The organism is Klebsiella sp. BIGb0132 (assembly GCF_024810075.1).
Lineage (GTDB): Bacteria > Pseudomonadota > Gammaproteobacteria > Enterobacterales > Enterobacteriaceae > Klebsiella > Klebsiella terrigena.
This window is the reverse complement of the sequence record NZ_JANUDW010000003.1, coordinates 113,958-228,933: the sequence shown is the minus strand read 5'-3', so window position 1 is coordinate 228,933 and position 114,976 is coordinate 113,958. Positions and strand designations below refer to the sequence as shown.

104 protein-coding genes, 1 riboswitch and 1 other annotated feature (2 of these 106 only partly in view) are annotated in these 114,976 nt (G+C 58.5%); of the genes, 43 read left to right on the top strand and 61 right to left on the bottom strand.

Going from position 1 to position 114,976, the window contains the following annotated elements; genetic code table 11:
* From murE to leuO, 9 genes are all read right to left on the bottom strand, one after another.
* A protein-coding gene (gene murE, locus M2416_RS12590; RefSeq protein WP_076946394.1) for a UDP-N-acetylmuramoyl-L-alanyl-D-glutamate--2,6-diaminopimelate ligase crosses the window boundary here: on the bottom strand, window positions 1-209 show its start. Its footprint begins 1,279 nt before the window's first position; 209 of the gene's 1,488 nt are visible here — the first part of the coding sequence; it begins with the start codon at window positions 207-209; the stop codon falls past the left edge of the window.
* Window positions 196-1,962: a peptidoglycan glycosyltransferase FtsI gene (locus M2416_RS12585; RefSeq protein ID WP_041144043.1), complete on the bottom strand. Its 1,767-nt coding sequence runs from the start codon at window positions 1,960-1,962 to the stop codon at window positions 196-198. The genes murE and M2416_RS12585 overlap by 14 nt, the downstream gene beginning before the upstream one ends.
* 15 nt (window positions 1,963-1,977) lie before the next feature.
* Window positions 1,978-2,343 (bottom strand): cell division protein FtsL, encoded by a 366-nt coding sequence (gene ftsL / locus M2416_RS12580; RefSeq protein ID WP_004857854.1) that lies wholly within the window; start codon window positions 2,341-2,343, stop codon window positions 1,978-1,980.
* Window positions 2,340-3,281, bottom strand: a complete 942-nt coding sequence (gene rsmH / locus M2416_RS12575; protein WP_041144042.1) for a 16S rRNA (cytosine(1402)-N(4))-methyltransferase RsmH — start codon at window positions 3,279-3,281, stop codon at window positions 2,340-2,342. The genes ftsL and rsmH overlap by 4 nt, the downstream gene beginning before the upstream one ends.
* A 1-nt stretch (window position 3,282) precedes the next feature.
* Window positions 3,283-3,741, bottom strand: a complete 459-nt coding sequence (mraZ, locus tag M2416_RS12570; protein ID WP_041144041.1) for a division/cell wall cluster transcriptional repressor MraZ — start codon at window positions 3,739-3,741, stop codon at window positions 3,283-3,285.
* Window positions 3,742-4,381: 640 nt separating this feature from the next.
* On the bottom strand, window positions 4,382-5,386 hold the full coding sequence (cra, locus tag M2416_RS12565; RefSeq protein WP_041144040.1) for a catabolite repressor/activator: 1,005 nt from the start codon (window positions 5,384-5,386) through the stop codon (window positions 4,382-4,384).
* 181 nt (window positions 5,387-5,567) lie between these two features.
* On the bottom strand, window positions 5,568-6,059 hold the full coding sequence (gene ilvN / locus M2416_RS12560; RefSeq protein ID WP_041144039.1) for an acetolactate synthase small subunit: 492 nt from the start codon (window positions 6,057-6,059) through the stop codon (window positions 5,568-5,570).
* Between the two features lie 2 nt (window positions 6,060-6,061).
* Complete coding sequence (ilvI, locus tag M2416_RS12555; protein WP_259224238.1) at window positions 6,062-7,786, bottom strand: acetolactate synthase 3 large subunit; 1,725 nt, start codon at window positions 7,784-7,786, stop codon at window positions 6,062-6,064.
* Window positions 7,787-8,256: 470 nt separating this feature from the next.
* The gene (gene leuO, locus M2416_RS12550; protein ID WP_123552790.1) at window positions 8,257-9,225 is read right to left on the bottom strand and encodes a transcriptional regulator LeuO; all 969 of its coding nucleotides are present in this window, start codon (window positions 9,223-9,225) and stop codon (window positions 8,257-8,259) included.
* A gap of 603 nt (window positions 9,226-9,828) precedes the next feature.
* Here leuO and leuL point away from each other — a divergent pair.
* The 6 genes from leuL to aroD all read left to right on the top strand — a co-directional run bounded on the left by leuL (window position 9,829) and on the right by aroD (window position 15,541).
* The gene (gene leuL / locus M2416_RS12545; protein WP_115193567.1) at window positions 9,829-9,915 is read left to right on the top strand and encodes a leu operon leader peptide; all 87 of its coding nucleotides are present in this window, start codon (window positions 9,829-9,831) and stop codon (window positions 9,913-9,915) included.
* A gap of 94 nt (window positions 9,916-10,009) precedes the next feature.
* Window positions 10,010-11,581, top strand: coding sequence for a 2-isopropylmalate synthase (leuA, locus tag M2416_RS12540; protein WP_076946397.1), 1,572 nt, complete (start codon window positions 10,010-10,012; stop codon window positions 11,579-11,581).
* Window positions 11,581-12,672 (top strand): 3-isopropylmalate dehydrogenase, encoded by a 1,092-nt coding sequence (gene leuB / locus M2416_RS12535; RefSeq protein ID WP_259224236.1) that lies wholly within the window; start codon window positions 11,581-11,583, stop codon window positions 12,670-12,672. Before leuA ends, leuB begins: the two co-directional genes overlap by 1 nt.
* A 2-nt stretch (window positions 12,673-12,674) precedes the next feature.
* Window positions 12,675-14,075, top strand: coding sequence for a 3-isopropylmalate dehydratase large subunit (gene leuC / locus M2416_RS12530; RefSeq protein WP_259224234.1), 1,401 nt, complete (start codon window positions 12,675-12,677; stop codon window positions 14,073-14,075).
* A gap of 10 nt (window positions 14,076-14,085) precedes the next feature.
* Window positions 14,086-14,691, top strand: coding sequence for a 3-isopropylmalate dehydratase small subunit (leuD, locus tag M2416_RS12525; protein WP_041144034.1), 606 nt, complete (start codon window positions 14,086-14,088; stop codon window positions 14,689-14,691).
* A gap of 94 nt (window positions 14,692-14,785) precedes the next feature.
* Entirely contained in the window at window positions 14,786-15,541 is a 756-nt protein-coding gene (gene aroD, locus M2416_RS12520; protein ID WP_259224232.1) for a type I 3-dehydroquinate dehydratase, read from the top strand.
* Window positions 15,542-15,579: 38 nt separating this feature from the next.
* Here the strand turns inward: aroD and M2416_RS12515 are convergent, their stop codons facing one another.
* Together M2416_RS12515 and sgrT are read right to left on the bottom strand one after the other, a co-directional pair.
* Complete coding sequence (locus M2416_RS12515; protein WP_259224231.1) at window positions 15,580-16,764, bottom strand: sugar efflux transporter; 1,185 nt, start codon at window positions 16,762-16,764, stop codon at window positions 15,580-15,582.
* A gap of 185 nt (window positions 16,765-16,949) precedes the next feature.
* Entirely contained in the window at window positions 16,950-17,102 is a 153-nt protein-coding gene (gene sgrT, locus M2416_RS12510; RefSeq protein WP_072051895.1) for a glucose uptake inhibitor SgrT, read from the bottom strand.
* 87 nt (window positions 17,103-17,189) lie between these two features.
* On the opposite strand from sgrT, the gene sgrR reads away from it, so the two are divergent.
* The 4 genes from sgrR (at window position 17,190) to thiQ (ending at window position 22,340) form a co-directional block, all read left to right on the top strand.
* The gene (sgrR, locus tag M2416_RS12505) at window positions 17,190-18,845 is read left to right on the top strand and encodes an HTH-type transcriptional regulator SgrR (protein ID WP_041144031.1); all 1,656 of its coding nucleotides are present in this window, start codon (window positions 17,190-17,192) and stop codon (window positions 18,843-18,845) included.
* A gap of 61 nt (window positions 18,846-18,906) precedes the next feature.
* Window positions 18,907-19,053, top strand: a riboswitch (TPP riboswitch).
* Window positions 19,054-19,085: 32 nt separating this feature from the next.
* Window positions 19,086-20,069 carry a thiamine ABC transporter substrate binding subunit gene (thiB, locus tag M2416_RS12500; protein ID WP_041144030.1) on the top strand — a complete coding sequence of 328 codons (984 nt, stop codon included), beginning with the start codon at window positions 19,086-19,088 and terminating at the stop codon, window positions 20,067-20,069.
* Window positions 20,045-21,655, top strand: a complete 1,611-nt coding sequence (thiP, locus tag M2416_RS12495) for a thiamine/thiamine pyrophosphate ABC transporter permease ThiP (RefSeq protein WP_259224226.1) — start codon at window positions 20,045-20,047, stop codon at window positions 21,653-21,655. Before thiB ends, thiP begins: the two co-directional genes overlap by 25 nt.
* Window positions 21,639-22,340 (top strand): thiamine ABC transporter ATP-binding protein ThiQ, encoded by a 702-nt coding sequence (gene thiQ, locus M2416_RS12490; RefSeq protein WP_259224224.1) that lies wholly within the window; start codon window positions 21,639-21,641, stop codon window positions 22,338-22,340. Before thiP ends, thiQ begins: the two co-directional genes overlap by 17 nt.
* On the opposite strand, the gene M2416_RS12485 is transcribed toward thiQ, so the two are convergent.
* Together M2416_RS12485 and araC are read right to left on the bottom strand one after the other, a co-directional pair.
* Window positions 22,327-23,091 (bottom strand): DedA family protein, encoded by a 765-nt coding sequence (locus M2416_RS12485; protein WP_133600670.1) that lies wholly within the window; start codon window positions 23,089-23,091, stop codon window positions 22,327-22,329. The genes thiQ and M2416_RS12485 overlap by 14 nt on opposite strands.
* Window positions 23,092-23,219: 128 nt before the next feature.
* Window positions 23,220-24,065: an arabinose operon transcriptional regulator AraC gene (gene araC, locus M2416_RS12480; protein ID WP_041144026.1), complete on the bottom strand. Its 846-nt coding sequence runs from the start codon at window positions 24,063-24,065 to the stop codon at window positions 23,220-23,222.
* Window positions 24,066-24,402: 337 nt separating this feature from the next.
* Here araC and araB point away from each other — a divergent pair, with 337 nt between their 5' ends.
* The 6 genes from araB (at window position 24,403) to rluA (ending at window position 34,557) form a co-directional block, all read left to right on the top strand.
* On the top strand, window positions 24,403-26,112 hold the full coding sequence (gene araB, locus M2416_RS12475) for a ribulokinase (protein ID WP_115193576.1): 1,710 nt from the start codon (window positions 24,403-24,405) through the stop codon (window positions 26,110-26,112).
* A gap of 10 nt (window positions 26,113-26,122) precedes the next feature.
* A complete protein-coding gene (gene araA / locus M2416_RS12470) occupies window positions 26,123-27,625 on the top strand; it encodes an L-arabinose isomerase (RefSeq protein WP_259224218.1) in 1,503 nt (500 codons plus the stop codon).
* 83 nt (window positions 27,626-27,708) lie between these two features.
* Window positions 27,709-28,404 (top strand): L-ribulose-5-phosphate 4-epimerase, encoded by a 696-nt coding sequence (gene araD, locus M2416_RS12465; RefSeq protein ID WP_259224216.1) that lies wholly within the window; start codon window positions 27,709-27,711, stop codon window positions 28,402-28,404.
* Between the two features lie 83 nt (window positions 28,405-28,487).
* The gene (gene polB, locus M2416_RS12460; RefSeq protein WP_259224214.1) at window positions 28,488-30,845 is read left to right on the top strand and encodes a DNA polymerase II; all 2,358 of its coding nucleotides are present in this window, start codon (window positions 28,488-28,490) and stop codon (window positions 30,843-30,845) included.
* A gap of 133 nt (window positions 30,846-30,978) precedes the next feature.
* A complete protein-coding gene (rapA, locus tag M2416_RS12455) occupies window positions 30,979-33,885 on the top strand; it encodes an RNA polymerase-associated protein RapA (protein WP_115193578.1) in 2,907 nt (968 codons plus the stop codon).
* A gap of 12 nt (window positions 33,886-33,897) precedes the next feature.
* Entirely contained in the window at window positions 33,898-34,557 is a 660-nt protein-coding gene (rluA, locus tag M2416_RS12450) for a bifunctional tRNA pseudouridine(32) synthase/23S rRNA pseudouridine(746) synthase RluA (RefSeq protein ID WP_241722290.1), read from the top strand.
* Between the two features lie 114 nt (window positions 34,558-34,671).
* Here rluA and citX read toward each other — a convergent pair whose 3' ends face one another.
* The gene (gene citX, locus M2416_RS12445) at window positions 34,672-35,160 is read right to left on the bottom strand and encodes a citrate lyase holo-[acyl-carrier protein] synthase (protein ID WP_259224211.1); all 489 of its coding nucleotides are present in this window, start codon (window positions 35,158-35,160) and stop codon (window positions 34,672-34,674) included.
* Window positions 35,161-35,328: 168 nt separating this feature from the next.
* A complete protein-coding gene (locus tag M2416_RS12440) occupies window positions 35,329-36,696 on the bottom strand; it encodes a 2-hydroxycarboxylate transporter family protein (RefSeq protein WP_259224210.1) in 1,368 nt (455 codons plus the stop codon).
* A gap of 286 nt (window positions 36,697-36,982) precedes the next feature.
* On the opposite strand from M2416_RS12440, the gene M2416_RS12435 reads away from it, so the two are divergent.
* Both M2416_RS12435 and M2416_RS12430 read left to right on the top strand, forming a co-directional pair.
* On the top strand, window positions 36,983-38,608 hold the full coding sequence (locus M2416_RS12435; RefSeq protein ID WP_123552716.1) for an ATP-binding protein: 1,626 nt from the start codon (window positions 36,983-36,985) through the stop codon (window positions 38,606-38,608).
* Window positions 38,598-39,296, top strand: coding sequence for a response regulator (locus M2416_RS12430; RefSeq protein ID WP_041144016.1), 699 nt, complete (start codon window positions 38,598-38,600; stop codon window positions 39,294-39,296). The genes M2416_RS12435 and M2416_RS12430 overlap by 11 nt, the downstream gene beginning before the upstream one ends.
* A gap of 30 nt (window positions 39,297-39,326) precedes the next feature.
* Here M2416_RS12430 and djlA read toward each other — a convergent pair whose 3' ends face one another.
* Window positions 39,327-40,154, bottom strand: coding sequence for a co-chaperone DjlA (gene djlA / locus M2416_RS12425; protein WP_041144015.1), 828 nt, complete (start codon window positions 40,152-40,154; stop codon window positions 39,327-39,329).
* Between the two features lie 244 nt (window positions 40,155-40,398).
* On the opposite strand from djlA, the gene lptD reads away from it, so the two are divergent.
* From lptD to apaH, 6 genes are all read left to right on the top strand, one after another.
* Window positions 40,399-42,744, top strand: coding sequence for an LPS assembly protein LptD (gene lptD / locus M2416_RS12420; RefSeq protein ID WP_076946412.1), 2,346 nt, complete (start codon window positions 40,399-40,401; stop codon window positions 42,742-42,744).
* Window positions 42,745-42,798: 54 nt separating this feature from the next.
* Window positions 42,799-44,085 carry a peptidylprolyl isomerase SurA gene (gene surA, locus M2416_RS12415; RefSeq protein WP_041144013.1) on the top strand — a complete coding sequence of 429 codons (1,287 nt, stop codon included), beginning with the start codon at window positions 42,799-42,801 and terminating at the stop codon, window positions 44,083-44,085.
* A 183-nt stretch (window positions 44,086-44,268) separates the two neighbouring features.
* Window positions 44,269-45,258: a 4-hydroxythreonine-4-phosphate dehydrogenase PdxA gene (gene pdxA / locus M2416_RS12410; protein ID WP_041144012.1), complete on the top strand. Its 990-nt coding sequence runs from the start codon at window positions 44,269-44,271 to the stop codon at window positions 45,256-45,258.
* Entirely contained in the window at window positions 45,255-46,076 is an 822-nt protein-coding gene (gene rsmA, locus M2416_RS12405; protein WP_041144011.1) for a 16S rRNA (adenine(1518)-N(6)/adenine(1519)-N(6))-dimethyltransferase RsmA, read from the top strand. The genes pdxA and rsmA overlap by 4 nt, the downstream gene beginning before the upstream one ends.
* A gap of 2 nt (window positions 46,077-46,078) precedes the next feature.
* Window positions 46,079-46,456: a Co2+/Mg2+ efflux protein ApaG gene (gene apaG, locus M2416_RS12400; RefSeq protein ID WP_041144010.1), complete on the top strand. Its 378-nt coding sequence runs from the start codon at window positions 46,079-46,081 to the stop codon at window positions 46,454-46,456.
* Between the two features lie 4 nt (window positions 46,457-46,460).
* The gene (gene apaH / locus M2416_RS12395; protein ID WP_076946413.1) at window positions 46,461-47,309 is read left to right on the top strand and encodes a bis(5'-nucleosyl)-tetraphosphatase (symmetrical) ApaH; all 849 of its coding nucleotides are present in this window, start codon (window positions 46,461-46,463) and stop codon (window positions 47,307-47,309) included.
* An 81-nt stretch (window positions 47,310-47,390) separates the two neighbouring features.
* On the opposite strand, the gene folA is transcribed toward apaH, so the two are convergent.
* The 6 genes from folA to M2416_RS12365 form a co-directional block, all read right to left on the bottom strand.
* The gene (gene folA, locus M2416_RS12390) at window positions 47,391-47,870 is read right to left on the bottom strand and encodes a type 3 dihydrofolate reductase (RefSeq protein ID WP_041144008.1); all 480 of its coding nucleotides are present in this window, start codon (window positions 47,868-47,870) and stop codon (window positions 47,391-47,393) included.
* A 155-nt stretch (window positions 47,871-48,025) separates the two neighbouring features.
* Window positions 48,026-49,891: a glutathione-regulated potassium-efflux system protein KefC gene (gene kefC / locus M2416_RS12385; protein WP_076946414.1), complete on the bottom strand. Its 1,866-nt coding sequence runs from the start codon at window positions 49,889-49,891 to the stop codon at window positions 48,026-48,028.
* The gene (gene kefF / locus M2416_RS12380) at window positions 49,884-50,414 is read right to left on the bottom strand and encodes a glutathione-regulated potassium-efflux system oxidoreductase KefF (protein WP_041144006.1); all 531 of its coding nucleotides are present in this window, start codon (window positions 50,412-50,414) and stop codon (window positions 49,884-49,886) included. The genes kefC and kefF overlap by 8 nt, the downstream gene beginning before the upstream one ends.
* 95 nt (window positions 50,415-50,509) lie before the next feature.
* Window positions 50,510-51,814: an MFS transporter gene (locus tag M2416_RS12375; protein WP_237375723.1), complete on the bottom strand. Its 1,305-nt coding sequence runs from the start codon at window positions 51,812-51,814 to the stop codon at window positions 50,510-50,512.
* A gap of 90 nt (window positions 51,815-51,904) precedes the next feature.
* Complete coding sequence (locus M2416_RS12370; protein ID WP_076946416.1) at window positions 51,905-52,855, bottom strand: 2-hydroxyacid dehydrogenase; 951 nt, start codon at window positions 52,853-52,855, stop codon at window positions 51,905-51,907.
* A 210-nt stretch (window positions 52,856-53,065) separates the two neighbouring features.
* On the bottom strand, window positions 53,066-54,058 hold the full coding sequence (locus tag M2416_RS12365; protein WP_045859976.1) for a LacI family DNA-binding transcriptional regulator: 993 nt from the start codon (window positions 54,056-54,058) through the stop codon (window positions 53,066-53,068).
* Window positions 54,059-54,346: 288 nt separating this feature from the next.
* Here M2416_RS12365 and idnO point away from each other — a divergent pair, with 288 nt between their 5' ends.
* From idnO to M2416_RS12350, 3 genes are read left to right on the top strand one after another with little or no spacing between them, the layout of a single operon-like run.
* Window positions 54,347-55,111, top strand: a complete 765-nt coding sequence (idnO, locus tag M2416_RS12360) for a gluconate 5-dehydrogenase (RefSeq protein WP_259224198.1) — start codon at window positions 54,347-54,349, stop codon at window positions 55,109-55,111.
* Between the two features lie 14 nt (window positions 55,112-55,125).
* Window positions 55,126-55,656: a gluconokinase gene (locus tag M2416_RS12355; protein ID WP_041144001.1), complete on the top strand. Its 531-nt coding sequence runs from the start codon at window positions 55,126-55,128 to the stop codon at window positions 55,654-55,656.
* Window positions 55,653-56,120: a NanQ anomerase/TabA/YiaL family protein gene (locus M2416_RS12350; protein WP_076946418.1), complete on the top strand. Its 468-nt coding sequence runs from the start codon at window positions 55,653-55,655 to the stop codon at window positions 56,118-56,120. Before M2416_RS12355 ends, M2416_RS12350 begins: the two co-directional genes overlap by 4 nt.
* Window positions 56,121-56,174: 54 nt before the next feature.
* On the opposite strand, the gene M2416_RS12345 is transcribed toward M2416_RS12350, so the two are convergent.
* From M2416_RS12345 to M2416_RS12325, 5 genes are all read right to left on the bottom strand, one after another.
* Window positions 56,175-56,408, bottom strand: a complete 234-nt coding sequence (locus tag M2416_RS12345) for a YgdI/YgdR family lipoprotein (RefSeq protein ID WP_041143999.1) — start codon at window positions 56,406-56,408, stop codon at window positions 56,175-56,177.
* Between the two features lie 169 nt (window positions 56,409-56,577).
* Window positions 56,578-59,802 (bottom strand): carbamoyl-phosphate synthase large subunit, encoded by a 3,225-nt coding sequence (gene carB / locus M2416_RS12340; RefSeq protein WP_041143998.1) that lies wholly within the window; start codon window positions 59,800-59,802, stop codon window positions 56,578-56,580.
* A gap of 16 nt (window positions 59,803-59,818) precedes the next feature.
* On the bottom strand, window positions 59,819-60,967 hold the full coding sequence (carA, locus tag M2416_RS12335) for a glutamine-hydrolyzing carbamoyl-phosphate synthase small subunit (protein WP_041143997.1): 1,149 nt from the start codon (window positions 60,965-60,967) through the stop codon (window positions 59,819-59,821).
* Window positions 60,968-61,425: 458 nt separating this feature from the next.
* Window positions 61,426-62,247 carry a 4-hydroxy-tetrahydrodipicolinate reductase gene (gene dapB / locus M2416_RS12330; protein WP_115193586.1) on the bottom strand — a complete coding sequence of 274 codons (822 nt, stop codon included), beginning with the start codon at window positions 62,245-62,247 and terminating at the stop codon, window positions 61,426-61,428.
* A gap of 207 nt (window positions 62,248-62,454) precedes the next feature.
* Complete coding sequence (locus M2416_RS12325; protein WP_041143995.1) at window positions 62,455-63,489, bottom strand: LacI family DNA-binding transcriptional regulator; 1,035 nt, start codon at window positions 63,487-63,489, stop codon at window positions 62,455-62,457.
* Window positions 63,490-63,678: 189 nt separating this feature from the next.
* Between M2416_RS12325 and M2416_RS12320 the strand changes: the two genes are divergently transcribed.
* Genes M2416_RS12320 through M2416_RS12300 form a run of 5 tightly spaced genes read left to right on the top strand, consistent with a single transcriptional unit; the run spans window position 63,679 to window position 67,989 of the window.
* Window positions 63,679-65,424 carry a class I mannose-6-phosphate isomerase gene (locus tag M2416_RS12320; RefSeq protein ID WP_259224192.1) on the top strand — a complete coding sequence of 582 codons (1,746 nt, stop codon included), beginning with the start codon at window positions 63,679-63,681 and terminating at the stop codon, window positions 65,422-65,424.
* Between the two features lie 3 nt (window positions 65,425-65,427).
* The gene (locus tag M2416_RS12315) at window positions 65,428-65,856 is read left to right on the top strand and encodes a PTS sugar transporter subunit IIA (RefSeq protein WP_148250853.1); all 429 of its coding nucleotides are present in this window, start codon (window positions 65,428-65,430) and stop codon (window positions 65,854-65,856) included.
* A 12-nt stretch (window positions 65,857-65,868) separates the two neighbouring features.
* Entirely contained in the window at window positions 65,869-66,363 is a 495-nt protein-coding gene (locus tag M2416_RS12310) for a PTS sugar transporter subunit IIB (protein WP_041143992.1), read from the top strand.
* A 10-nt stretch (window positions 66,364-66,373) separates the two neighbouring features.
* Window positions 66,374-67,171, top strand: coding sequence for a PTS mannose/fructose/sorbose/N-acetylgalactosamine transporter subunit IIC (locus tag M2416_RS12305; RefSeq protein ID WP_115193589.1), 798 nt, complete (start codon window positions 66,374-66,376; stop codon window positions 67,169-67,171).
* Window positions 67,171-67,989 (top strand): PTS system mannose/fructose/sorbose family transporter subunit IID, encoded by an 819-nt coding sequence (locus tag M2416_RS12300; RefSeq protein WP_259224191.1) that lies wholly within the window; start codon window positions 67,171-67,173, stop codon window positions 67,987-67,989. Before M2416_RS12305 ends, M2416_RS12300 begins: the two co-directional genes overlap by 1 nt.
* A gap of 81 nt (window positions 67,990-68,070) precedes the next feature.
* Here the strand turns inward: M2416_RS12300 and M2416_RS12295 are convergent, their stop codons facing one another.
* The 3 genes from M2416_RS12295 to M2416_RS12285 form a co-directional block, all read right to left on the bottom strand.
* Entirely contained in the window at window positions 68,071-68,853 is a 783-nt protein-coding gene (locus M2416_RS12295) for a glucose-6-phosphate isomerase family protein (RefSeq protein ID WP_076946424.1), read from the bottom strand.
* The gene (locus M2416_RS12290; protein WP_259224190.1) at window positions 68,846-69,409 is read right to left on the bottom strand and encodes a glucose-6-phosphate isomerase family protein; all 564 of its coding nucleotides are present in this window, start codon (window positions 69,407-69,409) and stop codon (window positions 68,846-68,848) included. The genes M2416_RS12295 and M2416_RS12290 overlap by 8 nt, the downstream gene beginning before the upstream one ends.
* Before the next feature lie 115 nt (window positions 69,410-69,524).
* Window positions 69,525-70,154 carry an alanyl-tRNA editing protein gene (locus M2416_RS12285; RefSeq protein ID WP_259224189.1) on the bottom strand — a complete coding sequence of 210 codons (630 nt, stop codon included), beginning with the start codon at window positions 70,152-70,154 and terminating at the stop codon, window positions 69,525-69,527.
* Between the two features lie 92 nt (window positions 70,155-70,246).
* Here M2416_RS12285 and M2416_RS12280 point away from each other — a divergent pair, with 92 nt between their 5' ends.
* Window positions 70,247-71,149, top strand: coding sequence for a LysR family transcriptional regulator (locus M2416_RS12280; RefSeq protein ID WP_134525231.1), 903 nt, complete (start codon window positions 70,247-70,249; stop codon window positions 71,147-71,149).
* Window positions 71,150-71,154: 5 nt separating this feature from the next.
* Here M2416_RS12280 and rihC read toward each other — a convergent pair whose 3' ends face one another.
* From rihC to ribF, 6 genes are all read right to left on the bottom strand, one after another.
* Window positions 71,155-72,069, bottom strand: a complete 915-nt coding sequence (gene rihC / locus M2416_RS12275; RefSeq protein WP_259224188.1) for a ribonucleoside hydrolase RihC — start codon at window positions 72,067-72,069, stop codon at window positions 71,155-71,157.
* A gap of 65 nt (window positions 72,070-72,134) precedes the next feature.
* Window positions 72,135-73,085: a 4-hydroxy-3-methylbut-2-enyl diphosphate reductase gene (ispH, locus tag M2416_RS12270; protein ID WP_041143984.1), complete on the bottom strand. Its 951-nt coding sequence runs from the start codon at window positions 73,083-73,085 to the stop codon at window positions 72,135-72,137.
* A 1-nt stretch (window position 73,086) separates the two neighbouring features.
* The gene (gene fkpB / locus M2416_RS12265) at window positions 73,087-73,536 is read right to left on the bottom strand and encodes an FKBP-type peptidyl-prolyl cis-trans isomerase (RefSeq protein WP_041143983.1); all 450 of its coding nucleotides are present in this window, start codon (window positions 73,534-73,536) and stop codon (window positions 73,087-73,089) included.
* 109 nt (window positions 73,537-73,645) lie between these two features.
* Window positions 73,646-74,143 (bottom strand): signal peptidase II, encoded by a 498-nt coding sequence (gene lspA / locus M2416_RS12260; protein ID WP_041143982.1) that lies wholly within the window; start codon window positions 74,141-74,143, stop codon window positions 73,646-73,648.
* Window positions 74,143-76,959, bottom strand: a complete 2,817-nt coding sequence (gene ileS / locus M2416_RS12255; protein WP_259224185.1) for an isoleucine--tRNA ligase — start codon at window positions 76,957-76,959, stop codon at window positions 74,143-74,145. Before ileS ends, lspA begins: the two co-directional genes overlap by 1 nt.
* Before the next feature lie 44 nt (window positions 76,960-77,003).
* Window positions 77,004-77,942: a bifunctional riboflavin kinase/FAD synthetase gene (ribF, locus tag M2416_RS12250; protein WP_041143981.1), complete on the bottom strand. Its 939-nt coding sequence runs from the start codon at window positions 77,940-77,942 to the stop codon at window positions 77,004-77,006.
* 330 nt (window positions 77,943-78,272) lie between these two features.
* Between ribF and rpsT the strand changes: the two genes are divergently transcribed.
* A complete protein-coding gene (gene rpsT / locus M2416_RS12245; protein ID WP_003018940.1) occupies window positions 78,273-78,536 on the top strand; it encodes a 30S ribosomal protein S20 in 264 nt (87 codons plus the stop codon).
* A gap of 72 nt (window positions 78,537-78,608) precedes the next feature.
* On the opposite strand, the gene nhaR is transcribed toward rpsT, so the two are convergent.
* From nhaR to dnaK, 4 genes are all read right to left on the bottom strand, one after another.
* Window positions 78,609-79,508, bottom strand: a complete 900-nt coding sequence (gene nhaR, locus M2416_RS12240) for a transcriptional activator NhaR (RefSeq protein WP_041143980.1) — start codon at window positions 79,506-79,508, stop codon at window positions 78,609-78,611.
* A gap of 52 nt (window positions 79,509-79,560) precedes the next feature.
* A complete protein-coding gene (gene nhaA / locus M2416_RS12235; protein WP_076946430.1) occupies window positions 79,561-80,736 on the bottom strand; it encodes a Na+/H+ antiporter NhaA in 1,176 nt (391 codons plus the stop codon).
* A 224-nt stretch (window positions 80,737-80,960) separates the two neighbouring features.
* Complete coding sequence (gene dnaJ, locus M2416_RS12230) at window positions 80,961-82,097, bottom strand: molecular chaperone DnaJ (RefSeq protein WP_076946431.1); 1,137 nt, start codon at window positions 82,095-82,097, stop codon at window positions 80,961-80,963.
* A gap of 87 nt (window positions 82,098-82,184) precedes the next feature.
* A complete protein-coding gene (gene dnaK, locus M2416_RS12225) occupies window positions 82,185-84,101 on the bottom strand; it encodes a molecular chaperone DnaK (RefSeq protein ID WP_041143977.1) in 1,917 nt (638 codons plus the stop codon).
* A gap of 523 nt (window positions 84,102-84,624) precedes the next feature.
* On the opposite strand from dnaK, the gene satP reads away from it, so the two are divergent.
* Window positions 84,625-85,191 carry an acetate uptake transporter gene (gene satP / locus M2416_RS12220; protein WP_041143976.1) on the top strand — a complete coding sequence of 189 codons (567 nt, stop codon included), beginning with the start codon at window positions 84,625-84,627 and terminating at the stop codon, window positions 85,189-85,191.
* A gap of 44 nt (window positions 85,192-85,235) precedes the next feature.
* On the opposite strand, the gene M2416_RS12215 is transcribed toward satP, so the two are convergent.
* The 3 genes from M2416_RS12215 to tal all read right to left on the bottom strand — a co-directional run bounded on the left by M2416_RS12215 (window position 85,236) and on the right by tal (window position 88,319).
* Complete coding sequence (locus M2416_RS12215; RefSeq protein WP_041143975.1) at window positions 85,236-86,546, bottom strand: MFS transporter; 1,311 nt, start codon at window positions 86,544-86,546, stop codon at window positions 85,236-85,238.
* 122 nt (window positions 86,547-86,668) lie between these two features.
* Complete coding sequence (gene mog / locus M2416_RS12210; RefSeq protein ID WP_076946432.1) at window positions 86,669-87,256, bottom strand: molybdopterin adenylyltransferase; 588 nt, start codon at window positions 87,254-87,256, stop codon at window positions 86,669-86,671.
* A 109-nt stretch (window positions 87,257-87,365) separates the two neighbouring features.
* Window positions 87,366-88,319 carry a transaldolase gene (tal, locus tag M2416_RS12205; protein WP_045860032.1) on the bottom strand — a complete coding sequence of 318 codons (954 nt, stop codon included), beginning with the start codon at window positions 88,317-88,319 and terminating at the stop codon, window positions 87,366-87,368.
* Between the two features lie 202 nt (window positions 88,320-88,521).
* Here tal and M2416_RS12200 point away from each other — a divergent pair, with 202 nt between their 5' ends.
* Both M2416_RS12200 and yaaA read left to right on the top strand, forming a co-directional pair.
* Complete coding sequence (locus M2416_RS12200; RefSeq protein ID WP_259224179.1) at window positions 88,522-89,955, top strand: alanine/glycine:cation symporter family protein; 1,434 nt, start codon at window positions 88,522-88,524, stop codon at window positions 89,953-89,955.
* 77 nt (window positions 89,956-90,032) lie between these two features.
* Window positions 90,033-90,806, top strand: a complete 774-nt coding sequence (gene yaaA / locus M2416_RS12195; protein WP_123710165.1) for a peroxide stress protein YaaA — start codon at window positions 90,033-90,035, stop codon at window positions 90,804-90,806.
* A 40-nt stretch (window positions 90,807-90,846) separates the two neighbouring features.
* On the opposite strand, the gene M2416_RS12190 is transcribed toward yaaA, so the two are convergent.
* The 7 genes from M2416_RS12190 to yjjY form a co-directional block, all read right to left on the bottom strand.
* Entirely contained in the window at window positions 90,847-91,140 is a 294-nt protein-coding gene (locus M2416_RS12190) for a DUF2502 domain-containing protein (RefSeq protein ID WP_259224175.1), read from the bottom strand.
* A gap of 202 nt (window positions 91,141-91,342) precedes the next feature.
* Window positions 91,343-92,629, bottom strand: a complete 1,287-nt coding sequence (gene thrC / locus M2416_RS12185; RefSeq protein WP_259224173.1) for a threonine synthase — start codon at window positions 92,627-92,629, stop codon at window positions 91,343-91,345.
* 3 nt (window positions 92,630-92,632) lie between these two features.
* A complete protein-coding gene (gene thrB, locus M2416_RS12180) occupies window positions 92,633-93,562 on the bottom strand; it encodes a homoserine kinase (RefSeq protein ID WP_041143968.1) in 930 nt (309 codons plus the stop codon).
* A gap of 1 nt (window position 93,563) precedes the next feature.
* Window positions 93,564-96,026 carry a bifunctional aspartate kinase/homoserine dehydrogenase I gene (gene thrA / locus M2416_RS12175; protein ID WP_259224170.1) on the bottom strand — a complete coding sequence of 821 codons (2,463 nt, stop codon included), beginning with the start codon at window positions 96,024-96,026 and terminating at the stop codon, window positions 93,564-93,566.
* Window positions 96,027-96,051: 25 nt separating this feature from the next.
* Window positions 96,052-96,169, bottom strand: a sequence feature (Thr leader region).
* Complete coding sequence (gene thrL / locus M2416_RS12170; protein ID WP_071845000.1) at window positions 96,108-96,176, bottom strand: thr operon leader peptide; 69 nt, start codon at window positions 96,174-96,176, stop codon at window positions 96,108-96,110. (Overlaps the previous feature by 62 nt.)
* A 212-nt stretch (window positions 96,177-96,388) precedes the next feature.
* Entirely contained in the window at window positions 96,389-97,075 is a 687-nt protein-coding gene (locus M2416_RS12165) for a tRNA/rRNA methyltransferase (protein ID WP_076946437.1), read from the bottom strand.
* 397 nt (window positions 97,076-97,472) lie between these two features.
* On the bottom strand, window positions 97,473-97,613 hold the full coding sequence (yjjY, locus tag M2416_RS12160; protein ID WP_049268126.1) for a YjjY family protein: 141 nt from the start codon (window positions 97,611-97,613) through the stop codon (window positions 97,473-97,475).
* 95 nt (window positions 97,614-97,708) lie between these two features.
* On the opposite strand from yjjY, the gene arcA reads away from it, so the two are divergent.
* Window positions 97,709-98,425, top strand: a complete 717-nt coding sequence (arcA, locus tag M2416_RS12155; protein ID WP_002887843.1) for a two-component system response regulator ArcA — start codon at window positions 97,709-97,711, stop codon at window positions 98,423-98,425.
* Window positions 98,426-98,518: 93 nt separating this feature from the next.
* Here the strand turns inward: arcA and creD are convergent, their stop codons facing one another.
* From creD to creA, 4 genes are read right to left on the bottom strand one after another with little or no spacing between them, the layout of a single operon-like run.
* Complete coding sequence (gene creD / locus M2416_RS12150) at window positions 98,519-99,835, bottom strand: cell envelope integrity protein CreD (protein WP_259224166.1); 1,317 nt, start codon at window positions 99,833-99,835, stop codon at window positions 98,519-98,521.
* 57 nt (window positions 99,836-99,892) lie between these two features.
* A complete protein-coding gene (gene creC / locus M2416_RS12145) occupies window positions 99,893-101,317 on the bottom strand; it encodes a two-component system sensor histidine kinase CreC (RefSeq protein WP_259224164.1) in 1,425 nt (474 codons plus the stop codon).
* On the bottom strand, window positions 101,317-102,006 hold the full coding sequence (gene creB / locus M2416_RS12140) for a two-component system response regulator CreB (protein ID WP_076946440.1): 690 nt from the start codon (window positions 102,004-102,006) through the stop codon (window positions 101,317-101,319). The genes creC and creB overlap by 1 nt, the downstream gene beginning before the upstream one ends.
* A gap of 12 nt (window positions 102,007-102,018) precedes the next feature.
* Entirely contained in the window at window positions 102,019-102,492 is a 474-nt protein-coding gene (gene creA / locus M2416_RS12135) for a protein CreA (RefSeq protein ID WP_041143962.1), read from the bottom strand.
* A gap of 208 nt (window positions 102,493-102,700) precedes the next feature.
* Between creA and robA the strand changes: the two genes are divergently transcribed.
* Window positions 102,701-103,570 (top strand): MDR efflux pump AcrAB transcriptional activator RobA, encoded by an 870-nt coding sequence (gene robA, locus M2416_RS12130; RefSeq protein WP_128879109.1) that lies wholly within the window; start codon window positions 102,701-102,703, stop codon window positions 103,568-103,570.
* Here the strand turns inward: robA and gpmB are convergent.
* Complete coding sequence (gene gpmB / locus M2416_RS12125) at window positions 103,567-104,214, bottom strand: 2,3-diphosphoglycerate-dependent phosphoglycerate mutase GpmB (protein ID WP_128879110.1); 648 nt, start codon at window positions 104,212-104,214, stop codon at window positions 103,567-103,569. The genes robA and gpmB overlap by 4 nt on opposite strands.
* A 113-nt stretch (window positions 104,215-104,327) precedes the next feature.
* Here gpmB and yjjX point away from each other — a divergent pair, with 113 nt between their 5' ends.
* Complete coding sequence (yjjX, locus tag M2416_RS12120; RefSeq protein WP_076946441.1) at window positions 104,328-104,843, top strand: inosine/xanthosine triphosphatase; 516 nt, start codon at window positions 104,328-104,330, stop codon at window positions 104,841-104,843.
* Here the strand turns inward: yjjX and trpR are convergent.
* Complete coding sequence (trpR, locus tag M2416_RS12115) at window positions 104,830-105,162, bottom strand: trp operon repressor (RefSeq protein WP_041143958.1); 333 nt, start codon at window positions 105,160-105,162, stop codon at window positions 104,830-104,832. The two genes, yjjX and trpR, sit on opposite strands and share 14 nt — an antisense overlap.
* A gap of 145 nt (window positions 105,163-105,307) precedes the next feature.
* Window positions 105,308-107,245 carry a murein transglycosylase gene (gene sltY, locus M2416_RS12110; RefSeq protein ID WP_259224161.1) on the bottom strand — a complete coding sequence of 646 codons (1,938 nt, stop codon included), beginning with the start codon at window positions 107,243-107,245 and terminating at the stop codon, window positions 105,308-105,310.
* A gap of 269 nt (window positions 107,246-107,514) precedes the next feature.
* Between sltY and ettA the strand changes: the two genes are divergently transcribed.
* Complete coding sequence (gene ettA, locus M2416_RS12105) at window positions 107,515-109,182, top strand: energy-dependent translational throttle protein EttA (RefSeq protein ID WP_041143956.1); 1,668 nt, start codon at window positions 107,515-107,517, stop codon at window positions 109,180-109,182.
* Between the two features lie 83 nt (window positions 109,183-109,265).
* Here ettA and nadR read toward each other — a convergent pair whose 3' ends face one another.
* From nadR to serB, 3 genes are all read right to left on the bottom strand, one after another.
* Window positions 109,266-110,498, bottom strand: a complete 1,233-nt coding sequence (gene nadR, locus M2416_RS12100; protein ID WP_076946443.1) for a multifunctional transcriptional regulator/nicotinamide-nucleotide adenylyltransferase/ribosylnicotinamide kinase NadR — start codon at window positions 110,496-110,498, stop codon at window positions 109,266-109,268.
* Window positions 110,499-110,647: 149 nt separating this feature from the next.
* Window positions 110,648-112,030 (bottom strand): DNA repair protein RadA, encoded by a 1,383-nt coding sequence (gene radA, locus M2416_RS12095; protein WP_041143954.1) that lies wholly within the window; start codon window positions 112,028-112,030, stop codon window positions 110,648-110,650.
* A 9-nt stretch (window positions 112,031-112,039) separates the two neighbouring features.
* Window positions 112,040-113,011 carry a phosphoserine phosphatase gene (gene serB, locus M2416_RS12090; RefSeq protein ID WP_045860068.1) on the bottom strand — a complete coding sequence of 324 codons (972 nt, stop codon included), beginning with the start codon at window positions 113,009-113,011 and terminating at the stop codon, window positions 112,040-112,042.
* Between the two features lie 103 nt (window positions 113,012-113,114).
* Between serB and M2416_RS12085 the strand changes: the two genes are divergently transcribed.
* Window positions 113,115-113,762, top strand: a complete 648-nt coding sequence (locus M2416_RS12085) for a YtjB family periplasmic protein (protein ID WP_041143952.1) — start codon at window positions 113,115-113,117, stop codon at window positions 113,760-113,762.
* A complete protein-coding gene (gene lplA / locus M2416_RS12080) occupies window positions 113,759-114,775 on the top strand; it encodes a lipoate--protein ligase LplA (protein ID WP_259224550.1) in 1,017 nt (338 codons plus the stop codon). Before M2416_RS12085 ends, lplA begins: the two co-directional genes overlap by 4 nt.
* An 85-nt stretch (window positions 114,776-114,860) precedes the next feature.
* On the opposite strand, the gene deoD is transcribed toward lplA, so the two are convergent.
* Window positions 114,861-114,976 carry the 3' portion of a purine-nucleoside phosphorylase gene (deoD, locus tag M2416_RS12075; protein WP_004857662.1) on the bottom strand. Its footprint extends 604 nt past the window's final position, so only the last 116 of its 720 coding nucleotides appear in the window; its start codon lies beyond the right edge, outside the window; it ends in the stop codon at window positions 114,861-114,863.

The following is a 114,976-nucleotide window of genomic DNA, read 5'->3' as shown; positions in this document are numbered from 1 at the left end:
TCATCTTTGGCCTCAGCTATAATGGCAGCAACACCTTGCGCTATCGCCTGCGGGATATAACGACGCCCGTCCGCCTGATGACCTAATACCGCGATAAAGAGATCCCCGGAAGCAGCCACCCGGCTGTCCAGCGTCATCTCTCGCAGAATTCGCTCCGGCGCATTTGGCACCCACGGAGCGAGAAGGTCGCGCAAATTACGATCTGCCACCTGTTCCCTCGCCTTGATTAATCACAAATTCACTTTTTTCGCCCGTTGCCAGCGCATCCGGTTCGATGTTCATGGTGCGCAGAACGCCGCCCATGATGGCACCGAAGACCGGCGCGGAAACGGCGCCGCCGTAGTATTTACCCGCCTGCGGGTCGTTGATCACCACCACCAGCGCGAAACGCGGGTGGCTGGCGGGCGCAACGCCTGCGGTGTAAGCAATATATTTGTTGATGTAGCGGCCGTCTGGCCCCACTTTTTTCGCCGTACCGGTTTTGATCGCGATGCGATAGCCCTTAATCGCCGCCTTCACGCCGCCGCCGCCAGGCAGCGCCACGCTTTCCATCATGTGCACAACGGTACGAACGAGAGGTTCCGGGAAGACTCGCTCGCCCGGAACCGGTGGATCAACTTTGGTAATCGACAGCGGGCGATACACGCCGTAGCTGCCGATCGTTGCGTAGACTCGCGCTAACTGTAACGGGGTTACCATTAGCCCATAGCCGAAAGAAAAGGTGGCCCTCTCTATGTCAGACCACCGTTGTTTTTGAGGGTATAAGCCACTGCGTTCTCCGACCAACCCCAAATTGGTCGCTTTTCCGAGCCCAAAACGTGAGTAAGTATCTACTAACGCTGAGGACGGCATCGCTAACGCCAGCTTGGAAACACCGACGTTACTCGACTTCTGTAGTACCCCGGTCAGGGTCAATTCGCTATAGCGCGCCACGTCTTTGATTTCGTGGCCGTTAATACGGTAAGGAATGGTATTCAGCACGGTATTTTCGTTGACGATCCCGCGCTGGAGCGCCGTCATCACCACCATCGGCTTCACCGTGGAACCCGGCTCGAAGACGTCGGTGATGGCGCGGTTACGCATGATATCTTTTGCCGTGCCGGAGAAATTATTCGGGTTGTAGGACGGGCTGTTGGCCATCGCCAGCACTTCGCCGGTGCTGACATCAACCAGCACCGCGCTTCCCGACTCCGCCTTGTTAAACGCCACCGCGTTGTTCAGTTCGCGATAAACCAGCGCCTGCAGGCGCTCGTCGATGCTCAGCGCGAGGTTATGCGCGGCCTGGCTGTCGGTCGAAGAGATATCTTCGATGACGCGGCCATAGCGGTCTTTACGCACGATACGCTCGCCCGGCTGGCCGGTAAGCCATTTGTCAAAGCTCTTCTCAACGCCCTCAATGCCCTGGCTATCGACGTTGGTAAAGCCGATAAGGTGAGAGGTGACTTCGCCTGACGGGTAGTAACGGCGCGACTCTTCGCGCAGGTGGATCCCCGGCAGCTTGAGCTTTCTGATGTAGTCGGCCATATCAGGATTGACCTGACGAGCCAGATAGATAAAGCGCATTCTCGGGTTGGTATTGATGCGCGACGCCAGCTGATCCAGCGGCATATTCAGCGCATCCGCCAGCGCTTTCCAGCGGTTGTCGAGGGTGACGCCGCCGGCATCGTGCAGCTCTTTCGGATCGGCCCAGATCGCCTTCACCGGCACGCTCACCGCCAGCGGACGACCCGAACGGTCGGTAATCATCCCGCGCGCGGTCGACACTTCCTGTACGCGCAGGGAGCGCATATCGCCCTGACGCACCAGCATGTCCGGGCTGATAACCTGCAGCCACGCCACGCGGCCCAGCAGGAAAGTCAGAGCCAGCAGAATACAGCCGCACAGCAACGCAAAACGCCAACTGATAAAGTTGGCCTGTTCTTCCTGACGTTTTGGTCTTGGCGTTTTCGGCGCTGCTTTCATGCGTCGCAATAATCCTTATTTTTGTACAACGATATTTTCTTGTGATGGATCGACGTGTTGCATCTGCAACTTCTCGGTCGCGATCCGCTCAACCCGACTGTGATCGCCCAAGGCGTTCTCTTCGAGGATCAGGTTGCGCCATTCAATATCCAGCGCGTCACGTTCCAGAACTAACTGCTCGCGCTGGGCGGTTAACAAACGGGTATGGTGCGCCGTCGTAACCACCGTAATCGCCGTAATGATGATGCAAATGAACAGACAGAGTGGCAGCTTCCCAAACCGCAGAAGATCGTCCCCGATCACGCCAGGCAAGGCATGGCGCTCGTTGCTTCCTAACGATCCTTTAACCTTGCTTAAGGCTTCTGTCACTCTGCCGATCATGCGTTCGTCCTCTCTGCAATGCGCAGAACTGAACTACGGGCGCGTGGATTCTCTGCCACCTCTTCTTCGCCCGGCATCAACTTGCCTAATGCTCGCAGCTCACGGCCACCCAGTTTACTGAGCTGCTCTTCGGTCATCGGTAGCCCTGCAGGAACCTGCGGACCGCGGCTTTGCTCGCGCATAAAGCGCTTCACAATACGGTCTTCCAGCGAGTGGAAACTGATGATCGAAAGCCGCCCGCCCGGGGCCAGCACGCTGAGCGAGCTTTTTAGCGCCTGCTCTATCTCCTCCAGTTCACTGTTCACCCAAATGCGCACCGCCTGGAAGGTACGGGTCGCGGGATGTTTGAACTTATCCTTCACCGGTGTTGCCGCCGTGACCACTTCCGCCAGCTCTTTGGTGCGGGTCATCGGCTCAATGCGGTTACGCTCGACGATGGCGCGCGCGATGCGCTTACCGAAGCGCTCTTCGCCAAAGGTCTTAATCACCCAGGCGATATCGGCCTCTTCGGCCGTCTGCAGCCATTCGGCGGCCGACTGGCCGCGCGTCGGATCCATGCGCATATCCAGCGGACCGTCACGCATAAACGAGAAGCCGCGCTCCGCGTCATCCAGCTGCGGCGACGAAACGCCAAGATCGAGAAGAATCCCGTCGATCTTGCCCGTCAGTTCGCGCTCACTAACATAATCTGCAAGCGCAGAAAAAGGTCCGTGTACGATGGAAAAACGGGGGTCATCAATGGTCTTCGCCACGGCGATTGCCTGCGGATCGCGATCGATTGCCAACAGACGACCTTCCGCTCCCAGCTGGGAGAGGATCAGACGCGAGTGGCCACCGCGACCAAAAGTGCCATCAATGTAGATACCATCCGGGCGAATATTCAGGCCGTTAACGGCTTCATCCAGAAGTACCGAAGTATGTTTAAAATTTTCCATCATTTTATAAAGACAAATCCTGCAGTCGCTCCGGCAGTTCCCCGGTTGCGGACTGCTCAGCGTCGATATCTTCCTTGACCCGTTGATACCAGGTCGTTTCATCCCACAGCTCAAACTTATTGAACTGCCCGACCAGCATCACTTCTTTTGTCAGCCCGGCATGCTGCCGTAACACCGGAGCGATCAAGAGCCGCCCGGCATTATCCATCTGACATTCGCTGGCATGTCCCAGAAGCAGACGCTGTACGCGCCGCTCAGCGGGGTTCATGCTCGACAAACGCGACAATTTTTGCTCGATGATTTCCCATTCAGGCAAGGGGTAAAGCAGCAGGCACGGGTGATGAATGTCAATGGTGCAAACCAATTGACCGGAAGCGCTCTCAATCAGCCCGTCGCGGTAACGCGTCGGTACGGCCAGACGGCCTTTGCTGTCGAGATTGACTAACGTTGCCCCACGGAACATGCCAGCCTCACCCCTTTTCGCCACTTTAACCCACAAATTCCCACCAGAAGGAGTTTACGGAGCGGAGGAAAAGCTTGTCAAGCCAGCACGAATACCAACGAAGCTTAAAAACCCATTATTTGCCGCCGATATTAGGCCTGATGATAAAATCATCAACAAACGAGGCAAATTAACGTTATGAATACGTGTAAGAAAACAACCAACAAATTCGTAACAGTTAAAAGCAACAAAATATCTTCGGCGGGAAAATATAAAGTGTCAGTTTGCGACGCGAGCGGCATTTTAGGCGATTCTGATGCCCGTTAACAGTGCCTGATGTCTGCGGAGAGGCTCTCTTGTCGCGGGGTGGCGAAGATTGGGGGTATTGTCTGCGATAAAATGAGTGTTAATTCAGCGATTAACTCAGTGAATGTAACAAAATAATACAAATATCGACCGGGAGATCTTTTCTTATACCCATCAGGTGCAAGAAAGCCCCTACTCCAGAATAAAACAAAATAATGCGTAAAGAAGTTTAGGGATTTGTCTGAAAGATATTCAGTTTTGCATTTTTAAGCCAATTTGTATGGATTATCGCCAGACGTGCATCCGTCTGGCGAGCGGCGGCAGAATTATCCCGGCAGCCTGCTGCCGGAAATATTCAACGACGGTTCAGGCTCCCGCGGCGATACAAATTCCGACGAATCCGGCTTAGGCCAGGCTTTGGCTTGCGCGGTTCGTCGAGGCTGGCGAGGACGATCTCCAGCACGCGCTCGGCAACGTCGCGGTGGCGCTGAGCCACTGCCAGCACCGGACACTGGAGGAAATCCAGCAGTTCGTTATCGCCGAAGGTCGCAATCGCCAGCTCGGAGGGCAGCTTGCCTTCCCGACGCAGCGTCACGTCCATCACGCCCTGCAGCAGCGGGAACGAGGTGGTAAATAGCGCCTGCGGCATCGGATGGGTTTCCAGCCACTTTTCGAACAGCTGACCCGCCGCTTCGCGCTCGTAGCTGTTAGCGTAGAGATACTGCACCTCACGCGGATCGTCCTGCCATGCGGTCCGGAAGCCCTGCTCGCGCAGGAAGCTCACCGACAGCTCCGGCAAAGCGCCAAGATACAGCACGCTGTCGCCGGGGAATTTACGCAGCTCGGCGCCGAGCATTTCCGCATCGTCGCGATCGGCGCCGACAACGCTGGTGAAGTGTTCGCGATCGAGCGCGCGATCGAGCGCAACTATCGGGAACGGATCGTTGGCCCAGCGCTGATAGAACGGATGCTCGGGCGGTAATGAGGTCGACACGATAATCGCATCGACCTGGCGCTGCAGCAGGTGCTCAATGCAGCGCATCTCGTTATCGGGCTGATCTTCCGAACAGGCGATCAGCAGCTGATAGCCACGCTGGCGCGCCTGCCGCTCGAGGTAGTTAGCAATGCGGGTATAGCTGGTGTTTTCCAGATCCGGAATAACCAGACCAATAGAACGCGTGCGTCCTGCACGCAGGCCGGCAGCGACCGCATTCGGGTGATAGTTGTGTTCACGAACCACAGCCATCACCTTTTCGACCGTTTTATCGCTCACGCGGTACTGCTTCGCTTTACCGTTAATCACATAGCTAGCGGTGGTTCGCGAAACACCGGCCAGCCGGGCGATTTCATCCAGTTTCACAATTGCCCCTTGGGTAATTTAGTACAGAACATAACCTTTCTTCAGGTATGGATTCATTTTCATAACATCTAAACGCAGAACAGTTAGCACAGCAACCGGTTTTGTCTCCAGTTCCTACCGATTTCGCAAAAAAATAGCCCGACAGTTTGTGCCGGGCTATTTTTAGCTCATTTTCAGCGACTCAGCGCATTATTTTGTCGCCGCGCGACAGGCCAACGACGCCCGAGCGAGCAACTTCAACGATTCTCGCAACGTCACGCAGCGAGGCGATGAATGCATCCAGCTTATCGCTGGTGCCAACCAGCTGAACGGTGTAGATAGACGGGGTGACGTCAATAATCTGCCCGCGGAAGATCTCGGTGTTGCGCTTGACCTCCTCGCGGCCAAAACCGCTTGCCTGCACCTTCACCAGCATAATCTCGCGCTCAACGTGCGAGTTTTGTCCGAGCTCGCTGACGCGCAGCACGTCCACCAGCTTATGCAGCTGCTTTTCGATCTGCTCAATCGCTTTCTCATCGCCCACGGTCTGAATCGTCATTCGCGAGAGCGTCGGGTCATCGGTGGGCGCCACCGTCAGGCTTTCAATGTTATACCCACGCTGCGCAAAGAGACCAATAACGCGCGATAAGGCGCCCGATTCGTTTTCCAGTAATACCGATAATATCCGGCGCATAATCAGGTTCTCTCCGTTTTGCTCAACCACATCTCGTCCATCCCGCCGCCGCGGATATGCATCGGATACACGTGCTCGCTGCCGTCAACCGTTACGTCGACGAAGACCAGACGATTATTACGCACCTGCTCCAGCGCTTCGGTCAGCTTCGACTCCAGCTCCTGCGGCTCGTTAATGCGAATACCTACGTGACCATACGCTTCTGCAAGGCGGACAAAGTCCGGGAGCGACTCCATATACGACTGCGAGTGGCGGCCGGAATAGATCATGTCCTGCCACTGTTTTACCATCCCGAGATAGCGGTTATTCAGGTTCAGCACCAGAACCGGCAGTTCGTACTGCAGCGCGGTGGAAAGCTCCTGGATATTCATCTGAATACTGCCGTCGCCGGTGACGCAAATAACGGTCTCATCCGGCAGCGCCATCTTCACGCCGAGCGCCGCGGGCAGACCGAAGCCCATCGTGCCCAGGCCGCCGGAGTTGATCCAGCGTCTCGGCTTATCGAAGGGATAATAGAGCGCGGCAAACATCTGATGCTGGCCGACGTCCGAGGTGACGTAGGCATCCCCGTTGGTCAGACGCCAGATAGTCTCGATCACCGCCTGCGGTTTGATCTTGCCGCTTTGCGTATCGTATTGCAGGCAGTGACGAGCGCGCCACTGTTCGATCTGCTGCCACCAGTCGCGAAGCTCATCCAGCGGCTGCAGCGCCTCTTCCTGCTCCAGCAGCTCCAGCATCTGCTCCAGCACCTGACGGGCATCGCCAACGATCGGCACGTCGGCCGGCACCGTTTTCGAAATTGACGTCGGATCGATGTCGATATGCAGCACCGTGGCATTCGGGCAGTATTTTGCCAGATTGTTGGTCGTGCGATCGTCAAAGCGCACGCCAACGGCGAAAATCACGTCGGAGTGATGCATCGTCATATTGGCTTCATAGGTGCCGTGCATGCCCAGCATGCCCAGCGCCTGCTGGTGCGAGGCCGGGAAAGCGCCCAGCCCCATCAGCGACGACGCGACCGGCAGATTCAGTTTTTCCACCAGGCTGTACAGCTGCGCTTCGCATTGGGCGTTAATCGCCCCGCCGCCAACGTATACCACCGGATGTTTGGCCGCGATCAGCGTTTGCAGAGCGCGTTTAATTTGTCCTTTATGCCCGCTGGTTGTCGGGTTATAGGAGCGCATGCTGACCGCATCCGGCCAGACGTACGGCAGTTTGTTCGCCGGGTTAAGGATATCTTTCGGCAGATCGACCACAACCGGGCCGGGACGGCCGCTGGCTGCCAGCCAGAAAGCTTTCTTCAGGACGCCGGGGATATCTTCAGTTTGCTTAACCAGGAAGCTGTGCTTCACCACCGGTCGGGAAATACCGACCATGTCGCACTCCTGGAAAGCATCGTAACCAATCAGGGAAGTCGCCACCTGTCCGGAGAGGATTACCAGGGGGATAGAGTCCATGTAAGCCGTCGCAATGCCGGTAATGGCGTTCGTGGCCCCGGGCCCGGAGGTCACCAGCACGACCCCGACTTCGCCCGTTGCGCGGGCGAGACCGTCCGCCATATGCACCGCGGCCTGCTCGTGGCGGACCAAAATATGATCGATACCGCCGAGGGTATGTAGCGCATCATAGATATCGAGGACCGCCCCCCCGGGATAACCGAATACTTGCTTGACGCCCTGATCGACAAGCGACTGGACGACCATCTCGGCTCCTGACAACATCTCCATGGTTTGCCTCCCGGCTTATTGTTTTTAACGACAGCGGAACTCAATTTCCGCGCGTTCGCACAATGCGCAGAGTTTCGTCTTCGCATTGAGGTGAATGGACTGCGTGCCTTTACCATAACTGGTCGCTAACGGGCAGGCAATTCACTACCGCGGGGACATGAGAGGTATTAAAAGAATAAAAAAGAGGATTTAATAAAAAATCAGGTGGAAAACTTCACCGACAGGAATTGACGCAAATCATTACTCGGACAAATTGCCGTGCCGCAGGAAATCATCCATTTTTCATCTGAATCTGCCGCTAGCCGCCGCCGCTAAACAGAACAAAATTCTGACTTATTGCTTTATAATAGATAAAACCATCCGAAAATCGCCGCGGCGTTAGCCCCGGTCAGCGACAGGCCCAAATATCCCCTGCTGCCCGCTCACAAAGCAGGAGCCGCGGCTCCCGTTTGTGGTGATGTACGCACAGATTAGCGCCGGCAGATACTGACCAGCAGTTCTTCCATCCACTGGTGGCCTTTATCGCGACCCGCGGCTTCGTGCCATGAGAGATAGCAGGTCCGGCTATTAACCTGCAGCGGCAGCGTGACCAGCTGCAGGTTAAGCTTATCCGCGAATTCAGCCGCCAGCCAACGCGGCGCAATAGCCACCATTTGCGTTTGCGAAACCACGTTTAATACGCTGACCATCGCATTGCCCTGATAGGCAATTCGCGCCTGTTTATCGAGAGTGTCATACCAGGGCTGGCTGAATGAAGCATAGCGATCGAGGGCCACAACCGCGTGCTCTTCCCGATAAATGTCCTCTTCCGCCAGCAATCCGCTAATACGCGGATGCTGACGACTGGCGACTAATACCATCTCATCGTTAAACAGCGGCACGCAGGCAAATTCAGGGCGGCGAAACTCTTCATAGCCCACCACGAATTCAATTTCCTGATAACGTAATTGATGGTCGGTATTTTGATTCAGCGCCGATTTAAAAATCAAATGAATATTTGGCGCGGCTTCGCTAACTTTATTGAGGATTGTGGCGGTCAAATAGTTATCCAGCGGGCTGCACACGCATAAATTAAACACCCGCTCGCTGCTTATTGGCTCAAAGCCGGAGCCCGGCAGCTCGTTCTGCACCAGCTGCAGAGCCTGGCGCACCGAGCCAAACAGCTGGAACGCACGCGCCGTTGGCTGAATCCCGCGGCCGTAGCGCACGAACAGCTCGTCATTAAACATCACCTTCAGACGCGATACCGCGTTGCTGACCGCCGGCTGCGACATCCCCAGCGAATGCGCCGCGCGAGTGATATTCTGCTCCTGCATCACCGCATCAAAGACGGTGAGCAGATTGAGATCGACCATGCGTAGCTGAGGTTTCGTCACCTCCGCCGCAGGGGCTGCTTGATATTCAATACTTTCAATTATCATATCTAATTTCACCATCAGGCTAAATTCCCTTTGCACAAGTACAGTAATTAATGCTGAAAATATCATTTAGCACGCATATGAAATTTGCAAAAGGGTAAAAATGAATTTTAGGAATATATCAAAGTTATGATTTCGGCAAAAATAAGCAGAATGAGAAAATAGCCGATTCATTTTAACTATATCGATTACTTGATGGCGCTAAGTTTACTCATAACTTATAAGGATAAACAACGGCAGGAATAGTTAACTTAAATTGAAGCAGCATTAAAGTATCGAGTGAACACGCTATTAAAATTAACATGTCATTATCATAGATAATTAGCCTGAACTCATTTAAATACATTCACATGGTAAATATTCTCAGTCTTTTCATTAAGATGGCTGCCATCGCCGCCGCGACAGCGTGAGGCCTTGAATGAAAAGGAAATTGTGTGAATGTTTTAAATGGCCTCGCCCCTGCCGCAGCGCCAAAAACGATTGTCGGCAAAAAAGCGCGATCTTCAGCACAATTAGCTAATTCAGTGACAAGGTAAAAAGACGTTTTTCCCCCTCAGGGGTTGACATCAAAAGGCGTATCCAGTAACTCTAAAAGCATATCGATTTCATCTGGAGTATGACGCAATGATTCGCAGCACTCGTTTCACCAGCCTACTACTACTAAACGCATCCAATTTGCGCGGTAGGCTGCTGGGCGACGTTAAGCGTTAGTCATCTTCCAGTAAGACTATAAAACCCGCGCCATTGCGCGGGTTTTTTTATGCTCGTCAGCAAGGCGCCCAGGACACCGATTAAGGATTTAACCATGAGCCAGCAAGTCATTATTTTCGATACGACCTTACGTGACGGTGAACAAGCGTTACAGGCCAGCCTGAGCGTTAAAGAGAAGCTGCAGATTGCCCTGGCCCTTGAGCGTATGGGCGTAGACGTGATGGAAGTCGGCTTCCCTGTCTCATCTCCGGGCGACTTTGAATCCGTACAGACCATCGCGCGCACCATCAAAAACAGCCGCGTCTGCGCCCTGGCGCGCTGCGTAGAGAAAGATATCGATGTCGCGGCCGAATCCTTAAAAATCGCCGAAGCGTTCCGTATTCATACGTTTATCGCCACCTCGCCGATGCACATCGCCACCAAGCTGCGCAGCACCCTCGATGAGGTGATTGAGCGTTCGATCTATATGATTAAACGCGCCCGTAACTATACCGACGACGTTGAGTTCTCCTGCGAAGATGCCGGCCGTACGCCGATTGCTGACCTGGCGCGCGTCGTTGAAGCCGCCATCCGCGCCGGCGCTACCACCATTAACATCCCGGACACCGTCGGCTACACCATGCCGTTCGAATTCTCCAACATCATTACCGGCCTGTACGAGCACGTGCCGAACATCGACAAAGCGATCATTTCAGTTCACACCCATGACGATTTGGGCTTAGCCGTCGGCAACGCCATTGCCGCCGTCCACGCCGGCGCGCGCCAGGTCGAAGGCGCCATGAACGGCATCGGCGAACGCGCGGGCAACTGCTCGCTGGAAGAAGTGATCATGGCCATCAAGGTGCGTAAAGACATTATGGACGTGCGCACCCGCATCAATCACAACGAAATCTGGCGCACCAGCCAGACCGTCAGCCAGATTTGCAACATGCCGATCCCGGCGAACAAAGCCATCGTCGGCACCGGCGCTTTCGCCCACTCTTCCGGTATTCACCAGGACGGCGTGCTGAAGAACCGCGAAAACTACGAAATCATGACCCCGGAATCCATCGGCCTGAATCAGGTACAGCTGAACCTGACCTCCCGCTCCGGCCGCGCGGCGGTGAAACACCGCATGGAAGAGATGGGCTACAAGGAAAGCGACTACAACATGGACCACCTGTATGACGCCTTCCTGAAGCTGGCGGACAAAAAAGGTCAGGTCTTCGACTACGACCTGGAAGCGCTGGCCTTTATTAACAAGCAGCAGGAAGAGCCTGAGCATTTCCGCCTGGACTACTTCAGCGTGCAGTCCGGCTCCAACGCCATCGCCACCGCCTCCGTCAAGCTGGCCTGCGGCGATGAAGTGAAGTCCGAAGCGGCTAACGGCAACGGTCCGGTCGATGCCGTCTATCAGGCCATCAACCGCGTTACGGCGTATGACATCGAGCTGGTTAAGTATGGTTTAAGCGCCAAGGGCCACGGTAAAGATGCGCTGGGCCAGGTGGATATCGTCGTTAACTACAACGGTCGCCGCTTCCACGGCGTCGGGCTGGCCACGGACATCGTAGAGTCCTCGGCGAAGGCGATGGTTCACGTCCTGAACAACATCTGGCGCGCCGCTGAAGTCGAAAAAGAGTTGCAACGCAAAGCTCAGAATAACGAGAACAATAAGGAAACCGTGTAATGTCGAAGAATTATCATATTGCTGTTTTGCCAGGTGATGGCATTGGCCCGGAAGTCATGAACCAGGCGATGAAAGTACTGGAAGCCGTCCGTAACCGTTTCGATATGCGCATTACCACCAGCCAGTATGACGTTGGCGGCATCGCCATCGACCGCCAGGGCACTCCGCTGCCGCAGGCAACCGTAGACGGCTGCGAGCAGGCAGACGCCATTCTGTTCGGCTCGGTCGGTGGCCCAAAATGGGAACACCTGCCGCCGGCAGAGCAGCCGGAGCGCGGCGCGCTGCTGCCGCTGCGTAAACATTTCAAGCTGTTCAGCAACCTGCGTCCGGCGAAGCTGTACCAGGGGCTGGAAGAGTTTTGCCCGCTGCGCGCGGATATCGCCGCCAACGGCTTCGATATCCTGTGCGTCCGTGAACTGACCGGCGGCATCTACTTCGGCCAGCCGAAGGGTCGTGAAGGCAGCGGCCATCACGAGAAAGCGTTTGATACCGAGGTTTACCACCGCTTTGAGATCGAGCGCATTGCGCACATCGCGTTTGAATCGGCCCGCAAGCGCCGGAGCAAAGTGACCTCTATCGACAAAGCCAACGTGCTGCAGTCCTCCATTCTGTGGCGAGAAATCGTCGGCGAAATCGCCAAAGAGTACCCGGACGTTGAGCTGGCGCACATGTACATCGACAACGCCACCATGCAGCTGATTAAAGACCCGTCCCAGTTCGACGTGCTGCTGTGCTCCAACCTGTTCGGTGACATCCTGTCCGACGAATGCGCGATGATCACCGGCTCAATGGGCATGCTGCCCTCCGCCAGCCTCAATGAACAAGGCTTTGGCCTGTACGAGCCGGCAGGCGGCTCGGCGCCGGATATCGCCGGCAAGAACATCGCTAACCCGATCGCCCAAATCCTGTCGCTGGCGCTGCTGCTGCGCTACAGCCTCGATGCGGACGCGGCGGCAACGGCTATCGAAAGCGCGATCAACAGCGCATTAGAAGAAGGCATCCGTACCGGCGATTTAGCGCGCGGTGCGGCGGCGGTCAGTACCGATGAAATGGGCGACATCATTGCCCGCTATGTCGCTGAAGGGGTGTAATCATGGCGAAGACGTTGTATGAAAAATTGTTTGATGCTCACGTGGTTTATGAAGCGCAAAACGAAACCCCGCTGCTGTACATCGACCGTCATCTGGTACACGAAGTAACCTCCCCGCAGGCGTTTGACGGCCTGCGCGCGCACAACCGCCAGGTGCGCCAGCCGGGAAAAACCTTCGCCACCATGGATCATAACGTTTCGACTCAGACCAAAGACATCAACGCGTCCGGCGAAATGGCGCGTATCCAGATGCAGGAGCTGATTAAGAACTGTAACGAATTCGGCGTTGAGCTGTATGACCTGAACCACCCGTATCAGGGGATCGTTCACGTCATGGGCCCCGAGCAGGGCGTAACCCTGCCGGGGATGACCATCGTCTGCGGCGACTCCCATACCGCGACCCACGGCGCGTTCGGTGCGCTGGCTTTCGGCATCGGGACCTCCGAAGTCGAGCACGTGCTGGCCACCCAGACCCTGAAGCAGGGCCGCGCCAAAACGATGAAGATTGAAGTTCAGGGCCAGGCAGCACCCGGCATCACCGCGAAAGATATCGTGCTGGCGATCATCGGCAAAACCGGCAGCGCCGGCGGTACCGGCCACGTGGTCGAATTCTGCGGCGAAGCCATTCGCAACCTGAGCATGGAAAGTCGCATGACCCTGTGCAACATGGCCATCGAGATGGGCGCGAAAGCGGGCCTGGTGGCGCCGGACGCGACCACCTTTGATTACGTGAAGGGCCGTCTGCACGCGCCTAAAGGCGAGGACTTTAGCGATGCGGTCGCCTACTGGGAAACCCTGACCACCGACGCCGACGCCACCTTTGACAGCGTCGTCACCTTACAGGCCGCAGAGATTGCTCCGCAGGTCACCTGGGGAACCAACCCGGGCCAGGTTATCTCCGTCACCGACCTGATCCCTGACCCGGCCTCTTTCGCCGATCCGGTAGAGCGCGCAAGCGCGGAAAAAGCGCTGGCCTATATGGGCCTGAAGCCGGGCATCCCGCTGACCGACGTCGCGATTGATAAAGTCTTTATCGGCTCCTGTACCAACTCGCGCATTGAAGACTTACGCGCGGCGGCCGAAATTGCCAAAGGGCGTAAAGTCGCGCCGGGCGTGCAGGCGCTGGTTGTCCCAGGCTCCGGCCCGGTGAAGGCGCAGGCGGAAGCGGAAGGCCTGGATAAGATCTTTATCGAAGCTGGCTTTGAATGGCGTCTGCCGGGCTGCTCCATGTGCCTGGCGATGAACAACGACCGCCTGAACCCCGGCGAGCGCTGCGCATCCACCAGCAACCGTAACTTTGAAGGCCGTCAGGGCCGCGGCGGACGTACCCACTTAGTCAGCCCGGCCATGGCCGCAGCGGCGGCCGTCAGCGGCCATTTCGCCGACATTCGCGACATTAAATAAGGAGACCATCATGGCAGAGAAATTTACCCAACATACTGGCCTGGTGGTTCCGCTGGATGCCGCAAACGTCGATACCGATGCGATCATTCCCAAGCAGTTCCTGCAGAAAGTCACCCGCACCGGGTTTGGCGCGCATCTGTTCAACGACTGGCGCTTCCTCGATGACCAGGGGCAGCAGCCGAATCCGGAGTTCATTCTCAACTTCCCGGAGTACAAAGGCGCCTCGATTCTGCTGGCGCGGGAGAACTTTGGCTGCGGCTCATCGCGCGAACACGCGCCCTGGGCTTTGACCGACTACGGCTTTAAGGTGGTGATCGCACCAAGCTTCGCCGACATCTTCTACGGCAACAGCTTCAACAACCAGCTGCTGCCGGTGACCCTGAGCGACGAGCAGGTCGACGAGATGTTTAAGCTGGTGCAGGCCAACCCTGGCATTACGTTCGAGGTGGATCTGGAAGCCGAAGTGGTGAAAGCGGGCGACAAGTCGTACAGCTTTAAAATCGACGCCTTCCGCCGCCACTGCATGCTGAACGGCCTCGATAGCATCGGCCTGACGCTGCAGCACGAAGGGGCGATCTCCGCCTACGAGAACAAGCAGCCGGCCTTTATGAACTAAAGCCGTCAGCGGCTCCCCTGCCCGGTCCATGACCGGGCATTTTTTTATGCCTTCTGAGCTGAGAAGGCCTCAGGAAATTCGCACAGGCCTCGATATGACGACAACCGTAACGGTTAAGAACCTCACCTTCCAGCAAGGTACCACCCGAATCTGCGTCCCGCTGATGGGCCAAACCCTCGATGAGCTGAAGGCTCGCGCTCGGGCGCTGGTAGAAGTCGATGCCGATATTATCGAATGGCGCGCCGACGGCTTTGCCCAGGTCGGCAAGACCGAACAGGTACTGCTGGCGCTGGCTGAAGTTCGCCAGATCCTCGCCGATACGCCGCTGCTGTTCACCTTCCGCAGCCAAAAGGAGGGCGGCGAGGCGCAGCTCGACGAGGCGGACTATTTTGCGCTTAACCGTCAGGTCGCGCTCAGCGGGCTGGTCGAGGTGATTGATATCGAGCTCTTCAACGATGAGACGCGGATCCGCGCCCTGATCGATGATGCCCACGCCGCCGGCGTGAAGGCAATCATCAGCAATCATGATTTCGAGAAAACGCCGCCCGAAGAGGAGATTATTCGCCGCCTCTGCCGCATGCAGGAGCTGGGCGCCGACCTGCCGAAAATAGCGGTCATGCCGCAGTCTCCGCAGGATGTGCTGACGCTCCTCTCCGCCACGCTGGCGATGAAGGAGAAGCACGCTACCGGCCCGATCGTCACCATGTCGATGGGCAAAATGGGCGGCATCAGCCGGGTTACCGGGCGACTGTTTGGTTCCGCGATGACGTTCGGCAGCGCGGGCCAGGCCTCTGCGCCGGGGCAAATCGCCATCCGCCAGCTGCGGGAAACGATCGATATCCTCTCCTGAACTCGCCCGCCCGCGGCGATCCGCGGGCGGGTAACGGGCTAGATATCTTTCACTTTGCCGGTTAAAAACAGGGTCACCAGCGAAATCGCCGCGATCGCCCAGTAAACGCTGGCGTGGCCGTAGCTCTGCGACAGCGCCCCCTGCAGCACGCCGGCGAGGATCACGCCGGTGGAAATACTGTTGGTAAACAGCGTGGTGGCCGCTCCCGCGCGTCCCGGCATCAGGTCCTGGAACCACAGCATGCCGATCCCGGCGACAATACCGATAAAAATCGCGTTAAACAGCTGCAGCGCCAGCAGCGCCGTGCGGTCGTGGAACAGGATCAGCCCGGCGTAGAACAGCACCCCGGCGGCTACGGCGACGACCATCATGCGACGCTTGCCCCAGCGTTTGACGTAGTAGCCCGCCAGAATCATCGCCGGGATCTCCAGCCCGGCCGCGGTGCCCATCAGGATCCCGGCCAGGCTATCCGGCAGGCCGAGATCGCTGCTGATCCACAGCGGCATATCGATGATGTACATGGTGTTGCAGGTCCACATCAGCGTCGAGGCGATAAACAGCATGCGCACGTTTTTATCCTGCCAGCCGCCGGCCTGGGCTATCGCCCCCGCCGCCTCCGAAGGCTGCTCCACCCGCGCCACCGACGGGAGCTTAAACGCAATCAGCACCAGGCTAATGACAAAAATCCCGGCAGCAATCGTGAACATGGTGGTAAAGCCGTAGTTCAGCGCCAGCATAAAGGCCAGCGGCGGGCCGATAACCCACGCCAGCGACAGCTGGGCGCGCATGATCGAACTGAACATCACCACTTCCCGCGCCGAGCTGTCGGCATACTCCCGCGCCAGGGCGAACAGCTGCGGCATCGCGGCATTGGCGATGGATGCCAGCATCACGCCGCAGGTAATCAGGGTTAAGTAGTGGCGATTGAAGGCAAACAGCAGCGCGTTGCCCACGGCCATCAGGCAGCAGAACATAATCAGCCGGCGGCGGTCGCCCTGGCTATCGGAGCGCTTCGCCAGCGCCAGGCTGACCGCGATCCCGGCAATGGCGTTAACGGTGTAAAACAGACCGACCCAGAAAGGTTGCGCGCCCACCTCACGGCTGAGAAACAGGCTGAGCGTCGGGGCCTGCAGCGCACCGGCAATCCCCATCATAAAAGCGACCAGCATAAAAGCCGCATAGACGCCGTTAAGCCGCCGTCCCATCGTCATTAACCACAGCATGTCATGTCCTTAGCACGCGAAGAAAACGAAAAAAGCCAGCAGAAGTCATCTGCTGGCGGGTGATTTTATACTCTATCTGCTTCAGGTTACAGGCCGGCGGCCGCTACAAGCAGGCCGCGCTAATGCCGGGAACGCGAAAGTGGACAGGTACGCACCAATACTCAGTCACACATGATATCGGCAAGTTAACGATCGGAGGTCGGCGACGTAACTCCCCACTGCATCAGCTCGCCGAGTATTTCCTGCTGTCGTCCTGCCATCAGGCGGGCTAGCCATGACGCATCCTGCGTCGCAGAAAAGTAGCGTTGGTAGAACTGTTTAGCGGTTGACCTCGTCATATTCATCTCCTCGCTTCATCGAAATCTATTATTGGCCTAATATGAGGATTAATAAATTGCTGAGTTTTCATCAGGAGTTCCCCTTTTATGTCCTCTGCCCGTCTGCAACAACAGTTCATCCGCCTGTGGCAATGCTGCGAAGGGAGGTCGCAGGAGACGACGCTCAACGAGCTGGCTGAGATGCTAAGCTGCTCGCGCCGTCATATGCGAACCCTGCTGAACATGATGGAAGAGCGCGGCTGGCTAACCTGGGAGGCGGAAGCGGGACGCGGTAAGCGCTCAAAGCTGGCTTTCCTCTACACCGGCCTGGCGCTGCAGCAGCAGCGGGCGGAAGATCTGCTGGAGCAGGATCGCATCGATCAGCTGGTGCAGCTGGTCGGCGATAAGGCCGCCGTGCGCCAGATGCTGGTCTCCCACCTCGGACGGAGCTTTCGCCAGGGGCGGCATATTCTGCGCGTGCTCTACTACCGGCCGATGAAAAATCTGCTCCCCGGCAGCGCGCTGCGCCGTTCGGAAAACCATATCGCCCGGCAAATCTTTAGCGCCCTGACGCGGGTAAATGAGGAAAACGGGGAACTGGAAGCCGATATTGCCCACCACTGGCAGCAGCTATCGGCCACCCACTGGCGCTTTTTTTTGCGTCCCGGCATCCACTTTCACCACGGACGCGAGCTGGAAATGGAGGACGTGATCGCCTCTTTGCAGCGCAGCAACGCCCTGCCGCTGTACGCCCATATTGAGCGCATCGTCTCGCCGACCGCCTGGACGCTGGATATCCATCTGACGCAGCCGGATCGCTGGCTGCCGTGGCTGCTGGGCCAGGTTTCGGCGGTGATACTGCCGCGCGAATGGCAGTCGATGGAGAACTACTCCTCGATGCCGATCGGCACCGGCCCCTATGCCGTCGCGCGCAATAACCAAAACCAGCTTAAGATCCACGCCTTCGACGACTACTTCGGCTATCGGGCATTAATTGACGAGGTCAACGTCTGGGTGCTGCCGGAGATTGGCGAAGAGTCGAACGGCGGCTTAACCCTGCAGGGCACCACCCAGAGCGAGAAAGCCGTCGAAAGCCGCCTGGAAGAGGGCTGCTACTACCTGCTGTTTGATTCCCGCAGCCCGCTTGGTGCCAATGCCGCCGTCCGCCAGTGGCTGAGCTATCTGTTCCAGCCGGCGAACCTGCTCTACCACGCGGGCGAACATTACCAGGGCAACTGGTTCCCGGCCTACGGCCTGCTGCCGCGCTGGCACCACGCGCGCAGCCACGCCTGCGAGAAGCCCGCGGGCCTCGAGTCGGTGACGCTGACCTATTATCAGGACCACATTGAGCATCGCGCGATCGGCGGCATTATGGCGACGCTGTTAGCCGAGCATCAGGTCAGGCTGGAGATCCGCGAGCTGGAATACGCGGAGTGGCACCGCGGCGAGGTGGTCAGCGACATCTGGCTAAACAGCGCCAACTTTACCCTGCCGATCGACTTCTCCCTCTTCGCCTGGCTGTATGAAGTCCCGCTTATTCGCCACTGCATCCCGATTGACTGGGAGGAGGACGCCGGTCGCTGGCATGCGGGCGAGTTAAATCCTGCTACCTGGAGCCAACAGCTGCTGGCTAACCAAACGATCGTCCCGTTGATCCACCACTGGCTGATGATCCAGGGCCAGCGCAGCATGCGCGGCGTGAGGATGAACACCCTCGGCTGGTTTGATTTTAAATCGGCGTGGTTTGCGCCGCCGGAACCCTAGCACCTTCCCCGGCGGGCGCTTAAGCACTTTCGGTCCGCTAACAAAATCATTACACTAGTCGCCGTTCTCAACGGGGTGCTAATAAACATACGCCGCTTCATTCAGGTTGCATCGTGACAGCCTGCAGGATGCAGCGTATGGGCTGAGAAAATACCCGTCGAACCTGATCCGGATAACGCCGGCGAAGGGATTTGAGGCTCACTCAAAATCCTTTGCCACCCCTTTTTTGTGAGGTGCAAAGTGTTGAAAAAATTACTCCCGCTGCTGGTGCTGGTCGCCGCTCCCGCGTTGGCTAAACCCGTTCTCACCGTCTATACCTACGACTCCTTTTCTGCGGACTGGGGCCCGGGTCCGGCCGTCAAAAAGGCCTTTGAAGCCGACTGCGGCTGCGAGCTGAAGTTCGTGGCGCTGGAAGACGGCGTTTCGCTGCTGAATCGCCTGCGCATGGAAGGCAAAAACAGCAAAGCCGACGTGGTGCTCGGACTGGACAACAACCTGCTGGAAGCGGCGGCGCAAAGCAAGCTGTTCGCCAAAAGCAATGTGCCGACCGACGCGCTCAGGGTACCCGGCGGCTGGAACAACGATACCTTCGTCCCCTTTGATTACGGCTATTTCGCCTTCGTCTACGATAAAAACAAGCTCAAAAATCCGCCCAAAAGCCTGAAGGAGCTGGTTGAGAGCGACCAGAAATGGCGGGTGATCTACGAAGATCCGCGCACCAGCACGCCGGGCCTCGGCCTGCTGCTGTGGATGCAGAAGGTGTACGGCGATAAATCCCCGCAGGCGTGGGAGAAGCTGGCGGCAAAAACCGTCACCGTCACTAAGGGCTGGAGCGAGGCCTACGGCCTGTTCCTGAAGGGGGAAAGCGATCTGGTGCTGAGCTATACCACCTCTCCGGCCTATCACATCATCGAAGAGAAAAAAGATAACTACGCGGCGGCCGGCTTCAGCGAAGGCCACTACCTGCAGGTCGAAGTGGCGGCCCGTACCGCGGCCAGCAAGCAGCCGGAGCTGGCGGAGAAGTTCCTTAAGTTTATGGTCTCTCCGGGGTTCCAGAATGCGATTCCGGCGGGCAACTGGATGTACCCCGTCACCCAGGTGACGCTCCCTGCCGGCTTTGACACGCTGATCAAACCGCAGACCACCCTGGAGTTCACTCCGCAGCAGGTCGCTGGCGAACGGCAGAACTGGATTAACGCATGGCAACGCGCCGTCAGCCGCTAACCATCGGCTGGCTGCTGCCGGGCCTGACGGCCGCCACCGTGCTGGTCGTGGTGGCGCTGGCCGCTTTTCTGGCGCTCTGGAGCAGCGCGCCGGAGGCGGCCTGGATGACTATCGTCGGCGACAGCTATCTCTGGCACGTCGTTCGCTTCTCCTTCTGGCAGGCGTTTCTTTCGGCGCTGCTCTCGGTGGTGCCGGCCATCTTTCTTGCCCGCGCCCTCTACCGGCGCCGCTTTCCCGGCCGCACGCTGCTGCTGCGCCTGTGCGCGATGACGCTCATCCTGCCGGTACTGGTGGCGGTATTTGGCATCCTGAGCGTTTACGGACGCCAGGGCTGGCTGGCGGCGGCATTTAACGCGCTGGGATGGCAGTGGGATTTCTCGCCCTACGGGCTGCAGGGGATCCTGCTGGCGCACGTCTTCTTCAATATGCCGATGGCGACCCGCCTGCTGCTGCAGGCGCTGGAGAATATCCCCGGTGAACAGCGGCAAATTGCGGCCCAGCTTGGCATGCGCGGCTTTCACTTTTTCCGCTTCGTCGAGTGGCCATGGCTGCGGCGGCAAATTCCTCCGGTAGCGGCGCTGATCTTTATGCTCTGCTTCGCCAGCTTCGCGACCGTCCTCTCTCTTGGCGGCGGCCCGCGGGCCACCACCATTGAGCTGGCAATCTATCAGGCGCTAAGCTTTGATTACGATCCGGCCCGCGCGGCGATGCTGGCGCTGATCCAGATGAGCTGCTGCCTCGGGCTGGTGCTGCTCAGCCAGCGCCTGAGCAAGGCCGTGGCGATCGGCGTGACCCACGTCCGCGGCTGGCGCGACCCCGACGACCGCCTGCACAGCCGCCTCACCGACTTCGTGCTGATTGCCGTCGCGCTGCTGCTGCTGCTGCCGCCGCTGCTGGCGGTCATCATTGATGGCCTGAATAACAATCTGCCGCGGGTGCTGGCCCAGCCTGAGCTATGGCAAGCCCTGTCGACCTCCCTGCGCATCGCGCTGGCCGCCGGCATACTCAGCGTGATTCTAACGATGATGCTGCTGTGGAGCAGCCGCGAGCTGCGCATCCGCAGCCGCCCGCTGGCCGGCCAGGCGCTGGAGCTCAGCGGGATGCTGATCCTCGCCATGCCGGGGATTGTGCTCGCGACCGGCTTCTTTTTACTGCTCAATAATAGCGTTGGCCTGCCCGACTCCGCCGACGGCATCGTTATCTTCACCAATGCGCTGATGGCCATCCCCTACGCGCTGAAGGTGCTGGAAAACCCGATGCGCGACGTTGCCGTGCGCTACGGCACGCTCTGCAATTCGCTGGGAATAAGCGGCTTTACCCGCCTGAGGGTCGTTGAGATGCGCGCCCTGAAGCGCCCGCTGGCCCAGGCGCTGGCCTTTGCCTGCGTGCTGTCGATCGGCGATTTCGGCGTGGTGGCGCTGTTCGGCAACGACGATTTCCGCACCCTGCCGTTCTATCTTTATCAGCAGATTGGCGCCTATCGTAGCCAGGACGGTGCCGTAACCGCCCTGCTGCTGCTGGCGCTGTGCTTTATCCTCTTTACCGTGATTGAGAAGCTACCGGGGCGTGATGTTAAAACTGAATGATGTAACCTGGCTGTACCAGCACCTGCCGATGCGTTTCACCCTTTCCGTGCAGCGGGGCGAACGCATTGCGGTGCTTGGCCCCAGCGGGGCGGGAAAAAGCACGCTGCTGAACCTGATCGCCGGCTTTTTACCGCCGGCGAGCGGCAGCATCGTCATTGACGGCGAGCCGCATACCGCGACGCCGCCCGCCCGTCGCCCGGTATCAATGCTGTTTCAGGAAAATAACCTCTTCAACCATCTCACCATTCGGCAGAACATCGGCCTCGGCATGCACCCTGGTCTTAAGCTGAGCGCCGGGCAAAACGCCAGCCTGCTGGCCATTGCCGAACAGATGGGCATCGATTCCCTGCTGGAGAGGCTTCCCGGCGAGCTCTCCGGCGGCCAGCGCCAGCGCGCGGCGCTGGCGCGCTGTCTGGTGCGCCAGCAGCCGGTACTGCTGCTGGATGAGCCGTTTTCCGCGCTCGATCCGGCGCTGCGCCAGGAGATGTTGATTTTGGTTGCGGAGGTGTGCCAGCGCCGCAGTTTGACGCTGCTGATGGTGTCGCATAGCGTGGAGGATGCCGCCCGCATCGCCCCTCGGTCGCTGGTGGTGGCCGACGGGCGCATCGCCTGGGACGGCGCCACCGATGCGCTCTTAAGCGGCAGCAGCAGCGCCTCGCATCTGCTCGGGATCAGCGCGCGATAACGTGGTGCAGAATATTGAGATAGACCGGCATTAGCGGGTGGCGAATTACCAGGGTTAACGCCACGCCCGCCAGCACCAGCGCCAGCGGCGACAGCCACAGCAGGCGCGTGCGCGGCAGCAGCCGGGTCAAGCGATCGCTTGTTTTCGCGCTACGCCACAGGCGCCAGCAGAGCCAGCCTGCCAGCCACGCCAGCAGCGCGGCGCCCAGCAGCAGCCACTTAAAGCTGGCGCTGTTCTCATCGGCGGGGATATCAATGGCCGCGCCGGCAAGAATGCCCGGTAAAAAGTAGAGCGGCGGCCACAGCAGGCAGCCGATGATATTCGGCAGAATAAATTTCGCCACCGGCAGGTCGAGCATCCCGGCAACCATCGGCACCAGCGGCCGCGTCGGCCCAACGAAGCGCCCGATCAGGATCGTGACCATGCTGTGCTGATGCAGCGCGTGCTCGGTCTTATCAAGCAGCGCCTTGTTTTTCTTCATAAACGACCAGCGATGCAGCGGTTTTTTAAACCGCCAGCCGAGCCAAAATGAGATCCAGTCGCCGAATAAACAGCCGACGATACCCGCCAGCCACGCCTGCCAGAAGTTAACCTCACCGCTGCCGATCAGCGCGCCCAGCCCGGCCATCATCACCGTGCCCGGCAGTATCAGCCCGACCAGCGCCAGCGATTCAAGAAAGGCGACCAGCATCACGGCTATCAGCGAGTAGACCGTGGATTGGGTGATAAAATGTTCCAGCAATGCTTGCATAGTGTGCCCGGTTTAAAAACGAAGCACGGATTCTCCAGAGCCGTCGCGCCTTCGTCAAGCCATCAATTGTCTGAATAGTTTACTGGTTGTGACAATTTTCCGGGGCATCATTTCACTTTATTTACGTTTTATTCACATCCCGCACGGAATTCACTCGGGCTGGCGCCGGTGCATTTTTTAAATACCCGCGAGAAATAGAGCTGATCTTCAAAGCCAACGTTGCGTCCCACCGTCGCGATGGGCATTCGCGTGGTGCTCAGCAGCAGCTTGGCCTGGCTGATCCGCTGATCTTCCCGCCACCCCAGCACGCTGATGCCCAGCTGCTGGCGGAACAGGTGCGACAGCCGCGACGGCGACAGGCAGACGTGCTGGGCGACGCTGGCAATATCAAAATGGCTGTCCGCCAGGTGATCGCTAATGTACTGGCAGGCGTCGCGAACCCGGTTATCCAGCGGCGGGTAGAGGGATTCGTTAATGGCCTCCATGCGGCGCAGCAGCAGCTGTTCCAGCAGGTTAATCGCCAGCAGCTCAGAGTAGCGCCCGGCCCCCTGTCCGGCGTCAACGATCTGGCCGAAAAGCTCGCCAAAGCGCGTCTGCCACTGCTCATCGGGACGGAAAAAGCCGGTGTGGGCGAAAATCGTCGGCCAGTTCAGCCACTCATGCCAGTAGGCCCGCGGACGGAAGTAGACCCACTGGTGATACCACTCGCGGGCATCAGGATGGCGGCCGTAGTGATGAATCTCCCCCGGCGGGAAGAGTAAAATATCGCCAGGCCGGCAGACAAACTGCTCGTCCTGGTTGTTGATCACCCCTTCACCGCGGATCGTCAGATTGAGGATGAAGCCTTTCATGCCGAGCGGGCGGTCAATAAAGAAATCCAGATAGCCTTCCGCATCAATCGGCGTCAGCCCCGTCACCAGGTGGGCGTTAAAAGAGTAGCCCGGTAGCAAAGGATCGTTTTGTGTTTCAGCCATAAACTCAGCTCTCCCGGAGAGGTACTGGACACCAATTGTCCATATTCGTTATTTTATCGCTAAGCGCGCTTCCCGTAATGGGATGCGGGTTGAAATTCGAATTAAAACCCGCCTGATTTCAGCAAAAATCGACAACAACGCTCAATGTAAGCCATTCCAGCGCATAACAAAAGTGTCTATAAATACGGCAGGAAAGTCCACATTGAATATTTGCACGGCGTCACACTTTGCGATGACATAGCAATATAATCCATAAGATTAGCGAATACGGCCTGACGGTTTTTCCTGAGGATATCTACTGTTTCACCATGAATGGTTTTCAGCATGGAGTAACAGCATGGCAATTGCGATTGGCCTCGATTTTGGTAGTGATTCAGTTCGCGCTCTGGCGGTGGAATGCGCCACCGGCGAAGAGCTCGCCTCCAGCGTAGAGTGGTACCCGCGCTGGCAGGAGGGGCTGTTTTGCGACGCCCCGAATAATCAGTTTCGCCACCACCCGCGTGATTACATTGAATCAATGGAAGCCGCGCTGAAAAGCGTGCTGGCGCTGCTGAGCCCCGAGCAGCGCGCCGCCGTCGTCGGTATCGGCGTTGACAGCACCGGCTCGACGCCGGCGCCGATTGACGCCGACGGCAACGTGCTGGCCCTGCGGGAAGAGTTCGCCAACAACCCGAATGCGATGTTCGTGCTGTGGAAAGACCATACCGCGGTGGAAGAGGCGGAGGCTATCACCCGCCTGTGCCACCAGCCGGGCAAAGAGGACTACTCCCGCTATATCGGCGGCATCTACTCCAGCGAATGGTTCTGGGCCAAGATCCTCCACGTCACCCGTCAGGATAGCGCCGTTGCGCAGGCAGCAGCCTCATGGATTGAGCTGTGCGACTGGGTTCCGGCGCTCCTCTCCGCGACCACCCGCCCGCAGGATATTCGCCGCGGCCGCTGCAGCGCCGGGCACAAATCCCTGTGGCACGCCGACTGGGGCGGCCTACCGCCGGCCAGCTTCTTCGACGAACTTGACCCGGTTATCAATCAGCACCTCAGCTGGCCGATGTTTAGCGACACCTGGACCGCCGACGTGCCGGTCGGCACGCTCAGCGCCGAATGGGCGCAGCGCCTGGGCCTGGCGGAAACGGTGACCATCTCCGGCGGCGCCTTCGACTGCCATATGGGCGCGGTAGGCGCCGGCGCACAGCCGAATACGCTGGTTAAGGTTATCGGCACCTCCACCTGCGACATCCTCATTGCCGATAAGCACAGCGTTGGCTCCCGCACGGTGAAAGGCATCTGCGGCCAGGTCGACGGCAGCGTAGTGCCTGACTTTATCGGTCTGGAAGCCGGGCAGTCGGCTTTTGGCGATATCTACGCCTGGTTTGGCCGCATTCTCGGCTGGCCGCTGGAGCAGCTGGCGCTTGCCCATCCGGAGCTGAAAGAGCCGATCCGCGCCAGCCAGAAGCAGCTGCTGCCGGCGCTGACCGAGGCGTGGGCGAAAAATCCCTCCCTCGACCATCTGCCGGTGGTGCTGGACTGGTTCAACGGACGGCGTACTCCAAACGCTAACCAGCGCCTGAAAGGGGTCATCACCGATCTGAATCTCGCCACCGATGCGCCGGCGCTGTTTGGCGGCCTGGTGGCGGCCACCGCCTTCGGCGCGCGCGCCATTATGGAGTGCTTCACCGACCAGGGGATCCCGGTCAACAACGTGATGGCGCTGGGCGGCATCGCGCGCAAAAACCCGGTCATCATGCAGGCCTGCTGCGACGTGCTGAACCGCCCGCTGCAGATTGTCGCCTCCGATCAGTGCTGTGCGCTGGGTGCGGCCATCTTTGCCGCCGTCTCCGCCGGCGTGTATCGCGATATTCCAACGGCCCAGCAGCATATGGCAAGCCGGGTCGAAAGCACCCTGCAGCCGCGCCCGGCCCAGGCCCAGCGCTTCGAACAGCTCTATCAGCGCTACCAGCAATGGTCAGTCAGCGCTGAACAACAGTATCTCCCTTCGGCTGCACAGGCGGAAAAAGCCTCGCAATCTCAGCCAGCTCTCACCCATTAAGGACACCAAAATGACGATTTTTGATAACTATGAAGTCTGGTTCGTGATTGGCAGCCAGCATCTGTACGGCGCGGAAGCGCTGCGTCAGGTTACGAAGCATGCCGAGCACGTGGTGAACAGCCTGAACGCCGAGGCAAAACTGCCGTGCCGGCTGGTATTAAAGCCGCTGGGCACCACGCCGGATGAAATCACCCACATCTGCCGCGACGCTAACTACGATGATAAATGCGCCGGCATGGTGGTGTGGCTGCACACCTTCTCTCCGGCCAAGATGTGGATTAACGGCCTGACCATCCTCAATAAACCGCTGCTGCAGTTCCACACCCAGTACAACGCCTCGCTGCCGTGGGACAGCATCGATATGGACTTTATGAACCTCAACCAGACCGCGCACGGCGGCCGCGAGTTTGGCTTTATTGGCGCCCGTATGCGCCAGCAGCATAGCGTGGTGACCGGCCACTGTCAGGATCGCGACGCCCATCAGCGCATCGGCTCGTGGATGCGCCAGGCGGTCTCGAAGCAGGATACCCGTCATCTGAAAGTCTGCCGCTTTGGCGATAACATGCGCGAAGTGGCGGTCACCGATGGCGATAAGGTCGCCGCGCAGATCAAATTCGGCTTCTCGGTCAATACCTGGCCGGTGGGCGATCTGGTGCAGGTGGTCAACGACGTCAGCGAAGGCGAGATCGGCGCCCTGGTTGATGAGTATGAAAGCAGCTACCGCCTGACCGCGGCAGCGCAGGTGCACGGCGATAAGCGGCAGAACGTTCTCGATGCCGCGCGTATCGAGCTGGGCATGCAGCGCTTCCTGCAGCAGGGCGGCTTCCACGCCTTCACCACCACCTTTGAAGATTTACACGGCCTGAAGCAGCTTCCGGGCCTCGCCGTGCAGCGTCTGATGCAGCAGGGCTACGGCTTTGCGGGCGAAGGCGACTGGAAAACCGCCGCCCTGCTTCGCATCATGAAGGTGATGTCAACCGGTCTGCAGGGCGGCACCTCCTTTATGGAGGATTACACCTACCACTTCGACAACGGCAACGATCTGGTGCTCGGCTCGCATATGCTGGAGGTCTGCCCAACCATCTCCACGGCGGAAAAACCGATCCTCGACGTCCAGCCGCTGGGCATTGGCGGTAAAGCCGACCCTGCGCGCCTGATCTTCAACACCCAGACCGGCCCGGCAATCGTCGCCAGCCTGATCGATCTCGGCGATCGCTATCGCCTGCTGGTTAACACCGTTGAAACGGTGCCGACCCCGCACGAACTGCCGAAGCTGCCGGTGGCCAACGCGCTGTGGAAAGCGCAGCCGGATCTCCGCACCGCGTCCGAAGCCTGGATCATTGCCGGCGGCGCGCACCATACGGTCTTCAGCCACTCCCTGACGCTCGACGATATGCGCCAGTTTGCGGAGCTGCAGGATATCGAGCTGACCGTGATTGATAACGAAACCCGCCTGCCTTCTTTCAAAGACGCGCTGCGCTGGAACGAAGTTTATTACGCCGGTAAACGTTAAGAGGTCGTCCCCTTTTCTCCCTCTGCGCCGCTAAAGAGAGGAGAAAAGGGGAAACCGCGCTGACCCGCAATTCGGAGTACACAATGTTAGAAGATCTGAAACGTCAGGTGCTGGAAGCAAACCTCGCGCTGCCCAGGCACAACCTGGTGACCTTAACCTGGGGCAACGTCAGCGCCGTCGACCGCGAGCGGGGCCTGCTGGTGATCAAGCCGTCGGGCATCGACTATAGTGCGATGAGCGCTGAGGATATGGTGGTGGTGAGCCTCGAAACCGGCGAAGTGGTGGAAGGGAAAAAGAAACCCTCGTCGGATACCCCAACCCATCGCCTGCTGTACCAGGCCTTCCCGACCCTCGGCGGTATCGTCCATACCCATTCGCGCCATGCGACCATCTGGGCGCAGGCGGGCCAGTCCATCCCGGCAACCGGCACTACCCACGCCGACTACTTCTACGGCGCGGTTCCCTGTACCCGCCTGATGACCGACAGCGAAATCAACGGCGAGTATGAGTGGGAAACCGGGCGCGTTATCGTCGAAACTTTCCGCGAGAACGCCATCGACCCGGCGCAAATGCCCGGCGTGCTGGTGCACTCCCACGGCCCGTTCGCGTGGGGCAAAAACGCGGAAGACGCGGTGCATAACGCCATCGTGCTGGAAGAGATCGCCTATATGGGGATTTTCTGCCGCCAGCTGGCGCCGCAGCTGCCGGATATGCAGCAAACCCTGCTGGATAAGCACTATTTACGCAAGCACGGCGCGAAGGCCTATTACGGGCAGTAGCGTCAAACGCCTGTATAAAACCCCAGCACCTTGTCATCAACCAGGCTATACTCAGGCCTGGTTTGACTTGATGAGAGCGCGGCGTGACTCAGCCACGAGAAGGTTTTTTATTGACCCGTCACTGGCGGGATACCCCCCAGGGCACGGAGCTGACCTTTTGGCTGGCAACCGACGACGGCCCCCTTCAGGTCACCCTGCCGCCGCAGGAGTCCGTGGCCTTTATCCCCGAGGCGCAGCGTGCCCAGGCTGAGCGCCTGCTGCAGGGCGAAAATGGCCTGCGCCTCGCCCCGCTCACCCTGAAAGACTTTCACCGCCAGCCGGTTTTCGGCCTTTACTGCCGCGCCCATCGCCAGCTGATGCGCCTGGAAAAGAAGCTGCGCGAACAGGGCGTGACCGTCTACGAAGGCGATGTCCGCCCCCCGGAACGCTATCTGATGGAGCGCTTTATTACCGCGCCGGTTTGGGTCGAAGGCGAAGCGCGCGGCGCGCGGCTGATCAACGCCCGCATGAAGGCCAGCCCGCACTACCGGCCGCCGCTGAAATGGGTCTCGCTGGATATCGAAACCAGCCGCCACGGTGAGCTGTACTGCATCGGCCTGGAGGGCTGCGGCCAGCGGGTTGTCTACATGCTCGGGCCAGACCCGGCGGCCGCTCCCGCGGTTGATTTTCAGCTGGAGTACGTCGCCAGCCGCCCGCAGCTGCTGGAAAAGCTCAACGCCTGGTTTGCCGCCCACGACCCGGACATCCTGATCGGCTGGAACGTCGTCCAGTTCGACCTGCGTGTGCTGCAAAAACACGCCGAGCGCTACCGTATTCCGCTGCTGCTCGGCCGCGGCAACAGCGAGCTGGAGTGGCGCGAGCACGGTTTTAAAAATGGCGTATTCTTCGCCCAGGCCAGCGGGCGGCTGATTATCGACGGCATTGAGGCGCTGAAATCGGCGTTCTGGAACTTCCCCTCTTTTTCGCTTGAGACGGTCGCGCGCGAGCTGCTGGGTGAAGGCAAAGCGATTGATAATCCCTGGGATCGGATGGACGAAATCGACCGCCGCTTCAGCGAGGATAAGCCCGCGCTGGCAACCTACAACCTGCAGGACTGCGAGCTGGTGACGCGTATCTTCCAGAAAACGGAGATCGTGCCCTTTCTGCTGGAGCGCGCCACGGTTAACGGCCTGCCCGCCGACCGCCACGGCGGGTCGGTGGCCGCCTTCAGCCACCTCTATTTTCCGCGCATGCACCGGCTGGGCTACGTTGCGCCCAATCTCGGCGAAGTGCCGCCGCAGGCCAGCCCCGGCGGCTACGTGATGGACTCCCGCCCCGGCCTGTACGATTCGGTGCTGGTCCTGGACTACAAAAGCCTGTACCCCTCGATTATCCGCACCTTTCTGATTGACCCGGTGGGGCTCGTCGAAGGCAGCGCCCAGCCCGATGACGAGCACAGCACAGAAGGCTTTCTCGGCGCGCGCTTCTCCCGCGAGAAGCACTGTCTGCCGGATATCGTCGGCCAGATTTGGCACGGGCGCGACGACGCCAAGCGGCATAAAAACAAGCCGCTGTCGCAGGCGTTGAAGATCATTATGAACGCCTTTTACGGCGTGCTCGGTACCAGCGCCTGCCGCTTTTTCGACCCGCGCCTGGCCTCGTCAATCACCATGCGCGGCCACGCCATCATGCGCCAGACCAAAGCGCTGATTGAGTCGCAGGGCTATGACGTTATCTACGGCGACACCGACTCCACCTTTGTCTGGCTCAGGCGCGCCCATGATGAACAGGAGGCGGCGAACATCGGCCGGTCGCTGGTGGCTTACGTCAACGACTGGTGGGCCACCGAGCTGGGGAAATCGCGCCTCACCAGCACCCTCGAGCTGGAGTTTGAAACCCACTTCTGCCGCTTTTTAATGCCCACTATCCGCGGCGCCGATACCGGCAGCAAAAAGCGCTACGCCGGGATGATTCAGGAGGCGCAGGAGCAGAGAATGGTCTTTAAAGGGCTGGAGACGGTGCGAACCGACTGGACGCCGCTGGCCCAGCAGTTTCAGCAGGAGCTATATCTGCGTATTTTCCGCAACCAGCCCTATCGCGACTACGTTCTGGAGACGATTAATCGGCTGATGAACGGCGAGCTCGACGATCGGCTGATCTACCGCAAGCGGCTGCGCCGGCCGCTGGCGGAATATCAGCGCAACGTTCCGCCGCACGTCCGCGCGGCAAGGCTTGCCGACGAGCACAACGTCAGGCTGGGCAGGCCGCAGCAGTACCAGCAGCGCGGCAGCATCAAATATGTCTGGACCACCGGCGGGCCGGAGCCGGTCGATTATCAGCAGTCGCCGCTCGATTACGATCACTATTTGTCGAAACAATTACAGCCGGTCGCGGAAGGAATTCTTCCCTTTGTCGACGATGATTTTGCTACAATAGTGACAGGGCAGCTGGGGCTATTTTGACAGGTGACTATCACCGCGGCATCCAGTACCATAGCGCCCTTTCCACTCCTGGACCCAATCTTGATCCCTCTCCAGCCTATTCGGAGATGATCAACTATTGCCTGCAATTTAAGAACTAAAGAGCCGAACACATATGCCTTTTACACTTGGTCAACGCTGGATTAGCGACACAGAGAGCGAACTGGGATTAGGGACGGTCGTAGCGCTGGATGCGCGCATGGTTACCCTTCTTTTCCCCGCCATCGGCGAAAATCGTCTGTACGCACGCAACGACTCCCCGATCACCCGCGTGATGTTTAATCCGGGCGACACCATCACCAGCCACGAAGGCTGGCAGCTCCAGGTTGACGAAGTAAATGAAGAGAACGGCCTGCTGGCCTATACCGGTACCCGTCTGGATACCGAAGAAGCCAACGTGGTCCTGCGTGAAGTGCTGCTCGACAGCAAGCTGGTTTTCAGCAAGCCGCAGGATCGCCTGTTCGCCGGGCAGATCGACCGTATGGACCGCTTTGCGCTGCGCTACCGCGCGCGTAAATATCAGAGCGAGCAGTACCGGATGCCGTGGAGCGGCCTGCGCGGCCAGCGCACCAGCCTGATCCCGCACCAGTTGCACATCGCCCACGACGTTGGCCGTCGCCACGCCCCGCGCGTGCTGCTGGCGGATGAAGTCGGGCTCGGTAAAACCATCGAAGCCGGGATGATTCTGCATCAGCAGCTGCTTGCGGGCGCCGCCGAGCGCGTGCTGATCGTCGTTCCGGAAACCCTGCAGCACCAGTGGCTGGTCGAAATGCTGCGCCGCTTCAACCTGCGCTTCTCGCTGTTTGACGACGAGCGCTATGCCGAAGCGCAGCACGATGCCTACAATCCGTTTGAAACCGAGCAGCTGGTTATCTGCTCGCTGGATTTTGTTCGCCGCAGCAAGCAGCGCCTTGAGCACCTGTGCGACGCCGAATGGGACCTGATGATCGTCGATGAGGCGCACCACCTGGTGTGGAGCGAAGAGGCGCCGAGCCGTGAATATCAGGCGATTGAACAGCTGGCCGAGCGCGTGCCGGGGATCCTGCTGCTGACCGCCACTCCGGAGCAGCTGGGAATGGAGAGCCATTTCGCCCGTCTGCGCCTGCTGGATCCAAACCGTTTCCACGACTTCGCCCAGTTCGTTGAAGAGCAGCAGAACTACCGCCCGGTCGCCGACGCCGTCGCCCTGCTGCTGGCAGGCAACAGGCTGAGCGATGCCGATCTGAACATGCTTGGCGAGCTGATCGGCGAGCAGGATATCGAGCCGCTGCTGCAGACCGCCAACAGCGATCGCGACGGAGCCCAGTCCGCGCGTCAGGAGCTGGTCTCCATGCTCATGGACCGCCACGGCACCAGCCGCGTTCTGTTCCGTAACACCCGTAACGGCGTGAAAGGCTTCCCGAAACGCGAGCTGCACACCATTCGCCTGCCGCTGCCGATGCAGTACCAGACGGCCATCAAGGTCTCCGGCATTATGGGCGCGCGTAAAACCGCCGAAGAGCGCGCTCGCGATATGCTCTATCCAGAGCAGATCTATCAGGAGTTTGAAGGCGATAGCGGAACCTGGTGGAACTTCGACCCGCGCGTCGAGTGGCTGATGGGCCACCTGACCAGCCACCGTTCGCAGAAGGTGCTGGTGATCTGCGCGAAAGCCACCACCGCGCTGCAGCTGGAGCAGGTGCTGCGCGAGCGGGAAGGTATTCGCGCCGCGGTCTTCCACGAAGGCATGTCGATCATCGAACGCGACCGCGCCGCCGCGTGGTTTGCCGAAGAGGACACCGGCGCACAGGTGCTGCTGTGTTCTGAAATTGGCTCCGAAGGCCGCAACTTCCAGTTCGCCAGCAACCTGGTGATGTTCGATCTGCCGTTTAACCCGGATCTGCTGGAGCAGCGTATTGGCCGTCTGGACCGTATCGGCCAGGCGCACGATATTCAGATCCACGTGCCGTACCTGGAAAGAACCGCCCAGTCGGTGCTGGTCCGCTGGTATCACGAAGGGCTTGATGCCTTCGAGCACACCTGCCCGACCGGCCGTACCGTTTACGATAGCGTCCATGACCAGCTGATTAACTATCTTGCCGCGCCGGAAACCACCGACGGCTTCGACGAGCTGATTAAATCCTGCCGCCAGCAGCACGACGCGCTGAAAGCGCAGCTGGAGCAGGGCCGCGACCGCCTGCTGGAGATCCACTCTAACGGCGGCGAAGGGGCGCTGGCGCTCGCCGAAAGCATTGAAGAGCAGGATGACGACACCAGCCTGATCGCCTTTGCCATGAACCTGTTTGATATCGTCGGCGTCAACCAGGACGATCGCGGCGAGAACCTGATCGTGCTGACCCCGTCCGATCATATGCTGGTTCCGGACTTCCCGGGCCTGCCGGAAGACGGCTGCACCATCACCTTCGAGCGCGACGTCGCGCTCTCCCGCGAAGACGCGCAGTTCGTCACCTGGGAGCATCCGCTGATTATCAACGGTCTGGACCTGATCCTCTCCGGCGATACCGGCAGCAGCACCATCTCGCTGCTGAAGAATAAGGCGCTGCCGGTCGGCACGCTGCTGCTCGAGCTGATTTACGTCGTCGAAGCGCAGGCGCCGAAGCAGCTGCAGCTTAATCGCTTCCTGCCGGCTACGCCGGTGCGCATGCTGCTGGATAAGAACGGCAACAACCTCGCCGGTCAGGTGGAGTTTGAGAGCTTCAACCGCCAGCTGAGCGCCGTTAACCGCCATACCGGCAGCAAGCTGGTCAACGCGGTACAGCAGGACGTTCACGCGATCCTCCAGCTCGGCGAAGCGCAGGTCGCGAAAGCCGCTCAGGCGCTGATCGACGCGGCGCGCGATGAGGCTAACGACAAGCTGTCGGCGGAGCTGTCGCGTCTGGAAGCGCTTAAAGCGGTGAACCCGAACATCCGCGATGACGAACTGTCGGCCATTGAGAGCAACCGTCAGCAGGTGATGGATGCGCTGGCCCAGGCCGGCTGGCGTCTCGATGCGCTGCGCTTAATCGTCGTCACTCACCAGTAACGGAACGCGAATATGGCGATGGAAAACTACAATCCGCCACAGGATCCCTGGCTGGTCATCCTCTATCAGGATGAGCACATTATGGTGGTCAACAAGCCGAGCGGCCTGTTGTCCGTGCCGGGGCGCCTGGAGGAGCATAAAGACAGCGTGATGACGCGCGTGCAGCGCGACTTTCCGCAGGCCGAGTCGGTTCACCGGCTGGATATGGCCACCAGCGGCGTGATTGTGGTGGCGCTGACCAAAGCGGCAGAGCGCGAGCTGAAGCGTCAGTTTCGCGAGCGTGAGCCGAAGAAGCAGTACGTCGCCCGCGTGTGGGGTCACCCGCAGAAAGCAGAAGGTCTGGTGGATTTTCCGCTGATTTGCGACTGGCCGAACCGGCCTAAGCAGAAGGTGTGCTACGAAACCGGCAAGGCGGCGCAAACCGAGTATGAGGTGCTGGAGTACGCGGACGATAACAGCGCCCGCGTGCGCCTGAAGCCGATTACCGGGCGCTCGCACCAGCTGCGCGTGCATATGCTGGCCCTCGGTCATCCGATTCTCGGCGACCGCTTTTATGCGACGCCGGAAGCGCTGGCCATGGCCCCACGCCTGCTGCTGCACGCGGAGATGCTGACCATCACCCATCCCGCTTTCGGCAACGCGATGACCTTCCGCGCGCCGGTCGACTTCTGACGGCGGGTTGCTAACTTCTGATTTCCCGGGCGACGGTTTAAACGCCTTGCCCGGGCTACCCTCTCCGCCCCTGCGCTAAGCGCAGCAGGAACGGGCTCCTCACGCTATCATCCGTTAGTCGCGGGCAAACCACGCGTCAATCATCTGCTCTACGTGAGCGGCCGACTGCTGCGGGTGGCGATCGTTGCTCTCAGCGGCAGACGAGCGGCCCTGCAGGCCCTCCGTCGGGCAAATCACTTCGATATTCCATAAACGCCCCAGCGGATGGGATTGCGTCAGCTCCGCGCACAGCGCGTTAATTTCACTGGCCGAGTGCTCAACGCACCACAGCGCTTCCGGCCCGGTTGGCAGCCACTTAACCTGGCGGTCCAGCGTTTGCCAGCGGTGTTTCCACAGCAGCTGATCGAAAGCCTGCAGCGCCACGCCCATCATGTTGCGATAGCGGATGCTGTCTTTCTCCGCGCCCGGCGTCACCAGGGTAAGCGAAATAACCGGCTGCTGATAATGGGTTAACAACTCGCTCTGACGAGCTTCACGCTGCGCTTTCACCGCCAGCAGATTTTCAACGCTGGCGCCCGCACGGGCGGGAGTATCCACGGACATTAATTCCTCTCCTTCACTGAATAAAATAACGGCGGCAGGGGCCGTCGCGATAACGGATTTCGCTGCTGATTGTATCGCTAAATGCACAGAATTTAGGATACAGGACAAAGAAATTTTCTTCGTCCCGTGGTGGGAAATAGCAGTTTTTCCTGTTAGCACAGAACTAAATCACGCCATAAAGTGGCTCAGAAACAGCAGGCCCAGAGAGACATTGATCGCTCCGCCGATGCGGGTGGCGATTTGGGCGAACGGCATCAGGTTCATGCGGTTGCCGGAGGTGAGGATCGCCACGTCGCCGGTCCCACCCTGGCCGCTCTGGCAGCAGGAGACAATCGCCACGTCGATCGGATGCATACCGATTTTTTTACCGACGAAGAACCCGGTCGCCACCAGCGCGGAAACGGTGCTGATAATCACCAGCAGATTGGTGATAGTGAAGGCGTTCACCAACTCCTGCCACGGCGTAATCGCGACGCCAACGGCAAACAGAATCGGATAGGTCACCGCCGTGCGGAAGAACTTATACACCACCTGGGAGCCCTCCTGCAGGCGCGGCGATACGCCGTTAGCCAGCTTCAGCAGCACCGCCAGGAACAGCATCCCCACCGGCGCCGGCAGGCCAATCATCTTTTGCCCCAGCATCCCCAGCATATAGAGCAGCACCGCCAGCAGCGCCCCGGACGCCAGCGTCGCCACGTCCGTTTTGCCGTCAGAGCTTTCGTCACCGACTCTTTCATGATGCGTTTCGTTGCTGCGGTTCGGCATCAGCTGGCCTTCGCCGGTCAGATGCGGGAAGCGCTTGCCCAGCTGATTCAGGCTGCCGGAGATAACAATCGCCGTCAGGCTGCCCAGCATGACCATCGGCAGGACGCGGCCCAGCGCAACGCCCTGGTCCATATGCATCAGCGCGGCGTAGCCAATCGACAGCGGTATCGCCCCTTCCCCTACGCCGCCGGCCATAATCGGCAGGACGATAAAGAAGAAGACCTGGAACGGCTCCAGGCCCAGCGCGGTCCCGACGCCAACGCCAACCAGCATGCCGACAACCTCACCGCAGAGCATCGGGAAGAAAATGCGCAGGAACCCCTGAATCAGCGTGGTGCGGTTCATGCTCATAATGCTGCCGACGATAATGCAGCAGATGTAGAGATAGAGAATATTGGTCGACTTGTAGAATTTGGTGGTGGATTCCACCACCACGTCCGGCAGCAGGCCGTAATGAACCAGCGCCGAGGGAATAAAGGTCGCGCAGATCGCCGCCGCGCCGAGCTTGCCGAGAACCGGCAGGCGCTTGCCAAACTCGCCGCAGGCGAAGCCAAAAAAGGCCAGCGTCGCCACCATGACCACAATGTCGCTCGGCAGCTTGCCGCCCAGACAGTCCAGAGCAATTAAGCCCCCGGCCAGCAGGAACAGCGGCAGCGGGATAATCCCGACTTTGCGGTTGTCCATAACGTGCCACCAGCGCTGCTTCAGCGTGGCCTTTGGGGTATCGATGGGGTCGAGGGTCGCAGAGAATGCTTCGTCAGTGGTGCTCATAGGTTTAGCCCTTTAGTTATTATTCATCTTCAGACTAGGGGGGAATAAGCCGACTTAATGTGAGGGTTGCCAGATTAAAAATGAAGTTTTAATGGGCACTATGGTTTTTATGGTTTCTATTCCCGGCGTGATATATCTCTGATTTATTAGCGTGGTTTTTATGGTTTTTTGTCGCAGCCCTGGAGATCATTTATAAATAGGCTTCGCGGATCGATTCTGTTCCCTGACCCCGGCGTAAGCGGCCGCTCGTGACTTGCCCGCCTTACTGAGACTCTGTACAAGGCCTATGAAAGTTTCCTTTCAATTTAAGCTGTTTATTTCCCTGGTGGCATTTTTCTCGATCCTCTTTGCCCTGCTGGGCGTGTATTACTATTTCGATGCCAGCCATCAGCTTTATCAGGAAATGAGCACCCGCGCCAAAATACAGGCCGAAGAGATCGCCCTGATGCCCAATTTACGCCAGCAGGTTGCCCGCAAGGATCCGCAGGCGATAAACGCCTTTATGCAGGAAATCGCCGCCCACAGCGACGCCAGCTTTATTGTTATTGGCGACGCGCAGGGCGTGCATCTGTTCCACTCCGTGCACCCGGAGTGGGTCGGCACCCGGCTGGTTGGCGGTGATAATCAGGCGGTGCTGGAAGGGAAAACCATTACCACCATCCGCAAAGGCGGGCTCGGAATTTCGCTGCGCAGCAAGGCGCCGGTGCGTGACGACGCGGGGCGGGTGGTGGGGATTGTTTCCGTTGGCTATCTGACCAGCTACCTCGACAGCATTACGCTGCAAAAAGTCATCAATATCTTCGTCGCCGCCGTGCTGCTGCTGGTTGCGCTGTTTATCTTCTCCTGGTACTTCACCCGCAGCATCAAGAAGCAGATCTTCTCCCTCGAGCCGCGGGAAATCGGCCTGCTGGTGCGCCAGCAAAAGGCGATGATGGAATCGATCTATGAAGGGGTTATCGTTATCGACCACACCCGCCGCATCAAGGTCATTAACCACGCCGCCCGCAGCCTGCTCGGCCTGACCCAGCCCGCACACCGGCTGCGCGGGCAGTCGATCGATAGCGTCATCGTACCGCAGCCGTTTTTCGCCAGCGGCGAGATGCTGGAAAGCGACACGCACGACGAGCTATGCCGCTTCAACCAGCTCACCGTCCTCGCCAGCCGGGTACGCATCATGCTGGAAAACTCGCTGCAAGGCTGGGTGATCACCTTCCGCGACCGGGACGAAATCAACTCCCTTAGCGCCCAGCTCAGCCAGGTGAAACGCTATGTCGATAACCTGCGCATCATGCGCCATGAGCAGCTGAACCGCATGACGACGCTTTCCGGCCTGCTGCACATGGGCCACTACGACGAGGCCATTCGCTATATTCAGGCGCAGTCGGAGCATGCCCAGGAGCTGCTGGACTTTATTTCATCCCGCTTTAGCTCGCCGACGCTCTGCGGCCTGCTGCTGGGTAAAGCCGCCCGGGCGCGCGAGAAAGGCGTCGAGCTGAGCTTCGACCCCGCCTGCCACATCGACCGACCGCTGCCGTCGCTAATCGAATCAGAGCTCATCTCGATTATCGGCAACCTGCTGGATAACGCCATCGAAGCCACCCAGCGCGCCGAGCTGCCGCACGAGCCGGTAGAGGTGCTGATTCAGCTCAACGCCCGGGAGCTGATGATTGAAGTGGCCGATCGCGGCGTCGGCATCCGCCCGGAGATCCGCGAGCGAATTTTCGAACGCGGCGTCACCACTAAAACCCGTGGCGATCACGGCATCGGCCTGTATCTTATTGAACACTATGTCACTCAGGCTGGCGGCACCATCGAGGTTGCCGATAACACGCCGCGCGGGGCCATCTTTACGCTGTTTATTCCCGCCGACGGTCCGGCCCACCCGCCACAAGGGGCACACTATGCATCATGACCTGGTCGATGTTCTGATCGTCGAAGATGAGAGCGAGCTGGCGCGACTGCACGCCGAGCTGATTCAAAAACACCCGCGCATGCGGCTGGCAGGCATGGCCGCCTCGCTCACCCAGGCGCGGCAGATGCTCAACGCCAGCCCGCCGCAGCTGGTGCTGCTCGACAACTATTTACCCGACGGTAAGGGGGTGACGCTGATGACCGACCCGCTGCTGGCCAGCGCCAACTGCTCGGTTATCTTTATTACCGCCGCCAGCGACATGGAAACCTGCAGCCTGGCCATTCGCAACGGGGCCTTCGACTACATTCTGAAGCCGGTCTCCTGGAAACGGCTGAGCCAGTCTCTCGAGCGCTTCGTTCAGTTTTACGACCAGCAGCGGGAGTGGAAGATTGTCGATCAGCAAAACGTTGATTCGCTGTACCAGCTGCAGGCGAAAAACTTTCGCGCCGATAGCGGCAGCAAAGGGATTGAGGAAAAAACGCTGGCGCTGGTGCAGAACCTGTTTAACGGGCGGGAAGCGCACTGCTTTTCGGTCGATGAGGTGGTGAACGACGCCGGCCTGAGTAAAACGACCGCCCGCCGCTACCTGGAGCACTGCGTGGAAACGGGCTTTCTGGAAGTGGAAATGCTGTACGGTAAAATTGGCCATCCGCGGCGGATGTACCGCCGCGCCAGGAGCCCGTCCTGAAACCTCTCCCCGGCGGGAGAGGTCGGTAAATCAGAAGCCGCGCTGCTCTTTGACCAGCTCCCAGGCCTTCTGAATATCCTGAGCCTTCTGCTTCGCCATCTCCATCATTTCCGGCGGCAGGCCCTTCGCCACCAGCTTATCCGGATGGTGCTCGCTCATCAGCTTGCGGTAGGCGCGCTTGACGGTTGCCGCGTCGTCGGTCGGCTTCACGCCCAGCACGTTGCAGGCGTCCTCAAGGGTCGGTCCGCGCTGCGCCTGCTGCCAGCCGGCCTGACCGCGGCCCTGGCTGGAGGAGTGCTGCTGCGAGCCGCCGCCAAACTGGGCTCCGCCCTGCATCATGCGCAGGAACTGCTCAAACTGGGCGCGGGAGATCCCCAGCTCGTCGGCGATGACGAACAGAACTTCACGTTCGTTAGGGTGTAATTCGCCGTCGGCGAAGGCCGCCTGCAGCTGAATTTCCAGAAACATCCTAATCAAATCAAAACGGCCAAAACAGACGCTGCGCAGCTGACGCATTTTCTCGCGCAGCGGGTAATCATCTGATTTTCCTACGCGAAACGCCTGCTGTGCCGCCGTGCGCGACTCGCCGTGTAGATTCATGCGATCCATCAGGATGCTGGCGACGTGGATATCGGCTTCGGTCACGCGTCCTTTCGATTTGGTCAGATGGCCCATCACCTCAAAGGTGGTGGAAAAGAACAGCGACTGTCGCTCCTGCTGGTTAGCAAAAACGTTGATCCGCCGACGGCGCGCGCGATCGAATATATGGCCGACTAATAAGCCCAGCACCACGCCCCAGAAGCCCGCACCCATCATCAGCGCAACCGCAACCCCAATTATTTTTCCCAAATACTGCATAGACTCCCCAAACTTTATGCCGCCAGTTAAGCTATATATGACCGCACGTTACAAAGCACTGACGCTTCGGTCAATTGTGGGACATAGCCTATAATTTGCTTTATCATACTCGTCATTCTACACGGTGCCTAACGCTCGGGATTGAAACGGGCAGGATTAACACTAGCGCGATGAAGATGAGTACGTTAGGCTCTGACCGTTTGCAAGCCGCTGCCACAAGATGACGGAACAACAAATACAACGTATGAAAAAACGTATTCCCAGCCTCCTGGCCACCATGATTGCCAGCGCCTTGTATAGCCAACAGGGCCTCGCTGCCGATCTCGCCACGCAGTGTATGCTTGGCGTCCCAAGCTATAATCGTCCCCTCGTTGAAGGTAAAACTAACGAGCTGCCGGTGACGATCGATGCCGATCATGCGAAGGGCAACTATCCGGATAATGCCACATTCACGGGTAACGTCGATATTAATCAGGGGAATAGCCGTCTTCAGGCGGATGAGGTTCAGCTTCATCAGCAGCAGGCAGCGGGCCAGCCTCAGCCCGTGCGCACCGTCGATGCGCTGGGCAACGTTCACTATGACGATAATCAGGTGATCCTGAAAGGCCCGAAAGGCTGGTCAAACCTGAACACCAAAGATACCAATGTCTGGGAAGGTGACTACCAGATGGTCGGCCGGCAGGGCCGCGGCAAGGCCGATCTGATGAAACAGCGCGGTGAAAACCGCTACACCATTCTGGAAAACGGCAGCTTTACCTCCTGTCTGCCGGGTTCTGACACCTGGAGCGTCGTCGGCAGTGAAGTTATCCACGACCGCGAAGAGCAGGTGGCGGAGATCTGGAACGCGCGCTTTAAGCTCGGCTCGGTGCCGATTTTCTACAGCCCTTACCTGCAGCTGCCGGTCGGGGATAAGCGGCGTTCCGGCTTCCTGATCCCTAACGCCAAATACAGCACCAAAAATGGCGTGGAGTTCTCGCTTCCTTACTACTGGAATATCGCGCCTAACTTCGACGCCACCCTGACGCCGCACTATATGAACAAGCGCGGCGGCGTGATGTGGGAAAACGAATTCCGCTATCTGACCAAAGCCGGCACGGGCCTGTTCGAGTTTGACTACCTGCCATCCGATAAGGTCTACCAGGACGATCACTCCAGCGACAGCAACAGCCGCCGCTGGCTGTTCTACTGGAACCACTCCGGGGTCATCGACCAGGTGTGGCGCCTTAACGCCGACTACACCAAGGTCAGCGATCCGGACTACTTTAACGATTTCAGCTCGAAATACGGTTCCAGTACCGACGGCTACGCCACGCAGAAATTCAGCGCCGGCTACGTCAACCAGAACTTCGACGCCACCGTGTCGACCAAACAGTTCCAGGTCTTTAACCGCGATTCGAGCAACTCCTATGCCGCTCAGCCGCAGCTGGACGTTAACTACTACCAGAACGACGTCGGTCCGTTTGATACCCATCTTTATGGTCAGGCGGTGCACTTCGTTAATACTAACGGCAACATGCCGGAAGCGACCCGCGTCCACTTTGAGCCGACGATCAACCTGCCGCTGTCTAACGGCTGGGGCAGCATCAATACCGAAGCCAAGCTGCTGGCGACCCACTACCAGCAGAGCAACCTCGACGACTACAACGCGGCGAACAACGCGGACTACAAAGAGTCCGTTAACCGCGTGATGCCGCAGTTCAAAATCGACGGCAAAATGGTCTTCGAGCGCGATATGCAGGAGAGCTTTACCCAGACTCTGGAACCGCGCGTGCAGTACCTGTACATCCCGTATCGCGACCAGAGCCACATCGGTTCCTACGACTCCACCCTGCTGCAATCGGACTACAGCGGCCTGTTCCGCGACCGTTCTTACAGCGGCCTGGACCGTATTGCATCCGCAAACCAGGTATCCACCGGCGTCACGTCTCGCGTATATGATGCAGCCGCCGTTGAACGTTTTAATATTTCCGTTGGTCAAATCTATTATTTCACCGAGTCACGTACCGGTGATGACAACATCAACTGGGAGAATAACGACACAAGAGGTTCACTGGTTTGGGCCGGAGATACTTACTGGCGCATCGCCGATGACTGGGGTTTACGCGGGGGAATTCAGTACGATACACGTCTGGATAACGTCGCAACCGGTAACGGCACCGTTGAATACCGTCGCGACGAAAACCGCTTAGTCCAACTTAACTATCGTTACGCCAGCCCGGAATACATTCAGGCCACGCTGCCTTCGTATTCAACCGCTGAGCAGTACAAAAACGGTATTTCTCAGGTGGGTATGACCGCCAGCTGGCCGGTAGTCGATCGCTGGTCCGTCGTCGGCGCATACTACTTTGATACCAATACCAAAAAGAGCGCCAACCAGATGTTAGGGGTCCAGTATAACTCCTGCTGCTACGCGATTCGTCTCGGCTATGAACGTAAGATCAACGGCTGGGATAACAGCGGCAACGGCGAGAGCAAATACGATAACACCTTTGGCATCAACATTGAGCTACGCGGCCTGAGCTCCAACTACGGTCTCGGCACCCAGCAGATGCTGCGTTCGAACATTTTACCGTACCAGAACTCCCTGTGATGTGGCTGGTTTAAAACGTAATCCGCATTTGCGGTTAATTGAAATGGAAAAAGTATGAAGAACTGGAAAACGCTGCTTCTCGGTATCGCCATGATCGCGAATACCAGTTTCGCTGCCCCACAGGTGGTCGATAAAGTAGCGGCTGTCGTCAATAATGGCGTTGTTCTTGAAAGCGACGTCAATGGCCTGATGCAATCGGTTAAGCTTAACGCCGGCCAGGCCGGCCAGCAGCTGCCGGATGATGCCACCCTACGTCATCAGATCCTCGAAAGACTGATTATGGACCAGATTGTTTTGCAGATGGGCCAGAAGATGGGCGTGAAAATCTCTGACGACCAGGTCGATCAGGCGATTGCCAACATCGCGAAGCAGAACAACATGAGCATGGATCAGATGCGCAGCCGTCTGGCCTATGACGGTCTGAACTACGCCACCTACCGTAATCAGATCCGCAAAGAGATGCTGATTTCAGAAGTGCGTAATAACGAAGTGCGTCGCCGCATTACCGTGCTGCCGCAGGAAGTTGAATCTCTGGCAAAACAGATTGGCGATCAGAACGATGCCAGCACCGAGCTCAACCTGAGCCACATCCTGGTTCCGCTGTCGGAAAACCCAACCTCTGACCAGGTTGCTGCCGCGCAGGAGCAGGCGAACTCTATCGTTGAGCAGGCGCGCAGCGGCGCGGACTTCGGCAAGCTGGCGATCAGCTACTCTGCCGACCAGCAGGCGCTGAAAGGCGGCCAGATGGGCTGGGGTCGTATTCAGGAGCTGCCGGGGATCTTCGCCCAGGCGCTGAGCACCGCGAAGAAAGGCGACATCGTCGGCCCGATCCGCTCCGGCGTTGGCTTCCATATCCTGAAAATCAACGATATGCGCGGCGAAAGCAAGAATATCTCCGTGACCGAAGTCCACGCTCGCCACATTCTGCTGAAGTCGTCGCCGATCATGAACGATGCCCAGGCGAAGGCCAAGCTGGAGCAGATTGCAGCGGACATTAAGAGCGGGAAAACCACCTTCGCTAAAGCAGCGAAAGAGTTTTCTGAAGATCCGGGCTCTGCTAACCAGGGCGGCGATTTGGGCTGGGCAACCACCGATATCTTCGACCCGGCGTTCCGCGATGCGCTGATGCACATGAGCAAAGGCCAGACCAGCGCTCCGGTGCACTCCTCCTTCGGCTGGCATCTGATCGAGCTGCTGGACACCCGCCAGGTTGACAGAACCGACGCGGCGCAGAAAGATCGCGCCTACCGGATGCTGATGAACCGTAAGTTCTCGGAAGAAGCGGCAACCTGGATGCAGGAACAGCGCGCCAGCGCTTACGTCAAAGTTCTGAGTAACTAATTTACCGCCCGATACGCCAGACGTTCCACGCGTATCGGGCGGCAAGCGCATAGCGCCCCCGGGCCGACCGATGAGCCCACGGGGCGATGCCGCTGACCTTAACGTTGCCTGCGACGGCCCCAAACGGGCAAGGCTCATGGATGAACCGCCAACGGCGTAGCCAACCAGGAAATAGCCTGAAGGATGAAGTGTATGAATCGTGTTGTCATCACTCCCGGGGAACCTGCCGGGATTGGCCCTGACCTCGTCGCGCAGCTTGCGCAGCGCGACTGGCCGGTTGAACTGGTGGTTTGCGCCGATGGCGCACTGTTATCTGACCGAGCCCAACGGCTCGGTCTTCCTTTATTGCTTCAGCCCTACGACCCGTCCCGCCCCGCCGCCCCGCAGCGCGCCGGCACCCTGACCCTGCTTCCCGTCACGCTGAACGCCCCGGTAACGCCCGGCGTGCTGGACGTGCGCAACGGCAGCTACGTGGTGGAAACCCTGGCGCGCGCCTGCGACGGCTGCCTGAACGGTGAGTTTGCGGCATTAATTACCGGGCCGGTCCATAAAGGCAATATCAACGACGCTGGGATCGCCTTCACCGGACATACCGAGTTCTTCGAAGAGCGGGCGCAGGCCAGTAAAGTGGTGATGATGCTGGCAACGGAGGAGCTTCGCGTCGCGCTGGCGACCACGCATCTGCCGCTGAAAGCGATCAGTGACGCCATTACCCCCGACCTGCTGCGTGAAGTCATCACCATCCTTGACCACGATCTGCGGCACAAGTTTGGCATTGCCCATCCGCACGTGCTGGTCTGCGGCCTGAACCCGCACGCGGGAGAAGGCGGCCACATGGGCACGGAAGAGATCGACACCATCATTCCGGTGCTGGAAGAGATGCGCGCCCTGGGGATGAATCTCAGCGGGCCGCTGCCGGCTGATACCCTTTTTCAGCCCAAATATCTCGACCACGCCGATGCGGTGCTCGCGATGTACCACGATCAGGGTCTTCCCGTGCTAAAATACCAGGGCTTCGGCCGTGGCGTGAACATTACGCTCGGTTTACCCTTTATTCGAACCTCCGTTGACCACGGTACCGCGCTGGAACTGGCGGGCCTGGGGAAAGCGGATGTCGGCAGTTTTATCACGGCGCTTAATCTCGCCATTAAAATGATTGTTAATACGCAATGAATAATCGAGTCCATCAGGGCCACTTAGCCCGTAAACGCTTCGGGCAAAACTTTCTCAACGATCGGTTTGTGATCGACAGTATTGTCTCGGCCATTAATCCACAGAAAGGTCAGGCGATTGTCGAAATCGGCCCGGGCCTGGCCGCGCTGACCGAGCCGGTAGGCGAACGTCTGGACGAGCTCACCGTTATCGAGCTGGACCGCGACCTGGCCGCCCGCCTGAAAACGCACCCGTTCTTAGGGCCAAAGCTGACCATTTATCAGCAGGATGCCATGACCATGAACTTCGGCGAGCTGTCGCAGAACATGGGTCAGCCGCTGCGCGTGTTCGGCAACCTGCCTTACAACATCTCCACGCCGCTGATGTTCCACCTGTTCAGCTATACTGATGCCATTGCCGACATGCACTTTATGCTGCAAAAAGAGGTCGTCAATCGCCTGGTTGCCGGTCCGAACAGCAAGGCGTATGGTCGACTGAGCGTCATGGCGCAGTATTACTGCCAGATAATCCCGGTGCTTGAAGTCCCGCCGACCGCCTTTACGCCGCCGCCTAAAGTCGATTCCGCCGTGGTGCGCCTGGTGCCCTATCGCACGCTGCCGCATCCGGTCAAAGAGGTTCGCGTACTGAGCCGAATCACCACCGAAGCGTTCAACCAGCGCCGGAAAACGATTCGCAACAGCCTCGGCAATCTGTTCAGCGTTGAAGTGCTGACCGAGCTGGGCATCGACCCGGCGAAACGTGCAGAGAATATTTCCGTGGCGCAGTATTGTCAGCTAGCTAACTGGTTAACTGAAAACTCGCCCACCAAGGAGAGCTAACCATGATCAATTCGCCCCGAGTTTGTGTACAGGTACAAAGCGTCTATATCGAATCGCAGTCTTCTCCGGAAAACGATCGTTACGTCTTCGCTTATACCGTCACCATCCGCAACCTGGGGCGGAGTCAGGTTCAGCTACTTGGCCGCTACTGGCTTATCACCAACGGTCACGGTCGTGAGACTGAGGTTCAGGGTGAAGGGGTTGTCGGCGAGCAGCCGCATATTCCCGCTGGCGGGGAGTTTCAATACACCAGCGGCGCGGTTATTGAAACGCCGCTGGGTACCATGCAGGGACATTACGCTATGATCGACGTGAACGGTGCGCCGTTCTCCGTCGACATCCCTGTTTTCCGTCTCGCAGTACCAACGCTCATTCACTAAAACCATGTCTACATACCTTATTGGCGACGTTCACGGTTGCTACGATGAACTGATCGCATTATTAAAGCAGGTTGCGTTTACTCCCGGCAGCGATACGCTGTGGCTCACCGGCGATTTGGTCGCCCGCGGCCCGGGCTCGCTGGAGGTTTTACGCTACGTAAAATCCCTGGGCGACAGCGTGCGTATTGTCCTCGGCAATCACGATCTCCATCTGCTGGCGGTCTTCGCCGGCATTAGCCGCAACAAGCCGAAAGATCGCCTCAAGCCGTTGCTGGAAGCGCCGGATGCCGATGAGCTTCTCAACTGGCTGCGCCGCCAGCCGCTGATGCAGATTGATGAAGAGAAAAAGCTGGTGATGGCCCATGCCGGCATCACGCCGCAGTGGGATCTGCCAACGGCGCTGCAGTGCGCGCGCGACGTTGAAGCGGTGCTCTCCAGCGACTCCTATCCGTTCTTCCTCGACGCTATGTATGGCGACATGCCCAACAACTGGAGCAGCGAGCTGAGCGGCCTTGCGCGACTGCGTTTTATCTCCAACGCCTTTACCCGCATGCGCTACTGTTTCCCGAACGGGCAGCTGGATATGTATGCCAAAGAAGCGCCGGAGGACGCCCCGGCGCCCCTGAAGCCGTGGTTTACCATCCCCGGACCGGTAGCGAACGAGTACAGCATAGCCTTTGGCCACTGGGCTTCGCTGGAGGGGCGCGGGACGCCTGAGGGCATTTATGCCCTGGATACCGGCTGCTGCTGGGGGGGCGATCTCACCTGCCTGCGCTGGGAAGACAAGGCGTACTTCACCCAGCCGTCGAACCGGCAGAAGGATCTGCATGAGGGTGAGGCGGTCGCCTCCTGAGAAAGATCCCGGATAGCTGCGCGCTATCCGGATAATCTGAGAAGCCCTGTTCCCGGAAGCTCGGCGCTACCGGGGACGAACTTAGCGACGTTCGAGAACTTCGAAACAGTAGCTGTGCGAGTTCTGCGCGTCGGCGTCGTGGAATTCGCTGAATACCGACTCCCACTGGTCCGGATCGTAATCCGGGAAGTGGGTATCGCCTTCCACTTCAGCATCAATATGCGTCAAATAGAGCTTCTGGGCTTTCGGCAGGAACTGCTCGTACACGCGGCCGCCGCCGATCACCATCATCTCTTCAACGTCGCCGCAGGCGGCAATCGCTTCATCAACCGATTTAACCCACTGCACGCGATCGTCACTCCCGGGCTGGCTGCTGATGACGATATTTTTACGGCCAGGCAGCGGACGACCGATAGATTCCCAGGTCAGACGACCCATAATCACCGGCTTGTTTAACGTATTACGTTTAAACCAGGCGAGATCGGCAGGCAGGTTCCATGGCATGGCGTTTTCCATACCAATGACGCGATCCACCGCTAACGCCGCAATCAGACTGATCATTGAATATTTCCCAAATACAAAAAATTGCCGCCACTATACGGAAAGCATAATACTTCGTCGACTGGACGGAGGGTAAAGAATACGAAAATTTTCGGATTTGCTGGCGAGCCCACGTCAGCCTCGTGAGCCGCCAGATTAGAACGACGCGCTATACCTTAAGCTGAGGGCTTATTCTCCGGCTCATCGGCGATATCACCCGTGTGCCTGCCCTCTTCCGTACCCTGCCAGCCGTGGCGCTGGACCAGCGACAGATGGGTGCGGTCTTCGTTGATAATGCCGGTCAGCATATCGCTGGTGCGCTTAAAGACCGCCACGCGGGAAGCCGAATCGCTTTCCGCCATCTCCACCATCTCTTCCACCATTTTGATATTGAAGCGGCGGAACAGATCGGCGCGCTCGCGCGCCTCGTAGGCGCCGAGGCCGAGGGCCTCCAGCGCCATGCGCCCGGATTTCAGCGCCGCCTCGAAGGTTTCACGCTCGGGCGCCTCGACCCCGGCCTGGCGCAGCTGAATATAGTGATCGATATCGCGGGCCCGCGAGATAATTTGCAGATGCGGGAAGTGCTCTTTCGCCAGCTCAACCAGCTGCAGGCTGGCCTGCGGATCGTCGATGGCGTTGATCAGCACTTCCGCTTTTGCCGCTCCCGCCGACTCCAGCAGATCGGCCCGCGTCGCGTCGCCGTAGAACACCTTCATATCAAATTTGCGCAGCGTCTCAACGTGGTCAGGATCGTGGTCGAGGATGACCATCTTCACGCCGCCGGAGAGCAGCACGCGGCCGGCAATCTGCCCGTAGCGGCCAAAGCCGGCGACAATCACCCGCGGCTGCTCCTCATCAATCTCATCGGCCTCGCGCTCCTGCCCGGAGGATGATTTTTCCAGCCGGGTCAGCAGCACCAGCAGAATCGGCGTCGCCGCCATCGACAGCGCCACCGCCAGGGTCAGCGCCTTAGCCCACTCGCTATCCAGCACCTCGGCCATTTGCGCGGCGCCGAATACCACGAAGGCAAACTCGCTCCCCTGCCCCAGCAGCACCGCAAACCAGCGGCGCTGGGCGCGCGGTACGCCGAGAGGTTTCGCAATCAGCCACAGCATGACGCCTTTAATAACCAGGAAGCCGACCAGCAGAATCAAAATGCGCAGGGGATGACTCACCAGGGTGCCAAAATCTACCGACATCCCGACGCCAATAAAGAACAGCCCCAGCAGCAGGCCTTTGAACGGTTCAATATCGCTTTCCAGCGCGTGACGGTACTCAGAGCTGGCCAGCAGTACCCCGGCCAGGAAGGCGCCCATCGCCATCGATAGCCCGACCTCCTCCAGCAGCAGCCCAAAACCAAAGACCAGGAACAGGGCTACGGCGCTGAACACCTCCCGCAGGCCGGAACGGGCAACGAAGCGCAGCACCGGTCGGGTCAGGTAGCGACCCAGCACCACCACCAGCGCCAGCGCGCCCGCCACCTTCAGCGCCGACAGGGCGAACGCCCACAGCGTGGTTGAGCCGCCGCTGCTGGCGAGCAGCGGGATCATCGCCACCAGCGGGATGGCCGCGATATCCTGAAACAGCAGCACCGCAAAGGCGCTACGCCCCATTTGCGAAACCGTCAGGTTACGTTCATTCATGGCCTGCATCGCGATCGCCGTAGACGACAGCGCCAGCGTCATGCCGATAAGCTCTGCCACCTGCCAGCGCATTCCCAGCAGCATGCAGAACAGGCCAATCAGCGCCCCGCAGGCCACCATCTGCAGCGCCCCGCCGCCAAATACCGAGGCCCGCAGCTTCCACAGGCGCTGCGGGTCAAGCTCGAGGCCGATAACGAACAGCATCAGCACCACGCCGATTTCGGCGAAGTGGAGGATCGTCTCGGCGTCGGTCACCAGCTTCAGGCCCCACGGGCCGATAATACAGCCGGCGATCAAATACCCCAGCACCGAGCCGAGGCCAAGACGGACGGCAATCGGTACGATAAGCGCGGCGGATCCGAGATAGATCAGCGCCTGTATCAGCGTATGGCTATCCATTGTGCGCCTCCTGCCATTCGATTAAGCGTTGTCGATAGTGGCGCGCCTGCGCCTGGAGGGTTTCATCGTCGCAGATAAACGTGCAGTGCATCGCAAACGGCGGCAGCCACTTCATCCCGCAGTACAGGCCGGTGGCCTGCAGCGGCTGGGCCAGCACCTCAAAACCGGGGAAGGAGCCAATATCGAAGTGGCTTTCGCCGCCGCCGGTGGTGACCGCCCACATCAGCGATTTACCGCGCAGCGCGATGCCGTTATGACCGTAGGCCCAGCCGTGCGACAGCACCTTGTCCATCCACAGCTTCAGCAGCGGCGGGACGCTGTACCACTGTAAGGGATGCTGCCAGATAACCAGATCCGCGCGGGCCAGCGCCGCCTGTTCGGCGGCGACGTCGATATTAAAATCGGGGTAAAGTTGATAAAGAGAGCGTATTTCTACGCCGTCCAGCGTCCCTGCCTGCTCAAGCATCCGCTTATTCGCATGCGAGTGATGCGGATAGGGATGGGCATAAATTATCAGAATCATTGATTAGCCTGCGTTAACTCTTGTTGTAATCTGCAAGAGTGTAGTCAGTTAATCGAAGCGCTTACAATGATAACTGTGATTTATGTCGCCTTAGCTTACGCGTTCCGCGGCTGCTTGCCGACGCTGACCTCCGGCTCGCTGACGACAAGATCGCAGCGCTTCGGCAGCAGGAAGGTCATGGTTCCGGCAATGAGCAACGACCCGGCAAGCGCGCAGACCGCCACGTTTTGCCCGTAGAGGTAGATCATCACGCCCACCAGGTAGGGGCCGCAGAAGCCGCCGAGATTGCCGAGGCCGTTAATCACCCCGCGCGCGCTGCCGGCCACTTCCGCTGAGGCAATCCGCCCCGGCATCGACCAGAACGGACTGGTGGCCGATTTAAGGAAGAAGCCGCAAATCACCAGCGCGATATAGGCGGCGACCACGTGGTCGCGCAGCACCACCGACGCCACCAGCGCGGCGGCAAAGCTGTAGAGCGAGAAGCGGACCCACAGTCGGCGCTTGCCGCTGCGATCGCTAAACAGTGAAATCACGTAGATCCCGGCAAGGGTGGCGACGAACGGCAGCACCGCCAGCAGGCCAACGCTGGCCATGTTACCGCCGGTCAACCCTTTAAGAATGGTCGGCAGCCACAGGGTGTAGCCGTAATCGCCGGTCTGGTAGAAGAAGTTGAGGATCACCAGCTTCATCAGTCCGGAATTGCGGAACACGTCTTTTACCGGCGCGTTGCTCACCGCATCTTCAGCAAGCTTTGCCGCCCGCTCGGCGGCAAGGGTGGTGACCAGATAGTCGCGCTCCTTCTCCGGCAGCCAGCGGGCCTCTTCCGGACGATCGCTAATCATGAACCACCACACCGCCAGCACTACCAGCGACAGCAGCCCTTCGATAATAAACAGCCAGCGCCAGTCGAGTGCGGCAATAATAGCGCCGGAGACCGGAGCGGTCAGCATGCCGCCCAGCGGAGCAAACATCATGACGAAGGCGTTGGCCCGGCCCAGCTCTTTTTCCGGGAACCAGTTGCTGACCATCGTCAGGACCACCGGCAGCATCCCGCCCTCGGAAACGCCGAGAATAAAGCGCAGAACCAGCAGCTGATATTCGTGGGTCACAAAGCCGGTCGCCACCGACACGATCGCCCAGGCCACCAGCGACCAGGCAATAAAACGTTTTCCGCTGCCGTTAACCGCAATCCGCCCACCGGGTATTTGCAGAAATAAATAGCCAATAAAAAATATACCGCTAGCAACGCCGGCCATCTGGCTGGTAATACCTAAATCCTCTTCCATGCCGCCGGGCAAAGCAAAACTAATATTAACCCGATCCATAAACGAAATAATACAGGCGATCAACACCGGCGTAATAATACGCAGCCAGCGGGTGCTGGGAATTTTATCATTCATATTTCGCACTCTCTATGCAGAGGTTATCATTGTCATTTAAGAACCTGTCCCACCAGGTTCTTATTGGCGCTGGGTACAAAAATAAGAGCGCTAATTAATAGCGTTAGGCAGCGGCTTGCCGGAAAAATAAGCGGCGACGTTAGCAAAAACCACATCGCTCATTTTCTGGCGGGTTTCATGGGTTGCGCTGGCCACGTGCGGTTGCAGGACCACGTTGTCGAGCGCAATCAGCTCGGCGGGAACCCGCGGTTCATCCTCAAAGACGTCGAGAGCGGCCCCGGCGATAACACCGTTCTGTAACGCCTGAATCAGCGCCTTTTCATCGACCAGCGATCCCCGGGCGATGTTGATAAGCCACGCCCGTTTCGGCATCACGTTAAAGACCGAGGCATCGATAATCCCGCGGTTGGCTTCACCGCCGGAGGCGGCGATCACCAAAAAGTCGCTTTCATGGGCCAGGGTATGCAGGTCGGCGCACCACTGATAATCGAGTCCGGCAACCTGCTTACGGTCGGTATAGAGCACCTGCATATCAAAACCGCGGGCGCGGCGGGCAATGGCCTGGCCGATGTTGCCCATCCCCAGAATGCCGATACGCTTGCCGCTGACCTGAGTTGCCAGCGGCAGGCCGCCGTTCAGCCAGCGGCCTTCACGCACAAAACGGTCCCCCTGACACAGCTGGCGCGAGCCGGCCAGCAGCAGCCCCATCGCCAGATCGGCGACATCGTTGGTCAGCACGCCGGAGGTAATGGAGACGGCAATCTGCCGGGAGCGGACGTACTCTAAATCCACCGCGTCGGTGCCGACGCCGAAGATAGCGATCAGGCCAACGTGCGGCAGCAGCTCCAGCACCCCGTTCTGCACGCCGACGTCCCCGCGGGTCACCACGGCCGCCACGTTCTCCCCCTGCTCGCGCAAAAAGGCGATCGGATCGTCCTGCTCGTACAGGCGCAGCAGCGGGAATTCGGCGGCCAGCTGCGCCTGTAAGGTCTCAATAACGGGGGCGACTAAAAGGACGGAGCGGGTAATAGCACTATTCATCGGATCACCTGTTTGAAGTTTCATAACGACTGTAGCCACTATCAAACGGGTTTTTGTCGCAGCGTTTTGCGATCTGCATCACGCTGAATCGTGTTAAAAATAGCTGTTACACCGTCCGTGATCGATAAGACAAAACCCGCGGATTGCGGGCCTCGAGCGGATCGTACGTTAACTTTCTGCTAACATGGCGCCATCGCCACGCCGCAGCCGCTATATGGTCTCACCCATCGACAGGCGATAGTGCAGATCGACCTTTTCAATAGTCGGCAGCCCTTTGATTTTTTTGATTAATATTTCGGTTGCCACCTTGCCCATTTCAAAGCGCGGCGTCAGGACGCTCGCCAGACGCGGGGAGATAATCTGGCCGATTTCCAGGCCATGAAAACCGGCTATCGCCAGCTCTTCAGGTACGTTGATACCTGATGCCAGGCACTCCTGTAACACGCCAACTGCCAGATCGTCATTGGTGCACAGAATGCCGTCCATGCGGGCATACATCTGACGCGCCAGGGTCATCATCCCGGTACCGATCGATACCGACGACACCTTGTTTGGCGCGATGCGCCCCACCGTCAGCCCGGCATTTTCCATCGCCTGGCAGTAGCCGGCGTAGCGCTGCTCGTCGCGCACGTCGGACATCGCGCCAAAATAGACGATCTGCCGTTTGCCGCTCGCCAGCAGCATATTGGTCATATCGAAACCGGCCTTGAAGTTGTCAAAACCCACGTTGATACGCCCCGGGTTGTCGGTCAGGCCCATCACTTCCGCAACGGGAATTTTCGCCGCATTGAGGTACTTATCGGCCCGCAGGGTATGAGCCGATTCGGTCAGCAGCAGGCCCTTGACGTTAAAGGCCAGCACGGCGGCTATCTGCTCCTCTTCGCGCTGGCGGTCATAATCATAGTTCACCACCAGCGTCTGATAGCCGTGCGCGGCGGTAACCGATTCGATACCGGCCAGCAGGTCAGCAAAGATTTGGTTATGAAAGGAGGGGATCAGTACGCCAATGCGCGGCACGACGACGCCGATCATCGCCGGGTTGTCGGGGTCGGGCTCGTAGCCAATTTCAGCAATTACGCTGGCGATGCGCTCTGCCGTCTCCGGTTTAACTTTATCCGGCGTACGTAAATAGCGGCTGACGGTCATTTTGGTTACGCCAGCCAGCGCTGCAATATCATTGAGCGTTATGCGTTGTGCTTTCATCTACCTGCCCGTCAAATACGTCCACTGCATCAGGTTATTATGCCTGCCGATGAACAAAAAGAGAATCGAACCTCACTCTCGTTAACCCCTTGAGTAACGGGAATTTACGCCCGGCTTCACGTTTAATGTAACCCCTTTTCGTAACACCGTTTTGAGTGATCTCGATCACGGTTTTACCCGGCAAAAATCCGTGAGATAGAGCACGGGTTCTTCCGCTTTACCTTTTCGTGAATCAGGAATAAAAGCGAACACCGTCATTTATATTCAGCCGTTAATCAGGATATCAAGATGAAAGATCTTTTCAGCTTACAGGGCAAACGAATTTTAATTACTGGCGCCGGGCAAGGCATTGGTTTTGTCATGGCCCAGGGCCTTGCACAATATGGCGCAGAAATTATTATCAACGATATTTCCGCCCCCCGTGCAGATGATGCGGTCATGAAATTACGTGATGAAGGTGCCATCGCTCATGCGGCGGTATTTAATGTTACCGATGCTGATTCCGTCGAGCAGGCCATTGGTAAAATCGAAGAAGAAATTGGCGTCATCGACGTATTATTTAATAATGCGGGCATTCAGCGACGCCATCCGTTTACCGAGTTTCCGCTGCAGGAATGGAACGATGTTATTTCCGTGAACCAAACCGCGGTATTTCTCGTCTCCCAGGCGGTGGCGAAGCGGATGGTCGCTCGCCAGCGCGGGAAAATCGTCAATATCTGCTCAATGCAGAGCGAGCTTGGTCGCGACACCATCACGCCGTACGCTGCCGCCAAAGGCGCGGTAAAAATGCTGACCCGCGGCATGTGCGTCGAGCTGGCGCGCTATAACGTCCAGGTCAACGGCATCGCGCCGGGCTACTTTAAAACCGCCATGACCCAGGCGCTGGTTGATGACAAAGCTTTCACCGACTGGCTGTGCAAGCGCACGCCGGCCGCCCGCTGGGGCGATCCGCAGGAGCTGGTTGGCGCCGCGGTGTTCCTGTCCTCTAAAGCCTCTGATTTCGTCAACGGCCATCTGCTGTTCGTCGACGGCGGTATGCTGGTTGCAGTCTAAGTAAGGAGCGCATTATGGCAGGGCAATGCATTATTTTGATGGGTGTCTCAGGCACCGGAAAGACCACCGTCGGCCAGGCGTTAGCCCAGGCGCTCGGCGCAAAATTTATCGACGGAGACGATCTTCATCCGCGGCAGAACATCGTCAAAATGGCCGCCAGCCAGCCGCTCAATGACGAAGACCGGGGACCGTGGCTGGAGAGGATCGCGGACGTGATATTCAGCCTTGAGCAGAAGAATGAATCGGGCGTGCTGGTGTGCTCGGCGCTGAAAAAGCGCTACCGCGATCGGCTGCGCGAAGGCAGCGGCAGCCTGCGCTTTCTGTGGCTGACCGGTGAGTACGAATGCATTCTGCAGCGGATGCAGCAGCGTAAGGGGCACTTTATGCCGGAGGCGCTGCTGCGCAGCCAGTTTGCCGCCCTGGAGGCACCGGACGCCAGCGAGCGCGATATTTTAGCCGTTGATATTGCCCCCGACGTCGCCAGCATCGTGGCGCAGTCATTAAATTTACTTGAGCCTCAATCACTACAGGGAATGCCGGCATGATTATTGATACCTTAGCCGCCGCGGCCAAAAATACGTTCTACCCGTCGGTTATTCGTCAGGCGCTGCAGGCTGTCGCCCAGCAGGACCCGCACTCCCTGCCGCCGGGGAAATATACGGTCGATGGCGATAACCTGTTTTTCACCGTCGTCGAAGGCCAGACGCGCCCGCTGGCGGAACAGCGCCCGGAGTACCATCGTCAGTACATCGATATTCATATCGTGCTGGCAGGGACTGAGATTATTGGGGCGGGAAATAAAGGGCTAACCATCACCGCGGACGGGCCGTTTAAGGACGCCCATGATATTGGCTTTTGCACAGAAATTAGCAGCGAAACGCTGATTCACTTACATCCTGAGGAGCTGGCGATTCTGTTTCCCGGCGAGCTTCATCGGCCGATGGGTGCCATGGATGCCGGCGCGCCGCTGCGTAAAATTATCGTCAAAATAGACCACGCCCTGCTGTAAAACCGCTCGCGATAACCGGCCCCGCACTCACCCTCGCGGGGCCATGGATAACGATTAGTTATCCAGCTCGTCCATCGATTTCACCTGATCGCGATTGATCTGTTCGGTGCGGCCGGTTGCGGCATTTTTGTACGAGACCATGCCGGTATCGCTATCCACCTGCGGCTTGCCGTCGGTGACGATGGTTCTGCCATCAGTGGTTTTCAGGGACTGGTTCGATGAACACCCCGCCACAAACAACACCGCCGTCGCTGCCAGCGCGGATGCCACCAGAATTTTGTTCCGCATTGTATCCTCCTGTTTTTCCGTCAATGAGTATTGTTATCGTGCTAATTATAGTTAGCCCGAGCCGGGAGGAAGTTAAAAGCAGAACTCTCCGAAGATGACCGACATAAAAAAAACGGGCCGACGATAACGTCAGCCCGCTTTGTTGCGTATCCGGCAGCGCCGGCACGGCTTATTTTTTGATTTGCGCGTGCATTTCCTGAACCGAGGTCACTTTCTCCATAGCGTTGGCGTTCAGCGCCATCGCCGTGGCGAAGCCGCCGTTCAGAGTGGTGTCGTAGTGCACCTTGTACTGCAGGGCGCTGCGGCGAATCAGCTTGGAGTCTTCAATCGCCTGGCGACCTTCGGTGGTGTTGATGATGTAGGTGTATTCGCCATTCTTGATACGGTCCTGAATATGCGGACGACCTTCATGCACCTTGTTCACCAGACGCGGGTTGATCCCGGCTTCACCGAGGACAATCGCGGTCCCGTGGGTAGCATCCAGTTCGAAACCAAACTTCAGCAGCTTAGCCGCGAGGTCCACCACGCGCTCTTTGTCGCCTTCACGAACGGAGAGCAGCGCGCGGCCCTGTTTTTTCATCGTCGAGCTGCTGCCCAGCTGCGCCTTGGCGAACGCTTCCGCAAAGGTGCGGCCGACGCCCATCACTTCCCCGGTAGAGCGCATTTCTGGCCCTAACAGCGGGTCAACGCCCGGGAACTTGTTGAACGGCAGCACCACTTCTTTTACCGAGTAATACGGCGGGATAATCTCTTTGGTCACGCCCTGCTGAGCCAGCGTTTGGCCGGCCATGACGCGTGCCGCCACTTTCGCCAGCGGAACGCCGGTGGCCTTGGAGACAAAGGGTACGGTACGCGCCGCGCGCGGGTTCACTTCAATCAGATACACTTCGTTGTTTTTGACCGCGAACTGCACGTTCATCAGGCCGCGAACCTGCAGCTCGAAGGCCAGCTTCTGCACCTGCTCGCGCATCACGTTCTGGATGTCCTGGCTCAGGGTGTAGGCCGGCAGCGAGCATGCGGAGTCGCCGGAGTGAACGCCGGCCTGCTCGATGTGCTCCATAATGCCGCCAATCAGCACCATCTCGCCGTCGCAGATAGCGTCAACGTCGACTTCTACCGCATCGTCAAGGAAACGGTCCAGCAGCACCGGCGCGTCGTTAGAGACGCTTACCGCGGTCTGGAAGTAGCGACGCAGGTCGACTTCGTCGTAAACGATTTCCATCGCCCGACCGCCAAGAACGTAGGACGGACGCACCACCAGCGGGTAGCCAATCTCTTTTGCCTTCTCAACGGCCATTTCAATCGCGGTTACGGTGGCGTTCGCCGGCTGTTTCAGCTTCAGACGGTCAACCGCCTGCTGGAAACGCTCGCGGTCTTCCGCACGGTCAATCGCGTCCGGGCTGGTGCCGATAACCGGCACGCCGGCCGCTTCCAGCGCGCGCGCCAGCTTCAGCGGAGTCTGGCCGCCGTACTGGACGATAACGCCCTTCGGCTTCTCGATACGCACGATTTCCAGCACGTCTTCGAGGGTCACCGGCTCAAAGTACAGGCGGTCGGAGGTGTCGTAGTCGGTGGAGACGGTTTCCGGGTTACAGTTAACCATAATGGTTTCGTAACCATCTTCGCGCAGCGCCAGCGAGGCGTGCACGCAGCAGTAATCGAATTCGATACCCTGGCCGATACGGTTCGGGCCGCCGCCAAGCACCATAATTTTATCGCGGTCAACCGACGGGTTCGCTTCACACTCGTCTTCATAGGTGGAGTACATGTAGGCGGTATCCGTTGAGAACTCCGCCGCACAGGTATCCACGCGCTTGTAGACCGGGTGCAGGTTGTACTGGTCGCGCAGCTTGCGGATTTCCGCTTCGCGCACGCCCGCCAGCTTAGCCAGACGCGCGTCGGCAAAGCCTTTACGCTTCAGCATCCGCAGGAAGTCAGCATCAAGGCCGTTGATGCCGGCCTCTTCCACTTTCTCTTCCAGACGCACCAGCTCTTCAATCTGCACCAGGAACCAGCGATCGATGTTGGTCAGGTTGAAGACGCCGTCGACGGACAGGCCCGCGCGGAAGGCGTCGGCGATGTACCAGATACGCTCGGCGCCGGCGTCTTTCAGCTCGCGGCGAATTTTGGTCAGCGCTTCCGGGTCGTCGAGGCTCACTTTAGGGTCAAAGCCGGTTGCGCCCACTTCCAGGCCGCGCAGCGCTTTCTGCAGCGACTCCTGCTGGGTGCGGCCAATCGCCATCACTTCGCCGACCGATTTCATCTGCGTGGTCAGGCGGTCGTTAGCGCCGACGAACTTCTCAAAGTTGAAGCGCGGGATCTTGGTGACGACGTAGTCGATAGAGGGTTCGAACGATGCCGGGGTACGCCCGCCGGTGATGTCGTTCATCAGCTCGTCAAGGGTGTAGCCCACCGCCAGCTTCGCCGCCACTTTGGCAATCGGGAAGCCGGTCGCTTTCGAGGCCAGCGCCGACGAGCGCGATACGCGCGGGTTCATTTCGATAACAATCAGGCGACCGTCTTTCGGGTTCACCGAGAACTGAACGTTGGAACCGCCGGTTTCCACGCCGATTTCGCGCAGCACCGCCATCGAGGCATTACGCATCACCTGATACTCTTTATCGGTCAGGGTCTGCGCCGGGGCCACGGTGATGGAGTCGCCGGTATGGATGCCCATCGCGTCGAAGTTTTCGATGGAGCAGACGATGATGCAGTTGTCGTTCTTATCGCGCACCACTTCCATCTCGTACTCTTTCCAGCCGATCAGCGATTCATCGATCAGCAGTTCGTTGGTTGGAGAGAGATCGAGGCCGCGGGTACAGATTTCTTCAAACTCTTCGCGGTTATAGGCGATACCGCCGCCGGTTCCGCCCATGGTGAAGGAGGGACGGATGATGCACGGATAGCCCACGTCAGCGGCAACCGCCAGCGCTTCTTCCATGGTGTGCGCGATACCGGAACGCGCGGTGTCGAGGCCAATTTTTTTCATCGCCACGTCGAAGCGACGGCGGTCTTCCGCTTTATCAATCGCATCGGCGGTGGCGCCAATCATGGTCACGCCGAATTCGGCCAGCACGCCCTGACGTTCCAGCTCCAGCGCGCAGTTCAGCGCGGTCTGGCCACCCATGGTCGGCAGTACGGCGTCCGGACGCTCTTTTTCGATGATTTTACGTACCACTTCCCAGTGGATCGGCTCAATATAGGTGGCATCGGCCATTTCCGGGTCGGTCATGATGGTGGCTGGGTTAGAGTTCACCAGAATGACGCGGTAACCCTCTTCGCGCAGGGCCTTACAGGCCTGGGCGCCAGAGTAGTCAAATTCACAAGCCTGGCCGATAACGATCGGGCCAGCGCCAAGAATCAGGATGCTTTTTATGTCTGTACGTTTTGGCATGGCTTTTTTCTCCTGATTATTTCGCGGACTGGCGGTACTGCTCAATTAACTCGATGAAATGGTCGAACAACGGCGCGGCATCGTGCGGGCCTGGGCTCGCCTCCGGGTGTCCCTGGAAGCTGAAGGCCGGCTTATCGGTGCGATGAATGCCCTGCAGCGTGCCGTCGAACAGGGACTTGTGGGTCACCCGCAGATTAGCCGGCATGGAGGCTTCGTCTACCGCAAAACCGTGGTTCTGCGCGGTAATCATCACCACGTTATTATCAATATCTTTAACCGGGTGGTTGCCGCCGTGGTGGCCGAACTTCATCTTAACGGTCTTCGCTCCGCTCGCCAGCGCCAGCAGCTGATGGCCGAGGCAGATGCCGAAGACTGGAATATCGGTGGTGAGGAATTGCTCAATGGCCTCAATCGCATAGTCACACGGTGCCGGGTCACCAGGGCCGTTGGAGAGGAAGATACCGTCCGGATTCATTTTCAGCACCTCTTCCGCAGAGGTTTTTGCCGGCACAACCGTCAGGCGGCAGCCGCGGTCCACCAGCATGCGCAGAATGTTACGCTTAGCGCCGAAATCATAGGCCACCACGTGGAACGGCAGCTCGCTTTCCGCCTTCGCTTCCGGCAGGTCGCCCTCCAGAGTCCAGCTACCCTGCGTCCAGCCGTAGGTTTCTGAGGTGGTGACTTCCTTCGCCAGGTCCATCCCGTTGAGACCCGGGAATGCTTTTGCCTTTTCCAGCGCCAGCTGCGCGTCGAGGCTATCGCCAACGATGATGCAGCCGTTCTGAGCGCCTTTTTCGCGCAGCAGGCGGGTCAGCTTACGGGTATCGATATCGGCAATCGCCACGATGTTATGGCGCTTCAGGTAAGAAGAGAGGTCTTCGGTATTGCGGAAGTTGCTGGCAATCAGCGGCAGGTCGCGAATAACCAGACCCTGAGCATGTACCTGGGAAGACTCTTCGTCGGCGGCGTTGGTGCCGACATTACCGATATGGGGATAAGTAAGAGTGACAATTTGGCGGGAATAGGAAGGATCAGTGAGGATTTCTTGATAACCGGTCATTGAAGTATTGAAAACGACTTCCCCAACCGCCGTGCCCGTTGCCCCGATGGCCCGACCGTGAAACTGGGTTCCGTCTTCCAGAACCAATAGCGCTGACTTAATCAAAACACCCTCCAGAGAATATTCACTCACTTTATTTGCATATTAATGCATTCGCGTAGCATGAATCAATGCAAATTTGCTTACCTATGGATTTCTGGCAAACGGCGGCATTCTGGAGAGATGTCGGGGAAAAGTCAACTTAAAGCGCATATTTTTAATATCATTTTGCGCCACTGGCCTATCAACGCTGCTTTAACAGCTAAAAAGATCAACAAACTAGCGTTAGAAAACGCTTGCGCAGCGTCGGGATTGTAAAATATGGCATAGCCATTCGGAAAAGTAGACCAGATGGTCAAAATTTACATAAAAATAACAGCAACAGGAAGGATAAGCGTTAATTATAGCAATCTTAATTAAAATGAGACAAAAATACGCTAAAAATAAAAAGGGCAATAAAATATTGCCCTCTGCAATCAATTACTTATTGAATGCCATAACCACATCACGATGGGTAATAAATCTTATAAAGCGTTCAGTTCAAGGACATCACGCATATCAAAGAGGCCGCTTTTCTTGCCTTTCAGCCACAATGCCGAGCGAACCGCACCGTTAGCAAACGTCATCCGGCTTGAAGCTTTATGGCTGATCTCAATTCGCTCGCCAATATCGGCGAACATCGCCGTATGTTCGCCGACGATATCCCCCGCGCGTACCGTGGCAAAGCCAATCGTTCCCGGAACGCGTTCGCCGGTATAGCCTTCGCGACTGTAGACCGCACAATCTTTCAGATCTTTGTTCAGCGCACCGGCAATCGCCTCGCCCATCGCCAGGGCGGTGCCCGACGGGGCATCCACTTTATGGCGGTGATGCGCTTCGATAATTTCAATATCAGTGTAGTCGCCCATGACTTTCGCCGCCTTTTCCAGCAGCTTGAGCATGACGTTGACGCCGACGCTGAAATTGGCCGCGAAGACGATAGCAATCTCCTGCGCCGCATCGCGAATGGCCTGTTTTCCCGCGTCATCAAAACCGGTGGTACCGATCACCATCCCTTTGCCGTGCTCGCGGCAGAATGCGAGGTGGGCCAGCGTCCCTTCTGGACGGGTGAAATCGATCAGCACGTCAAAACTCTCTTTAACCGCCGTCAGGCTGCTTTGCACCGTGACGCCCATCTTGCCCGCGCCCGCCAGCTCACCGGCGTCGCTGCCGATCAGGGAGGAGCCATCGCGCTCCAGCGCCGCGCCAAGCGCCACGCCGTCCATCTGCTGTACCGCCTGGATTAACTGGCGTCCCATCCGGCCGCCCGCGCCGGCGATGGCCACGCGGATTTGTGCATCATGCATAGCTATTCTCTTTTGTTAACTTTACGTAAATTGTTTTCAGAGTAACCAGCCCATCGATGGGCCGCTACTCAAAAACGCCGATAATTAGAAATTTATGACAAACCGCGGTCGATATCAGTAAAAACTATATGTTTGTCATCGCGCGAAGGAGAGATATCGTCTGGCAAAAGCGCCGTTCCCCCAGCAGATAGCGCGCAAGAAACGCCGCTAATGGCCTGATATCGCTGATTCTTCCCGGCGAAATCCGCATGATTCACGAATGACCAGCGCCGGCGGCAGGATAATCCGTTTCGGCGGCTCATCATTACCCTGAATACGGCTATACAGCAGCTCCCCCGCTTTACGGCCGATCTCTTTCGCCGCCACCGATACGGTGGTCAGCGCCGGCTGGACCAGCGCCGCTTCGGTAATATCATCGAAGCCCACCAGCGCAAAATCCCGCCCCGGCTCTCGGCCCGTTTTGCGCAGCGCCTGCATCACCCCCAGCGCTACGATATCCTGATAGCAGACCGCCGCCGTGATCTCCGGATAGCGGGAGAGCAGCGCTTCCGCCACCTTTGCGCCGTCGATCTGGCTGGCCTGCGCGGTAACAATCCACTGCGGATTCGGCGAGATCCCGCTTTCCAGCAGCGTACTGGTAAAGCCGCCAATACGCTGCGCCCGGGTGCCTGAGCTCGGGCTGCCGCCGATAAAGGCAATATTCTGATGGCCCATTTTCAGCAAATGCCGCGTCGCCATCTGGGTACCGAGGAAGTTGTCGGTGCCGACGAAATCAAAATCCGGATCGCTGAGCGGGCGAACCACCATAATGGCCGGAATATTGCGCCGCTTCAGGGCTTCAAAAAATGAGGCCGGCGTCTCCCGCGCGGCGCACAGCACCATGCCGCAGGCGTTATTACGCATCAGCGAATCAACAAATTTCTGCTGACGTTCGCCGGACTCTTCGCTGTTAGCCAGAAACAGCAGCAGATCGTGCCGCTCCATCTCATGGCTCAGCCCCGCCGTCATCTCGCCGTAAAAGGGGTTGGTAATATCGTGCAGCAGCAGCCCGACCTGATTGCTGCTGCGGTTGCGCAGATTGGCGGCGGTCTGATTGTAGACATAGCCCGCGTCATCCAGCGCCTTGAGTACCCTTTCGCGCGTGGCCTGTGAAATCCGTCCCCGGTTACGCAGCACCATCGAGACGGTCGCCGTTGATACCCCTGCTCTCTCTGCCACCTGCGCCAGCGTCACTGTCGTCATCATCCCTCCCGTTTATTCGCCCGAGGTTAATCGAATAACCTAAATATTGGTTTTTTCCCTGTGACTGCCTTCACATTAAAGGCCATTTCACCCCCTGACTTGTCGATTATGGCGGGTTAATCGCGTTAACCACGCTGTCAAAATAAGGTTAATCGATTAATCTTCATTTAGCCAATATGGAGAATGAAAATGCACACCACCTATAACAAATACCCTGAGGTTGCGGTTCGGGGCTATGACGACCACGCCTGCCGGGGCTGGGAGTCCATCCGTGCCGCGCTTAGCGCCAGAGCCTCGACGGCCGCGAAAACCGTGCTGGTTATCGACTGCTATCCGGGCGTGCGGCTGGAAGAGCTGGAACAGCATCTGCTGCCGGCGCTCGGCGCCGCGCTGACCCTTAACGTTGAGTCCGCCCGCCGCGACGAGCAGGCCATCCACACTCTGCTGGCGCGCAATCTTACCGACGACCGCGTGTTTGGCGTGCTCTCCTGCCACCACCTTGAGGAGTTTTTTGACCCCTATAAGCTGGAGCAGCTGCGCCAGCAGGTTATCGCCGAAGCCGAGGGCGTGGTGGTCATCTACGGGCCCGGCGCGGCGCTGGTTCATCCCGGCGATCTGCTGGTGTACGCCGACATGCCGCGCTGGGAGATCCAGCAGCGCATGCGCCACAGCGGGCTGGGGAACTGGGGGGCGGATAACCAGGATGAAGATATTCTCCGCCGCTACAAGCGCGCCTTTTTCATTGAATGGCGCGTCTTCGATCGCCATAAGGTGCCGCTGCTCAAGCGCGCCGATTTTTTACTCGATACCACGGTAAAAGAGGCTCCGGCCCTGGTCAGCGGCGAAGCGCTGCGCGCCGGGCTGCAGCAGACCACCGCTCAACCGTTCCGCGTCGCCCCCTTCTTCGATCCCGGCGTCTGGGGCGGCCAGTGGATGAAGCAACGATTCGATCTCGATCCTACGGCCGCCAACTACGCGTGGTGTTTTGATTGCGTGCCCGAGGAGAACAGCCTGTTACTGCGTTTTGGTGACGTACGGATCGAGATCCCCTCTCAGGACCTGGTGCTGCTGCACCCTCGCGCGCTGCTGGGTGAAAAAGTCCACGCCCGCTTCGGCGCCGAGTTCCCGATCCGTTTTGATTTTCTCGACACCATCGGCGGGCAAAACCTGAGTTTCCAGGTTCATCCGGTAACCGAATATATCCAGCAGCAGTTTGGCATGCACTACACCCAGGATGAGAGCTACTACATCCTCGAGGCGGAGCCGGAAGCCGTCGTCTATCTGGGGACGAAAACGGGGATCGAACCGCAGGAGATGCTCGCCGATCTGCAGGCCGCCGGCCGCGGCGAGAAGGCCTTTGACGATCGGCGCTTCGTTAACCAAATCCCGGCGCGTAAGCACGATCACTTTCTTATCCCTGCCGGTACGGTGCACTGCTCAGGAAGCGGCACGATGGTGCTCGAAATCAGCGCGACCCCGTATATCTTCACCTTCAAGCTCTGGGACTGGGGGCGTTTAGGTTTAGACGGACTGCCTCGTCCGGTGCATCTGCAGCACGGCGAGCAGGTCATCGACTGGCAGCGCGATACCCAATGGGTCAACGACAACCTGGTTAACCGCATTGAGCCCGTTGCCGAAGGCGAAGGCTGGCGGGAGGAGCGCACGGGCATGCACGAGCGCGAGTTTATTGAAACCCGCCGCCACTGGTTTAGCGCGCCGGTCACGCACCATACCCACGGCGGGGTTAACGTTCTCAACCTGGTGGAAGGCGCGGAAGCCGTGGTCGACAGCCCGAGCGGCGCCTTTGACCCCTTCAGCGTGCGCTACGCCGAGACCTTTATCATTCCGGCCGCCGTCGGGGAGTACCGCATTTCGCCGGCGGGTCGGGGCATCGGACAGCAGCTGGCCACCATCAAAGCCTGGGTAAGAGGATAAGAAATGATTAACGTTATTGTTGCCACTCACGGCCCGCTGGCTGACGCCCTGCTGGCCAGCGGGCGGATGGTGTACGGCGAGCTGCCCTATATTTCCACCGTCACCCTCGACGAGCAGGCGGGTATTGAGGGCTTTAAGCAGGATTTTGCCCGCGCGCTGGAGTGGGCCGGACAGCAGGCCGACGGCGTACTGGTGCTGTGCGATATGCAAAGCGGAACGCCGTGGAACGTCGCCTGCCTGCACGCCTTCTCTGCGCAGACTGCTCCCCCCGTCGCCGTGCTGGCGGGAGTGAATTTCCCGATGCTGCTGCAGTGTGAAGAGATTCTCGACCTGACGGATGTCCACGCCGCTGCCGACCGGCTGCTGGCGTTAACCGTACCAACCCTGATTAAAGCCACCCCGGTTTTAGCCGTTCAGCCAGATGATTTTTAGAGGAAAACGCTTATGAGTATCTCTTTTGTACGTATTGACGACCGGGTGATCCATGGGCAGCTCGTGACGCGCTGGGCCAAAGAGCTGCCCTGCGACGGTATCGTGGCGATTGACGACGCCGTCGCGGCCGACCCGCTCCTCTCATCGGTGATGAAAGGCGCCGTGCAGGACCTCAAGGTCTGGCTGTTCGACACCGCCACGGCCATTGAAAAATTACCCAAAGTCATTGCCAGCGAGAAACGCTATTTCGTGATAGGCAAATCCCCGGTCACCTTACAGCGCCTGGAAGCGGCGGGGATCAGCCTGAAAAATGCCAACGGCAAAATCAACGTTGGCCCGATGAGCGCCCGCGCCGACACCACCACCATTGGGCCAAATCAGTCGGTTAATGCCGACGAGATCGCCGCCTTCGACTGGCTGGTGCAGCGCGGGCATCACGTTGAGTTCCGTCTGGTGCCGGATGCCAGCTGCTACAGCTGGCAGGACGCGCGGCAGAAGCTGAAATAAGGAGCGGATGATGATTATCGAAGCGACGTTGATTGGCATTCTTTGCTACCTGGGGGCTCTCAGCAGCCCCTGGCTTTTAGGCCTGACCGGCGGCTGGTATCTGATTACCCGGCCGCTGGTCTCCGGCATGCTGGTCGGCCTGATTTTAGGCGACCTGAAGACCGGGATCATGATAGGCGTTGCGGTCCAGGCGGTGTATATCGCCATGGTGACGCCGGGCGGCTCAATGCCCGCCGACCTCAACTTCGTCGCCTGGCCGGCGATTGCGCTGGGGATATTGTCGGGTAAGGGACCGGAGGTCGCGGTGGCGCTGGCGGCGACTATCGGTATCGCCGGCACGATTTTATTCAATGCGATGATGGTGCTGAACTCCTTCTGGAACCATCGCGCCGACGTCGCGCTGGATCGCGGCGATGAGCGCGGCCTTTACCTGAACAGCGCGATCTGGCCGCAGGTCAGTAACTTCGTGCTGCGCTTTGTTCCCACCTTTATTGCGGTCTATTTTGGCGCCCAGTACATCAGCGGCTTTATGGACAGCCTGCCGAGAATCGTGCTCTCCACGATGAACGTGCTGGGCGGCATTCTGCCGGCAGTGGGGATCGCGATTCTGCTTAAACAGATCATCAAGAACTACAGCATGCTGATCTATTTTCTCGTCGGGTTCGTCTGCATCGTTTTTTTAAAGCTCAATATGGTCGCGCTGGTGATCGTGGGCTCGCTGCTGGCGCTGATCCACTACAACTATAAGCCCGAACCGCAGCAGGCCGCGGGCAGCAGGCCGGCCGTCGATGATGAGGATGAATTCTGATGGAAGAACGTACCCTGAACCGTAAAGATCTGCGCCGCTGCTGGCGGGCGTGGATGATGCACAACCTCTCGTCGATGAGCTTTGAGCGCCTGGAGTCGTTCGGCTTCTGCCTGAGCATGCTGCCGGTGGCGAAAAAGCTCTATCCCGACGCGGCCCAGCGCATGGAAATGCTGCGCCGCCACACCTCCTTCTACAACACCGAGCCGCAGATCGGCGCGATAGTTAACGGAATGGTGCTCGGGCTGGAAGAGAAAAAGGCCAACGGCGAGCCCATCGACGGTGAGACGATCAACACCCTGAAGGTTGGCCTAATGGGGCCGATCGCCGGGATCGGCGACTCGATGATCCCGGGGATGCTGATCCCTATCCTGCTGAGCATCGGTATGGCGCTGGCGGCAGGCGGCAACGTCCTTGGGCCGCTGTTCTATATCGTCGCCTGGCTGGCGATTATTATCCCCGGCTCGTGGTTCCTGTTTTTAAAGGGCTACAAAATGGGCTCTGGATCGGTGGAGATGCTGGTCAGCAGCCGCTCCACCCGCCTGCGCGAGGCCCTGTCGCTGCTCGGCGTCTTCGTGATGGGCGGCGTCGCGGCGAGCTACGTGAAGCTGGGAACCGGGCTGGAGTTCATTACCCGCGATGGCGTCAATATCCACGTCCAGCAGATGCTGGACGGCATATTCCCGCAGCTCCTGCCGCTGGTGGTGGTGCTGGGGACCTGGTATTTAATGGCGAAGCGCGGCGTTTCGCCGGTGAAGGCGATGGTCATGCTGCTGCTGCTGGCTGCGGCAGGCGTCGCCAGCGGTCTGTTTGCCGGCTAGCCGCGAACGCGACCCCGGTTTGCAAGCCGGGGTCGCCGCCTGTACCGCCAATATCTGAACCGGGGCATCGCCCCGGCTTTTTTATGGATGGAAGTTGTGCCACAGATCCGCCGCCCTGTCCGGGCTGGAGATAAACTGCAGGCGGGCGGGATCGTCGATAAACTGCTGATAAATCGGCGCGGAGGTCAGGCCAAACTCGACGTACCGGCGCGGCGTAATCGCCTGCAGTCGACCGGGAAGATAGCGCGAATTATGCTGCCAGATAACGTGGTTATCCTGCAGCAGCGGGTACCACGCCAGCCCCTTATGCGCCCGCACGGCATCATACTCAAAGCCGTACTCCCGATCGCACCAGGCGCCGAAGGTGAGCGGCACCTCGGGATCGGCGGAAATCGTCGCGTGCCCCCAGCCCGGCGGCACCAGCACCTTATCGCCGGGTTCGGCAATCACCGCAAAGCAGCGGCCGGGATCGTCTTCCACCCGCTCCTGCATATAGATAATCGCCTTCCCCTGCCAGATTTCATACAGCTCCGGCGGCGACCAGCCGCTGTGCTGACTGATGCGGTGGATATGACCCTGGCTGCGCACCGGCTCTTCCCCCAGCCTTCCGGCGGCATAGGTCACGACGCCAAACAGCAGCATGCGCTTTTTTAGCTCATCGCGATCCTGCATGCGCGCCACGTCCATGGCGATCGCGTAGACCTCGTCCGGCCCTGCGCAGTGGGGATCGCGCAGCGAGGCGCGGATCTGATCGAGACGACGGATCTCCGGCATCGGCCCGGTCACGTCCGCGCCGTAGCTAAAACCAGGGGGATGGTGGTGGATCGTCATATCCAGGCCGTAAGCGCGGGCAGAATCAGCCATTCTGCACCTCTTTTGCCTGAATAGTCCGGTTCTCCTCGACGACCCGCAGCCTGAAGCCGCCGTCCAGCGCCGCGTAATCATGTCCCGCAGCGGCGGGCCACACCGCCAGCGCCGACAGCGTATCGGCCCCGGTGTTTATCAGGCGGTGGGCGCTATAGCCGGGGATAACGTGCACCGAGCCGGCGAAAACCTGCTCCAGACGGGTTTCTCCGCGCTCGTTTTGCAGCAGCAGCAGGCCGCTGCCGCGCAGGCCGAAGTAAACTTCGCCCTGCTCGCGGCGGGCGTGAAAGTGCCCGCGAGTCATAAAAAATTCATCCCCGACCTTGCCGGGATAGAGATGGGTGACGCCGGTATAGAGCGCGCCCGGTGCGGAGGAGGTATCAAGCATTTCAACCTCGTACACCATCCGGTCGCCCGCCATGGTCAGACGGGTTCGCTCATCGGCAAAAACGCCGATCAGATCCGCAATACGCGTCGACTTGCGCAGCAGCGGACCGTCGGAAAACAGGCCGCTGGCCCATGCCACCTGCGGCGGCTGGAAAAAAACAGGGTTCATATTGGTCTCCGGCCCAAGGAGAACAGCAGAATCAGCTTAGCAGATTAATCGATTAACCCAAGGGCGAGCGGACGACTTTGTAGCGCACGTCACAGCCGGCGCTGCAAAGGTATCTTCACGCCAGCGTGTAGCTCACGATCAGCTGGCCCTTTTTCATTTTCAGCTGGGTTATCAGCACCTCGCCCAGCTCAGAAAGGCTGGCAACGTGGGTCCCGCCGCAGGGATAATCAGGCAGGGAACCAAATCCAACCCTGCGCAGCCCGTCGGCCACGGAGATATGGCGCGGCAGGTTTTCCGCCCGCCAGCCGGCAACTTTTGCCTGCAGCGCGCCGGCCTCCGGCAGGGCCGCGTTAGCGCCGGAGGTAAAGGTAATTCGCCCCTCTCCTGGCCAGTGGTGGGCCTTCGTCGGCTGCCAGCCGCACTGCTCTCCCGCGAGGCCAATCAGGTGGCCCGCCGAGTGCAGGCGGGCATGCTGCCGCCGCGCCGCGCCATCAATGCGGATCGTCACCTCGCCCGGGACCAGCGGCTGCGGGACAAGGTGCAGAATGCTGTCGCCAAACGCCGTTACCCCTTCGACGGCGATCTCCGCTATCCAGCCGCGATCCGCCGGCTGCCCGCCGCCCTGAGGATGAAACAGCGTTTGGTCCAGCTCGACTGCGTAGCGGCCATCGGCCTGCTCTACGCAGCCCACCACCCGCGCACGCCCTTCGGTGGCATCGCTGGTGTAATAAAGACGTTCAGTCATGATTGTTCTCCTCTCGTTACGCACAGTATATTGATAATACGTACAGCGATAATCCCGTCTTGCGTCAATGCACCTTTGCTTAGAGAGCACAAATGAACTTAAGCTTACTTCCCGACCTGGCCCTCTTCGTGCAAATCGTCGAGCAGGGCAGCTTTTCCGCGGTCGCCCGGCTTACGGGAACCACACCTTCGGCGGTCAGCCGCAGCGTCTCGCGCCTTGAGCGGGAGATGGGCAGCAAGCTGCTGCACCGATCCACGCGCAAACTCCGCCTGAGCGATGCCGGCAAGACGGTTTACGCCCACGCGCTGGAGATGCTGGAATCCGCGCGCCTGGCGATGGATGCGGCCGGCAGCGCCCAGCAGGTGGCGCAGGGCAAGCTGACGCTCAGCGTGCCGAAGGCCGTCGGGCGGTTTGTTATCCATCCGCTGATGAGCGAGTTTCTGGCCCGCTTTCCGCAGGTTGACGTCTGCCTGCGTCTCGAAGATCGCTATCTTGACCTGATTGACGACGGGATCGATCTGGCGCTGCGCATCACCCATTCGCCCTCCCCGGGGCTGCACGGCAAGCCGCTGATGCCGGTCAGCCACGTAATCTGCGCTACCCCGCACTATTTACGCCAGCACGGCGCGCCGCAAAATCCGCAGGATCTGCGCGACCATAGCTGCATCAGCCTCGGCGAAACGCCCGCCGATGCGCGCTGGAAATTTCGTCGTGAAGGCAAAACGGAAATCGTCCAGACCCGAGGGCGCTACGCGGCCAACCACACCGCCGTGCGGCTGGATGCGGTGAAGCAGAATTTAGGCATTGGCAGCCTGCCGCTGTTTACCGCCCGCGAAGCGCTGGAGCGCGGGGAGATAGTCCAGGTGCTGGCAGAGTGGGAGTTTATCAGCAGCTACTCCGGCGAGCTGTGGCTGCTGTGGGCGGGAAATAAGCATATGCCCGCCAGGATGCGGGCCATGATTGACTATCTTAGCGAGAAAATTTATCGCCGCTAAAGGGCCTATGGCGCCAGCGCCAGAACCTCCGCGACCCAGCGCTGGAAGCCAGCGACGTCCAGATCCAGCGCCACGCTGGCGTTCGCCGGCTGGCCAAGGCGGCCTTCGATATCAACGACCGTGGTGCCCGCCGTCCAGCTCCCCTGCGTTTCGACCGCCACAAAGCACGATTTAAGGGTAAACAGCTCGGGACGAACCAGCCAGGCGATTGCGCACAGGTCATGCATGCGCAGCCCGCTCTCCATGCTGCCGCTGCGGTAGTGGCTGAACAGCGCGTGGAGCATTTTGCCGGTCCTGTTGAGCGTCGGCAGCGTGGCGAGATATTCCGGGGCGAGTATTGCCTGATTGGTGACCTCCAGCCCGCACATCACAATCTCCAGCCCGCTCTGAAACACTTTCGCCGCGGCTTCCGGGTCGATGGCAATGTTGAACTCCGCGTTGGGGGTGAAGTTACCCCGCCCGGCGGATCCGCCCATAATGACCAGGCGGCGAATGTTAAACCGGCACTCCGGATACTGCGTCAGCAGCAGCGCAATGTTGGTCAGCGGGCCAATGGCCACCAGCGTCATCGGCTCCGGGGCATGCATCAGCGCATCGCGAATGGCCTGAAACGCCGGTTTCGGCAGCGGCTGGCAGCGATGCTCGACAAACTCATACCCTTCCATCCCCGACTCGCCGTGGACGGAGGCCGCATCGCGCAGCGGGCGCAGCAGGGGCATTGAGGCGCCCTGGGCCAGCGGCACGTCGGCGTTCCAGAAATGCAGCAGCTGCAGCGCATTGCGGGTGGTTTTTTCCACCGACACGTTGCCGGCCACCGTGGTCATCAGCTGCAGATCCAGCTCGGGCGCGAACAGCGCCGCGGCGATTGCCGCCGCATCATCAATGCCGGGATCGGTATCAAGAACTATCGGTAAGCGCATAAATTCTCCAAAAAAAATGCCAGACGTTAAGTCTGGCATCTTCGCATACTGACGGCGTAAAGAACTTATTCTACTTCACGGACGTCAACCCGCAGCTCTTTCGGCACTTCAAAGACGATGTTCTCTTCGCGCCCTTCCAGCGGCACCGCGTCGCCGCCGCCCAGCTCCTGCAGGCGAGCAATCACGTTCTGCACCAGGATATCCGGCGCCGATGCGCCGGCGGTCACGCCCACGCATTTGGCCGCTTTGACCCACGGCTCCTGGATATCGGCCGCATCATCGATCAGATACGCCGCTTTCCCCATGCGCTGCGCGAGTTCGGCCAGACGGTTGGAGTTGGAGGAGTTCTTCGACCCCACCACCAGCACTACGTCCGCCTGCTCCGCCAGCGCGCGTACCGCTTCCTGACGGTTAGTGGTGGCGTAGCAAATATCGTCTTTACGCGGCCCGACGATTTTCGGGAAGCGCTGGCGCAGCGCGTCAATGACGTCAGAGGTGTCATCAACGGAGAGCGTGGTCTGAGTCATAAACGACAGCCTGGCGTCGTTTTTCACTTCCAGCGTCCAGACGTCGTCCGGCGACTCCACCAGGTACATGCCACCCTGCGGGTTGCTGTACTGGCCCATCGTCCCCTCAACTTCCGGGTGACCGGCGTGACCGATCAGAATCGACTCTTCGCCGCGGCGGCTGGCGCGAGCCACCTCCATATGGACCTTGGTCACCAGCGGACAGGTGGCATCGAAAACCGTCAGATCGCGGCTTTTCGCCTCGTTGCGTACCGCCTGAGAGACGCCGTGGGCGGAGAAAATCAGGATCGCGCCGTCCGGCACTTCGCTGATTTGCTCGATAAAAATAGCGCCGCGCTTGCGCAGGCTATCGACCACATAGCGGTTATGCACCACTTCATGACGAACATAGATCGGCGCGCCATACAGCGTCAGCGCGTTTTCGACAATGCTGATAGCGCGGTCAACGCCGGCGCAGAAGCCGCGCGGGTTAGCCAACAGGATCTGCATTTTACTCCTCCAGCGCCGGATCGACTTCCAGCACTTCAATATCAAAATGAACGGTGCGCCCGGCCAGCGGATGGTTGAAATCAACGGTGATCGAATCGCCGTTAACTTCCCGAATCACGCCGGGCATTTCGCTGCCATCCATTGCGGTAAAGAGCATAATTGCGCCAATTTCCGGCTCGCCCGCATCGATAAACTCGCGGCGGGAGAAGTACTGAATCAGGTCCGGGCTGGGTACGCCAAACGCGGCATCAGGCTCGAGGGAGAAGTTGGTTTTATCCCCCGCCTTCAGCCCCAGCAGGTGCTGCTCGAGCCCCTCGGTGAGCGAAGCGTCACCAAGACGGAACAGCGCCGGCTTGCCGTTATTGCGCGTAGACTCCGCGGTGGAGCCATCATCAAGTTTCAGCGTGAAGTGCACCAGCACCCCGCTGTTGCTCTGTACAGAGTTTGACATGCAGGTTTGCTCTAAGTTGGTTCTGCGTTTACCCCGCCTGGCGGCAAGACCGCTGGCGGGGTACGCTTATAATGTAGGCCGGGCCGGCGTAAACGCCACCCGGCAGGGATTACGCGGTTTTCTTCGCAGCGCCGGGCAAAAAGCCTTCCAGCACAATCAGCGCCGCGCCGATACAGATGGCGGTATCGGCCAGGTTGAAGGTGGCGAAATGCCACTCACCGACGTAGAAATCAATCATATCGACGACAAAACCGTGCCACAGCCGGTCGAACAGGTTGCCTAACGCCCCGCCAATAATCAGCGCGTAGGCGATGTTATTGAGCTTCTGCGTCGCCTTCGAGCGGTACATCAGCACCGTCAGAATCACGCAGATGCCGAGGGCAATCCCCGCAAAGAACCAGCGCTGCCAGCCGCCGCTATCGGCGAGGAAGCTAAAAGCCGCGCCGTAGTTGCGCGCATAGTGCAGGTTCAGCGATGGGAACAGCGCTACCGTATCCCCCAGAGCAAAGTTCTGGAGGATCAGGAATTTGCTGCCCAGATCGATAATCAGCACGGCGACGACGACCCACAGCCAGCGTAGCCCGGTTGAACAGACAGATTTACTCATCAGGCAAACTTACGTTGTTCGCCGTCACCGGCGACGTTGCTGACACAGCGACCGCAGATTTCCGCGTGTTCCGCCACCTTGCCGACGTCGCTGGTGTAGTGCCAGCAGCGTGGGCACTTATCGCCTTCCGCTTTGCTCAGCACAACCCGCAGACCCTTCAGCAGTTCGCTCTGCCAGGCATCAGCCGGCGCCTGTGCGTAATCGGCCACTTTCGCCCCTGAGGTTAACAGGACAAAGCGCAGCTCGTCGCCCAGCGCGTTCAGCTTGGTTGCCAGCTCGCTATCCGCATACAGCGTGACCGCCGCCTCAAGAGAGCCGCCCACCAGCTTGTCAGCACGAGCCTGTTCGATAACCTTGTTCACTTCACCGCGCACCTTCAGCAGTTCATCCCAGAAGCCGTCGTTCATCGCTTCATCGTCGGCCAGGCCGAACAGGCCTTCATACCACTCACCGGTAAAGACGTATTTCTCGCGGGAACCCGGCAGGTAGCCCCAGATTTCGTCGGCGGTGAAGGACATGATCGGCGCCATCCAGCGCACCAGCGCTTCCACGATGTGGAACAGCGCGGTCTGGCAGCTGCGACGCGCCACGCTGTCCGCTTTCGCGGTGTACTGGCGGTCTTTGATGATGTCGAGGTAGAACGATCCCATTTCGATGGAGCAGAAGCGCATCAGGCGCTGCACCACTTCATGGAAGTCGTAGGACTCGTAGGCTTTGAGGATATCGTCCTGCGCCGCTTTCGCGCAGCTCACCGCCCAGCGATCGAGCACCACCATCTCTTCCGGTTTCACCATGTCGGTCAGCGGGTCGAAGCCGTTAAGGTTCGCCAGCAGGAAGCGCGCGGTGTTACGGATACGACGATAGCTGTCGGCGGCGCGTTTGAGGATCTCATCGGAGACCGCCATTTCGCCGGTATAGTCGGTGGAAGCCACCCACAGGCGCAGGATATCCGCGCCCAGCTTGTTCATTACATCCTGCGGAGAGACGGTATTACCGATGGATTTGGACATCTTGCGGCCCTGGCCATCAACGGTAAAGCCGTGGGTCAGCACCTGGCGATACGGCGCTTTGCCCTTCATCGCCGTGGAGATCATCAGCGAGGACATGAACCAGCCGCGGTGCTGGTCGGAACCTTCCAGATACATATCGGCGGCGTGACCGGAAAACTCCGGGCGTACGTCAACCACCGAGGAGTGGGTAGAGCCGGAGTCGAACCACACGTCGAGGGTATCCGGCACTTTCTCGTAGCTGTCGGCATCGGCACCGAGGATGTCGCGGGAGTCGAGATCCCACCACGCCTGAATACCGTCAACCTCAACGCGCTTAGCCACTTCTTCCATCAGCTCCAGGGTGCGCGGATGCAGCTCCTGGGTCTCTTTATGCACGAACAGGGACATCGGAACGCCCCAGGTACGCTGACGGGAGATACACCAGTCAGGGCGGTTAGCCACCATCGATTCGATACGCGCCTGGCCCCAGTCCGGGATCCACTGCACGCCTTTAATCTCTTTTAGCGACTGCGCGCGCAGGCCTTTCTGATCCATGCTGACGAACCACTGCGGCGTGGCGCGGAAGATGATCGGCGACTTGTGGCGCCAGCAGCACGGATAGCTGTGCTGCATTTTTTCAACGTGCAGCAGCGCGCCGCTTTCACGCAGCAGCTCAACGATAATGTCGTTGGCCTTGAAGACGTTGATGCCGTCCAGCGACGGATAGGTTCCCGGCAGGTAGGCGCCGTCAGGGCCGACCGGATTGGCGATTTCCAGGCCATATTTCTGGCTGATGGTGTAGTCGTCAGGGCCGTGGCCGCCGGCAGTATGCACCGCGCCGGTACCCGCATCGAGGGTAACGTGGTCGCCGAGGATCGCCGGAACGTCGAAGTCGAGGAACGGATGATTAAAGCGCATCAGCTCCAGCTCTGCGCCGTTGACCACCGCGAGGATGGTGTAATCCGCAACGCCCGTACGCTTCATGACGCTTTCAACCAGGTCTTTCGCCAGGATCAGCGCCTGGCCGTCAACCTGCACCAGCGCATAGTCGAACTCCGGCGACAGGGAGATCGCGCGGTTAGCCGGCAGGGTCCACGGGGTGGTGGTCCAGATAACCAGGGAGACCGGACCGCTGACGTCGGCAATGCCGAACTTCGCCAGCACCGCCGCTTTATCGACGGCGTGGAACGCCACGTCGATAGAGGGAGAGGTTTTGTCGTAATACTCAACTTCCGCTTCCGCCAGCGCGGAGCGGCAGTCTACGCACCAGTGCACCGGCTTCGCGCCTTTGTGCAGGTGGCCGTTGCCGATGATTTTACCCAGCGCGCGGATGATATTGGCTTCGGTTTTGAAGTCCATAGTCAGGTACGGACGCGACCAGTCGCCCAGCACGCCAAGACGGATAAAGTCTTTACGCTGGCCTTCAACCTGGGTCGCGGCATATTCGCGGCACTTGGCACGGAACTCGGCGGCGGTGAACTTCTCACCCGGTTTGCCGAACTCCTGCTCCACTTTCAGCTCGATCGGCAGACCGTGGCAGTCCCAGCCCGGCACGTAGGGAGAATCATAGCCCGTCAGCCCTTTGGACTTAACGATAATGTCTTTCAGAATCTTGTTAACCGAGTGACCAATATGAATGCTGCCATTCGCATAAGGAGGGCCATCATGCAGAATGAAGGTTTTTTTGCCTTTTTTCGCCGCACGGATGATGCCGTACAGATCATCATCGGTCCAACGCGCCAGCATTCCCGGTTCGCGTTTGGCGAGATCGCCACGCATCGGGAACCCTGTTTCCGGCAAATTCAGGGTGGATTTATAGTCACTCATCAGATTCTCGGTTCCGTATTTCGGTTTGATAAACACCAACAGGTTTATGCCTGCCTGGTCAGCCCAAAAAGCTCGCGGGCCGTTAACTCATCACGTGCAATTTGCGCCTTCAGCTCATCGAGCGACGCAAACCGCTGTTCGTTACGTATTTTTTTACGCAGTATTACATCTATATGGCGACCGTAGAGGTCCATTACAACGTCCAGCAGATGCACTTCCAGCTGTTGACGGACGCCGGCGACCGTTGGGCGAGTGCCAATATTGGCGACACCCGGCAAAGGTTTGTCGCCAAGCCCCGTTACTTCTACCGCATAGACCCCTTTAACCGGGGAAACCTGACGACGTAGCGGTAAGTTCGCCGTCGGGAAGCCAATGGTGCGCCCCAGCTCATCGCCGTGCACCACGCGCCCGGAGATGGTAAACGGATGGCCCAGCAGCGTTTCAGCAAGGACAAGATCGTCATCCGCCAGCGCCTGCCGCACCGCGGTGCTGCTGATGCGGACGCCGCCTTCACAGAAGGTCTGGGTGCTGGTGATATCGAACCCAAACTCCACCCCGGCTTTCTGTAATAACAAGAAATCCCCCTGACGACCAGCGCCAAAGCGGAAATCATCGCCCACGGCGAGGAACTGCACGCCCAGGCGGCGGACCAGCAGCTCGCTGATAAAGTCCTGAGCGGTCAGGGCGGCAAAGCGTCGGTCGAACCGCACGCACAGCACGTAGTCGACGCCGCTTTCAGCCAAATAGCGCAGCTTTTCACGCAGGCGCGTCAGGCGTGCAGGCGCCTTATCGGCGGCAAACAGCTCCAGCGGCTGCGGTTCGAAAATCATCACTACCACCGGTAAGCCACGCTGGCGGCCCTCTGCGCGCAAGCGCTGCAGCAGCGCCTGATGCCCGCGGTGCACACCGTCAAAATTACCAATGGTCAGCACGCACCCGTGCGGGGCCTGGCTGAGATTATGTATGCCGCGTATCAGCTTCATGTCTGGCTCAAAACAGTGAAAATCGTCCGAGTATACCTTGTACAACTGGCGACGTTAACCAGCGATTGCACCTCTTCGTTGAAAGATCCCGAGAATTCATCAACTCAGCGCTGGAACGCGGGGAAAACTACGCGAGCCCGTCGATTTTTATGGTGGAAAGGCTGTATTCGCCCGCAACAAGCTGGTAGAATCTTGCGCCATCACTACGTAATAAAGCGTCGTTGTTTTAAGCGCCGCTTATTTGCACAAATCCATTGACAAAAGAAGGCTAAACGGGCATTCTCCTCGGCCTTTGAATTGTCCATATAGAACACATTTGGGAGTTGGACCTTGGCTAATATCAAATCAGCTAAGAAGCGCGCCGTTCAGTCTGAAAAGGCCCGCAAGCACAACGCTAGCCGTCGCTCTATGATGCGTACTTTCATCAAGAAAGTATACGCAGCCATCGAAGCTGGCGACAAAGCTACTGCACTGAAAGCATTTAACGAAATGCAACCGATCGTGGACCGTCAGGCTGCTAAAGGTCTGATCCACAAAAACAAAGCTGCGCGTCATAAAGCAAACCTGACCGCTCAGATCAACAAACTGGCTTAATCGCCTGGTTGTTATCGCTTTGTAGAAAAACCCGCGAAAGCGGGTTTTTTTATGCCTGAAATCTGCCGCCCGTCAGCGCGGCGGCGAGGTGAAGAGCGCCGAGTAGTCGCGGTTACAGATACGCTGTACCGCCGGATGCTGGATCATGCGCTCGGCAAAGATGGCGTGATACTCCTCCATCACGTTCTCCATCCGGCCAATCTCAATTATCGACTCGTCGTGGTAGAAATCATGCGCGTAGAGCGTTGGCGCGACAAAAATCGCGTTGTGCGCGGCGCCGAACGCCTTCATCAGCGCCGCGTCATCAAACTCCCCGAGGATCTCAACCTTGAGCCCCTGCGAATTAAACCAGTTCAGCAGCTTGCGGCCAAGCATCGAACGCCGGCCGGGGATCAGCAGGCGACGCTCCTCAAGGCAGGCGGGAAACGGCTTCTCCGGCGGTGGATTCATGCACCAGAAGCTCACGCTGCATTCGCCGATGCGCACCGAAAACAGCCCCTCCTGCTGGGTTGAGTCGATGGGGCAGTCGGAGATAATCATATCGAGCTTATGCTGGCTCAGCTGCTCCAGCAGCATCTCGTGGGTCGATTCAAAGCAGCGCAGGTGGATCTGCTCATCCTCAACCACCGCCGCATCCAGCACGCCGCTCACCAGCCGCTTCGACAGCGCATCCGCCACGCCAACGTCGAACAGCAAATTCGACTCCTTGCGGTAGTTGACGATATCCAGCATCTCCTGGCTTAGCGTGAACATGCGGTCGGCATAGCGGAACACCAGCTCGCCCAGCTCGCTCGGCTCCAGCCCCCTGCCCTTACGCTTAAAAAGCTTCCCCTGCAGGCGCTCTTCAAGCGCTTTAATTTGTCCGGTGATGGTCTGCGGCGTCAGAAACAGCGCTTCCGCCGCCCCGACCACGGAGCCTTCCTTGTAGACGTGCCAGAAGTAGTACAGATGGTTGTAGTTAATATGCGACATGCTTCTCTCCCTGATAATGTCCTGGAGAGCCTCTGCAGGCTCTCCGAAAGTATTACGCCGAGCGGGCGGGAACCGTTATGCGCTTGCGCAGCAGCATATATCCGCTGACGGCCGATAGCACCGAGCCGATCAGAATGCCAAGCTTGGCCCAGTTGATTAAGCCGGGGTCAGTGCTGGCAAACGCCAGGCTGGCGATAAAAATCGACATCGTAAAACCGATCCCGCAGAGCACGCCGACCGCCATAATCTGCGGGAAATGAGTCCCTTCCGGCAGCGAAGCCCACTTCAGCTTCAGCGCCAGCCAGCAGAACAGGCCGATCCCCAGCGGCTTGCCAATAAACAGCCCGGCAATAATCCCCAGCGGCAGCAGCGACGTCAGTCCCTCCAGCGTTACCCCTTGCAGCGAGACGCCCGCATTAGCAAAGGCGAAGAGCGGCAGGATAAGCCAGGCAACCCACGGGTGCAGAACGTGCTCAAGCTCCTTCGCCGGCGATTTGCCATCCTGCTCCTTCAGCGGGATCATAAAGCCGACAATGACCCCCGCTAAGGTGGCGTGAACCCCGGACTTCAGCACCGCGGTCCACAGCACGGCGCCGACCAGAATATAGATACCGGTGCGCCGCACCCCGCTCAGGTTCAGCAGCGCCAGCACCCCAATGGCCCCCGCCGCCACCGCGAGCGACAGCACGGAAAGGTCGTTGGTGTAGAACAGCGCGATAATAACGATCGCGCCCAGGTCATCAATGATCGCCAGCGCCATCAGGAAAATCTTCAGCGCCACAGGCACGCGGCTGCCGAGCAGCGCCAGCACGCCCAGCGCGAACGCAATATCGGTTGCCGCCGGGATCGCCCAGCCCCCTCTGGCAATCGGGTCCTGGGCGTTAAACGCAAGGTAGATAAGCGCCGGGACGATCATCCCGCCCAGGGCGGCCAGCACGGGGAACACCGCCTGGCGACGGCTGGCCAGCGCCCCTTGCATCATCTCGCGCTTCACTTCGAGGCCGATCAGCAGGAAGAAGACGGCCATCAGCGCGTCGTTAATCCACAGCAGCATGTTCTTGTTGATTTCCAGCGCGCCAACGCGCAGCTGAACGGGCGTTTCCAAAAAGGAGTGATACAGACCGCTGGTGGCATCGGTATTCGCCAACAGCATCGCCAGCACGGCGGCAAAAATGAGGATTATGCCCCCGGAAGCATCGCTACTTAAAAAACGCTGCAGATGTTTCACTTTTTATTCTCTCTATCAGGATTATTCATCGTTTAAACTATTCTAATCGCCATAACAGCTCGAAAAAACAAGTTTATTATTGCTCTGTCGATCGGTTTTTACGAAATGAGAAGAGAAGGGTCAGAAAAGGGTCCGATCGAGAAATTCAGGCAGCATTAACGGAGAGACGGCGAGAAATAAAAAAGCCACTTCGCGATAAAGTGGCTTTTTACACGGCATGATGATTAGCGGGTCAAATCATCGAAGAATTTCTTCACGCCGTCAAAGAAGCTTTTAGAGCGCGGGCTGTTGTTCTCACCCGTCGGGCCACCGAAGCTTTCCTGAAGTTCTTTCAACAGCTGCCGCTGCTTGTCGTTGAGGCCAACCGGCGTCTCAACCACCACGCGGCACAGCAGATCGCCCTGCGCGCCGCCGCGTACGGACTTGACGCCTTTACCACGCATGCGGAACAGCTTGCCGGTCTGCGTTTCGCCAGGCACCTTCAGATTCACGCGGCCGTCCAGGGTCGGGACTTCAATCTCGCCGCCCAGCGCCGCCATGGTGAAGTTAATCGGCACTTCGCAGTACAGGTTATTGCCTTCGCGCTCAAAGATGGCGTGCTGCTTCACCTGGACCTGAACGTACAGATCGCCGGCCGGAGCGCCGTGATCGCCTGCTTCACCTTCGCCAGACAGACGAATGCGATCGCCGGTGTCTACGCCTGCCGGGATTTTAACCGACAGCGTTTTGGTTTTCTCTACGCGACCGTGACCGTGGCATTTATTGCACGGGTCTTTGATCAGCGTACCGCGTCCCTGACAGTGCGGACAGGTCTGCTGAACGGCGAAGAAGCCCTGGCGCATCTGCACCTGGCCGGCGCCGTGACAGGTCGGACAGGTCTGCGGCTTGCTGCCAGATTTCGCGCCGCTGCCGTGGCAGACGTCGCACTCTTCCAGCGTCGGGATGCGGATCTCTTTCGTTACGCCGCGAACCGCTTCTTCCAGCGTCAGATCCATGTTGTAGCGCAGGTCAGCCCCGCGCGACGCGCGCTGACGACCGCGGCCACCGCCGAAGATATCGCCAAAAACATCGCCAAAGATATCGCTGAAATCCGCGCCGCCGCCGAAACCACCGCCGCCGCCGCCCATGCCGCCCTGCTCAAACGCGGCGTGGCCGTACTGATCGTAGGCCGCACGCTTCTGGGCATCCGTCAGGATCTCGTAGGCTTCTTTGATTTCTTTAAATTTAGCTTCGGCCTCTTTATCGCCCTGGTTGCGGTCCGGGTGATATTTCATGGCCAGGCGCTTGTACGCCTTTTTGATTTCACGCTCTTCCGCTGTTTTGGAAACGCCTAAAATCTCGTAATAATCTTGCTTTGCCATTGGTGTTTTTCAGCCCCTTAACATGCGTGCACGGGCGGAGAGGAAACCTCTTCGCCCGTGCCAGTGTTTTACCCGTTCAAAGGGCGATTATTTTTTGTCTTTCACTTCTTCAAACTCAGCGTCAACGACATCGTCGTCTTTCGCGTTGCTTTCGGAAGCTTCAGCACCGCCAGCCTGCTGCTGAGCATGCTGCTGCTGGGCAATCTCCATCAGCTTCTGGGAAGCCTGGGCCAGCGCCTGCATTTTCGCTTCGATATCGGCTTTGTCTTCACCTTTCAGGGAAGTTTCCAGCGCGGTCAGCGCAGACTCGATAGCCGTTTTGTCGTCAGCCGGCAGCTTGTCGCCCGCTTCTTCAACCTGCTTACGCGTGCTGTGCAGCAGATGGTCGCCCTGGTTGCGGGTCTGAACCAGCTCTTCGAACTTACGGTCAGATTCCGCGTTCGCTTCTGCTTCACGGACCATTTTAGCGATTTCTTCTTCGTTCAGACCGGAAGACGCTTTAATGGTGATTTTCTGCTCTTTACCGCTGTTTTTATCTTTCGCGGAGACGTGCAGGATACCATCGGCATCGATATCGAAGGTCACTTCGATCTGCGGCATGCCGCGCGGTGCCGGGTTGATGCCGTCGAGGTTAAACTGACCCAGTGATTTGTTATCGGAGGCGCGTTTACGCTCACCCTGAATCACGTGGATAGTTACCGCAGACTGGTTATCTTCCGCCGTCGAGAACACCTGGCTGTGCTTGGTCGGGATAGTGGTGTTCTTGTTGATCAGCGCAGTCATCACGCCGCCCATGGTTTCGATACCCAGCGACAGCGGGGTAACGTCGAGCAGCAGAACGTCTTTAACTTCACCAGTCAGTACGCCGCCCTGAACCGCTGCGCCGATAGCAACAGCTTCATCCGGGTTAACGTCTTTACGCGGCTCTTTACCAAAGAACTCGGCAACTTTCTTCTGCACCATCGGCATACGAGTCTGACCACCGACCAGGATAACGTCCTGAACGTCGGATACGGACAGGCCAGCATCCTGCAGCGCAACTTTCAGCGGCTCGATAGAGCGGTTAACCAGGTCTTCAACCAGGCTTTCCAGCTTCGCACGGGTCACTTTAATGTTCATGTGTTTCGGACCGGTAGCATCTGCGGTGATGTACGGCAGATTCACGTCGGTCTGCTGAGCGGAAGAAAGCTCGATTTTCGCTTTTTCTGCCGCTTCTTTCAGGCGCTGCATGGCCAGCGGGTCGTTACGCAGGTCAATGCCCTGATCTTTCTTAAACTCATCAACGAGGTAGTTGATCATACGGCTATCGAAGTCTTCGCCACCCAGGTGGGTATCACCGTTGGTTGCCAGAACTTCGAAGGTTTTCTCGCCGTCAACTTCGTCGATTTCGATAATAGAGATATCGAAGGTACCACCGCCGAGGTCGTAAACCGCGATAGTACGGTTGCCGACTTCTTTATCCAGACCGTAAGCCAGCGCGGCTGCGGTTGGTTCGTTGATGATACGCTTAACTTCCAGACCCGCGATACGACCGGCGTCTTTCGTCGCCTGACGCTGAGCATCGTTGAAGTATGCAGGTACGGTGATAACGGCTTCAGTGACCGGCTCACCCAGGTAATCTTCCGCGGTTTTCTTCATTTTCTTCAGCACTTCAGCAGAGATCTGCGGCGGTGCGGTGCGGGTACCTTTCACATCAAGCCATGCGTCGCCATTGTCTGCGGCAACGATTTTGTACGGCATGATAGAAACGTCACGCTGAACTTCTTCATCCTGGAAGCGGCGACCAATCAGGCGTTTAATCGCAAACAGGGTGTTTTGCGGGTTTGTCACTGCCTGACGTTTAGCCGGCTGACCAACCAGAGTTTCACCATCCTGGGTATAAGCAATGATAGAAGGCGTGGTGCGATCGCCTTCGGCGTTTTCCAGCACGCGAGCAGTAGTGCCATCCATAATCGCTACACAAGAGTTGGTAGTACCCAGGTCGATACCAATAATTTTACCCATCTAAACGTCTCCACTAAAAATTCAGTCAACATGTGGTTGTGAACCTGTAATAAGGGCGAAACGTGCGGTTTCAACTGCCCAACATCTTTTTTTTTCAGGTTCATTCACTGCGGTTGACTACAAGATGGGGTCGTCCACCGCTTCATCAAGGGGGAAGGCAAAAAAAATTTTATCTTCATCGTCCCACGAAGCCGGCCGTCGGCGAGGGAGTTTTGCCGATATGAGGCAAAAAAGCGCGCTTCACGGCGTTCATCCGCTGGGGTCCCCGTAAAGGAACGATGACTCTGCTTAGCGAGTCCACCACCGCGTTGAAAGACCAGAAGCTCGACGGATCATAGTCTTACGAACGCCTTCGCCCGCCTGGCCTCGGGCAAATGCCCGACATCGTTTAGAGAGTGTGTAAAATTGGTGAAAAATACCTCGCCAGATCATAGACAGCCTGACGACTCCTCATTATTATGCCGCGCCCCACCGCTGAGCGACGGGGTAATGCTTCCCTTTCTAATCATTATTTTGAGGAATTATGGGCAACACTAAGTTGGCTAATCCGGCACCGCTGGGCCTTATGGGCTTCGGCATGACCACTATTCTGCTTAACCTGGCGAATAGCGGCCTTTTCGCGTTTGATGTAGCTATCCTGGCGATGGGCATTTTTTACGGCGGTATTGCGCAGATTTTCGCAGGCCTGCTGGAATTTAAAAAGGGTAACACCTTTGGTTTAACCGCTTTTACGTCCTACGGCGCCTTCTGGCTGACGTTGGTCGCAATTCTTCTCATGCCGAAAATGGGCCTGGCAGAGGCGCCGAATGCGCACTTCCTGGGCATGTATCTCGGACTGTGGGGAGTGTTCACGCTGTTTATGTTCTTCGGTACCCTGAAAGCCGCACGGATGCTGCAGTTCGTCTTCCTCAGCCTGACCGTCCTGTTTGCCCTGCTGGCAATTGGTCACCTGGTCGATAACGAAGGCATCGTTAGAATCGCCGGCTGGATTGGTTTAGTCTGCGGCGGTAGCGCGATTTATCTGGCGATGGGTGAAGTACTCAACGAGCAGTTTGGTCGCACCGTTCTGCCAATCGGCGCGCCTCATTGATAGAAGATACCCTCGCCTTACGGCGAGGGTATTGAGCAGTCACGCTAAGGCAGGCGCTGCAGTTCGCCAGCCGCGGCGGCGCTATTTCCCCCCAGCCCCTGACGCAGCCAAATCCCCAACCCCAGCCCCATCAGCGACAGCGCCAGCACGTACCACGCCGGAGCCATCGGCGACACGCCCATCAGCATAGTGACGGCAATCGGCGTCAGGCCGCCGAAAATGGCGTAGGAGACGTTGTACGAGAATGAAATTCCGGTAAAACGCACCTCCGCCGGGAAGGCGCGAACCATCACGTAAGGCACCGCTCCGACTACGCCAACGCACAGCCCAACGGTGCCGTACAGCAGGAAAAGCTGTTCAGGCGAAGTGCCGGAAAGGTGGTAGAACGCCCAGCTTGAGACCGCGAGCAGAAGGCTGCCGACGATAAAAGTCCGGCTGGCGCCAAAGCGATCGGCCGCCAGACCTGCCAGAAGGCAGCCGACACACAGCATAATCGTCGCAATACTGTTCGCCTGCAGGGTCACCGCCGGGGCAAAGCCGTAATGCTTTTGCAGCCACACCGGCGACATCAAAATGACTACCACCACGCCCGCGGACAGGAGCCAGGTCAGCAGCATTGAAACCACGACGGCCTTCTGATGCTTGAGCACCACCGATTTAACCGGCAGCTCCTGGGCTAATGCTTTGCGCTGCTGCATCTCGAGGAATATCGGCGTTTCCTGCAGCCAGCGGCGTAAATACATCGCCACCAGGCCGAACACGCCGCCCAGCAGGAAAGGAATACGCCAGCCGCCGTCGTGGATGCCCTGCGGCGTCAGGCTGGTATTAATCAGCGTCGCCACCACCGACCCCAGCAGGATCCCCACGGTTAAGCCCGCCGTCAGCGTGCCGCAGGCGATACCGATTTTTTTCTCCGGCACGTGCTCCGCAACAAACACCCAGGCGCCGGGGACTTCCCCCCCAATCGCCGCGCCCTGCAGCACGCGCATCAGCAGCAGCAGCAGCGGGGCAACGATCCCCATCGATTCATAGGTCGGCAGCAGGCCGATCGCCAGCGTCGGCAGCGCCATCAGTAAAATGCTCAAGGTAAACATTTTCTTGCGCCCGACCAGATCGCCAAAGTGGGCCATAATAATGCCGCCGAGAGGACGCGCCAGATAGCCGGCGGCGAAAATGCCGAAGGTCTGCACCTGGCGCAGCCACTCCGGAATATCGGCCGGGAAGAAGAGCTCGCCAACAACGGCGGCAAAGAAGACGAAGATAATGAAGTCGTAAAACTCCAGCGCCCCGCCAAGGGCGGCCAGCGTCAGAGTTTTATAGTCTTGTCGATTCAGAGGTCGGGTATGTTGTGACATAACGAGCTGTTCATCCAGAGGTTTGTAGGTGTTATCACGCAGCGTGTAAAGTAAAAAACACTATATCGTAAATAAAACAGCACACCATCAGGATTACAGGTTATGTCAGGAAAGCATCAAATTCAGGATAAACTTTCGCGTCTCGCGCTTTTTGGCCGAAAAGCCGCTACCACTTCCGGCGCAGTCTCGACATAAGGCCCCTCAAGCAACTGTACACAATACGGTACACTTGCAAAGACGCCGTGCACCAGCACCTGGCCATTGGCATCTTTGACCCCTTCGAGGGTTTCCTCAATCGCCTTCGGCTGACCGGGCAGATTGAGGATCAGCGCCTGCTTACGGATCACCCCAACCTGGCGGGAGAGAATAGCCGTCGGGACGAAGTGCAGGCTCACCTGACGCATCTGCTCGCCAAAGCCCGGCATGACGCGATCGGCAACCGCCAGCGTCGCATCCGGCGTCACGTCTCGTCGCGCAGGGCCGGTACCGCCGGTAGTTAACACCAGATGGCAGCCCATTTCGTCCACCAGCTCGCACAGCGTTTGCTCGATAATCACCTGCTCATCGGGGATCAAGCGGGTCTGGAGCTCAAAGGGGGTCGTCAGCGCACGCGCCAGCCACTCTTCAAGTGCCGGGATGCCTTTATCCTGATAAACGCCGCTGGAGGCGCGATCGGAGATGGAAACTAAGCCGATTCGTAAGGTATTCATCGTTATTCCGTTCAAATAGTGCAGTTAGACGGAATAATACACGCTGGGAGGAGATACAGACAGGGCTCAAAAGAAGTAGCGTGACCGGGAACCCGGCCACGCGCAATGATTACAGCAGATCGCCGATCATTTTTTCCAGTTTTTCCTGGTCGATAGCAAACTTACGGATACCTTCCGCCAGTTTATCTACCGCCATCGGATCCTGGTTGTGCTGCCACAGGAACTGAGATTCGGTGATGCGTTCCGGACGGGCTTTCACTTCGCCGCTGAAGGTCAGCTTACGTTCGATAGCGCCTTCGCTTTCTGCCAGCTCTTTCAGCAGTGCCGGAGCGATGGTCAGACGGTCACAGCCGGCCAGCTCGAGGATTTCGCCGACGTTACGGAAGCTTGCGCCCATTACGACGGTTTCATAGCCGTGCTGCTTGTAGTATTCGTAGATTTCGCTGACGGAAACCACGCCCGGATCTTCCGCCGGCGCATACTCTTTCTTATCCGTGTTCGCTTTGTACCAGTCGAGGATACGGCCTACGAACGGCGAAATCAGGAATACGCCCGCTTCCGCACAGGCGCGTGCCTGAGCGAAGGAGAACAGCAGAGTCAGGTTACAGTTGATGCCTTCTTTTTCCAGCTGCTCGGCGGCGCAGATGCCCTGCCAGGTAGAAGCCAGTTTGATCAGAATGCGATCGTTGCCGATGCCCGCATCGTTGTACAGCTTGATGATGCGTTTAGCTTTAGCGATGGATGCCGTGGTGTCATAGGAGAGACGGGCATCAACTTCAGTAGAAATACGGCCTGGAATCAGCTTAAGGATTTCGAGACCAATGTTCACCGCCAGCTTATCGGAAGCGTCGATAACCTGCTGCGCGCGATCGCTGCTCTGAGCGCGGGCCCAGACGATAGCGTCATCAATCAGCTTACGGTACTCAGGGATCTGAGCAGCGCCAAGAATCAAAGAAGGGTTAGTCGTGGCGTCCTGAGGCTGATACAGCTTCATTGCCGCAATATCTCCGGTATCAGCTACGACAGTGGTGTACTGACGCAGAGAAGTCAATTTATCCGTCATGATAGGGTTCTCTTAAACAGCAGTTAAGGGGATGTAACCGGTCTGCCAAGATGATAACACGCTGCCGGGTCAGCGCAACTGCGGACCATGCAAGAGCGCAGAGTGTGATAAACTGGACGAATTAATTCTCTGAATGTTAAAGGATTGTCACTAAAATGGTAACGCTTACACGAGCTTACCAACATGGACAAGAGGATGCTTAATGCCTGACTTTTTCTCATTTATCAATGAAATACTCTGGGGTTCGGTAATGATTTATCTATTACTGGGCGCCGGCGTATGGTTTACCTGGCGGACGAAATGCATTCAGTTCCGTTATGTTAGCCAGTTTGGGAAAAGTTTGCGCAAAAGCCTCCTGCCCCAGCCCGACGGCTTAACCTCTTTTCAGGCCCTGTGCACCAGCCTGGCCGCCCGCGTCGGCAGCGGCAACCTGGCCGGCGTCGCGCTGGCGATCGCCGCCGGCGGTCCGGGCGCCGTCTTCTGGATGTGGGTCTCTGCGCTGCTCGGGATGGCCAGCAGCTTCGCCGAATGCTCCCTTGCCCAGCTCTACAAAGAACGCGATGCGCAGGGGCAATTTCGCGGCGGTCCCGCGTGGTATATGTCCCGAGGCTTAGGGATGCGCTGGATGGGCGTGCTGTTTTCAATCCTGCTGCTGCTCGCCTATGGCGTTATTTTTAACACCGTCCAGGCCAACTCGGTAGCGCATGCGATGACCTACGCCTTCGATCTTCCCGGCGTTATCACCGGCGGCGTGCTGGCGGCGCTCACCCTGCTGGTTATCGTTCGCGGCTTGCGCAACGTGGCAAAGATCCTGCAATGGTTCGTCCCGCTGATGGCGGTGCTGTGGGTCGCCGCCAGCCTGCTCATCGGCCTGTGGCACATCACCGCCCTGCCGGCCATTTTTAACACCATTTTCCGCTGCGCGTTCGGCTGGCAGGAAGCCGCCGCCGGCGCGGTGGGCTATACCATCAGCCAGGCGCTAACCAGCGGTTTTCAGCGCGGAATGTTCTCTAACGAAGCGGGGATGGGCTCAACGCCTAACGCCGCCGCGGCCGCCGCCTCCTGGCCTCCGCACCCGGCGGCTCAGGGGATCGTCCAGATGATTGGCGTTTTTATTGATACCGTTGTTATCTGCACCGCCAGCGCGGTGATTATCATGCTGGCACCGCGCGCGCACGGAGGAGAGGATGCCGCTAACGGTATTCAGGCCATTCAGCATGCGATGAGCGGGCTGGTCGGCGGCTGGGGCGCCGGCTTTGTCGCCGTCATCGTGCTGCTCTTTGCCTTTAGCTCCATCGTGGCTAACTACATTTATGCTGAAAATAATCTGATTTTTCTGCGTTTTAACAGTCCTCGCTGCATCTGGGCGCTGCGGATTATCACCATCCTGATGGTCTTAACGGGAACGATGATGAGTCTCCCGGTCGTCTGGCGGCTGGCGGATATTATTATGGCGCTGATGGCCATTACCAACCTGACGGCCATCCTTCTTCTGTCACCCACGGTACGCCTGCTTGCCAGCGACTATCTTCACCAGCGACGGCTCGGCGTGCAGCCCACGTTTGACGCCGCGCGCTATCCGGAAATTCGCCAGCAGCTGGCGCCGGGAACCTGGGACGGGCCGCCGCGCGAATAGCGCAGCAATCGCAGCTATCGCTCCCCCCGCGGTCTTTTTTTGGTAAAATCGCCGAAAATCTCCTGCAAGGACTGGATATGCTGATTCTGATTTCACCTGCTAAAACGCTCGATTATCAAAGCCCGCTGGCGACGACGCGCTACACCCAGCCCGAGCTGCTGGAGTATTCCCAACAGCTTATCGGCGTGGCGCGCCAGCTTTCAGCGCCGCAGATAGGCAAGCTGATGGGCATCAGCGATAAGCTGGCGGATCTGAACGCCACCCGTTTTCACGACTGGCATCCCGAGTTCACGCCGAAAAACGCCCGCCAGGCCATTCTGGCCTTTAAGGGCGACGTCTACACCGGGCTGCAGGCGGAAACCTTCGACGAGGCGGATTTCGATTTCGCCCAGCAGCATCTGCGCATGCTCTCCGGCCTGTACGGGGTGCTGCGCCCGCTGGATCTGATGCAGCCCTATCGTCTGGAGATGGGAATTAAGCTGGAAAACGCGAAGGGCAAAGATCTCTACCACTTCTGGGATGAGACAATTACCGATACGCTGAATCAGGCGCTGAAGGCCCAGGGCGACGACGTGGTGATTAACCTCGCCTCCGACGAATACTTCCGGTCGGTCAAGACGAAGCGGCTGCAGGGGCAGATTATTAAGCCGGTGTTCCTCGATGAGAAAAATGGCAAGTTCAAGGTGATCAGCTTCTACGCCAAGAAAGCGCGCGGCTTGATGAGCCGCTATATCATTGAGAACCGCTTAACCCGGCCGGAGCAGCTCACGCGCTTCGACAGCGACGGGTACTTCTTTGACGCCGATGCTTCCGATAAAGGCGAGATGGTCTTTAAACGCCACGAACGCTAACCCGCTTCCCGGCCGCTAACCTGCCGGCCGGGAGCGTCGCTTAGCGGTGGTGCCAGTCGCGATCCGGGCCGCGATCGCGATCGTCATCATGGCGTTCGCGCTGGTGATAACGACGATCGTCATGCGGATGCCAGCGATCGTCGCGCCAGTCGTAATGATGTCCCCACCATTCGCGATCGCGCCAGTGGCCGCCGTCCCAGTAATTGCCGGAGCGATCGCGATCGCCGATCTGCAGTTTTATGACCGGAACCAGCGTAATTTCAGCGGCGTGGACGGCCGCAGGAGCCACCAGCAGCATCGAAAGCGCAAGGATCACAGATTTCAGCTTTGACATAGGTTTCCCCTTTGTTCACAGTGCCCGCAATGGGTCGATAGCCCAAGGTTAGCCCTGCGCAACGGCGCTTGTTATTCTCCGCAATCCTATTCTTCAGCCCCCGGCATTTATTGATAATTCATGCATAATTTCTCCTTTTTTGGGCGTAAAAAAACCGGGCACCCGGCCCGGTTTACGTAATAAAAGGCGTCTAAGACCGTCGTTACGCTTTCGCCATCATCAGCTCGCGCAGCGCCGCATAGTCCGCAGGCAGGTTATGCGACAGCAGCGGCAGGTCGGCGCGATCCGCCAGCTCTTTCGGCAGCGGCAGCGTCTCCTGCAGGATCTCTTCAACGCTCTCCTTGAACTTCGCCGGATGCGCGGTACCAAGGAACAGGCCGTATTCTCCCGGCTGCAGCTGGTCGCGCAGCGCGCGCCACGCGATGGCCGCATGCGGCTCGGAGGTGTAGCCGATAGCTTTCAGCTCGCGCATCGCCTCTTTGGTCGTCTCGTCGTCCACGGTCGCGTAGCCCAGCTCGTTCAGTCGCCAGGTTTTGCGGCGGAACAGCTCTTCCACGCGCGGCCAGTTGTTTGGCTGGCTGACATCCATCGCGTTGGACAGCGTCGCCTGGGTGACCTTCGGCGCCCAGTTGCCGTCCTGCAGGAAGCGAGGAACGGTATCGTTGGCGTTGGTGGCGGCAATAAAGCGCTTAATCGGCAGGCCTAAAGACTTCGCCAGCAGGCCGGCGGTGAGGTCGCCGAAGTTGCCGCTTGGCACCGAAATCACCAGCTGATTGCGCGCTTCCTGAGGCAGCTGCGCGACCGCTTCAAAGTAGTAGCAAATCTGTGCCAGCAGACGGCTGATGTTAATCGAGTTCGCGGAGTTCAGGCCCAGCGCGACTTTCAGCTCTTCGTCGTCGAAGGCCTGCTTAACCAGCGCCTGGCAGGCGTCGAAGTCGCCGTCGATAGCCACGGTTTCAATGTTGCCGCCCAGGGTGCAGAACAGCTTCTCCTGCAGAGGGCTAATCTTGCCGCGCGGATAGAGAATCACCACCTTCACGTTTGGCAGACCGTAGAACGCGTGGGCTACCGCCGCGCCGGTATCACCGGAGGTCGCCGTCAGGATAGTCACCGGCTTGTCGCCCGCGATATGGGTCAGCATCTGGGCCATGAAGCGGCCGCCGAAGTCTTTAAACGCCAGCGTCGGGCCGTGGAACAGCTCGAGGCAGCCGACGTCATCCTGCACCTTGCTGACCGGAGCCGGGAAGGTGAAGGCCGCACCGATGCGCTCCTGCAGGACCGCCTGCGGGATCTCTTCGGCAATAAATGCCGACAGGATCTTCGCGCTGCGGGTGACAAAATCCAGCGCCAGCATGTCATCAATTTCAGTCAGGCTAAATTCCGGCAGGTCGTGCGGGAAGAACAGCCCCTGATGCTTGCCAAGCCCCTGCGTGACGGCCTGCGCAAAGCTGACCTGTTCGTTATGATCTTTTAAGTTATAGAGTTTCATTGGTTATCCCACTACTCGTGCGCCCGCCGTGTCCAGCCGGCAAATATGAACAAAGCCTTCATGATTCTGCAGATAATGCGTACCCAGCCAGTCGGCAACCCGCTGCGCGGTTTCCGGCTTATCGCACAGCGCAAACAGCGTCGGGCCAGAGCCGGAGATCCCGCAGGCCTGCGCGCCAATCTCCATCGCCGCCTGCCGCGCTTCGCTGAAGCCCGGCAGCAGTTTGGTGCGATAGGGTTCGGCAATCACATCTTTCATCAGTTTCGCTGCCAGCTGCGGCTGGCGGGTGTAGCAGGCGTGAATAAAGCCCGCCAGGTGGCGGCCGTGCGCAATACAATCCTGCCGCCGATACTGGGCCGGTAGGATGGCGCGCGCTTCCGCCGTCGAAACTTTAATTCCAGGGTACGCCAGCACCCACAGCCACTCGTCAAAGCCGGGCACCTGCTGGCTGATGATGTCGTTCTCTTCGATCATCAGCTGCATGCCGCCCAAATAGCACGGGGCGACGTTGTCGTAGTGGATACTGCCGGAGATGCGCCCTTCCATCTCGCCCATCAGCGCCAGCATCCGCGTTTCGTTCAGCGGCTTGCCGCAGAATTCATTCATCGCCACCAGCGCCGCGACCACTGAACAGGCGCTGGAGCCGAGGCCGGAGCCAATCGGCATGTTTTTTTCCAGCACCATCGCCACCGGAACCTTCCTGCCAATCTCTTCGCAAAAACGCTCCCAGCACTGATAAACGATATTCTCCTGCGCCGCCGCCGGCAGCTTGCTGGCAAAGCGACCGACGTTTTGCAGGCTGAAGCTTGCGGCCGCCTCAACCGAGACGTTGTCCCCCAGCAGCGTACCGTCAACCGGCGTCACCGCCGCGCCCAGGACATCAAACCCGACGCTCATATTGGCACTGGAAGCCGGGGCATATACTTTGACCATCTTAAACTCCTAACTTCCATGACAGGGTACGCAGCAGGTCGGCGAATACGCCGGCCGCGGTCACATCGTTACCCGCGCCATAGCCGCGCAGCACCAGCGGCAGCGGCTGATAATAGTGGCTGTAAAAGGCCAGCGCGTTCTCACCGTTTTTGACTTTAAACAGCGGATCGTTCCCGTCCACCGCGGCAATTTTCACGCGGCAGGTTCCATCCTCTTCGATGTTACCGACGTAACGCAAGACTTTACCTTCATCGCGCGCTTTCGCCACCCGCGAAGCAAATTCGTTATCCAGCGCTGGCAGACGCGCCATAAAGCTCTCGACGTCGCCGCTGGCATCAAATGCTTCAGGCAGGGCCGACTCAACGATAATGTCCGACAGCTCCAGCTCACGACCGGTCTCACGGGCCAGGATCAGCAGCTTGCGGGCAACGTCGACGCCGGAAAGATCGTCGCGCGGATCCGGTTCGGTATAGCCCATATCTCGCGCCAGCGTCGTCGCTGCGGAGAGCGTCATCCCCTCGTCCAGCTTACCGAAGATAAACGACAGCGAACCGGAGAGGATGCCGGAGAAATGCAGCAGTTCGTCACCGGCGTTGAGCAGGTTCTGCAGGTTCTCGATAACCGGCAGGCCGGCACCGACGTTGGTGTCGTAGAGGAATTTGCGTCGGGAGCTGCTCGCCGCGTGGCGCAGCTGATGGTAGTAATCCAGCGATGAGGTGTTGGCCTTTTTGTTCGGCGTCACCACGTGGAAACCTTCGCGCAGGAAATCGGCGTACTGCTCGGCGACCGCCTGGCTCGAGGTACAGTCAACGATCACCGGGTTCAGCAGATGGTACTCTTTTACCAGGCGGATCAGGCGGCCCAGATTAAGCGACTCTTTCGCTTCGGCCAGCTCAGCGCGCCAGTTCTCCAGATTCAGACCGTGAACGTTGGTCAGCAGAGCCTGGGAATTTGCGACGCCGCACACGCGCAGGTCGATATGCTTGTTCTTCAGCCAGCCCTGCTGACGCTTGATTTGCTCAATCAGCGCGCCGCCAACGCCGCCAACGCCGATAACGAACACCTCAATGACCTGGTCAGTATTGAACAGCATCTGGTGGGTGACGCGTACCCCGGTAGTAGCGTCGTCATTGCTGACCACTACGGAGATAGAGCGTTCGGAAGAGCCCTGGGCAATCGCCACGATATTGATATTGGCGCGCGCCAGCGCCGCAAAGAACTTGGCCGAAATACCGCGCAGAGTGCGCATACCGTCGCCGACGACGGAAATGATAGCCAGGCGATCCATGATGGAGAGCGGCTCCAGCTGCCCCTCTTTCAGCTCCAGATAGAACTCCTCTTCCATCACCCGTTTTGCCCGGGCGCAGTCGCTTTGCGGCACGCAGAAGCTGATGCTGTACTCAGAAGAGGACTGGGTGATCAGGACCACCGAAATACCGGCGCGGGACATGGTAGCGAAAACGCGGGCGGCCATGCCGACCATTCCCTTCATCCCCGGACCGGAGACGTTGAACATCGCCATATTATTGAGGTTGGAGATCCCCTTAACCGGCAGGCCGTCTTCATCAAGGCTGGCGCCGATAAGCGTACCTGGCGCCTGCGGGTTGCCGGTATTTTTGATCAGGCAGGGGATCTGGAACTGAGCGATAGGCGCAATGGTGCGCGGGTGCAGAACCTTAGCGCCGAAGTAGGAGAGCTCCATCGCTTCCTGATAGGACATCGACTTCAGCAGGCGGGCGTCCGGTACCTGACGCGGATCGCAGGTGTAAACGCCGTCAACGTCGGTCCAGATTTCACAACAGTCGGCGCGCAGGCAGGCGGCGAGTACGGCGGCAGAATAGTCGGAGCCGTTACGGCCCAGAACCACCAGCTCGCCCTTTTCGTTGCCGGCAGTAAAACCGGCCATCAGCACCATATGGTCCGCTGGGATCTGGCTGGCGGCAATGCGGCGGGTTGATTCGGCAATATCGACGGTGGATTCGAGGTAGTGGCCCACGGCCAGCAGTTTTTCGACGGGGTTAATCACGCTGACCTTATGGCCACGCGCTTCAAGAAGGCCGGCCATGATCGCGATGGACAGCTTCTCTCCGCGGCAAATCAGCGCAGCGTTAACGCTATCCGGGCACTGGCCAAGCAGGCTGATGCCGTGCAGCACGTGCTTTATCTGGGAAAACTCCTGCTCGACGAAGGTTTTCAGCTGCGCCAGCGCAAAGCCCGGCTGAGCATCGGCGAGACCCTGCAGCAGTTCAGCAAAAATGCGTTCAGCGTCAGCGATATTGGTGAGCGCATCCTGGCCGCCGATGGTTTTTTCAATCATCGCGACCAGATGGTTGGTAATTTTCGCCGGGGCAGACAGTACGGTCGCTACCTGCCCCTGCCTGGCATTGCTCTCCAGAATATCGGCAACACGCAGAAAACGTTCTGCATTTGCCACTGATGTACCGCCGAACTTCAACACGCGCATGGTTGTTACCCCTAGATTTTTTGTCGAAAAAAAAGCCCGCACTGTTCAGGTGCGGGCTTTTTTCTGTGTTTCCTGTACGCGTCAGCCCGCACCGTTACCTGTGGTAATAGTGGTGGTGATAATCGTTGTAATCATGCCGATGCGTTTCATGGATGTTGTGTACTCTGTAATTTTTATCTGTCTGTGTCCTGTGCCTATATTGGTTAAAGTATCTGCCGACTTAAGTCAATGAATTTCTGTTTTTCGCCGGTTTTGGCGCACCTGGGCAATGCGCCAAAATGCAGCGGTCATTCATCCCTGTTCACGCAGCCTCACGCCATCAATCAGCAGAAAAAACCATACATAAAACTTATGACAGAACTTTACTCCGGGAGGTTTTTTTCAATATCGTGCAGCAAACGATGGAGCATTGCCGTATCTCGCTGCTGCAAAAGTCCAATCCGCTGCTGTAGCCAATCGGTGAGTTTGACGTCTTCAGCGACGCCAAGCCGGGTCAACAATTCGAGGGTTCGCAAACGCAGCGCCTGCAGCTGGTTTTCATCGACGCTCGCGCAAACGGCCGGCGCCTGCTGAACCAGGGAGGTCAGCTGATAGCAGTAAACCATCACCGACTGGCCGAGATTGAGCGACGGATAGTCGGCGACCATCGGCACGCCGGTCAACACGTCGGCAAGGGCCAGCTCCTCGTTGGTCAGGCCGGAATCTTCCCGACCAAATACCAGCGCCGCGTGGTTCATCCACTGCGCCTTTTCCTCCATCAGCGGCAGGAGCTGCTGCGGGGTGGCGTAGTAGTGGAAGCGCGCCCGGCTGCGGGCCGTGGTGGCGACCGTAAAATCGACATCGTGCAGCGCCTGCTCCAGCGTTGAATAAGTGCTTATATTATCGAGAATATCTCCGGATCCATGGGCGACCCAGCGCGCGGCAGGCTGCAAATGGGCATCGCTTTCGACGATCCGCAGATCGCTAAAGCCCATCGTTTTCATCGCTCGCGCGGCCGCGCCAACGTTCTCTGCCCGAGCCGGGGATACTAATACAATAGATACGCGCATTGTGGTTCTCTTCTGCTCTCTCAGGGGGCGAAAATGAAAGTTACCCCTCATTTTACGCGGCGAAAATTTACAAATTTGCAACAAACGTCACTAAAATTGCGTTCGAACACCCATAAAAAAAACTAAACTATTTCCAACCAACCGCGACACGAGGTATGTTAACAGAACGCTTTTATCCATATGTTTGCCAATGATATTTCGCTCCGGATACCGTTTCAGGCGTTGGATTCAGCATATTTATCAGTTTCCCCACGCAACCATTTGAGCTGTGTAAGATTTGTAACTACAAATAGCATTTCAATACGATGATTTCACAAGACTGTTAACGTGCTACAATTGAACTTGATATATGTCAACGAAGCGTAGTTTTATTGGGTGTTCAGCCTCTCTTAGCCTGTTATATTGCTGTTAAAATGGTTAGGATGACAGCCGTTTTTGACACCGTCGGGTCCAGAGGGAAAGTACCCACGACCAAGCTAATGATGTTGTTGACGTTGATGGAAAGTGCATCAAGAACGCAATTACGTACTTTAGTCATGTTACGCCGGACATGTTAATTTGCGACATGTACCAGGCAGGTCAGGGACTTTGGTACTTCCTGTTTCGATTTAGTTGGCAATTTAGGTAGCAAACATGCAGACCCCGCACATTCTTATCGTTGAAGACGAGTTGGTAACACGCAACACGTTAAAAAGTATTTTCGAAGCAGAAGGTTATGATGTGTTCGAAGCGACCGATGGCGCGGAAATGCATCAGATCCTGTCTGAAAATGATATCAACCTGGTAATCATGGATATTAACCTGCCGGGTAAAAATGGTCTCCTGCTGGCGCGTGAACTGCGCGAACAGGCGGACGTCGCGCTGATGTTCCTTACCGGCCGCGATAATGAAGTTGATAAGATTTTGGGCCTCGAAATTGGCGCAGATGACTATATCACCAAGCCATTCAACCCCCGTGAACTGACTATTCGCGCGCGCAACCTGCTCTCCCGTACCATGAATCTGGGTACCGTAAGCGAAGAACGTCGCAGCGTAGAAAGCTACAAGTTCAACGGCTGGGAACTGGATATCAACAGCCGTTCTCTGGTCAGCCCGAACGGTGAGCAGTACAAGCTGCCGCGCAGTGAATTCCGCGCAATGCTGCACTTCTGCGAAAACCCGGGCAAAATCCAGTCACGCGCTGAACTGCTGAAGAAAATGACCGGCCGTGAGCTTAAGCCGCACGACCGTACCGTAGACGTGACCATCCGTCGCATTCGTAAGCATTTTGAATCTACTCCGGATACGCCGGAAATCATCGCTACCATTCACGGTGAAGGTTACCGCTTCTGTGGCGATCTGCAGGAATAATTAACGATTCCCGCAGCAACAACGTAAAACGGCGCTCAAGGCGCCGTTTTTTTATTTCCAGATCCTGAACGTATCGTCGCCCCCACCGTTGGGCTACTCCGCCTTTTTTGGCTTCTGAGACGATAGCGCATACCAGTCAACGTGGCGGGTTAGCAGCATCAGCGCGCTTAGCGCCAGCAGCAGCACGCCGGTGCCGAGCAGCAGCGCGCTATCTTCCGAACGCAGCAGAACCCACATAACGCTGTCCAGCAATAATAGCGCGCAGACGAAGAGCAGGCTGTTGCGCCATCCTTTCAGCACGGCGTGCAGATACACGGCGTTGATCAGCGCGCCGATGATACTGGCGGCAACCCATGATAGCGTAAAGCCAACGTGTTCCGAGAGCGCCAGCAATACCAGATAGAACATCACCAGCGACAGGCCAACCAGCAGATACTGTAGCGGATGCAGGCGGTACATCGTTAAACTTTCGAAGACAAAGAAAGCCATAAAGGTTAGCGCAATCAAAAGAATGGCATATTTAGTCGCCCGATCGGTCAGCTGATATTGATCGGCTGGCGTAGTGACGTTGACGTTGAAGGCCGGCAGCTCCCGCCACTCAACTTCCCGATCGTCAACGAAGAACTTCGCCATGTTGTTGGCAAACCAGCTGCTTTGCCAGCGGGCGCTATAGCCGGAGGCGCTGACCTCGCGGCTAACGGGAAGAAAATCGCCAAGAAAACCGGGGTGCGCCCAGTTGCTTGCCAGCTGCAGCTCGCTAGTGCGCCCAATGGGCACCACCGAGAAGCTTCCCGTTCCGTTCAGGTTGAGAGTGAACGCAAGGTCCAGCGTTTTCTGCTGCGCCGACAGCGGCGGTAGCGGCATATGAACCCCCTCTCCGCTGCCGCTGAGGCCCAGCCCAGGCTCCACGGGCAGCGTCTCACCGCCGAACTCCGGCGCGTTAATCGCGCCAATTCCGCGCGCATCGCTGACGCCGACCACCACAAAGGGCCTGCCCAGCGTAATATTGTCTTTTTTAAGTTCAGCCAGGCGGGAGGTATCAAACTGCGCCCTGATCCCGAGCGTATTGTGCCAGATTTGGCCCTCATAAATGCCTATCTGTCGGGATTCCACGTTCTGCTTGCCGCTTATCGCCAGTGATTCCGGTAGCCAGTAGTGCACCCAGGTCCGCTGATACTCGACCTCTTTTTTATCCTCAAGACGGGTCAACGTCTCGGTGACCGGGATCGCGATCAGCGGCCCGGTCAGCTTTTGCGCGCCGCTGGTGCTTTTCTCCAGCGCATCAACAACGTCGCTACGATAGTCCGCCCGCTCGACAATCAGCTGTCGGACCATCATCAGGGGGATAGATAACAACAGGATGCACCCCAGCAGGGTGCTCATTTTCCAGAATAGCGGTGATTTCAACATAGCGTTCTCCTCAGTGAAGCGCTCACCTTAGCCGGGCTATGTGGGGGGAGTTTGAAGCTATGTGAAGGGACGGTGAAGTATCAGCACCGCGCGTACGCCGCCCTGCGGGCGATTGCTGAGCCGAATATCGCCCTGATGCAGCCGCGCCACTTCGCGGACAAAAGCCAGCCCCAGGCCGCTGCTTTTATGGCCGTTTTCACGCGGCAGCGAATAGAAACGTTCGAAGATGCGTCCGAGCGCATAATCCGGGATGCCGCTGCCGCTATCGCTGATGGTCAGCGCCAGGCCCGCCTGCTGCTGCTCTGCGCTCATGACGATCTCCCCTTGCGCAGGGGTAAAATCGATGGCGTTATCCAGCAGATTGCCCAGGGCCTGCGCCAGCAGCTCGCCGTCGGCCTCCGCCGTCAGGCCGCTCTCCTGCCAGCGTAAGCGGATTTTCTTTACCGCCAGTACCGCCTCGCGCTCCTCGGCTAAGCGACGGAAAAGGCTATCAATTGCGAGCGGCTCAAGAGCGATCTCCAGCCGGTTCTCCAGCCTCGCCTGGCGTAACAGCTTCTCAACCAGCGACTGCATCCGCGCATTCTGCGTCAGGATATTGCCGGTAAAACGCGCGGCGACCTCCGGCGGAGGGCCTTCACGCAGGATCTCTGCGGCGCCTCGAATAGCGGCCAGCGGGCTTTTCAGCTCATGCGTCAGGGCGTGAACGTAGTTTTCAATGGTGTTCTTACCCTCCAGCTTGACGCGCATGCTTTCCAGCGCCAGCGCCAGCTTGCGCAGCTCGCTGCTGCCAACGTCCGGCAGCGGAAGCGGCCGGTCGGCGGTGACCGAATCAGCGTAGCGCACCAGCTTGCCGATCGAGAAGTTGATCCACCAGACCATCAGCGAGCCTATCAGCAGCGCGATCCCCAGCAGCGCCCCGCTGGCCCACAGCATTCGCCGTTCGCTGCGCTTAATCACCGGCGCCATCGCCTGGTTGGGTTTACTGACGCTCAGCACCCCAATAATACGGCCGCCATCGGTGACCGGTGCAGCGACGTACATCACCGAACTGCCCGCGTCGTTAGGGTCGGCCAGGGTGCTGCGCGCGCCGTACTGGCCGCGCAGGGTCAGCCACACGTCATTCCAGCGGGAATAGTCCTGCCCCACCGCTTCTCCCGCCGAATCGAATACCACCTTGCCCTTCTCATCGGTCAGGTAGACGCGATACTCGTTACGCGTTTTGCTGATGCCCGCGATATTCGCCTCGATCGGCCGCTGATGCAGCGTCTGAAACGCCCTGGCCAGGCGCCCCTGCTGCGGCTGAGCGGAAAGCAGATCTTCTCGCGCCAGCTCCGCCAGCAGCGTGGCGGTATCAATCAGCGTACCTTCCGTCGCCCGACGTACCCCGGGTTTGATTTCCTGGACGAAAATGAAAAGCACGAACCATGCTGCAATCGCGACAATCAGAAAGTAGCCCAGCAGCAGCCGCATGCCGATACGCATCAGGCGCCTCCCAGGCTATATCCCATGCCGCGATGCGTATTAACCGGTGAGAGGTGAGGATTGACCTCGCGCAGCTTCGCGCGCAGGGTTTTGATATGGGTATCAACAGTGCGGTCGAAGCTTTCATGCGCATCCCCCCACACCGCGTCCATCAGCTGCTGGCGGGAAAAGACCCGCCCCGGCGAGCGCAGGAGCGTTTTTAGCAGCAGAAATTCATAGCGCGTCAGGGTTAGCGGCTGGCCGCACCAGGTGACCCGTGCCGCGGCCTCGTTGAGCTGAAATTCGCCCACCTGCAGCACTACGCCAGAGGCCGCAAACTTTTGCACCCGCCGCAGAACGGTGCGCACCCGGGCGCACACTTCGCGCGGCGAGAAGGGCTTCGCGATGTAGTCATCGGCGCCTATTTCAAGGCCCAGCAGCTTATCCACCTCTTCGCTACGGGCGGTGAGAAACAGGACCGGGAGCGTCGGATAGCGGCCCAGCAGCTGACGGCACAGCTCAAAGCCGCTGATGTCGGGCAGGCCCACGTCCAGAATGGCCAGGTCCGGCATCCGCTGGCGGGCGGCATCAAGCGCGGGCAGCCCACGCGCAAAAACGCTCACCACAAAGCCTTCCTGCTGGAGCAGGTAGACAAGCGTGTCGGCAATACTCTGCTCATCCTCCACCAACCAGATCTGCGGCTGCTGCATCGTCGTTCCCTGTTATTTATTCCACGGCATGATCGGCACGGCGCTGATCGCATTCTTCGGCGATCCGTCAACGACCTTATCGGAATAGCTCATGTAGATCAGGGCGTTACGCTTGCTATCGTAAAAACGGACGACCTGCAGCTTTTTAAACACCAGCGAGGTGCGTTTCTGGAACACAACGTCTCCCTGCGACTTGCCGTTTTTGATCTTATCGGTCACTTCAATCGGCCCGACCTGCTGGCAGGAGATCGCCGCGTCAGAGGTATCTTCAGCCAGTCCCAGACCGCCCTTAATGCCGCCGGTTTTCGCCCGGCTGATATAGCAGGTCACGTTCTGCACGTCCGGATCGTCAAAGGCTTCAACGACGATCTTATGGTCCGGGCCGAAGAATTTGAAGACGGTATCCACCGAGCCAATCTGTTCCGCCTGAGCCGCCTGGCCGCCGGCCAGTAAAAGCAGTCCGATCATTAACTTCTTGTATTTCATATTGTTACCATTTTTTAGAATTTCCCCGAGCGATGATTATCTGCTCAATGGAAAAGGTTTATAGATCACAGCTTTACAAAAATAGCGGGGATATTCGCTGACAAATCGCATTTAAAAGCAAAAAAAACACTGAATGCTAAAACATCAAAAAATGCTATTATCCGCTACCTTAGTAGCAGGCACCTAAGTTTAAGGATGAGGACATTTTATGGATCAAGCAGGGATTATTCGCGATCTCCTTAGCTGGCTGGAAGGTCACCTGGATCAGCCGCTGTCGTTGGACAATGTGGCAGCGAAGGCGGGTTATTCCAAGTGGCATTTGCAAAGAATGTTCAAAGACGTGACCGGCCATGCCATAGGTGCCTATATCCGCGCGCGCCGTTTATCAAAATCAGCGGTGGCGCTGCGCCTGACCGCGCGTCCGATCCTCGACATTGCGCTACAGTACCGCTTCGACTCCCAGCAAACCTTTACCCGGGCGTTTAAAAAGCAGTTCTCCCTGACGCCTGCGCTCTACCGCCGCTCGCCTGACTGGAGCGCTTACGGTATGCGCCCTCCCCTGCGGCTGGGCGAATTCACCATGCCGCAGCATGAGTTTATCACCCTGAGCAATACGCCGCTGATTGGCGTGACCCAGAGCTATACCTGTAAGCTGGAGGAGATCTCTGACTTCCGTAACCAGATGCGCGTGCAGTTCTGGCGGGATTTCCTCGGCAATTCGCCGTCGATTCCGCCCACCCTTTACGGCCTGCATGAGCCGCGCCCAAGTCTTGAGAAAGATGACGAGCAGGAGGTCTTCTATACCACGGCCGTAACGCCGGAGATGGCCAACGGTCACCTGCACAATTCGCATCCGATCGCCCTCGAAGGCGGTGAGTACGTGATGTTCACCTATGAAGGACTGGGGACCGGGCTGCAGGAGTTTATCCTGACGGTGTACGGCACCTGTATGCCGATGCTGAACCTCACTCGCCGCAAGGGCCTGGATATCGAACGCTTCTTCCCTGAGGATGAAAGCCGGGATCAGGATACGCCGATTCAGCTACGCTGCGAGTACCTGATCCCGATCCGCCGCTAGCGCTGCAGTTCGTCCATCGCGGGGGCATCAAGATGCGAAATATCCCCCGCGGTCTCCACCACCCAGCCTGAAGCCAGCCACGGGCTTTGCTGATAGTCAACGCGCGAAATGGAACAGTTACGCAGGCGCAGCCGACGTTCAGCGTGCGCGGGCAGGCCAAGAATCGTGCTCACCAGACAGCCCAACGCCATGCCGTGACTCACCAGCAGCGGCCGACTCCCCTCAGGCAGCTCCAGACAGGAGGTCAGCGCCGCGTGCATACGCTGGCTGAGCTCCTGCATCGACTCGCCTTGCGGAATACGCCCGTCCGGGGTGCCGTTAACCAGCCGACGACGCCAGCCTTCCTCTTCCGCGCTCAGCGAATCGATATGGCGTTTCTCAAGAACCCCCATATCCAGCTCGCGCAGGCGTGAGTCGAGGACAATGCTGCAGCCGCAGGCTTCCGCGATAATTTCTGCCGTTCGCCGCGTACGGCCTAAATCGCTGGCAATAATATGCGTAATGTTCAGCGTTCTGGCGCGCTCGCCAACCTGCCAGGCCTGGCGCTCACCGTGGGCGGTTAGCGGACTGTCGGACTGGCCCTGAATACGTCGCTCGGCGTTCCACTGCGTTTCACCGTGGCGAACAAGGTGTACCTGTAACATGCTTTTTATCCGTTCTGTGCTCTTCACAATTTCGGCTGACGGGCCGGCGGCCTGCTGCGAAAACGATTTGGAGTATACTGCGATGACGTTAATTTATTCTGAGTTGTTTGATTATGCACCATGTTGTCTCAGCTACCACTAATCCCGCCAAAATTCAGGCAATTCTGCAGGCTTTTAACGAGATCTTCGGCGAAGGATCCTGCCACATTGAGTCCGTCTCCGTCGAGAGCGGCGTGCCGGAACAGCCGTTTGGCAACGACGAAACGCGCGCTGGCGCACGAAATCGGGTCGCAAACGCGCGGGCCGCGCGCCCGGATGCCGATTTCTGGGTCGCCATTGAAGCCGGGATCGACGACGGCAGTACGTTTAGCTGGGTCGTTATCGAAAATAGCCTGCAGCGCGGCGAAGCGCGCTCGGCCACGCTGCCGCTGCCGGCGGCGATCCTCGAACAGGTCCGCGCCGGCGAAGCCTTAGGGCCGGTGATGTCACAGCATACCGGCATCGATGAAATTGGCCGTAAAGAGGGAGCTATCGGCATTTTTACCGCCGGTAAGCTGACGCGCAGCAGCGTTTATCATCAGGCGGTAGTGCTGGCGCTTAGCCCGTTTCATAACGCTATTTATCGTTAACGTTCAGCAGCGCCTGTTCCAGCCACTGTCGCAGCTCGGGGGGCGCCGATTTCAGGCTATTTGAGCCGCGGGTAATGGTGGCAATCCCGGCGCCGAGCTCGCTTTTCAGCTCGCGCTGGCTCATCTCTCCGCGCAGCAGCTCTTCAATAATCCGCACGCGGGTGCCCAGCGCCTCGCGCTCATCGGGCGTCAGCATCAGCTGCAGCAGCGGCAGGTGCAGATCGTCGGCGTACGCCTGCTGAAGCAGGGCCACGAAACGAAGCCACTCCTGATGACGTTGTTCGGCCACCGCCGCTGAATAAGGGGATTGTTGGGTCATGTTGCGCCGCCATGTTAAGGCCGACGGCTCGAGCCGCCGAGCGTGTGTACTCATTAACGAGTACAAAGCATAGCATACTCCGGTCAATACTCTATGGATTTCGGGCGGCGTAGCAAAATGCTATACCGCCCGCAGGCCGTCGGCGTTAGTAACGCTGCTGCCACTCCGCATCGGTGAGCATGCCCGCTTTCTCACCCATGAAGTAGCGATAGTAGGCGTCATAGGAGAGCACGTTCTTCACGTAGCCGCGCGTTTCCGAGAACGGAATGCTCTCGATAAACGCCACCGCGTCGATCCGACCGGCGCTATTGCTCCGCCAGGTGCGCACCCGTCCAGGCCCGGCGTTGTAGGCGGCGGATGCGTAAATGCGGTTATTGCCGAACTGCTGATAAACGTACTGCAGATAGCTGGTGCCAATATTAATATTGGTCTCCGGATCCAGCAGCTGCGACGGGCCGCCGTAGCCGGCAATATTAAACATTCCAACCGTATGGGTGGCGGTACCCGGCATAATCTGCATCAGGCCGCTGGCGCCAACCGGCGAGCGGACCTTCGGGTTCCAGGCGCTCTCCTGACGGGCAATCGCCATGGCGTAGCTTTGCGAAATGTCTTTGCCGCTGATGTAGCGGGAGAAAAGATCGTTCCAGGCCAGCGGGAAACGCTCTTCCAGCTGATCCCACAGCTTCCCGGCGATGGTGGCCTGAACGCTCAGATCCCACCAGTGCTGGTTGAAGGCATAGCGCGCCAGCTGCGCCTGCTGATCTTTGGTTCGGCTGGTCACCAGGTTGGCCCACTCGCTGCGCGCGGTGTTGTCCATATTCCAGTACATCAGCTCGCGCACCCTGGCCATTTCCGGCCCCGAGGTCAGCGCCGAATCAAGGGTGGCGGGCGCCTTGTCGATGCGGAAGGTGAACGCTTCGCCCAGCCGCTGGGCGGCAATCATCGGGTAGAAACCGCGCTGCTGCATCAGCGAACGGAGGATGGCTTTCGCTTCATCATCACGCCCGCGCTCCAGCAGCAAATCGGCCTGCCAGTAGCGCCACTCGTCTTTCTCTTTGGCCTCCATCGGCAGCCGCGCCAGCCAGGTGTTCAGGCCGTGACGATCGCCGGTCCCCAGCGCCATGCGCACGCGGCGCTCCACCAGCGGCGTGGACTGCGAGCGCATAATGGCGTCATCGCGCCAGGCCGCCTGCTCGTCGGTCACGTCGGTGCCCATCAGGCGCCAGGCCACGATATCGCGCAGCGCCTGGGTTTGATCATCATTGAGCTGCTGCGCCTGGACCAGCGAAGGGATCATCAGCCGGGCGTTTTCAACGTCCTGACGCGCCACGCTCTCAAAGGCCACCGCCGCCATCTGGCGGGTGAAATCGGTGGCTCCGGTGGTGCGGGCAAAATTCATCACGGTATTCGGATCGTTAGCCAGCGCCACGATCGCCGAAGAGATGGTCAGATACTCAGGCGGCATCTGCTGCGCCAGCGATCGCACCAGGCTGGTGTTGCCCGCCTTCATCGCCAGGCGGATGCGTTCGAGCCAGGCCAGCGGGTCCTGCTGGCCGGAGGCGCGCCAGGCGCTAAACAGCGCGTCGCACGCGTTGGGCTGGCTTTTACCGGTAAGCCACAGCGTTTTTGCACCGTCCCAGGCCTCCTGCGCCTGGCCAACGCTCAGCTTCGCATAGTAATAGTTACACTGCGCCTCGGTGCTGGCGGGCTTATCGGGGCTAAACGCCAGCAGGCCTTGCCAGTCGCTGCGGCGGGCCAGCTCGTTGACGAAGCGGGATTTCAGGGAGCGCGCGGGCGGAAGCGTGGGGTTAGCCTCAATAAAATTCTTCACCACCAGCGCCGGCTGGTTCATCAGGTCATCGGTTATCTGCCGGTACTGGAGGTACGGGTACAACGGATAGGTCGACAGCGTGGGCATCAGCTCGTCGACGACCGACATCTGCCGGCTATCCCACGCCTGCTTAATTTGGGCATAGCGACTGCGCTGTTCATCCAGTGAATCCGCATGCGCCAGCTGGCTAAGCGTCAGCAGACTTACGCTGGCAGCCAGAAGATGCCATGCCGTAGTTTTGGCCTTTTCCACAAGCTATTCCCCTATTTAAGTCCATCAGAGCAGCATCGTGCCGCTTTTAAAATATTCCGGTATCGCTTTAGATATGCTAACCAGACAACGCCAAACGCGCCACGTCCTGAACATTTTTTTACTCTTCTGTGAATCCCATCGCCTCTCTGGGATTAAAGCGCGAAAAAGGCTACACTTCGCCTTTGAAAACTATTCACTACCCTACTCAAAATCATTCTCGCTAATGCAGCCTGAAGGATGAAGAGTATATAAAAGAGGCGAAGTCCAACGTGGCTCAATTCGTTTATACCATGCATCGTGTCGGCAAAGTGGTTCCGCCGAAACGTCATATTTTGAAAAATATCTCCCTGAGCTTCTTCCCTGGCGCGAAGATCGGCGTTCTCGGCCTGAACGGCGCCGGTAAGTCCACCCTGCTGCGCATTATGGCCGGTATCGATACCGATATCGAAGGCGAAGCCCGCCCGCAGCCGGGCCTTAAGATTGGCTACCTGCCACAGGAGCCGAAGCTCAACCCGGAGCAGACCGTTCGCGAGTCCGTGGAAGAGGCGGTTGCCGAAGTGGTTAACGCCCTGAAAGGCCTCGATGAGGTGTACGCTAAGTACGCCGAGCCGGACGCCGACTTCGACAAGCTCGCCGCACAGCAGGGCAAGTTCGAGGAGATAATCCAGGCGCACGACGGTCATAACCTGAACGTCCAGCTCGAGCGCGCGGCCGACGCCCTGCGCCTGCCGGACTGGGATGCCAAAATCGCCAACCTCTCCGGTGGTGAGCGCCGCCGCGTGGCGCTGTGCCGCCTGCTGCTTGAAAAACCGGACATGCTGCTGCTCGACGAACCAACCAACCACCTGGATGCCGAATCCGTGGCCTGGCTGGAACGCTTCCTGCACGACTTCGAGGGCACCGTTGTGGCCATTACCCACGACCGTTACTTCCTTGATAACGTCGCCGGCTGGATCCTCGAGCTCGACCGCGGTGAAGGCATTCCGTGGGAAGGCAACTACTCCTCCTGGCTGGAGCAGAAAGATCAGCGTCTGGCCCAGGAAGCCTCTCAGGAAGCGGCCCGCCGCAAGTCCATTGAGAAAGAGCTGGAGTGGGTCCGCCAGGGCGCCAAAGGCCGTCAGTCTAAGGGCAAAGCCCGTCTGGCGCGCTTCGAAGAGCTCAACAGCGTTGAATACCAGAAACGTAACGAAACCAACGAACTGTTTATTCCGCCTGGAGCACGTCTGGGGGATAAAGTCGTTGAGGTCACCAACCTGCGTAAATCCTACGGCGATCGCCTGCTGATTGACGACCTGAACTTCTCGGTACCGAAAGGAGCCATCGTCGGGATCATCGGGCCAAACGGCGCGGGTAAATCTACCCTGTTCCGCATGATGTCCGGCCAGGAACAGCCTGACGCCGGTTCTATTACCCTGGGTGATACCGTCAAGCTGGCCTCCGTCGATCAGTTCCGTGATGCGATGGATAACAGCAAAACCGTGTGGGAAGAGGTCTCCGGCGGGCTGGATATCATGAAGATCGGCAACACCGAGATGCCGAGCCGCGCCTACGTTGGCCGCTTTAACTTCAAGGGCGTCGATCAGGGCAAACGCGTCGGCGAGCTGTCCGGCGGCGAGCGCGGTCGTCTGCACCTCGCCAAGCTGCTGCAGGTTGGCGGTAACGTCCTGCTGCTCGATGAACCAACCAACGACCTGGATATCGAAACCCTGCGCGCGTTAGAAAACGCCCTGCTGGAGTTCCCGGGCTGTGCGATGGTTATCTCGCACGACCGCTGGTTCCTTGACCGCGTCGCGACCCACATTCTGGATTACCAGGATGAAGGCAAGGTGGAGTTCTTCGAAGGTAACTTTACCGAATACGAAGAGTACAAGAAGCGCACCCTCGGCGCCGATGCGCTGGAGCCGAAGCGCATCAAGTACAAACGTATTGCCAAGTAATAAGCACAGGTAATAAAAAACGGGTGGCCCAGGCCACCCGTTTTTCTGTTCATCGCCGCCGCATAATGCGGCCATCGCGCCCGCTAGCCCGGCTCGCCCATCAGCTGCTTCACCAGCTCAACGCAGCGCAGAAAGCGCGTATCGTAGTCCGCCTCTTTCACGTGCACGAAGTTTATTTCGTTCTCTTTCAGCAACGACACCAGCAGGGTCTGGAACTCCGTACGATCCACCGAGCTTCCCAGACTGCGTAAACCGTCGGCCACCCACGGCGTGTTGTTCTCCAGCAGGATAACCAGGTCAAAACGGTATTCGTCGATCAGCGCCTGGACGAAGGGATGCTCGCGGCCTTCGTACTTCAGACAGAACGCCTGGGTACTGACAAAATCGGTATCGATGAACGCCACTTTATTGGCATATTTCACAGCGAAATCAATGTACTGTGCGTGTCCGAGCGCAATTTTATCATAGTCAGAATACTGCAGCGCCATCTCGTCGCCGCCCAGATGCGAGAAGACGTAGTCCCGGCCATACTCCCAGGCGCTGGTGGTATTGAAGATGTTGGCCAGCTTATTGACCAGCGTCGATTTACCGCTCGATTCGCCGCCGAGGATCGCCACCGTACGCACGAAGAACGGCTTCACTTCGGTGGGGATATATTCCCAGTAGCGGAACGGGTTTTCGCGGATCTGCCCGCCGCTGATGCTCATAAAGGTTCGTTTAGGATCGATAAGTACCGTTTCGATCCCCAGGTGCTCCAGATACTGCGGGGCGTCGGATTCTTCCGAGGTATAGATCCAGTTTGGCTGAATGCCCTTCTCGTCCATAAAGGCGCGGATCCCTCGGCTCCAGACGTCCCAGCCGTGCGGATAAGGCTCCATCCCCTCTTCATTAAAGGCGTGAATGCGGATGTTTTTCTGATATTTGAAGGTTTGCAGCAGCCAGCGCAGGCGGTCGGGCACCGTCGGCTGCTGCGACATGGCGCTCTCTTCAAACAGCTCGCGGTCGCGGGTATCGTCATAGCCCATGATGATATGCAGCTCGTCGACCTGGCTGCAGGCGCGCTGGATCAAATAGATATGGCCGGTATGCAGCGGGTAAAACTTACCGAACACCACGCCGACGCTTTTTTGCCGGCGCGGGAACTCAAGGCCGAGAAAGCGGTGCAGCGCTTCCAGCTTCTGCGCGCTCGGGCTTTTAATTTTCGCATTCAGCAGCTGGCTCAGATAGCCTTTGGTCATCCCGCTGGCTTCAGCCACCTGCTGCAGCGTGCAGCCTTTTTGCTTAATCGCGGTTTTGAGATAGTCGAACGATGACACAAGAGCCTCCTGCTTGAGCAATACTGAAAAAATATCCTGTGGGTTTCTGCTGGCGGCAAGCGCAAATCCCGATGAGCTGAGTGAACTCAGTGATTCGGGCAAGCGACGCCGCCAACACACCTGCCGCCGGAAAGACGACGGATATTTAATTATAAGTCGTCAAAAACGCTTAGCGCATCCGCAAGCTTTTTCACGCCAAAGATTTGCATCCCTTCCGGTACTTTTTTCGGCACGTTAGCCGCCGGGACGATGGCGCGGCGGAAGCCGTGCTTGGCCGCCTCGGAGATGCGCTCCTGGCCACTGGGCACCGGGCGGATCTCGCCGGAGAGCCCCACTTCGCCAAACACCACCAGATCGTGCGGCAGCGGACGATCGCGCAGGCTGGAAACCATCGCCAGCAGCAGCGCCAGATCGGCGCTGGTTTCCGCCACCTTCACCCCGCCAACGACGTTAACAAACACGTCCTGGTCGGCCATCTGCAGGCCGCCGTGACGGTGCAGCACCGCCAGCAGTATCGCCAGACGGTTCTGCTCCAGCCCCACGGCCACGCGGCGCGGGTTGGACATCATGGAGTGATCGACCAGCGCCTGAATCTCCACCAGCAGCGGGCGGGTGCCTTCCCAGACCACCATCACCGAGCTACCGGAAGTGACCTCATCGCCGCGGCTGAGGAAAATCGCCGAAGGGTTGCTGATTTCGCGCAGCCCCTGTTCGGTCATCGCGAAGACGCCCAGCTCATTCACCGCACCGAAGCGGTTCTTATGGCTGCGCAGGGTGCGAAAGCGGGAATCAGCGTCGCCGTCCAGCAGCACAGAACAGTCAATACAGTGTTCGAGTACCTTCGGTCCGGCCAGCGAGCCGTCTTTGGTGACGTGACCCACCATGATAATCGCCACGTCGCGGGTTTTGGCAAACCGCGTCAGGTAGGCGGCGGTCTCACGCACCTGGGCCACGCTGCCCGGCGAGGACTGGACGTCGGCCATATGCATCACCTGGATCGAGTCGATGACCATCAGCTGCGGCTTCTCTTCATCGGCGATCTGGCAAATTTGCTCGATGCTGGTTTCGGAGAGCATGTTGAGATTGGCCGTCGGCAGCCCCAGACGATGCGCGCGCATCGCCACCTGCTGCAGCGACTCTTCCCCGGTGACGTACAGGGTTTTCATGCCTTCCGCCAGCCGGCACAGGGTCTGGAGCAGCAGCGTCGATTTCCCCGCGCCCGGGCTGCCGCCAATCAGAATCGCGCTCCCCGGCACCACGCCGCCGCCAAGCACGCGGTCAAACTCCTTAAAGCCGGTGGAAAAGCGCGGCAGCGCCTCAAGGCTGATCTCCGAAAGTTTTTGCACCTTCGACACGCCGGCATTACCGGCGTAGCCCGTCAGACGCTCGTTTCTCGCCACCTGCGGCGAAGCGGCAATACGCACCTCGGTGATGGTATTCCAGGCATGGCAGGCGCTGCACTGCCCCTGCCAGCGGGGGTAATCCGCACCACATTCATTACAGACAAATGCGCGTTTTGGAGCTTTCGCCACGTTAACCTCTTACTTTTGGTTCATGCTGCCCGAGAGAATACAGAATACCCCCATCAGGTCAGCGTGGCGGATTGTCACTTCCGCCAGCTCGTTCACTTTTGGTTTTGCATGATAGGCGATACCAAGGCCCGCGGCCTTGATCATCGGCAGATCGTTGGCACCGTCGCCAATAGCCACGGTTTGCGCCGGCGGAATTTCATATTTTTCCGCCAGCTTGCGCAGCGTCGCGGCTTTGTACTTAGCGTCGACGATATCGCCCGTCACGTTGCCGGTTAGCTTGCCGTCCATGATCTCCAGCTCATTGGCGAACACGGCGTCGAGATGCAGCTTGTCGCGCAGGTACTCCGCAAAGAACGTGAAGCCGCCGGAGGCGATAGCCACCTTCCAGCCCAGCGCTTCCAGCTTCAGCACCAGCTGGGTCAGCCCCGGCATCAGCGGCAGCGCGTCGCGCACCTGCAGCAAAATATTCGCGTCGGCATCTTTCAGCGTCGCCACCCGCTGGCGCAGGCTGGCGGTAAAGTCCAGCTCGCCGCGCATCGCGCGTTCGGTCACTTCCGATACCAGCTCGCCGGTTCCCGCAAGCTTCGCGATCTCATCGATACACTCAATCTGAATGGCGGTGGAGTCCATATCCATCACCAGCAGCCCCGGCGAGCGCAGGTGCGGGATTTTGCCCAGCGGCGCGACGTCCAGCCCGGCTTCGTGCGCCAGTCGGGTCGCGCGCAGGGTCAGAGAGCCGGCCAGACGAATAACCTGATAGTCTTCAACGACCCAGGAGGCGACGATAACCAGCGCCGCGCCCAGCTCACGCTGCCAGTCGGTTAAACGGCGCTTATCAAGGCCCCGGCCGTAGAGCAGCCAGCCGCTGCGTCCGGCGTGATAATCCAGCGGCATGACCTCATCACCGCTCAGCGAAAGCGGTAATCCAGGCCACAGGGAAACATCTTCGGGCAGATCGCACCAGGTCAAACTGTTTGGCATTACGGCTCCAGATTTCTTCATTCAGGCGAGGAAAATAACGCATGAGGCTACCTTGTAACCAGCGCTTCTGGCAACATTAAGCTGCAAATATTAAAGGTGGAATATGGTACGCGCAAAACTGAAATTCCGACTGCATCGCGCCGTCATCGTTCTGATCTGTCTGGCGCTTCTTGTCGCCCTGATGCAGGGAGCCTCGTGGTTCAGCCAGAACAGCCAAAAGCAGCGTAACCCGCAGCTGGAAGAACTGGCCCGCACGCTTGCCCAGCAGGTTTCGCTAAATCTTGCGCCGCTGATGCGCAGCGAGACGCCCGATGAAAAGCGCATCGGCCAGCTGCTGGAGCAGCTGACCCGACAGAGCCGCATCCTGGATGCCGGGGTCTATGACGACCAGGGCGATCTGGTGGCGCGCTCCGGCGAAGGCGTCAACGTGCGCGACAGGCTCGCCCTCGACGGCAAAAAGGCCGGCGGCTACTTTAATCAGCAAATCGTCGAACCTATCCAGGGCAAAAACGGTCCGCTCGGCTACCTGCGCCTGACGCTGGATACCCATACGTTAGCGACCGAGGCGAAACAGGTGGATAATACCACCAATATTCTCCGCCTGATGCTGCTGCTGTCGCTGGCTATCGGCGTCGTGCTGACCCGCACCCTGCTGCAAGGCAAACGCACCCGCTGGCAGCAGTCGCCATTCCTGCTTACCGCCAATAAGCCGGTGGAAGATGAAGACGATGATAAAAAAGGAACCCCCTGATGCCGATACGCCTGCTGCTCTCCGACTCCTACGATCCGTGGTTCAACCTCGCAGTTGAGGAGTCTATTTTCCGCCAGATGCCGGCAACCCAGAGAGTGCTGTTCCTGTGGCGCAACGCCGATACGGTGGTTATTGGCCGGGCGCAAAACCCGTGGAAAGAGTGCAACACCCGCCGGATGGAGGAGGATAACGTGCGTCTGGCCCGCCGCAGCAGCGGCGGTGGCGCCGTTTTTCACGATCTGGGCAACACCTGCTTTACCTTTATGGCGGGCAAGCCCGAGTACGATAAAACCGTCTCCACGCGTATCGTCCTGGAGGCGCTTAACGCGCTGGGCGTCGCGGCGGAAGCCTCCGGGCGCAACGATCTGGTGGTGAAAACCGCCGAAGGTGACCGCAAGGTCTCCGGTTCCGCCTACCGTGAAACCATGGATCGCGGTTTTCACCACGGCACGCTGCTGCTGAACGCCGATTTAAGCCGTCTCGCCAACTACCTCAATCCGGACCAAAAAAAGCTGCAGGCCAAGGGGATAACCTCGGTACGCGGCCGGGTGGCCAATCTGGTGGAGCTGCTGCCGGGCATCACCCACCGTCAGGTTTGCGCCGCCATCGAAGAGGCTTTTTTCAAACACTACGGCGAGCGGGTGGCAGCCGAAGTCATTTCGCCGGATAAAACCCCCGATCTGCCTAATTTTGCCGAAACCTTCGCCCGTCAGAGCAGCTGGGAGTGGAATTTTGGCCAGGCGCCGGCCTTCTCTCACCTGCTGGATGAGCGCTTTCGCTGGGGAGGCGTCGAGCTGCATTTTGACGTCGAGAAGGGGCATATCACCCGTACGCAGGTATTTACCGACAGCCTGAACCCGGCGCCGCTGGAAGCGCTGGCCGCGCGGCTGCAGGGCTGCGCGTATCGCGCCGAGGCGCTGCAGCAGGCGTGCGAGGCGCTACGGGTCGATTTCCCCGAGCAGGAACAGGAGCTAGGCGAGCTGTCCGCATGGATAGCGGGTGCGGTACGCTAATGGCGGGAGGCGGCTATCCGGCCGCGGCGTTCGCGCCTTAGCCGGAAACTGCGGCCCTCCCCGCGTCGGGAGAGAGCCGTTCATCTTACTCTTTATCGCCCAGCAGAACGGATTCCAGCGCGATTTTGATCATATCGTTGAAGGTGGTCTGACGCTCGGCAGCGGTGGTCTGCTCGTGCGTACGGATATGGTCAGAAACGG

What these genes read in the sequence shown, in the direction of transcription:
- nhaR (WP_041143980.1), bottom strand. Translation starts at nt 79,508, where the DNA reads ATGTCGCATATTAACTACAACCATCTGTACTACTTCTGGCACGTCTAC.
- M2416_RS12585 (WP_041144043.1), bottom strand. Translation starts at nt 1,962, where the DNA reads ATGAAAGCAGCGCCGAAAACGCCAAGACCAAAACGTCAGGAAGAACAG.
- yjjX (WP_076946441.1), top strand. Translation starts at nt 104,328, where the DNA reads ATGCACCATGTTGTCTCAGCTACCACTAATCCCGCCAAAATTCAGGCA.
- M2416_RS12215 (WP_041143975.1), bottom strand. Translation starts at nt 86,546, where the DNA reads ATGTCACAACATACCCGACCTCTGAATCGACAAGACTATAAAACTCTG.
- M2416_RS12365 (WP_045859976.1), bottom strand. Translation starts at nt 54,058, where the DNA reads ATGAAAGCACAACGCATAACGCTCAATGATATTGCAGCGCTGGCTGGC.
- folA (WP_041144008.1), bottom strand. Translation starts at nt 47,870, where the DNA reads ATGATCAGTCTGATTGCGGCGTTAGCGGTGGATCGCGTCATTGGTATG.
- tal (WP_045860032.1), bottom strand. Translation starts at nt 88,319, where the DNA reads ATGACGGATAAATTGACTTCTCTGCGTCAGTACACCACTGTCGTAGCT.
- ileS (WP_259224185.1), bottom strand. Translation starts at nt 76,959, where the DNA reads ATGAGTGACTATAAATCCACCCTGAATTTGCCGGAAACAGGGTTCCCG.
- kefC (WP_076946414.1), bottom strand. Translation starts at nt 49,891, where the DNA reads ATGGATAGCCATACGCTGATACAGGCGCTGATCTATCTCGGATCCGCC.
- M2416_RS12295 (WP_076946424.1), bottom strand. Translation starts at nt 68,853, where the DNA reads ATGGCTGATTCTGCCCGCGCTTACGGCCTGGATATGACGATCCACCAC.
- M2416_RS12300 (WP_259224191.1), top strand. Translation starts at nt 67,171, where the DNA reads ATGGAAGAACGTACCCTGAACCGTAAAGATCTGCGCCGCTGCTGGCGG.
- lspA (WP_041143982.1), bottom strand. Translation starts at nt 74,143, where the DNA reads ATGAGTAAATCTGTCTGTTCAACCGGGCTACGCTGGCTGTGGGTCGTC.
- leuL (WP_115193567.1), top strand. Translation starts at nt 9,829, where the DNA reads ATGATTCGCAGCACTCGTTTCACCAGCCTACTACTACTAAACGCATCC.
- M2416_RS12355 (WP_041144001.1), top strand. Translation starts at nt 55,126, where the DNA reads ATGGCAGGGCAATGCATTATTTTGATGGGTGTCTCAGGCACCGGAAAG.
- M2416_RS12190 (WP_259224175.1), bottom strand. Translation starts at nt 91,140, where the DNA reads ATGTCAAAGCTGAAATCTGTGATCCTTGCGCTTTCGATGCTGCTGGTG.
- M2416_RS12320 (WP_259224192.1), top strand. Translation starts at nt 63,679, where the DNA reads ATGCACACCACCTATAACAAATACCCTGAGGTTGCGGTTCGGGGCTAT.
- fkpB (WP_041143983.1), bottom strand. Translation starts at nt 73,536, where the DNA reads ATGTCAAACTCTGTACAGAGCAACAGCGGGGTGCTGGTGCACTTCACG.
- yaaA (WP_123710165.1), top strand. Translation starts at nt 90,033, where the DNA reads ATGCTGATTCTGATTTCACCTGCTAAAACGCTCGATTATCAAAGCCCG.
- leuA (WP_076946397.1), top strand. Translation starts at nt 10,010, where the DNA reads ATGAGCCAGCAAGTCATTATTTTCGATACGACCTTACGTGACGGTGAA.
- dnaK (WP_041143977.1), bottom strand. Translation starts at nt 84,101, where the DNA reads ATGGGTAAAATTATTGGTATCGACCTGGGTACTACCAACTCTTGTGTA.
- M2416_RS12435 (WP_123552716.1), top strand. Translation starts at nt 36,983, where the DNA reads ATGAAAGTTTCCTTTCAATTTAAGCTGTTTATTTCCCTGGTGGCATTT.
- M2416_RS12345 (WP_041143999.1), bottom strand. Translation starts at nt 56,408, where the DNA reads ATGCGGAACAAAATTCTGGTGGCATCCGCGCTGGCAGCGACGGCGGTG.
- thiP (WP_259224226.1), top strand. Translation starts at nt 20,045, where the DNA reads ATGGCAACGCGCCGTCAGCCGCTAACCATCGGCTGGCTGCTGCCGGGC.
- leuC (WP_259224234.1), top strand. Translation starts at nt 12,675, where the DNA reads ATGGCGAAGACGTTGTATGAAAAATTGTTTGATGCTCACGTGGTTTAT.
- M2416_RS12290 (WP_259224190.1), bottom strand. Translation starts at nt 69,409, where the DNA reads ATGAACCCTGTTTTTTTCCAGCCGCCGCAGGTGGCATGGGCCAGCGGC.
- ilvI (WP_259224238.1), bottom strand. Translation starts at nt 7,786, where the DNA reads ATGGAGATGTTGTCAGGAGCCGAGATGGTCGTCCAGTCGCTTGTCGAT.
- M2416_RS12315 (WP_148250853.1), top strand. Translation starts at nt 65,428, where the DNA reads ATGATTAACGTTATTGTTGCCACTCACGGCCCGCTGGCTGACGCCCTG.
- gpmB (WP_128879110.1), bottom strand. Translation starts at nt 104,214, where the DNA reads ATGTTACAGGTACACCTTGTTCGCCACGGTGAAACGCAGTGGAACGCC.
- M2416_RS12280 (WP_134525231.1), top strand. Translation starts at nt 70,247, where the DNA reads ATGAACTTAAGCTTACTTCCCGACCTGGCCCTCTTCGTGCAAATCGTC.
- citX (WP_259224211.1), bottom strand. Translation starts at nt 35,160, where the DNA reads ATGTCCGTGGATACTCCCGCCCGTGCGGGCGCCAGCGTTGAAAATCTG.
- M2416_RS12200 (WP_259224179.1), top strand. Translation starts at nt 88,522, where the DNA reads ATGCCTGACTTTTTCTCATTTATCAATGAAATACTCTGGGGTTCGGTA.
- lptD (WP_076946412.1), top strand. Translation starts at nt 40,399, where the DNA reads ATGAAAAAACGTATTCCCAGCCTCCTGGCCACCATGATTGCCAGCGCC.
- sgrT (WP_072051895.1), bottom strand. Translation starts at nt 17,102, where the DNA reads ATGACGAGGTCAACCGCTAAACAGTTCTACCAACGCTACTTTTCTGCG.
- thrA (WP_259224170.1), bottom strand. Translation starts at nt 96,026, where the DNA reads ATGCGCGTGTTGAAGTTCGGCGGTACATCAGTGGCAAATGCAGAACGT.
- apaH (WP_076946413.1), top strand. Translation starts at nt 46,461, where the DNA reads ATGTCTACATACCTTATTGGCGACGTTCACGGTTGCTACGATGAACTG.
- M2416_RS12325 (WP_041143995.1), bottom strand. Translation starts at nt 63,489, where the DNA reads ATGACGACAGTGACGCTGGCGCAGGTGGCAGAGAGAGCAGGGGTATCA.
- rsmH (WP_041144042.1), bottom strand. Translation starts at nt 3,281, where the DNA reads ATGATGGAAAATTTTAAACATACTTCGGTACTTCTGGATGAAGCCGTT.
- rluA (WP_241722290.1), top strand. Translation starts at nt 33,898, where the DNA reads ATGGCGATGGAAAACTACAATCCGCCACAGGATCCCTGGCTGGTCATC.
- satP (WP_041143976.1), top strand. Translation starts at nt 84,625, where the DNA reads ATGGGCAACACTAAGTTGGCTAATCCGGCACCGCTGGGCCTTATGGGC.
- mog (WP_076946432.1), bottom strand. Translation starts at nt 87,256, where the DNA reads ATGAATACCTTACGAATCGGCTTAGTTTCCATCTCCGATCGCGCCTCC.
- araD (WP_259224216.1), top strand. Translation starts at nt 27,709, where the DNA reads ATGTTAGAAGATCTGAAACGTCAGGTGCTGGAAGCAAACCTCGCGCTG.
- dnaJ (WP_076946431.1), bottom strand. Translation starts at nt 82,097, where the DNA reads ATGGCAAAGCAAGATTATTACGAGATTTTAGGCGTTTCCAAAACAGCG.
- M2416_RS12485 (WP_133600670.1), bottom strand. Translation starts at nt 23,091, where the DNA reads ATGCAAGCATTGCTGGAACATTTTATCACCCAATCCACGGTCTACTCG.
- apaG (WP_041144010.1), top strand. Translation starts at nt 46,079, where the DNA reads ATGATCAATTCGCCCCGAGTTTGTGTACAGGTACAAAGCGTCTATATC.
- araB (WP_115193576.1), top strand. Translation starts at nt 24,403, where the DNA reads ATGGCAATTGCGATTGGCCTCGATTTTGGTAGTGATTCAGTTCGCGCT.
- trpR (WP_041143958.1), bottom strand. Translation starts at nt 105,162, where the DNA reads ATGACCCAACAATCCCCTTATTCAGCGGCGGTGGCCGAACAACGTCAT.
- M2416_RS12430 (WP_041144016.1), top strand. Translation starts at nt 38,598, where the DNA reads ATGCATCATGACCTGGTCGATGTTCTGATCGTCGAAGATGAGAGCGAG.
- djlA (WP_041144015.1), bottom strand. Translation starts at nt 40,154, where the DNA reads ATGCAGTATTTGGGAAAAATAATTGGGGTTGCGGTTGCGCTGATGATG.
- mraZ (WP_041144041.1), bottom strand. Translation starts at nt 3,741, where the DNA reads ATGTTCCGTGGGGCAACGTTAGTCAATCTCGACAGCAAAGGCCGTCTG.
- arcA (WP_002887843.1), top strand. Translation starts at nt 97,709, where the DNA reads ATGCAGACCCCGCACATTCTTATCGTTGAAGACGAGTTGGTAACACGC.
- M2416_RS12085 (WP_041143952.1), top strand. Translation starts at nt 113,115, where the DNA reads ATGGTACGCGCAAAACTGAAATTCCGACTGCATCGCGCCGTCATCGTT.
- rapA (WP_115193578.1), top strand. Translation starts at nt 30,979, where the DNA reads ATGCCTTTTACACTTGGTCAACGCTGGATTAGCGACACAGAGAGCGAA.
- creC (WP_259224164.1), bottom strand. Translation starts at nt 101,317, where the DNA reads ATGCGTATCGGCATGCGGCTGCTGCTGGGCTACTTTCTGATTGTCGCG.
- ispH (WP_041143984.1), bottom strand. Translation starts at nt 73,085, where the DNA reads ATGCAGATCCTGTTGGCTAACCCGCGCGGCTTCTGCGCCGGCGTTGAC.
- yjjY (WP_049268126.1), bottom strand. Translation starts at nt 97,613, where the DNA reads ATGACTAAAGTACGTAATTGCGTTCTTGATGCACTTTCCATCAACGTC.
- M2416_RS12310 (WP_041143992.1), top strand. Translation starts at nt 65,869, where the DNA reads ATGAGTATCTCTTTTGTACGTATTGACGACCGGGTGATCCATGGGCAG.
- rsmA (WP_041144011.1), top strand. Translation starts at nt 45,255, where the DNA reads ATGAATAATCGAGTCCATCAGGGCCACTTAGCCCGTAAACGCTTCGGG.
- surA (WP_041144013.1), top strand. Translation starts at nt 42,799, where the DNA reads ATGAAGAACTGGAAAACGCTGCTTCTCGGTATCGCCATGATCGCGAAT.
- M2416_RS12285 (WP_259224189.1), bottom strand. Translation starts at nt 70,154, where the DNA reads ATGACTGAACGTCTTTATTACACCAGCGATGCCACCGAAGGGCGTGCG.
- thiQ (WP_259224224.1), top strand. Translation starts at nt 21,639, where the DNA reads ATGTTAAAACTGAATGATGTAACCTGGCTGTACCAGCACCTGCCGATG.
- sgrR (WP_041144031.1), top strand. Translation starts at nt 17,190, where the DNA reads ATGTCCTCTGCCCGTCTGCAACAACAGTTCATCCGCCTGTGGCAATGC.
- M2416_RS12165 (WP_076946437.1), bottom strand. Translation starts at nt 97,075, where the DNA reads ATGCGCGTATCTATTGTATTAGTATCCCCGGCTCGGGCAGAGAACGTT.
- araC (WP_041144026.1), bottom strand. Translation starts at nt 24,065, where the DNA reads ATGGCTGAAACACAAAACGATCCTTTGCTACCGGGCTACTCTTTTAAC.
- ftsL (WP_004857854.1), bottom strand. Translation starts at nt 2,343, where the DNA reads ATGATCGGCAGAGTGACAGAAGCCTTAAGCAAGGTTAAAGGATCGTTA.
- thrB (WP_041143968.1), bottom strand. Translation starts at nt 93,562, where the DNA reads ATGGTCAAAGTATATGCCCCGGCTTCCAGTGCCAATATGAGCGTCGGG.
- M2416_RS12370 (WP_076946416.1), bottom strand. Translation starts at nt 52,855, where the DNA reads ATGAATAGTGCTATTACCCGCTCCGTCCTTTTAGTCGCCCCCGTTATT.
- creB (WP_076946440.1), bottom strand. Translation starts at nt 102,006, where the DNA reads ATGCAGCAGCCGCAGATCTGGTTGGTGGAGGATGAGCAGAGTATTGCC.
- M2416_RS12305 (WP_115193589.1), top strand. Translation starts at nt 66,374, where the DNA reads ATGATTATCGAAGCGACGTTGATTGGCATTCTTTGCTACCTGGGGGCT.
- kefF (WP_041144006.1), bottom strand. Translation starts at nt 50,414, where the DNA reads ATGATTCTGATAATTTATGCCCATCCCTATCCGCATCACTCGCATGCG.
- M2416_RS12350 (WP_076946418.1), top strand. Translation starts at nt 55,653, where the DNA reads ATGATTATTGATACCTTAGCCGCCGCGGCCAAAAATACGTTCTACCCG.
- thrC (WP_259224173.1), bottom strand. Translation starts at nt 92,629, where the DNA reads ATGAAACTCTATAACTTAAAAGATCATAACGAACAGGTCAGCTTTGCG.
- serB (WP_045860068.1), bottom strand. Translation starts at nt 113,011, where the DNA reads ATGCCAAACAGTTTGACCTGGTGCGATCTGCCCGAAGATGTTTCCCTG.
- carB (WP_041143998.1), bottom strand. Translation starts at nt 59,802, where the DNA reads ATGCCAAAACGTACAGACATAAAAAGCATCCTGATTCTTGGCGCTGGC.
- robA (WP_128879109.1), top strand. Translation starts at nt 102,701, where the DNA reads ATGGATCAAGCAGGGATTATTCGCGATCTCCTTAGCTGGCTGGAAGGT.
- rihC (WP_259224188.1), bottom strand. Translation starts at nt 72,069, where the DNA reads ATGCGCTTACCGATAGTTCTTGATACCGATCCCGGCATTGATGATGCG.
- araA (WP_259224218.1), top strand. Translation starts at nt 26,123, where the DNA reads ATGACGATTTTTGATAACTATGAAGTCTGGTTCGTGATTGGCAGCCAG.
- leuB (WP_259224236.1), top strand. Translation starts at nt 11,581, where the DNA reads ATGTCGAAGAATTATCATATTGCTGTTTTGCCAGGTGATGGCATTGGC.
- M2416_RS12515 (WP_259224231.1), bottom strand. Translation starts at nt 16,764, where the DNA reads ATGCTGTGGTTAATGACGATGGGACGGCGGCTTAACGGCGTCTATGCG.
- creA (WP_041143962.1), bottom strand. Translation starts at nt 102,492, where the DNA reads ATGAAATACAAGAAGTTAATGATCGGACTGCTTTTACTGGCCGGCGGC.
- M2416_RS12375 (WP_237375723.1), bottom strand. Translation starts at nt 51,814, where the DNA reads ATGAATGATAAAATTCCCAGCACCCGCTGGCTGCGTATTATTACGCCG.
- creD (WP_259224166.1), bottom strand. Translation starts at nt 99,835, where the DNA reads ATGTTGAAATCACCGCTATTCTGGAAAATGAGCACCCTGCTGGGGTGC.
- idnO (WP_259224198.1), top strand. Translation starts at nt 54,347, where the DNA reads ATGAAAGATCTTTTCAGCTTACAGGGCAAACGAATTTTAATTACTGGC.
- ilvN (WP_041144039.1), bottom strand. Translation starts at nt 6,059, where the DNA reads ATGCGCCGGATATTATCGGTATTACTGGAAAACGAATCGGGCGCCTTA.
- aroD (WP_259224232.1), top strand. Translation starts at nt 14,786, where the DNA reads ATGACGACAACCGTAACGGTTAAGAACCTCACCTTCCAGCAAGGTACC.
- M2416_RS12440 (WP_259224210.1), bottom strand. Translation starts at nt 36,696, where the DNA reads ATGAGCACCACTGACGAAGCATTCTCTGCGACCCTCGACCCCATCGAT.
- ribF (WP_041143981.1), bottom strand. Translation starts at nt 77,942, where the DNA reads ATGAAGCTGATACGCGGCATACATAATCTCAGCCAGGCCCCGCACGGG.
- pdxA (WP_041144012.1), top strand. Translation starts at nt 44,269, where the DNA reads ATGAAGTGTATGAATCGTGTTGTCATCACTCCCGGGGAACCTGCCGGG.
- leuD (WP_041144034.1), top strand. Translation starts at nt 14,086, where the DNA reads ATGGCAGAGAAATTTACCCAACATACTGGCCTGGTGGTTCCGCTGGAT.
- dapB (WP_115193586.1), bottom strand. Translation starts at nt 62,247, where the DNA reads ATGCATGATGCACAAATCCGCGTGGCCATCGCCGGCGCGGGCGGCCGG.